At 44.5% G+C, this 115,343-nt stretch carries 101 protein-coding genes, 1 tRNA gene and 1 other RNA gene (1 of these 103 running past the window's edge); 73 read left to right on the top strand and 30 right to left on the bottom strand.

Going from position 1 to position 115,343, the window contains the following annotated elements; genetic code table 11:
• Positions 1-439, top strand: the end of a protein-coding gene (locus DQX04_RS11615) for an AMP-binding protein (protein WP_111916105.1). The gene continues 1,109 nt to the left of window position 1, outside the view; the window shows 439 of its 1,548 coding nt (coding positions 1,110-1,548); its start codon lies beyond the left edge, outside the window; its stop codon occupies positions 437-439.
• Positions 440-448: 9 nt separating this feature from the next.
• Here the strand turns inward: DQX04_RS11615 and murI are convergent, their stop codons facing one another.
• The 4 genes from murI to DQX04_RS11595 form a co-directional block, all read right to left on the bottom strand.
• The gene (gene murI, locus DQX04_RS11610) at positions 449-1,252 is read right to left on the bottom strand and encodes a glutamate racemase (RefSeq protein ID WP_111916104.1); all 804 of its coding nucleotides are present in this window, start codon (positions 1,250-1,252) and stop codon (positions 449-451) included.
• Between the two features lie 31 nt (positions 1,253-1,283).
• A complete protein-coding gene (gene serA / locus DQX04_RS11605) occupies positions 1,284-2,516 on the bottom strand; it encodes a phosphoglycerate dehydrogenase (RefSeq protein ID WP_111916103.1) in 1,233 nt (410 codons plus the stop codon).
• A gap of 9 nt (positions 2,517-2,525) precedes the next feature.
• On the bottom strand, positions 2,526-3,188 hold the full coding sequence (gene rpiA, locus DQX04_RS11600; protein WP_111916102.1) for a ribose-5-phosphate isomerase RpiA: 663 nt from the start codon (positions 3,186-3,188) through the stop codon (positions 2,526-2,528).
• Positions 3,189-3,253: 65 nt separating this feature from the next.
• Positions 3,254-3,922 (bottom strand): 5-formyltetrahydrofolate cyclo-ligase, encoded by a 669-nt coding sequence (locus tag DQX04_RS11595; RefSeq protein WP_111916101.1) that lies wholly within the window; start codon positions 3,920-3,922, stop codon positions 3,254-3,256.
• 45 nt (positions 3,923-3,967) lie between these two features.
• Between DQX04_RS11595 and DQX04_RS11590 the strand changes: the two genes are divergently transcribed.
• Positions 3,968-5,536: an amidohydrolase family protein gene (locus DQX04_RS11590; protein WP_111916100.1), complete on the top strand. Its 1,569-nt coding sequence runs from the start codon at positions 3,968-3,970 to the stop codon at positions 5,534-5,536.
• Between the two features lie 13 nt (positions 5,537-5,549).
• Positions 5,550-5,999 (top strand): PH domain-containing protein, encoded by a 450-nt coding sequence (locus DQX04_RS11585; protein WP_111916099.1) that lies wholly within the window; start codon positions 5,550-5,552, stop codon positions 5,997-5,999.
• On the opposite strand, the gene ssrS is transcribed toward DQX04_RS11585, so the two are convergent.
• Both ssrS and DQX04_RS11575 read right to left on the bottom strand, forming a co-directional pair.
• Positions 5,999-6,182: non-coding RNA, 6S RNA (gene ssrS / locus DQX04_RS11580), on the bottom strand. The genes DQX04_RS11585 and ssrS overlap by 1 nt on opposite strands.
• Before the next feature lie 13 nt (positions 6,183-6,195).
• Positions 6,196-6,522 (bottom strand): cell division protein ZapA, encoded by a 327-nt coding sequence (locus tag DQX04_RS11575; RefSeq protein WP_111916098.1) that lies wholly within the window; start codon positions 6,520-6,522, stop codon positions 6,196-6,198.
• Positions 6,523-6,709: 187 nt separating this feature from the next.
• Between DQX04_RS11575 and DQX04_RS11570 the strand changes: the two genes are divergently transcribed.
• From DQX04_RS11570 to DQX04_RS11560, 3 genes are read left to right on the top strand one after another with little or no spacing between them, the layout of a single operon-like run.
• Positions 6,710-7,282 (top strand): UPF0149 family protein, encoded by a 573-nt coding sequence (locus tag DQX04_RS11570; RefSeq protein WP_111916097.1) that lies wholly within the window; start codon positions 6,710-6,712, stop codon positions 7,280-7,282.
• A 43-nt stretch (positions 7,283-7,325) separates the two neighbouring features.
• Entirely contained in the window at positions 7,326-8,546 is a 1,221-nt protein-coding gene (locus tag DQX04_RS11565; RefSeq protein WP_111916096.1) for an FAD-dependent monooxygenase, read from the top strand.
• Positions 8,537-9,724 carry an FAD-dependent oxidoreductase gene (locus DQX04_RS11560; RefSeq protein WP_111916095.1) on the top strand — a complete coding sequence of 396 codons (1,188 nt, stop codon included), beginning with the start codon at positions 8,537-8,539 and terminating at the stop codon, positions 9,722-9,724. The genes DQX04_RS11565 and DQX04_RS11560 overlap by 10 nt, the downstream gene beginning before the upstream one ends.
• Positions 9,725-9,730: 6 nt before the next feature.
• Here the strand turns inward: DQX04_RS11560 and DQX04_RS11555 are convergent, their stop codons facing one another.
• A complete protein-coding gene (locus tag DQX04_RS11555; protein WP_111916094.1) occupies positions 9,731-10,597 on the bottom strand; it encodes a LysR family transcriptional regulator in 867 nt (288 codons plus the stop codon).
• Between the two features lie 141 nt (positions 10,598-10,738).
• On the opposite strand from DQX04_RS11555, the gene gcvT reads away from it, so the two are divergent.
• From gcvT to DQX04_RS11535, 4 genes are all read left to right on the top strand, one after another.
• Positions 10,739-11,824 (top strand): glycine cleavage system aminomethyltransferase GcvT, encoded by a 1,086-nt coding sequence (gene gcvT / locus DQX04_RS11550; RefSeq protein WP_111916093.1) that lies wholly within the window; start codon positions 10,739-10,741, stop codon positions 11,822-11,824.
• Between the two features lie 41 nt (positions 11,825-11,865).
• On the top strand, positions 11,866-12,255 hold the full coding sequence (gene gcvH, locus DQX04_RS11545; RefSeq protein WP_111916092.1) for a glycine cleavage system protein GcvH: 390 nt from the start codon (positions 11,866-11,868) through the stop codon (positions 12,253-12,255).
• Between the two features lie 102 nt (positions 12,256-12,357).
• Positions 12,358-15,240, top strand: coding sequence for an aminomethyl-transferring glycine dehydrogenase (gene gcvP / locus DQX04_RS11540; protein WP_111916091.1), 2,883 nt, complete (start codon positions 12,358-12,360; stop codon positions 15,238-15,240).
• A 543-nt stretch (positions 15,241-15,783) separates the two neighbouring features.
• Positions 15,784-18,327, top strand: coding sequence for a toll/interleukin-1 receptor domain-containing protein (locus tag DQX04_RS11535; RefSeq protein WP_111916238.1), 2,544 nt, complete (start codon positions 15,784-15,786; stop codon positions 18,325-18,327).
• A gap of 490 nt (positions 18,328-18,817) precedes the next feature.
• On the opposite strand, the gene DQX04_RS11530 is transcribed toward DQX04_RS11535, so the two are convergent.
• Together DQX04_RS11530 and DQX04_RS11525 are read right to left on the bottom strand one after the other, a co-directional pair.
• On the bottom strand, positions 18,818-19,480 hold the full coding sequence (locus DQX04_RS11530) for a hypothetical protein (protein ID WP_111916090.1): 663 nt from the start codon (positions 19,478-19,480) through the stop codon (positions 18,818-18,820).
• A gap of 168 nt (positions 19,481-19,648) precedes the next feature.
• Positions 19,649-19,969, bottom strand: coding sequence for a hypothetical protein (locus DQX04_RS11525; protein WP_111916089.1), 321 nt, complete (start codon positions 19,967-19,969; stop codon positions 19,649-19,651).
• 381 nt (positions 19,970-20,350) lie between these two features.
• On the opposite strand from DQX04_RS11525, the gene DQX04_RS11520 reads away from it, so the two are divergent.
• The 5 genes from DQX04_RS11520 to DQX04_RS11500 are packed head-to-tail and all read left to right on the top strand — an operon-like array spanning position 20,351 to position 28,076.
• The gene (locus tag DQX04_RS11520; RefSeq protein ID WP_111916088.1) at positions 20,351-22,057 is read left to right on the top strand and encodes a CFI-box-CTERM domain-containing protein; all 1,707 of its coding nucleotides are present in this window, start codon (positions 20,351-20,353) and stop codon (positions 22,055-22,057) included.
• Positions 22,054-23,211 (top strand): hypothetical protein, encoded by a 1,158-nt coding sequence (locus DQX04_RS11515; RefSeq protein ID WP_111916087.1) that lies wholly within the window; start codon positions 22,054-22,056, stop codon positions 23,209-23,211. The genes DQX04_RS11520 and DQX04_RS11515 overlap by 4 nt, the downstream gene beginning before the upstream one ends.
• A gap of 2 nt (positions 23,212-23,213) precedes the next feature.
• Entirely contained in the window at positions 23,214-25,769 is a 2,556-nt protein-coding gene (locus DQX04_RS11510) for an Hsp70 family protein (protein WP_111916086.1), read from the top strand.
• A 10-nt stretch (positions 25,770-25,779) separates the two neighbouring features.
• Positions 25,780-27,549 (top strand): AAA family ATPase, encoded by a 1,770-nt coding sequence (locus DQX04_RS11505; RefSeq protein WP_165831992.1) that lies wholly within the window; start codon positions 25,780-25,782, stop codon positions 27,547-27,549.
• 17 nt (positions 27,550-27,566) lie between these two features.
• Positions 27,567-28,076, top strand: coding sequence for a TerB family tellurite resistance protein (locus tag DQX04_RS11500; RefSeq protein ID WP_111916084.1), 510 nt, complete (start codon positions 27,567-27,569; stop codon positions 28,074-28,076).
• Positions 28,077-28,261: 185 nt separating this feature from the next.
• On the opposite strand, the gene DQX04_RS11495 is transcribed toward DQX04_RS11500, so the two are convergent.
• Together DQX04_RS11495 and DQX04_RS11490 are read right to left on the bottom strand one after the other, a co-directional pair.
• Positions 28,262-30,370: a DUF262 and DUF1524 domain-containing protein gene (locus DQX04_RS11495; RefSeq protein WP_111916083.1), complete on the bottom strand. Its 2,109-nt coding sequence runs from the start codon at positions 30,368-30,370 to the stop codon at positions 28,262-28,264.
• Positions 30,371-30,475: 105 nt separating this feature from the next.
• The gene (locus tag DQX04_RS11490) at positions 30,476-30,856 is read right to left on the bottom strand and encodes a hypothetical protein (RefSeq protein WP_111916082.1); all 381 of its coding nucleotides are present in this window, start codon (positions 30,854-30,856) and stop codon (positions 30,476-30,478) included.
• 706 nt (positions 30,857-31,562) lie between these two features.
• Between DQX04_RS11490 and DQX04_RS11480 the strand changes: the two genes are divergently transcribed.
• From DQX04_RS11480 to DQX04_RS11455, 6 genes are read left to right on the top strand one after another with little or no spacing between them, the layout of a single operon-like run.
• On the top strand, positions 31,563-32,465 hold the full coding sequence (locus tag DQX04_RS11480; protein ID WP_111916080.1) for a TnsA endonuclease N-terminal domain-containing protein: 903 nt from the start codon (positions 31,563-31,565) through the stop codon (positions 32,463-32,465).
• Positions 32,453-34,627 carry a transposase gene (locus tag DQX04_RS11475; protein WP_111916079.1) on the top strand — a complete coding sequence of 725 codons (2,175 nt, stop codon included), beginning with the start codon at positions 32,453-32,455 and terminating at the stop codon, positions 34,625-34,627. Before DQX04_RS11480 ends, DQX04_RS11475 begins: the two co-directional genes overlap by 13 nt.
• Entirely contained in the window at positions 34,620-35,909 is a 1,290-nt protein-coding gene (locus DQX04_RS11470; protein WP_111916078.1) for an AAA family ATPase, read from the top strand. The genes DQX04_RS11475 and DQX04_RS11470 overlap by 8 nt, the downstream gene beginning before the upstream one ends.
• A 2-nt stretch (positions 35,910-35,911) precedes the next feature.
• Positions 35,912-36,853 (top strand): TniQ family protein, encoded by a 942-nt coding sequence (locus DQX04_RS11465; RefSeq protein ID WP_111916077.1) that lies wholly within the window; start codon positions 35,912-35,914, stop codon positions 36,851-36,853.
• A complete protein-coding gene (locus tag DQX04_RS11460; protein ID WP_111916076.1) occupies positions 36,850-38,454 on the top strand; it encodes a TnsD family Tn7-like transposition protein in 1,605 nt (534 codons plus the stop codon). The genes DQX04_RS11465 and DQX04_RS11460 overlap by 4 nt, the downstream gene beginning before the upstream one ends.
• Entirely contained in the window at positions 38,423-38,659 is a 237-nt protein-coding gene (locus DQX04_RS11455; protein ID WP_111916075.1) for a hypothetical protein, read from the top strand. The genes DQX04_RS11460 and DQX04_RS11455 overlap by 32 nt, the downstream gene beginning before the upstream one ends.
• 99 nt (positions 38,660-38,758) lie before the next feature.
• Here the strand turns inward: DQX04_RS11455 and DQX04_RS11450 are convergent, their stop codons facing one another.
• Both DQX04_RS11450 and DQX04_RS11445 read right to left on the bottom strand, forming a co-directional pair.
• Positions 38,759-38,983: an AbrB/MazE/SpoVT family DNA-binding domain-containing protein gene (locus DQX04_RS11450; protein WP_111916074.1), complete on the bottom strand. Its 225-nt coding sequence runs from the start codon at positions 38,981-38,983 to the stop codon at positions 38,759-38,761.
• Between the two features lie 210 nt (positions 38,984-39,193).
• Positions 39,194-40,036 (bottom strand): tetratricopeptide repeat protein, encoded by an 843-nt coding sequence (locus DQX04_RS11445; RefSeq protein ID WP_111916073.1) that lies wholly within the window; start codon positions 40,034-40,036, stop codon positions 39,194-39,196.
• A gap of 427 nt (positions 40,037-40,463) precedes the next feature.
• Between DQX04_RS11445 and DQX04_RS11440 the strand changes: the two genes are divergently transcribed.
• The 3 genes from DQX04_RS11440 (at position 40,464) to DQX04_RS11430 (ending at position 43,279) form a co-directional block, all read left to right on the top strand.
• A complete protein-coding gene (locus DQX04_RS11440; RefSeq protein ID WP_111916072.1) occupies positions 40,464-40,715 on the top strand; it encodes a DUF4177 domain-containing protein in 252 nt (83 codons plus the stop codon).
• 326 nt (positions 40,716-41,041) lie between these two features.
• Positions 41,042-41,911 carry a hypothetical protein gene (locus tag DQX04_RS11435; protein ID WP_111916071.1) on the top strand — a complete coding sequence of 290 codons (870 nt, stop codon included), beginning with the start codon at positions 41,042-41,044 and terminating at the stop codon, positions 41,909-41,911.
• Positions 41,912-42,139: 228 nt separating this feature from the next.
• Complete coding sequence (locus DQX04_RS11430; RefSeq protein ID WP_111916070.1) at positions 42,140-43,279, top strand: hypothetical protein; 1,140 nt, start codon at positions 42,140-42,142, stop codon at positions 43,277-43,279.
• A gap of 606 nt (positions 43,280-43,885) precedes the next feature.
• On the opposite strand, the gene DQX04_RS11425 is transcribed toward DQX04_RS11430, so the two are convergent.
• Both DQX04_RS11425 and DQX04_RS11420 read right to left on the bottom strand, forming a co-directional pair.
• A complete protein-coding gene (locus tag DQX04_RS11425; protein WP_111916069.1) occupies positions 43,886-44,452 on the bottom strand; it encodes a hypothetical protein in 567 nt (188 codons plus the stop codon).
• The gene (locus DQX04_RS11420; protein WP_111916068.1) at positions 44,446-44,832 is read right to left on the bottom strand and encodes a PadR family transcriptional regulator; all 387 of its coding nucleotides are present in this window, start codon (positions 44,830-44,832) and stop codon (positions 44,446-44,448) included. Before DQX04_RS11420 ends, DQX04_RS11425 begins: the two co-directional genes overlap by 7 nt.
• A 231-nt stretch (positions 44,833-45,063) precedes the next feature.
• Here DQX04_RS11420 and DQX04_RS11415 point away from each other — a divergent pair, with 231 nt between their 5' ends.
• The 10 genes from DQX04_RS11415 (at position 45,064) to DQX04_RS11365 (ending at position 52,410) form a co-directional block, all read left to right on the top strand.
• Positions 45,064-45,405: a PadR family transcriptional regulator gene (locus tag DQX04_RS11415; RefSeq protein WP_111916067.1), complete on the top strand. Its 342-nt coding sequence runs from the start codon at positions 45,064-45,066 to the stop codon at positions 45,403-45,405.
• Entirely contained in the window at positions 45,395-46,096 is a 702-nt protein-coding gene (locus tag DQX04_RS11410; RefSeq protein WP_111916066.1) for a hypothetical protein, read from the top strand. Before DQX04_RS11415 ends, DQX04_RS11410 begins: the two co-directional genes overlap by 11 nt.
• Positions 46,097-46,677: 581 nt before the next feature.
• A complete protein-coding gene (locus tag DQX04_RS11400; RefSeq protein ID WP_111916064.1) occupies positions 46,678-47,163 on the top strand; it encodes a hypothetical protein in 486 nt (161 codons plus the stop codon).
• A gap of 162 nt (positions 47,164-47,325) precedes the next feature.
• Positions 47,326-47,691: a hypothetical protein gene (locus DQX04_RS11395; protein WP_126266359.1), complete on the top strand. Its 366-nt coding sequence runs from the start codon at positions 47,326-47,328 to the stop codon at positions 47,689-47,691.
• A gap of 235 nt (positions 47,692-47,926) precedes the next feature.
• Positions 47,927-48,163, top strand: a complete 237-nt coding sequence (locus tag DQX04_RS11390) for an AAA family ATPase (protein WP_368665647.1) — start codon at positions 47,927-47,929, stop codon at positions 48,161-48,163.
• A 114-nt stretch (positions 48,164-48,277) separates the two neighbouring features.
• On the top strand, positions 48,278-48,712 hold the full coding sequence (locus DQX04_RS11385) for a hypothetical protein (RefSeq protein WP_207801117.1): 435 nt from the start codon (positions 48,278-48,280) through the stop codon (positions 48,710-48,712).
• 136 nt (positions 48,713-48,848) lie between these two features.
• The gene (locus DQX04_RS11380; RefSeq protein WP_126266358.1) at positions 48,849-50,495 is read left to right on the top strand and encodes a HEAT repeat domain-containing protein; all 1,647 of its coding nucleotides are present in this window, start codon (positions 48,849-48,851) and stop codon (positions 50,493-50,495) included.
• Positions 50,496-50,626: 131 nt separating this feature from the next.
• Positions 50,627-51,088: a hypothetical protein gene (locus DQX04_RS11375; protein WP_126266357.1), complete on the top strand. Its 462-nt coding sequence runs from the start codon at positions 50,627-50,629 to the stop codon at positions 51,086-51,088.
• Between the two features lie 90 nt (positions 51,089-51,178).
• Complete coding sequence (locus DQX04_RS11370; protein ID WP_126266356.1) at positions 51,179-51,724, top strand: hypothetical protein; 546 nt, start codon at positions 51,179-51,181, stop codon at positions 51,722-51,724.
• 230 nt (positions 51,725-51,954) lie between these two features.
• The gene (locus tag DQX04_RS11365) at positions 51,955-52,410 is read left to right on the top strand and encodes a nuclear transport factor 2 family protein (protein WP_111916058.1); all 456 of its coding nucleotides are present in this window, start codon (positions 51,955-51,957) and stop codon (positions 52,408-52,410) included.
• Positions 52,411-52,416: 6 nt separating this feature from the next.
• Here DQX04_RS11365 and DQX04_RS11360 read toward each other — a convergent pair whose 3' ends face one another.
• Complete coding sequence (locus tag DQX04_RS11360; protein ID WP_111916057.1) at positions 52,417-53,613, bottom strand: diguanylate cyclase; 1,197 nt, start codon at positions 53,611-53,613, stop codon at positions 52,417-52,419.
• A gap of 187 nt (positions 53,614-53,800) precedes the next feature.
• Between DQX04_RS11360 and DQX04_RS11355 the strand changes: the two genes are divergently transcribed.
• Positions 53,801-56,296: an EAL domain-containing protein gene (locus tag DQX04_RS11355; RefSeq protein ID WP_111916056.1), complete on the top strand. Its 2,496-nt coding sequence runs from the start codon at positions 53,801-53,803 to the stop codon at positions 56,294-56,296.
• Here the strand turns inward: DQX04_RS11355 and DQX04_RS11350 are convergent.
• Both DQX04_RS11350 and DQX04_RS11345 read right to left on the bottom strand, forming a co-directional pair.
• Complete coding sequence (locus tag DQX04_RS11350) at positions 56,251-57,516, bottom strand: serine hydrolase (protein ID WP_111916055.1); 1,266 nt, start codon at positions 57,514-57,516, stop codon at positions 56,251-56,253. The two genes, DQX04_RS11355 and DQX04_RS11350, sit on opposite strands and share 46 nt — an antisense overlap.
• Before the next feature lie 19 nt (positions 57,517-57,535).
• Positions 57,536-58,546: a M20/M25/M40 family metallo-hydrolase gene (locus DQX04_RS11345; protein WP_165831991.1), complete on the bottom strand. Its 1,011-nt coding sequence runs from the start codon at positions 58,544-58,546 to the stop codon at positions 57,536-57,538.
• A 103-nt stretch (positions 58,547-58,649) separates the two neighbouring features.
• Here DQX04_RS11345 and DQX04_RS11340 point away from each other — a divergent pair, with 103 nt between their 5' ends.
• The 6 genes from DQX04_RS11340 (at position 58,650) to DQX04_RS11315 (ending at position 68,948) form a co-directional block, all read left to right on the top strand.
• Positions 58,650-59,357: a VC0807 family protein gene (locus DQX04_RS11340; RefSeq protein WP_111916053.1), complete on the top strand. Its 708-nt coding sequence runs from the start codon at positions 58,650-58,652 to the stop codon at positions 59,355-59,357.
• A gap of 30 nt (positions 59,358-59,387) precedes the next feature.
• Positions 59,388-60,743, top strand: a complete 1,356-nt coding sequence (locus tag DQX04_RS11335) for a hypothetical protein (RefSeq protein ID WP_111916052.1) — start codon at positions 59,388-59,390, stop codon at positions 60,741-60,743.
• Positions 60,743-62,044 (top strand): MFS transporter, encoded by a 1,302-nt coding sequence (locus tag DQX04_RS11330; protein ID WP_111916051.1) that lies wholly within the window; start codon positions 60,743-60,745, stop codon positions 62,042-62,044. The genes DQX04_RS11335 and DQX04_RS11330 overlap by 1 nt, the downstream gene beginning before the upstream one ends.
• A 19-nt stretch (positions 62,045-62,063) precedes the next feature.
• Positions 62,064-63,422 (top strand): GntP family permease, encoded by a 1,359-nt coding sequence (locus DQX04_RS11325; protein ID WP_111916050.1) that lies wholly within the window; start codon positions 62,064-62,066, stop codon positions 63,420-63,422.
• A gap of 118 nt (positions 63,423-63,540) precedes the next feature.
• Entirely contained in the window at positions 63,541-66,741 is a 3,201-nt protein-coding gene (locus DQX04_RS11320; RefSeq protein ID WP_111916049.1) for an amidohydrolase family protein, read from the top strand.
• 167 nt (positions 66,742-66,908) lie between these two features.
• The gene (locus DQX04_RS11315) at positions 66,909-68,948 is read left to right on the top strand and encodes a methyl-accepting chemotaxis protein (RefSeq protein ID WP_111916048.1); all 2,040 of its coding nucleotides are present in this window, start codon (positions 66,909-66,911) and stop codon (positions 68,946-68,948) included.
• 7 nt (positions 68,949-68,955) lie between these two features.
• Here DQX04_RS11315 and DQX04_RS11310 read toward each other — a convergent pair whose 3' ends face one another.
• Complete coding sequence (locus DQX04_RS11310) at positions 68,956-69,891, bottom strand: LysR family transcriptional regulator (RefSeq protein WP_111916047.1); 936 nt, start codon at positions 69,889-69,891, stop codon at positions 68,956-68,958.
• Between the two features lie 86 nt (positions 69,892-69,977).
• Here DQX04_RS11310 and aceK point away from each other — a divergent pair, with 86 nt between their 5' ends.
• Positions 69,978-71,714 (top strand): bifunctional isocitrate dehydrogenase kinase/phosphatase, encoded by a 1,737-nt coding sequence (aceK, locus tag DQX04_RS11305; protein WP_111916237.1) that lies wholly within the window; start codon positions 69,978-69,980, stop codon positions 71,712-71,714.
• 4 nt (positions 71,715-71,718) lie between these two features.
• On the opposite strand, the gene aceA is transcribed toward aceK, so the two are convergent.
• Together aceA and aceB are read right to left on the bottom strand one after the other, a co-directional pair.
• Positions 71,719-73,041, bottom strand: coding sequence for an isocitrate lyase (gene aceA, locus DQX04_RS11300; protein WP_111916236.1), 1,323 nt, complete (start codon positions 73,039-73,041; stop codon positions 71,719-71,721).
• Between the two features lie 54 nt (positions 73,042-73,095).
• A complete protein-coding gene (aceB, locus tag DQX04_RS11295; protein WP_111916046.1) occupies positions 73,096-74,682 on the bottom strand; it encodes a malate synthase A in 1,587 nt (528 codons plus the stop codon).
• A 339-nt stretch (positions 74,683-75,021) separates the two neighbouring features.
• On the opposite strand from aceB, the gene nhaD reads away from it, so the two are divergent.
• From nhaD to DQX04_RS11275, 4 genes are all read left to right on the top strand, one after another.
• A complete protein-coding gene (gene nhaD / locus DQX04_RS11290; protein ID WP_111916045.1) occupies positions 75,022-76,461 on the top strand; it encodes a sodium:proton antiporter NhaD in 1,440 nt (479 codons plus the stop codon).
• Positions 76,462-76,670: 209 nt separating this feature from the next.
• Positions 76,671-77,252, top strand: coding sequence for a hypothetical protein (locus DQX04_RS11285; protein WP_111916044.1), 582 nt, complete (start codon positions 76,671-76,673; stop codon positions 77,250-77,252).
• On the top strand, positions 77,242-77,823 hold the full coding sequence (locus tag DQX04_RS11280) for a hypothetical protein (protein WP_111916043.1): 582 nt from the start codon (positions 77,242-77,244) through the stop codon (positions 77,821-77,823). Before DQX04_RS11285 ends, DQX04_RS11280 begins: the two co-directional genes overlap by 11 nt.
• A 53-nt stretch (positions 77,824-77,876) precedes the next feature.
• Positions 77,877-78,464 (top strand): hypothetical protein, encoded by a 588-nt coding sequence (locus tag DQX04_RS11275; protein WP_111916042.1) that lies wholly within the window; start codon positions 77,877-77,879, stop codon positions 78,462-78,464.
• A gap of 302 nt (positions 78,465-78,766) precedes the next feature.
• Here DQX04_RS11275 and DQX04_RS11270 read toward each other — a convergent pair.
• The 4 genes from DQX04_RS11270 to DQX04_RS11255 form a co-directional block, all read right to left on the bottom strand.
• Positions 78,767-78,842: transfer RNA gene (locus DQX04_RS11270), tRNA-Phe, on the bottom strand.
• 97 nt (positions 78,843-78,939) lie between these two features.
• The gene (gene speA, locus DQX04_RS11265) at positions 78,940-80,856 is read right to left on the bottom strand and encodes a biosynthetic arginine decarboxylase (RefSeq protein WP_111916041.1); all 1,917 of its coding nucleotides are present in this window, start codon (positions 80,854-80,856) and stop codon (positions 78,940-78,942) included.
• The gene (gene speB / locus DQX04_RS11260; RefSeq protein WP_111916040.1) at positions 80,853-81,770 is read right to left on the bottom strand and encodes an agmatinase; all 918 of its coding nucleotides are present in this window, start codon (positions 81,768-81,770) and stop codon (positions 80,853-80,855) included. Before speB ends, speA begins: the two co-directional genes overlap by 4 nt.
• Positions 81,771-81,843: 73 nt before the next feature.
• Positions 81,844-82,857 carry an ATP-dependent 6-phosphofructokinase gene (locus DQX04_RS11255; protein WP_207801115.1) on the bottom strand — a complete coding sequence of 338 codons (1,014 nt, stop codon included), beginning with the start codon at positions 82,855-82,857 and terminating at the stop codon, positions 81,844-81,846.
• Between the two features lie 84 nt (positions 82,858-82,941).
• On the opposite strand from DQX04_RS11255, the gene DQX04_RS11250 reads away from it, so the two are divergent.
• A complete protein-coding gene (locus tag DQX04_RS11250) occupies positions 82,942-84,000 on the top strand; it encodes an Ldh family oxidoreductase (RefSeq protein ID WP_111916038.1) in 1,059 nt (352 codons plus the stop codon).
• Between the two features lie 3 nt (positions 84,001-84,003).
• Here DQX04_RS11250 and pdxH read toward each other — a convergent pair whose 3' ends face one another.
• Genes pdxH through DQX04_RS11230 form a run of 4 tightly spaced genes read right to left on the bottom strand, consistent with a single transcriptional unit; the run spans position 84,004 to position 88,315 of the window.
• Entirely contained in the window at positions 84,004-84,648 is a 645-nt protein-coding gene (gene pdxH / locus DQX04_RS11245) for a pyridoxamine 5'-phosphate oxidase (RefSeq protein ID WP_111916037.1), read from the bottom strand.
• A gap of 2 nt (positions 84,649-84,650) precedes the next feature.
• Positions 84,651-85,598 (bottom strand): DUF3369 domain-containing protein, encoded by a 948-nt coding sequence (locus DQX04_RS11240; RefSeq protein WP_111916036.1) that lies wholly within the window; start codon positions 85,596-85,598, stop codon positions 84,651-84,653.
• A gap of 20 nt (positions 85,599-85,618) precedes the next feature.
• On the bottom strand, positions 85,619-87,304 hold the full coding sequence (locus tag DQX04_RS11235; protein ID WP_111916035.1) for an amidohydrolase: 1,686 nt from the start codon (positions 87,302-87,304) through the stop codon (positions 85,619-85,621).
• Between the two features lie 3 nt (positions 87,305-87,307).
• Positions 87,308-88,315, bottom strand: a complete 1,008-nt coding sequence (locus DQX04_RS11230) for a hypothetical protein (protein ID WP_111916034.1) — start codon at positions 88,313-88,315, stop codon at positions 87,308-87,310.
• A 173-nt stretch (positions 88,316-88,488) separates the two neighbouring features.
• Here DQX04_RS11230 and DQX04_RS11225 point away from each other — a divergent pair, with 173 nt between their 5' ends.
• The 22 genes from DQX04_RS11225 to glnB all read left to right on the top strand — a co-directional run bounded on the left by DQX04_RS11225 (position 88,489) and on the right by glnB (position 109,055).
• Positions 88,489-89,109, top strand: a complete 621-nt coding sequence (locus DQX04_RS11225; protein ID WP_111916033.1) for a response regulator transcription factor — start codon at positions 88,489-88,491, stop codon at positions 89,107-89,109.
• Positions 89,110-89,113: 4 nt separating this feature from the next.
• Positions 89,114-89,638 (top strand): DUF1285 domain-containing protein, encoded by a 525-nt coding sequence (locus DQX04_RS11220; protein ID WP_111916032.1) that lies wholly within the window; start codon positions 89,114-89,116, stop codon positions 89,636-89,638.
• A 57-nt stretch (positions 89,639-89,695) separates the two neighbouring features.
• The gene (locus DQX04_RS11215) at positions 89,696-91,150 is read left to right on the top strand and encodes a sigma-54 dependent transcriptional regulator (protein ID WP_111916235.1); all 1,455 of its coding nucleotides are present in this window, start codon (positions 89,696-89,698) and stop codon (positions 91,148-91,150) included.
• Positions 91,151-91,237: 87 nt separating this feature from the next.
• Positions 91,238-92,299 carry a PAS domain-containing sensor histidine kinase gene (locus DQX04_RS11210; protein WP_207916374.1) on the top strand — a complete coding sequence of 354 codons (1,062 nt, stop codon included), beginning with the start codon at positions 91,238-91,240 and terminating at the stop codon, positions 92,297-92,299.
• The gene (locus tag DQX04_RS11205; protein ID WP_111916031.1) at positions 92,286-93,668 is read left to right on the top strand and encodes a sigma-54 dependent transcriptional regulator; all 1,383 of its coding nucleotides are present in this window, start codon (positions 92,286-92,288) and stop codon (positions 93,666-93,668) included. The genes DQX04_RS11210 and DQX04_RS11205 overlap by 14 nt, the downstream gene beginning before the upstream one ends.
• A gap of 103 nt (positions 93,669-93,771) precedes the next feature.
• Positions 93,772-94,137, top strand: coding sequence for a flagellar hook-basal body complex protein FliE (gene fliE / locus DQX04_RS11200; RefSeq protein WP_111916030.1), 366 nt, complete (start codon positions 93,772-93,774; stop codon positions 94,135-94,137).
• Positions 94,138-94,162: 25 nt separating this feature from the next.
• Entirely contained in the window at positions 94,163-95,869 is a 1,707-nt protein-coding gene (gene fliF / locus DQX04_RS11195; RefSeq protein ID WP_111916029.1) for a flagellar basal-body MS-ring/collar protein FliF, read from the top strand.
• Positions 95,870-95,891: 22 nt separating this feature from the next.
• Entirely contained in the window at positions 95,892-96,929 is a 1,038-nt protein-coding gene (gene fliG, locus DQX04_RS11190) for a flagellar motor switch protein FliG (RefSeq protein ID WP_207916396.1), read from the top strand.
• Positions 96,930-96,960: 31 nt separating this feature from the next.
• A complete protein-coding gene (locus tag DQX04_RS11185; RefSeq protein ID WP_111916028.1) occupies positions 96,961-97,773 on the top strand; it encodes a flagellar assembly protein FliH in 813 nt (270 codons plus the stop codon).
• Positions 97,751-99,076 carry a flagellar protein export ATPase FliI gene (gene fliI / locus DQX04_RS11180; protein WP_111916027.1) on the top strand — a complete coding sequence of 442 codons (1,326 nt, stop codon included), beginning with the start codon at positions 97,751-97,753 and terminating at the stop codon, positions 99,074-99,076. The genes DQX04_RS11185 and fliI overlap by 23 nt, the downstream gene beginning before the upstream one ends.
• A gap of 2 nt (positions 99,077-99,078) precedes the next feature.
• Entirely contained in the window at positions 99,079-99,528 is a 450-nt protein-coding gene (gene fliJ, locus DQX04_RS11175) for a flagellar export protein FliJ (RefSeq protein WP_111916026.1), read from the top strand.
• Positions 99,529-99,597: 69 nt separating this feature from the next.
• Positions 99,598-101,580, top strand: coding sequence for a flagellar hook-length control protein FliK (locus tag DQX04_RS11170; protein ID WP_111916025.1), 1,983 nt, complete (start codon positions 99,598-99,600; stop codon positions 101,578-101,580).
• 32 nt (positions 101,581-101,612) lie between these two features.
• Entirely contained in the window at positions 101,613-102,131 is a 519-nt protein-coding gene (fliL, locus tag DQX04_RS11165) for a flagellar basal body-associated protein FliL (protein WP_111916024.1), read from the top strand.
• 11 nt (positions 102,132-102,142) lie between these two features.
• Positions 102,143-103,222 carry a flagellar motor switch protein FliM gene (gene fliM / locus DQX04_RS11160; protein WP_111916023.1) on the top strand — a complete coding sequence of 360 codons (1,080 nt, stop codon included), beginning with the start codon at positions 102,143-102,145 and terminating at the stop codon, positions 103,220-103,222.
• Positions 103,223-103,240: 18 nt separating this feature from the next.
• Positions 103,241-103,669, top strand: coding sequence for a flagellar motor switch protein FliN (gene fliN, locus DQX04_RS11155; protein WP_111916022.1), 429 nt, complete (start codon positions 103,241-103,243; stop codon positions 103,667-103,669).
• Positions 103,669-103,995 (top strand): flagellar biosynthetic protein FliO, encoded by a 327-nt coding sequence (gene fliO, locus DQX04_RS11150; protein WP_111916021.1) that lies wholly within the window; start codon positions 103,669-103,671, stop codon positions 103,993-103,995. Before fliN ends, fliO begins: the two co-directional genes overlap by 1 nt.
• Before the next feature lie 65 nt (positions 103,996-104,060).
• A complete protein-coding gene (gene fliP / locus DQX04_RS11145) occupies positions 104,061-104,810 on the top strand; it encodes a flagellar type III secretion system pore protein FliP (protein WP_111916232.1) in 750 nt (249 codons plus the stop codon).
• Between the two features lie 8 nt (positions 104,811-104,818).
• Positions 104,819-105,088, top strand: a complete 270-nt coding sequence (gene fliQ / locus DQX04_RS11140; RefSeq protein ID WP_111916020.1) for a flagellar biosynthesis protein FliQ — start codon at positions 104,819-104,821, stop codon at positions 105,086-105,088.
• Complete coding sequence (gene fliR, locus DQX04_RS11135) at positions 105,088-105,867, top strand: flagellar biosynthetic protein FliR (RefSeq protein ID WP_111916019.1); 780 nt, start codon at positions 105,088-105,090, stop codon at positions 105,865-105,867. The genes fliQ and fliR overlap by 1 nt, the downstream gene beginning before the upstream one ends.
• 8 nt (positions 105,868-105,875) lie before the next feature.
• Complete coding sequence (gene flhB / locus DQX04_RS11130; RefSeq protein ID WP_111916018.1) at positions 105,876-107,003, top strand: flagellar biosynthesis protein FlhB; 1,128 nt, start codon at positions 105,876-105,878, stop codon at positions 107,001-107,003.
• 62 nt (positions 107,004-107,065) lie between these two features.
• Positions 107,066-108,688 carry an NAD+ synthase gene (locus tag DQX04_RS11125; RefSeq protein WP_111916017.1) on the top strand — a complete coding sequence of 541 codons (1,623 nt, stop codon included), beginning with the start codon at positions 107,066-107,068 and terminating at the stop codon, positions 108,686-108,688.
• A 28-nt stretch (positions 108,689-108,716) separates the two neighbouring features.
• A complete protein-coding gene (gene glnB / locus DQX04_RS11120) occupies positions 108,717-109,055 on the top strand; it encodes a nitrogen regulatory protein P-II (protein WP_111916016.1) in 339 nt (112 codons plus the stop codon).
• Positions 109,056-109,075: 20 nt separating this feature from the next.
• Here glnB and DQX04_RS11115 read toward each other — a convergent pair whose 3' ends face one another.
• Positions 109,076-109,807: an outer membrane protein assembly factor BamD gene (locus DQX04_RS11115; protein ID WP_111916015.1), complete on the bottom strand. Its 732-nt coding sequence runs from the start codon at positions 109,805-109,807 to the stop codon at positions 109,076-109,078.
• Positions 109,808-109,920: 113 nt separating this feature from the next.
• Here DQX04_RS11115 and rluD point away from each other — a divergent pair, with 113 nt between their 5' ends.
• The 4 genes from rluD (at position 109,921) to pssA (ending at position 115,172) form a co-directional block, all read left to right on the top strand.
• On the top strand, positions 109,921-110,883 hold the full coding sequence (gene rluD / locus DQX04_RS11110; protein ID WP_111916014.1) for a 23S rRNA pseudouridine(1911/1915/1917) synthase RluD: 963 nt from the start codon (positions 109,921-109,923) through the stop codon (positions 110,881-110,883).
• On the top strand, positions 110,867-111,619 hold the full coding sequence (gene pgeF, locus DQX04_RS11105) for a peptidoglycan editing factor PgeF (protein ID WP_111916013.1): 753 nt from the start codon (positions 110,867-110,869) through the stop codon (positions 111,617-111,619). Before rluD ends, pgeF begins: the two co-directional genes overlap by 17 nt.
• A 101-nt stretch (positions 111,620-111,720) precedes the next feature.
• Positions 111,721-114,294: an ATP-dependent chaperone ClpB gene (gene clpB, locus DQX04_RS11100; protein WP_111916012.1), complete on the top strand. Its 2,574-nt coding sequence runs from the start codon at positions 111,721-111,723 to the stop codon at positions 114,292-114,294.
• A gap of 77 nt (positions 114,295-114,371) precedes the next feature.
• Positions 114,372-115,172, top strand: a complete 801-nt coding sequence (pssA, locus tag DQX04_RS11095; RefSeq protein WP_111916011.1) for a CDP-diacylglycerol--serine O-phosphatidyltransferase — start codon at positions 114,372-114,374, stop codon at positions 115,170-115,172.
• The last annotated feature ends 171 nt before the right edge of the window (positions 115,173-115,343 follow it).

Raw genomic sequence — 115,343 nt, 5'->3', positions numbered from 1 at the left:
CGGTGAACTTGTGGTGAAAGGTCCGCAGGTCATGAAAGGCTACTGGAACCGTCCAGACGAAACCGAAAAAGTGCTGATCAATGGTTGGTTCAAAACAGGCGACGTGGGCTTGGTGCAAGAAAACGGCAACATCAAAATTGTAGACCGCTTGAAAGACATGATTATTGTCTCGGGTTTTAATGTTTACCCGAATGAAATTGAAGACGTGCTATGCCAACACCCAGCAGTATTGGAAGCGGCCGTTGTCGGCAAGCCAAGCGATAAAACTGGCGAGTCGGTTCACGCATTTGTATCGCTTAAGGGTGAAACAACGGAGAGCGAGCTTATCGAATATTGTCGTGAGCAGTTAACTAACTACAAAGTGCCACAAAGCGTTACGATTATGGATGAGCTTCCAAAATCTACGGTGGGTAAAATTTTACGTAGAGAGCTAAGGTAGATACGGGCGTTATAAATCGACTAACTCGACTTGAGAAAGTGGAATAGGAGCGCCTAAAAACATATTCGCTATTCTCGCGAAACGCTCAGGCCCGTCGGTGACTAGGTATTGGTCAACGGCGGGCTTTTCTTTTGCGAGCAACTGCTTGTCGGTGAGTAACTGATGTAATGCATCAGCTGTAGTTTCAGCAGAATCGACAACCTTTACATTGTTCCCCAATACTTTTTCGATAGTATTTCGAAACACGGGGAAGTGGGTGCAGCCGAGCATCAATGTATCTGGCGCGCTAGTATCGCTAAAGAGCGTGCCTAAATACTCTTCCACGGCAAGATGCGCCAATGTGTTTTGGGTCCAACCTTCTTCAGCCATCGCCACTAACATTTGCGTGGCTAAACTCTGTACCTTAGTTGAAGGGTTGTAGGCGTGTATGGCGCTCTCATAGGCTTTTCCATTTACAGTGCTTTCTGTGGCAATAACGGCGATATGTTGAGACTTACTGGCGGCAACTGCTGCTTTAGCGCCAGGCGCAATAACTCCGATCACCGGAATATTGGGGTAGGCTTCTTGTAGTGCAGGTAGGGCTACAGCCGAGGCGGTATTACAGGCGATAACGAGCGCTTTAATGTCACGCTCTGCCAGCTTACGAGAAGCCTGCAGAGCGTATTGGCGCACTGATTTCGCCGATTTTGTGCCGTAAGGAACACGAGCTGAGTCGCCTAAGTAAATCAAAGACTCATTGGGCAGCCGCTTACGAATAGCCTGAAATACAGACAGGCCACCCACACCCGAGTCAAAAATACCTATAGCCGACATGCTGCTCCCTCTAACAACTTACCTTGGAAAATTAATGCAACACGCGAGCACGAATGGTGCCTGGAATTTGCTTCAAAGCTTCAAGTAAGCTCTCAGCTTGATCGCTGTCCACGTCCATAACCACGTAACCTAGCTCGTTGTCGGTTTGTAAGTACTGACTGGCAATGTTCACATTAAGATCGGCAAACACTTGGTTAATGCGGTTCATCACACCGGGCTGGTTGTGGTGCGTGTGCAAAATACGGCTGTAGTTTTGTTGCACTGGTAATGAAACTTCAGGGAAGTTTACCGCCGACAGTGTGGAACCGTTGTCTGAATATTTAATGAGCTTCAGGGCGACTTCTGTGCCGATATTCTCTTGAGCTTCTTGGGTCGAGCCACCTACGTGCGGTGTAAGAATAACTTGGCTTAAACCGCGAAGCGGCGACAAGAATTCTTCTTGGTTATTCTTCGGCTCTACCGGAAATACGTCGATGGCAGCGCCTGCAATGTGACCAGACTTCACGTGTTCGGCTAAAGCCTCAAGATCGACCACTGTTCCGCGCGAAGCGTTAATCAGCGAAGCTCCCGGTTTCATAGACGCTAGCTCTTTGTCTTTTATAAGCAACTTAGTTTGCGGCGTTTCGGGAACGTGTAGCGTGACAATGTCGCTGGTATGTAGCAACTGCTTCATACTTTTCATGGGCGTGGCATTACCCAGGGCAAGCTTGGTTTCTATATCGAAGTAAACCACGCGCATGCCCAATTGCTCAGCAAGAATACTGAGCTGTGTACCAATGTGGCCATAGCCCACAATACCCAATGTTTTGCCCCGTGCCTCATGTGCGCCTTTCGCCGTTTTTAACCAGCCACCGTTATGACATGCCATATTCTTTTCAGGTACTTTTCGAAGCAACATAATAATTTCTGAAAGCACCAACTCGGCAACGCTGCGGGTATTGGAAAATGGTGCGTTAAATACCGGAATGCCAAACTCTCGAGCCGCTTGGGTGTCGACTTGGTTCGTGCCGATGCAGAAGCATCCTATAGCATTTAGGCGTGTCGCCTTCTCTAATACTTTTCTAGAAAGCTGCGTACGCGAACGAATACCAATGAAATGAAACTCACCAATGCGCTCCATCAGCTCGTCTTCATTCATTGCTGTGGCGTGCTCTTCAATTTCTGAGTAGCCCTGTTGCTCAAAACACTCTACTGCACTGGGGTGAACGCCCTCGAGTAAGAGAATTTTAATCTTGTCTTTTTGCAGCGAGTACACCGGCGGCATGGCGTTTTCCTATCGGGTTAGTTTTTGGACTTGGGTTCCGTCACTCAATAGCGCAATGTCTGCGTGGCGCATTGCAAACAAGCCATTGGTAACAACACCAGTAATATTATTGATCGCTTGCTCTAATTCTTCAGGCTTTTCGATATTCAAGTGGTGAATATCCAGAATGACATTACCGTTGTCTGTAGTGACACCTTCGCGGTAAACAGGGTCGCCACCTAATTTCACAAGTTCACGAGCTACATGAGAGCGTGCCATTGGAATGACTTCGATGGGCAAAGGGAAAGTGCCTAACACATCCACTAACTTGCTGCTGTCGGCAATACAGACGAATTTTTTGGCACAGGCAGCTACGATTTTTTCGCGCGTTAAAGCTGCACCGCCGCCTTTAATCATTTGTAGGTGACGATTAATTTCGTCGGCGCCATCCACATAAACACTAAAAGGTCCTACGCCATTTAAGTCATAAACAGGAATGCCATGCTTTTTTAACCGCTCGGTTGACGCTTCAGAGCTTGAAACTGCGCCTTCAATGTCGAACTTCAATTCGGCGAGCGCGTCGATGAAGTAGTTTACAGTTGAGCCGGTTCCGACACCGACAATGCTTCCTTCTTCAATGAATTCAATGGCAGCTTCTGCTGCTTGGCGCTTTGCGGCATCTTGATTTGTCATGGGTCACCGTTGTTTGAGGGGGATAAATTCGAATCATCAACGGCTCTCTATTATACCGATAAGTGTTAGAACCGCCATGTTTTTGAGGGGGTAATAATCATGGGTAAAGGAACGTCCCAAGGGGCAGAGGGTAAGCTGTCGACGAACTGACAGTCGTGCGCTATGCCTACGGGATATAGGTTGCCCAACGTGCCGTTTTGCCAACGCGAGAGCAGGCGATCGTAGTAGCCACCCCCCATACCTAACCTCTGTCCTGTTGTGTCGAATGCAACCAGTGGAACGCAAAGCAGTTCAATGTGTTCTGGTGCAACTTTGCTGTTTTGCGTTGGACAAGGTTCTGATAAACCGAACTGGTTTACTTGCATGGCCGAGTTTTCGCGAAGCTCGAAAAATTCCATCATGCCCTGAACTTGTGGGTCAATGACGGGTACCGCAACATTCTTATGCTGACTCCAGCTAGTGCTTATGAGTGAATGGATATCGAGCTCGCCAAATGCGGCAAGATAAGCGCCCACCGACTGAGCTTGTTGATATTCTGGAAGGTCTATCAGTTGCTGACACACAGCAATAGACGCCTGCTCTTGTTCCGAAGTAGGTAAATGGCGTCTGGTTGCACGCATTTGCTGGCGAAGCGTATTTCGCGCTTCTATAACTTCGTTTGAAAGAAACATTTCCATAAAAAACCCAACTGTTGCGGCTAGTTTATTTGCTTCAAAGTCAACATGCTGCGACACTCTTTGCTATTCGATTTGCCACAAATTTTCAAAAAGGATAACAAGATGCGCTTCATCAGTCTGCTTTTTCTTATTGCTGCACTTTTTAGTGTTTCTGCATGTGCTCAAGAGCCTATTGCCAGTGAACGTGAGCGCGGTGAAGGACCTTATGAGCGCTTAATTCTTCGTGGTGGCATTGTCATTGACGGGGAAGGTGCACCGCCTTTGGGTCCTGTCGACATAGTGATAGAAGGTAACCGTATTATCCAAGTTGCTGTTGTGGGTTACCCCGGGGTTCCTGTTCGAGAGAATAGAAGGCCTGAAGCTGGACCGAACGACCGAGAAATTGACGTAACAGGGCAATATATTTTACCGGGGTTCGTGGACATGCATGGCCATTTGGGGGGCAGCGCACAAGGCATTCCGGCAGAATACGTATTGAAGTTGTGGTTGGCACACGGCATTACTACTGTTCGTGAGCCGGGCAGCTTTCGTGGTTTAGACTGGACTATGGAGCACGCTCGGTTGGCAGAGCAGGGCACTATTGCTTCACCACGTATTATTCCTTATTTAGGTTTTGGCATGGAGTGGGACGAAGCCATAATTACGCCAGACGAAGCTCGCCAATGGGTGCGTCATATTGCTGATGAAGGTGCGAAAGGTATTAAATTCTTCGGAGCAACACCGCGTGTTATCGAAGCGGCTTTAGATGAAGCGCAGCAGCAAGATATCGGAACTATGATGCACCATGCGCAACTTAACGTAGTGCGCACTAATGTTATCGACTCTGCCCGCATGGGGCTTGGTTCTATGGAGCATTGGTATGGCTTGCCGGAAGCATTATTCACTGATCGCGTTATTCAAGATTACCCTACAAACTATAATTATCAGAATGAGCAAGACCGCTTTAGCGAAGCGGGACGATTGTGGGCGCAAGCAGCGGCTCCTGGGAGTGAGAAGTGGAACGCTGTTCGAGACGAACTTATCGAGCTAGATTTTACGATTAACCCCACTATGACTATTTACGAAGCTAGCCGAAATTTAATGGCACAACGCAATGCCGATTGGCATGAAGAATATACGCTACCGCGTTTGTGGGATTTCTTTACACCTTCGCGTTATGCCCATGGGTCTTACTGGTTTGACTGGACCACTGAAAATGAAGTGGCGTGGCGCGAAAACTTCCGTTTATGGATGGACTTTTTAAACGACTTCAAAAATCACGGTGGGCGAGTCACTGTAGGTTCAGACGCTGGCTACATCTATAAAATTTACGGTTTCGGATATATTCAAGAGTTGGAGCTTCTTAGAGAAGCGGGATTTCATCCGTTAGAAGTTATTCAATCGGCAACATTAAATGGCGCTGAAGCGTTAGGCTTAGACGAAGATATTGGTAGTATTCGTGCCGGTAAAATCGCCGATTTAGTTATCGTGAACGAGAACCCGCTAGAAAACTTTAAGGTGTTGTTCGGTACTGGGCATTATCGTTTGAATGAAAATAACGAGCCTTACCGCACCGAAGGTATTCGCTACACTATTGCTAACGGCATTGTTTACGACGTTTCTGAATTGCTTGCCGATGTTCGCAGCATGGTAGACGCGGAACAAGCAGAGCGCGCAAGCGCAGAAGACTAGAGGACATTAGAAAATGGACAAGCTGCATCCCAGTAAAGTTGACCCGCTCTATTTATTAGTGCTGATGACCATACCCATGTTCGGGTTTGTGTTTGTGGGGTTGTTTTTATTGGTGGGGCAACTTCTGATTGGCTTTTTATTAAGCTTAATCACCATTGTGTGGCCTGCATGGATTGCGCTCGGTACGCGTTACCGTATTACGGGTGAAAACCTAGAAGCCAGTTGTGGGCCGCTACGATACCGCGTGGCTCTTGCGGATATTAAGAAAGTAGAGCCAAAAACGACGATTATGCCTGGTCCGGCGCTCTCGCGTGACAAACTGCTCATTCATTATGTCGATTCGAAAACAGGGCAAACAAAAATTCTTCGGGTTTCTCCTACCGACAAATACACATTCGTGTTTAATTTGGGTTTAGGTCAGGAAGACGACTTTGAAGGACAGCTCGACGAAGACGAAGTATAAGACTTCCCAAGGTGCCGCTGCTCGGTGTTAGCCCTTGAACCCATTGGTTCAAGGCGGGTGCTAAGTTATGTACCGCAGGCTTCCCGGCAAATTCTGGGCATGCACACTGGCACACAAGTAGGACCCTAATAAAAAAGCATCGGCTCAGGGACATCCACGTGCTGGCGAACACCCCAGGAAGCAATTCTATTGTAACTTATTTGGAAGTGGTTTTTGAGGGCGATTTGTCTTCAGGCTCACCGATTGCTTTTTTTATGGTCGCTTGTAAAAGGGCAACCTTGTCTTCTAAGGCAATCATTTTCTCAGACTGTTCTGCGCGCTCTTGCATCCACTCGTGGCATAAGTTTAGCGCTGTCATTACTGCAATTTGCTCAATGTTGGTTAGCTTGGTAGCAGAACGTGTTTCGTTCAAGCGTTCGTCGAGTTGTCTTGCTGCCTCGCGCAATGCACTTTCTTGCCCGTCTGGACACATAACACGATAGTTTCGCTCTAGCAGGTTAATCTCAACAATTTGACCGCTCATTTATATTCCTCTGAAGAAAATCCTTCTGTAGAGCCCGAAGCATAGCGATACCACTGAATTTATGCAACATATCTGCACTGCTTTACATTTTATAAAAGCAGGTGGCGAATAGTAGTTCCATGGCGTAGCAAGTGGTAGGATAGGCGCTGAAAATACACAGAAAGAACAGACTGCACAGGTGAAACGAATGGCAGAGCCTATTTCGAAATTATTTGAAACGTGGAATCAATGGTTAGAGCGCGAAGGTATGATTACCAGCGCGGCAGAGCTCCACGGCATGCTTACAGGCTTAATGGCAAGTGGCCAACAGGTTCAGCAGTCTGATTGGTTGAATGTAGTTGCAGACCTCGCTCACGAGGGGCAAGCTTTCTCTGCACAAATGAATGAACGCCTAGAAACTCTAGGGCGTAAAATTCGTGAAGACCTTGCCAGTGCAGAATTAAACTTTCAATTATTAGTTCCTGGCGACGAAGAATTGCTTTCAGAGCGCTTAAAGGCGCTGGCTGAATGGACCCAGTGTTTCTTGGTGGGTTTTGGTGTGAATCAGCAAAACCTTAAAGCTGCGTCTAATGAACTACGCGAAGGTATTGAAGATATGGCTGAAATTGCCAAGCTTTCGCCTGAAATGGAAGGCGACGAAGAAGACGAGCGCGCGTTCTATGAAGTTTCAGAATATGTACGTATTACGGCAATTATGTGCTTTAACGAGCTAGGGCAAGTTGCTAATCCTACGCCGCCTTCGAGCAACACCATTCATTAATTGCTAAACGCTGAACAAGCTGAACAAAGAGTGCAGTGATTCGATGACCACCCCAAATGCCCAGCAAGGTAAAATAAGTTCCAACCGCATTGTATTGGCGGGCGCGGGTCTTGTTGGCATGCTGGCTGCGGTGGTATTGAAGCAAACCCGCCCAGACTTTGACGTGTTACTGCTAGATACACGAAAAGAAGACGACCCGACTAAAGATCCTAGAGCCATTGCGCTCTCTCGTCGTACGGTTTGGGCTCTTAAGCAATACGGCGTGTGGCAACTTCTAGAACAGTTCCTACCCAATATTACCGAGCATGCCATTGAAACTATTCACATTAGCGACGCAACTGGTCCGGGAAGTAACAAGCTGGAAAGTGCAGAGCATGGTGAAGAGCCGTTAGGTTTTGTGATACCCGCAGCGCAAGCGATGAAAGCGCTAGACGAAAAGCGCAAAGAACTTGGTGTGGAAATTCGCTACCAGTCTTCGGTGACGAATATTTCAGGTACAGCTGCATGTGTTGCTTTAAAAGTGAACGAACAAGAAACCATTGAAGCCCAGTTGCTGTTAAGTTGCGACGGCAGTGCTTCGCAAATGCGCGACCTTTTGGGTGTGCAGGAAAATATTTACGACTACCAGCAAATGGCGATTGCCGCCGAAGTTGATATGGTCAAAGCGCATGGCCAGGTGGCGTACGAAAGGTTTACACCAGAAGGTCCAATGGCGTTACTTCCTCTAGGCTCTCGACGCTACTCGATGGTGTGGTGTGGCACTTGGCAAAGTGTACAAAAGCTTATGGAGTTACCGGAACAAGACTTTATACGCGCAGCTACGTCGCTATTAGGTGGGCGTGCAGGCTCAATAAAGCATGTTGAACGCTTGGCTGCTTTTCCGCTTCGTAAAATTACCGTAGATCGCTTCTGTGGTTACCGTTGGGCACTTATTGGTAACGCGTGCCATACCCTGCATCCAGTTGCCGGACAAGGTTATAACTTAGGTGTTCGCGACGTATTAGCTTTGGCAGAGCGGCTTCGTTATGCAGAAGATGCTGGCGCAAATACAGTTTTGGAAAGTTACCAAAAAGCTAGAAAAGCAGACTATAAAAATGTAGTGGGCTTTACCGACAGTGTGGTGCATTTGTTTTCCTCTACCGATCCTATTGCCAGTTATGGTCGACGGGTTGGTTTAAAGTCGATGCGTTTATGTAGCACTTTACGGAATGCAGTGGCGAGCAAAGCTATGGGTTTTGAAACGGAGCGCAGCCGATGGGATTAACAAAAACCCAAGTTATTGTTGTCGGTGGTGGCATGGTGGGTGTGTCGCTAGCCCTGGCGCTCGCTAGTAAAGGTAAAAAGGTTGCGTTACTGGAACGCGCAACAGAACCTAAAGCCATGCCCGATCAACCCACGTTAAGAGTGAGCGCGCTGAACGAAGCTTCGCAAACCTGGTTAGAACAACTTGGCGTTTGGTCTTTGTTGCCGCCTGAAAAGCTAGGCTACTTTCAGCGTATGCAGGTGTGGGACGACAGTTCTGGTGCCGATATACAGTTTTCCGCTGCGTCGGTCGACAAACCAAACTTGGGCTGCATTGTTGAAAACGCCGTTATTGAAGCTGCGCTTTGGCAAAAAGCTGAAGCTCTCGGCGTGCAGCTTGAAACGGGCGTGGTGATCGAGCAAATCGAAGAAAGTGAAGACGACGTTCATGTGCAAAGTGAAGACGGTCGTCATTTTCTGGGACAACTGTTGGTGGCTGCGGACGGCGGTAAATCACAAGTTCGGGCGACCATGAATGTTGAAACCTCATTTCGAGACTACGAACAACTTGGTGTAGTCACTACATTAACCACCGAATACCCGCACGAAGGCAGTGCAAGGCAGATGTTCTTGCAAGGTGGGCCTTTGGCATTATTACCTATGGCGAACCCAAATGAAGTGTCTATTGTGTGGAGTTTACCGACTCTTGAAGCCAAGGCTTTATTGGAGCAAGAGCCACAAGCGTTTGACCAAGCCGTAACCGCTGCGGCTGGTGGTAGACTAGGGCTTCTCAAGCAAGCTATGAAACCTGCGGCGTTTCCTTTGAAAATGCAGTACGCCGAACAGTGGGTGAAAGGCAGAATGGTTCTTGCTGGCGACGCAGCCCACACTATTCACCCGTTAGCAGGACAAGGTGCGAATTTAGGCTTAGGCGACGCATGGTATCTCGCCGAACAGCTGTTAACCCTAGGGTCGTTAAATGGGGCTTGGGACGCTGCGAAACTGCAGAAGAGCTTGCGACATTACGAGCGTGCTAGAAAAACTGCAGCCGTGAAACAAATTGCCACTATGGAAGGTTTTCATCGTCTTTTCACAGAGCAGCACCCAGCTGTGCGATTCATTCGAAGCCTTGGTCTTTCCGCGACTCAGCGTTTGGACAAAGTAAAAGCCTTTTTTTTAAAGCAAGCCAACGAGTTTTAAGAAGCTTTAAGGCGTTTGTGCGCTTAAAAATTCGTGCAAGTAGCTTTGTAAATGTTCCGCCGCCGCGTTTTGTTTTTGTCCGTGGCGCTCTAAGAAAATATTGATTTTTCCAAGCTCGGGTAAGTTTTGACTTTTATCTGCGCGTTTTACTTCAAACAGTTCTGGTGGTACCGAGCTTTTCGCCAATACCGTAAAACCCAACCCTGATCGTAACGCACTAGAAATACCGGTTAGGTCGTTGTTGGTGTATGTAATGCGGTGCGGTATTTCCGAACCATTTAATGCTTGTAGGGTTCTGCGCCGATAAATACAGCCCTCAGAAGCCAAAACCAAAGGTACCGGTGTAGCATAAGAGGCATCGGCACGACCGGTGACCCAAACCAATTCGTCTTCTTTTACTTTAATGGCATTTTCTGGAGCCTGTTCTGCAACAGTGAGGATAATGTCGAAGCTTCCGCGGCTAGCCCCTAAGCGAAGATCACGGCTTAATGCAGAAGTGACTTCCAACGTGATTTGCGGGTAGGTACTGGCAAATTGACCCAGAATTCTGGGCAAAAGGGCGGTGGCGAATTCACTGGGAATGCCTAACCGCACCTGCCCAGCAACTTGTTCGGTATTAAAGCGACTAACCAGCTGATCGTGTTGGCTAAGCAGTGCTACAGCACCTTGGTAAAGCTCTTGTCCGGCAATGGTGAGTTTGATACTGGAACCGTCTTTGGTGAATAAAGACTGGTCTAACGTTTCTTCTAGACGTTTTATTTGCAAGCTAATGGCTGGCTGGGAACGGCTCATGCGTTCGGCGGCCTTGGTGTAGCTTTGTAAGTCGTACACGCTAACAAATGCGCGCAGTGCGTCTAAAGATAAGTGTTTCATAAGCTTGCCAAATATAAGAAAACTCAATGCCTAAGGGTTGAGTATAACAAAAATTAATAACTTAATTTGTCTTTTTAATTTGTTGCGCAAGGCTCAGACTTCTATAATGTGCCGCATTAAATCACAACCCGAGTATTTGTTATGGCACAACGCACTGCATTGTACGAAGCGCACATTGAAGCTGGCGCGAAAATGGTTGATTTCCACGGTTGGGACATGCCGCTTAATTACGGTTCGCAAATTGAAGAGCACCATGCGGTTCGTAAAGCTGTAGGTATGTTCGACGTTTCTCACATGACCATTGTCGACGTAACTGGCCCAGAAGCGAAAGCATACTTGCGCCGTTTGCTTGCGAACGACGTTGAGAAGTTGAAAGCGCCGGGCAAAGCACTTTATAGCGCAATGCTCAATGAACAAGGCGGTGTGATTGACGACCTGATTACTTATCACTTCAACGACGAGTCTTACCGTGTGGTTGTAAACTCTGCTACGCGTGACCGCGACATGGCTTGGTTGCAGCAGCAAACTGGCGAATTCGACGTACAAGTGACCGAACGCACTGAGTTCGGCATGATTGCGTTACAAGGCCCAGAAGCACAAGACAAGATTAAAGCGATTGTGTCTGCAGAAGACCACGCAACAATTTCTGAAATGAAGCCTTTCTTTGGTGCACAGTACGGCGACGTATTCGTTGCAACCACAGGTTACACTGGCGAAGCAGGTTACGAAATTATCGTTCCTGTGGCAGAAGTTGTGAACGTATGGAACAAGCTTAAAGAAGCTGGCGTTCAACCCGCAGGTTTGGGCGCGCGTGACACACTTCGTCTAGAAGCTGGCATGAACTTATACGGCCAAGACATGGACGAGTCGGTTTCTCCGCTAGCAGCAAACATGGGCTGGAGTGTTGCACTTGAGCCAACAGACCGTGATTTCATTGGTCGTAAAGCCCTAGAAGCTGCAAAAGCGCAAGGCACTGAAAAATTAGTTGGCTTGGTGATGACTGAAAAAGGTGTGCTTCGTGCAGGCTTGAAAGTGATTGTAGACGGCGGCGAAGGCGTGATTACTTCAGGCACATTCTCACCTACATTGGGTGTGAGTGTGGCAATGGCGCGTGTACCTCAACCAGTAGGTGAAACTGCACAGGTGGAAATGCGCAAAAAAATGGTTACAGTTAAGGTCACGAAGCCAAGTTTCGTAAGAAACGGTAAAGCGGTCGTCGAACTTTAACAATTAGTCAGATTTTACTGAAATATTTGAAGGACATAACAATGAGTCAGGTACCTACAGAGTTAAAATATGCGTCTACCCACGAGTGGATCCGTGACGAAGGTGACGGCGTTTACACCGTTGGCATTAGCGAACACGCACAAGAACTTCTTGGCGACATGGTGTTTGTTGAGTTACCAGAAGTGGGTGACACGGTTGCAGCAGGCGACGACTGCGCAGTAGCAGAGTCTGTAAAAGCTGCTTCAGACATTTACGCACCTGTAGGTGGCGAAATTATTGCTGTGAACGAAGAGTTAGAAGACTCTCCTGAAACAGTAAACAGCGACCCATACGGCGACGGCTGGTTATTTAAACTTAAAATTGAAGATGCAGGCGAGCTTGCAAACTTGCTCGACGCAGACGGCTACAGCGAGTCAATCGCAGACGAATAAGCCACAATCACAAAGGCCCCGGTATCGCCGGGGTCTTTTTGTTCGACTTCCGTGTTTTTAAAGAACTACCGAACAGAGTTCTAGAATTTAATAGGTATTTTCATGAGCAGTAAATCGCTGAATCAGCTTGAACAGCACGACGATTTTATCTACCGCCACATTGGCCCAGACACCGCTGAGCAGAAAGAAATGCTAGAAGTGGTGGGTGCGCCTTCACTTGAAGAAATGACTGCGCAAACCGTTCCTGGTTCTATCTTGCGTCAGCCGTTCCTGTCGGTAGGCGAGCCAATGTCTGAAACTGAAGCTTTGGCGAAGTTGAAGAAAATCGCGCAAAAGAACGAAGTGTTCACAAGCTACATTGGTGCGGGTTACTACGACACCGTTACACCTAATGTGATTCTGCGTAACGTACTTGAGAATCCAGGTTGGTACACGGCGTACACGCCTTATCAGCCAGAAATCGCACAAGGCCGTTTGCAAGCTATTTTGAATTTCCAGCAAATGACTATCGATTTAACCGGTATGGAAATCGCCAGTGCGTCATTGCTTGATGAAGCCACTGCAGCAGCCGAAGCCATGGCGATGGCACAGCGTGTGAGCAAGTCGAAGTCGAACGCATTCTTCGTTGCCGACAACGTATTCCCTCAAACCATTGATGTGGTGCGCGCACGTGCAGACATGTTTGGTTTTGAAATTATCACAGGTCCTTGGCAAGAAGCTGGCAAGCACGACGTATTCGGTGCATTGCTACAAAGCCCAGCCGACAACGGTGATGTGCTTGACCTAACCGACGTGATTGCAGAAGTTCAGGCGAAAAAAGGTATTGTGGGTGTTGCTACTGACCTGATGAGCTTGGTGCTATGTAAGTCACCGGGTGAAATGGGTGCAGACATGGTATTCGGTTCTGCACAGCGCTTCGGTGTTCCTATGGGCTACGGCGGACCACACGCGGCATTCTTTGCAACTCGCGAGAAGTTTAAGCGTTCATTACCTGGCCGCATTATTGGTGTTTCTAAAGACACCAACGACAACACCGCACTTCGCATGGCCATGCAAACGCGCGAGCAGCATATTCGCCGTGAAAAAGCGACGTCAAACATTTGTACCGCACAGGTACTATTGGCGAACATGGCTTCTTTCTATGCCGTTTACCATGGTCCGAAAGGCTTAACGACCATTGCTCAGCGTATTCAACGCTTCACCACCATGTTTGCAGCGGCGCTAAAAGAGCATAATTTCGAAGTAGAAAATTCTAACTGGTTCGACACGATTACTTTCAGAGTAGACTCGACTACGCGTAGCGGTATTTTAGCGCGCGCGAAAGTAGCGAAAATTAACCTACGCATCGACAAAGAAGACACCTTAACGGTGAGCTTCGACGAAGCGAAAACTCGCCACGACTTTATGGCATTGTTGAATGCTGTGTTCGGTGAAGGCCACGACATGGAATTGGCTAACCTAGACGGTAAAGCTCAGGGCATGGAACCGCTTGCGAAAGAACTTGAGCGTACTAGCGACTTCTTAACGCACGAGGTGTTTAACCAGTACCACTCAGAAACTGAAATGCTGCGTTATATTCGCCAGCTTGAAGGCCGCGACTTAGCCTTGAACCACAGCATGATTTCATTGGGCTCTTGTACCATGAAATTGAACGCGACTGCAGAAATGATTCCGGTAACTTGGCCTGAGTTTGCTCAACTGCACCCGTTCTGCCCATTAGAGCAGGCGCAAGGTTATGCTGAGATGATCGGCACGCTAAGTGACTGGTTGCTAGACATTACTGGCTACGACGAAATGTCGATGCAGCCGAACTCTGGTGCGCAAGGTGAGTACGCAGGCTTGCTAGCTATTCACTACTACCATGAAAGCCGTGGTGAAGGGCATCGTAATATCTGTTTGATTCCTGAGTCTGCTCACGGTACTAACCCAGCTTCTGCGCAAATGGCAGGTATGAAAGTTGTGGTTGTGGCGTGCGACGACAAAGGTAACGTAGACATTGAAGATCTTCGTGAGAAAGCTTCAAGCGTGAAAGACAACCTCGCGTGTGCAATGGTGACTTACCCGTCTACGCACGGTGTTTACGAAGAGAAGATCAAAGAAATCTGTGACATCGTGCATGAAAACGGTGGTCAGGTATACATGGACGGCGCGAACATGAACGCGCAAGTGGGTGTAACGTCGCCGGGTTATATTGGTTCTGACGTTTCTCACTTAAACCTACACAAAACGTTCTGTATTCCACACGGCGGTGGCGGTCCTGGTATGGGCCCAATCGGTGTGAAGAGCCACTTGGCACCGTTCTTACCGGGTCACGTTTCTATGGACGCAGAAGGGCTAGTAAAAGGTAACTCTGCGGTTTCTGCAGCACCTTATGGTAGCGCGAGCATTCTTCCAATTTCTTGGATGTACATTGCCATGATGGGTAGCCGTGGACTTCGCGAAGCAACTGAAGTGGCTATTTTGAACGCTAACTACATTGCGAAGCGCCTAGAGCCGCATTATCCGATTCTATATCGTGGCCGTAACGACCGTGTTGCGCACGAATGTATTATCGACTTGCGCCCGTTAAAAGACGCAACTGGCATTGCGGAAATCGACATTGCGAAGCGTTTGCAAGACTATGGTTTCCACTCACCAACAATGAGCTTCCCGGTTGCGGGTACGCTAATGGTTGAGCCTACTGAGTCGGAAGCTAAAGCGGAACTCGACCGCTTTGTAGACGCGATGATCAGCATTCGCCAAGAAATTAAGCGCATTGAAGACGGCGAGTGGACTTTGGAAGACAACCCATTGGTTCACGCTCCGCATACGCTTAACGACATTGTGAATGCTGAGTGGAACCGTGCTTACAGCCGTGAAGAAGCTGCATACCCTGCAGAGTGGATTCGTGGACACAAGTTCTGGCCAAGTGTGAACCGTATTGACGACGTATTTGGCGACCGTAACTTGATTTGTTCATGCCCTCCGTTGAGTGCTTATCGTTAATCGAGCGAGCTGTTCCCATGAAATAAGTCGTTTAAAAGCTGAAGTCCGCCTTGTGCGGGCTTTTTTATTACAGGTTAGCCATTTCGTCAGTACCGCATGCGAAACTTACACTTGTATGTACTTGAAGTACACTTGGCCAGCCAAAAGATAGGGCTAATCCTTGAATTGTGATCTCTCGACCTCGAAATGAGGAGCAGAAAAATTTGTAGAAAAAAAGCGGAGATTGTCGAGAAACCAACTTTTCACAAGTTTTAATTTGGAGAGTGAAGAACCACTTTAATACAACTTATGTGATGTAAGAGCGTCTCAAGCTAAAGGCATGTTACGAGTTTTTAACTATCATCTATTAAATAGCCGTATAAGTTTCGGTTGTCATCGATAGATGTTGGCTTTAAGGTTGTATATGAGATAGGAAGAAGACACCGATACCGTAAAAAAACTTAAAATACTAAATCAAAAATCCCCTTATTTATTCTAATGTTTAGGGATAATTCATTAGGCGATTAGAGCCTGATGCAAATGATTCAGTTAGGGAAAGATAGAATGACACAAAAAGTTTTTATCAGTTACTCACACATAGATGAACCATTCAGGCAAGAGCTCGAAGACCATCTCGCCATGTTGAAAAGAGATAATCTAATTTCAGTCTGGCATGACAGGAAGATTGATGGGGGTGATAACTGGAAGAATGAGATTGATAAAAACCTAGACAGCGCAGACATAATACTCTTCCTAATTAGTTCAAAATTTCTTGCATCGGATTACTGCATGGACGTTGAAGTAGCAAGAGCAATTGAGAAAGAGGAGGAAGGTACGGGAAGGCTAATTCCTATTATCATAAGACCTGTGGATTGGCAGGCCTCCCAACTTTCAAAGTTCCAAGCGTTTCCTAAAGATGCTCTAGCTATAACTAAATGGGAAAATCAGGACGAAGCATGGGTCGACGTAACTCAAAGACTCAGGCGAGTGCTCGCAGACTTTGTTCCAAATACTGTGCCTGTGCAAAGCCAGCTTGACTTGTCAAATGATATTAAGGTTTCTAATAGTACCCTAGATTGGTTGAACTCCACTGAGATATCGTTTTCACACAGACACGTTGACTTAGTGAAGTTGTCGCATATATTCGTTTGGCCTGACCTCCTTCTAGACCAAGATGTGAAAGATATCGAGATAATCGATTCAAAAAAGTTAGTGAGCCAAAAAGGACGATATTTCATTACAGGAGAGGAGCAGCAAGGAAAAACCACTTTACTGAAAGCAATATACAAAGAAGCTCTTCTTGGTAGTATTGTTCCGATCTACATTGATGTTAAAAACCTAAAGAGCTCCGACCTAAATAAAATGCTTGAAAAGGCTCTAAATTCACAATATGAAAACCTTGATTTAAACAAATCACAGGACTTTGAGGTTATTCTTTTAATAGATAATCTAGATGAAAATGGGCTTAATAGAAAAGGATTAAATCGATTTCTCGAGAGTGTAGAGGAGTATTGCGATTGGGTAGTAATTACGGCTCACGAATCATACAGTCTCATGGCGTCGGACATAACCTATCTTGCGGAATATAAAGAAGCAGAAATCCAAGGGTTAGGACACTATAAACGTGAGGAAATAGCAAGAAAGTGGATATCTCTTGGGCAAGAGGAAACTATTGAGGATAAAGAGCTATATAAGAGGTGTGAAGAAATCAGCGCTTATCTTAATTCTATAATAAGAAAGAATATACTACCTCCAAAGCCAATATACATTCTGATGTTAATGCAGATGCATGAGGCAAGTACGAAGCAAAACTTGGATATGACATCGCACGGACATTGTTATCAGAAACTCATATACCAAGATTTAGAAAAAGCAAAGGTAAAGAGTGCTGAAATTGAAAAGTACATGAATTTCCTGACTGAATTAGCTTGGACAATATTTTCTAATGAGGGGCCGTTAAACCTGCATTTCAAAGAAGAATTTTTCAAGCAGTACAATAATACATTCATGCAGGTTGATGGTAATAGGTTGATAGCAACTCTGAGTCATGTGCCAATTCTAAAGGAAAGCGATGGACTTTTGTCTTTCTCGTACCCCTACATTTATTATTTTTTTACCGCAAAAAAAATCGCAGAGGGGTATCAAACAAAACCTGAAGTGAAAGATGCATTCGAGAAGCTACTTGCAGGTTTTCACCGGGAGGATTACTCGAATATTCTCGTGTTCATTACTCATCATTCAAAAGAAAAATGGGTCACTGATGAAATAAACAATGTATTGAGTGGGTTATTTAAGGAACAAACTGAATCTAAATTAAATAATGAGCAATTATCTTTCATGGATGATTTTCTAAGTCAAATACCTCAATTGATAATACAAACAAAGAGTATCCAAGAATCAAGAGATGAGAGAAATAAGAGGTTAGATAAGCTTAGCCGTGAGAATGCAGATGATGAACGTGAGAATGACGACGTACCCTCTGACATTCTTGTAAGTATTAATAAAACATTTAAAGGAATGGAAATATCTGGACAGATTTTGAAGAGTCGCCATGCGACTCTTGAAAAGTCGATTTTATTAACGCTAGCTGAAAATGGAACCTCTACAGGATTAAGATTTTTGGACTATTTCATATCAATCTCCGATAGCACCAAGACGGAGGTGATAAATATAGTATTATCATTGTTAAGTGAGTCGTCGGACATATCAAACTCAGAGCTTGAAGATCAAGCGAAAAAGGCGTACTACCATCTGGTGTATAGCGTGATAAATGGTGTGGTTCGGAAAATTGCGTCATCTGTAGGCTCTAGGGAGGCTTATGAAATATATGTTGAGCTAGAGCAAAAATCTGACTCACCAGCAATAACGTTAATAAAGCAGGCGATAGACCTTCAATTTAATAGGAATATTGATTTTGTTGAGCTCGAACGCACCAATTTGAAATTAAAAAGCAATCCTGTATGTCAGCATATCTTGAAAGAGATTGTCGTTCAGCATGTTTATATGTTCCCCACAGATTATAAAGAGAAGCAGAGACTTGAAGAGCTCTTTGGCCTACCTGTGAAAAGACAGAGACTATTCGACAGTAATAAACGAGGGAAGGGATAATTCAGTTTTTAGCGTTACTAAGGTGATGACTTGAACGGTGGATTCTAAATGGGTCTACTAACGTAACTTTAAACATCTTATTTAAGATACGAGTGTATTAAGGCATTTGCTTTAACTGGACTCCCATTAAACGACTTATTTCATGAGAACACGAGCTTTATGTTTTCAGTATATAAGTCGTTTACTGGGAGTAAATAAATCGTTTGCGGTAAATAAGACGTTTAATAGTGAAGCCCGCCTTGTGCGGGCTTTTTATAATGATGAATCTCGACAAGGTTATGTTTTTATTCCGAAGCTTGAATTTGCTATCCATAGATCCTGCTAGTGAACAACAAGTAAACGAGTATAGATTTGGTTAACTTGAGTAGACATTAACTCAATAGTCACCTCTTAGTTAGATAAACAAACCAAAAATACCGAGGTGTTTGTTTATAAGAGGAAAACTCTTAAATCAACAATATCAAGATTAGAGTGCTGTGCTCTACAGGATTTAGTAGTTAAGAATCATTCGAGCTACTTGCTCATCTTGTTCGTTAAAGGAAAACATTTCTTTTATTTCAGAAATAGGTACACCTTGTCCCAACCACAAAGCGACCTGAGCCGGTACCGTAGTATCGTGATTAGGATTGTTGCGCTTGTATCTAGCAATCTTATTAGCCAAAGAGCTTAAGTTCTGTGGCACGTATTTCACTGCAAAGGAATCTGAATAGGTCGGATTACCTTTTTCAAAATCGGCGCAATATGCAATGAGGGTAATGGAAGTGCTTCTGTTAGAGGCCAGCTCTATAAAATTCTGACCATTCGCTCGGTAGTAACCGCCGCCCCGTAAATAGATTTGAAAAGCAATCATATTTTGATTTGAAGGATTAGAGTTTTCCAAATATAAAGCTGGGTTTATATTAGTTCCTATTCTAAGCGCTTGATTCGTATTATTTCTTAGGGTGCCAGAGATCGACGAACCACTAGAACTACCATTTCCACTTAATCTCTCAATAGAGACCTGCCCAGATTGTAATGCATCAACGAGGCTTACCACTGTTGAGCTGCTTTGGGCGCTAGGGCTAAACAAAAACAAAAACACACCTAAAAGCACTGCAGGAATTGTCAGTGAAAAATCTAAAAATTGCGGCTTTAAAATCTTACTGAAAAGCATTGGTCGTTCCTTATAATCTGTTACCGGTAAGTAGCTCTGGATTATCAATTGGTAGCTTTTCTAAGCTTTCAATACGAATAGAACACTTTTAATTAATAGCGACTAACTAATTTTGACTTTAGACATCTCGATATTCAATTATTGAGTAAGCAGCACACCCTAAACGTTTCAAAGGGTTACCCATGAAATTATGCTTGCAGGCAACGCAACTTGTGCTACGAAAATTCTTGAATGGGGTGAAATAACACCGGCTATGATTGCGCCAATCACAACTTCTCCGATCGCAAAAAAACCATATTTTGCAGGATAGGTTACGAAAGTCGATATGATCCAGATTATTGTTATAACCGGAGTTGCACTCGTGGAAATATTGAACCAGCCTCTGTTTACAGGAGCTAACGCTGGGTTAGTATTTGCGGTTAAGATAGCTTTAGAAGCACTACCCGCAAAGAAGCCCATTAGTAGCCCTAGAATTATTTTAGATTCCATCGGCATTCTCCCCTAAATCGTTAAAACTAAGACGCACGGCAAGTCTTCGAGGTTAATTAACTGTTACTTTTCTACTTAAAATTAACTATTTCTAAGAGCGTTAGCTATAAAAGTCAAACACTTTTAGTCTGAGTTAATATTTGCCTTTCCAATGAAACTATGTAAAGTTCTAAGCCTATATCCTTGTTCTAATGCCATTTATATTGACAAGCTGGATGCTTGCAGAAAATAAGATGCAAAGGATGCTATCAATATCCGGTATTGTATGGGTTAACATATATAAGCCATTTGTTATAGTTTGTTTTTATAGGCCAATGAGCTAGGGCTTTTATTCATTTTGAGAAACAGGAATTCAAGAAAAACACATCAAGGAGACCGCGCTTGGATATTGTTCATGAAAACCCCTTCCGAGTTCTTGGTTTGTTCGCCAATTCGAGTGAAAGAGATCTTCAAAAGCAAGTTGCAAAATTAAAACGTTTTTTAGAGGTTGGGAAGTCGGTTGATTTTCAAACTGATTACTCACTATTGAATAGCGTCGATCGTTCACCCGAAATAATCTTACAGGCTACCGCACTTTTAGAACAAAACTATGAAAAGCTTCATCACGCTTTGTTTTGGTTTGTAGTTGATACTCCATTCGATGAAATTGCGCATAGCAAATTGGCGGATAACGAGATTGATTCAGCAATCGATATATGGAGGACCAGATTAAAGGCTGAAGTAACTGAAGCGAATCTTTCATCGTACCTAAATTTATCTACGCTACTCCTAGCTCTCTCTGTTGATGACGGTCATGTTGACAAAGAAAAACTGGCTGAAGGACTTAATTTGAAAGGTCGGTTACTACAAAGTCAGGCTTTATCAAAATTACCATCATTACTCCATATTAAGTCTGAATACCTTAATACAGAAAGGTTAACTGCTGAATTTGTTGATGAAACAGTGAGCTGGTTAAATAATTTGACTGGTAATCCAAATGGGATCGAAAAGTTCGAACTCATTAAATTATTTACGGAATTTCCCTCAGATATTCAAAGAAAAGTATTAGATGAGCAAGTCAAAGAACCAATACGAGATATACAATCTCAGATTGAACGTTGTGAAGATGAGCGAAAACAAACTCCTCTTAAAGCAGACCGTTTAGGAAAAAAGCTATTTAACAATACTAAAGACAGGCTTAGCACGATTAGCAGTATGGTTAACTCAGGTAATTTGAAATACCAACTATTAGTGAACAGTCTTGCGGATGAAATAATAGAATGCAGTATCAGTTATTTTAATTCGCAATCAAAAAATGGAAATCCTGATGCACACAAGAAGGCTTTGGGTGTTCTGGAACTAGCGCACAAGCTAAGTCCTTCTGGCCAGACGAATAATCGACTCGAAGATAGTCGTCAAACGCTTGAAAAAATGATGCAGGAAAGGGAAGAAGAAAGAGAGCAAGAGGAACTTTTACGTGACGTCGAACCATATGTCGCTAGGCTTACTAAAGAGTTAGAGGCTTTTAATAGTAAATCCTCGATTAATGCAGTGAGTGATTTTATACAAGCATGTCGTCCAGAGCTGGATGCGATAAGAGCTGAGATAGGAGACGACAATGATGCCTACATAATGCTTAGTGATGGGATTGTTAATTGCGCATTAAATGCACTTATCGAAGTTGTAAATGGCGCGCAGCAAAACGCAAGAAGTTATGGTCTGGATAAAATGCTGAAAATAGTCACGCAGGCTCGCAATTTAACAAAGCAACTAGCTAGTATAAGCTGCTCACCAGATATGGCGTCTAGGGTAAAAGTAAATTTAAGAACTATAAGCAGTATCGTTTTGGATCTAGAGGCTATAAAACGTAAAAATAGTGGTGGCTGTTACATAGCGACCATGGCTTACGGGAGCTATGATCATCCAAAAGTCAAAGCACTTAGGCGTTATAGAGATAACGTTCTCAAAGCGAGTTTTACGGGTAGATTGTTCATAAAAATTTATTATGCAGTCTCTCCTCATTTGGTATCTCGGTTGGCCGGCCATCCCATAATCAATGAAAAGATTAGGGGTATTCTCGACAAATTAATAAAGGTTATCGAAAAGTGAAAGCTACTACATTTTTAATCCTGATATTCGCTTCTTTGAGTTCACAAGCCATAGGCCAAGAGTGTACCTTCGATAGTGAGATTGTTGGCCAGATCACAAAAGACATTGATGAGCGTGATTTACATGATACGGACGCCTCAGTTGAGCAGTTGTTGCTGGTAAATCAAGCTGCGTCCGAGCAACTAATATGTTTGGAAGAATTAATCGCTAACGCAGTCACGGAATTAGAAAACACTAGAGCGGAGCAAATTGAAAATAGGACGTTGATTGAAGATCAAGTAAGCGTGCTTGATCGGCTGATGGTGAGTTTAAATCAACTTACGACCAAGAAAGATGAAATAGAGACTGGTCTCAATAACTTGAACGCAGCGCTTGATGCTAATAGAGCCTATATGGAACAGCAAATTGTAAGTCTGCAGATTCAACAGGAAAACACAAACGCAGAGCTTGAAGGCAATACCAATGATCTGAATGAGCGCATACACAGTTCTAAGGAGCAAACAAATGAGATGATAGATAGCCTTGAGGAGCAAAATAAGGATACCAATGCAAATCTTGAGCAGTTATCTATTGAATCGTCAACTTCGATTGCTCTGGTAAATGATTATCTGAGGTACTTGGCGATTGCCATTTGTATCGTTTTTGTGATCCTTGCCTCCTTGTTTATTTACTTCGGAATATATCTTCAGAGAAGAAGAGCGTCGATACAACAAAAAATGTTAGAGCGTTTCAATGAAATTGAAACAAATATTCTAGCAACTGACAAAAATGCTTCTGATATGTTGGAGAAAGTAACATCTAGTTTGGCCTCAAACAAAAAAGATGAGGAAGATCATACATTGGCGTTGAAAGTGGCAGATGAAATAGTCCGAATTGAAAAAAATGCCGCTAAGATGGACTCGAAAACAAAAGGGCTTAAGCAGTTAATGGCCTCAATAAATAGGATTCAGGATAACTTCGCTGCCAATGGCTATGAGATTGTTGAGATGTTGGACAAACCCTATGATGAGCGCATGAACGTGTTAGCTACTTTTGTACAAGATGAGAACCTCTTACCAAATGAACAGGTAATTACCAAGATAATAAAGCCGCAAATTAACTTTAAAGGGCAGATGATACAAACAGCCCAAGTTGAAGTAAGTACAGGGGAATAATAATGGCCAGAAACAAAATTGATTACGGAATAGATCTGGGTACAACAAATTCGGCTATTAGCAGAATTGAGGAAGGTAAGCCAATAATCATTAAGACAGATACTCTTAAAGATACGATGCCATCTTGTGTATTCTTTAATAAGAAAAGGTCCATCCAAATAGGTGATTCTGCATATAGTGCATTAAAGAGAGATAAATTAAAGGCATCACGAAATCCAAATGTTATGGCTAGTAATGCGTTTATTGAGTTCAAGCGCACGATGGGGACCGATAAAAAATACTACTCTGAGTCCATGGGGCAAGAGTATTCATCAGAACAGCTGTCAGCTGAAGTATTAAAAACATTGAAGTCATTTGTTTCTGATGAAGATGTAAAAGCAGTCGTGGTTACTGTACCAGCTAAATTCACGAGTAATCAAAAAGATGCAACTCTTCGCGCAGCAAAGTTAGCAGGTATTTCGCAGTGTGAACTATTGCAAGAACCAATCGCCGCAGCGATGTCTTATGGTTTATCCTCGTCAATAAAAGATGGTCAAGTTCTCGTGTTTGATTTTGGAGGTGGTACTTTTGATGCTGCACTCGTGGAAGTTCATGAAGGTATCATGAAAGTGATAGATACCGAGGGCGATAACTATTTGGGCGGAAAGAACTTGGATTTGGCAATTGTTGATAGAATTATCCTACCTCATCTACAAGACGAATACGACTTAGACGAATTTCTTTCAAACGAGGCGAATAAAGTTGCGTTGCAGGCAGCAATGAAGTTTTACGCGGAAGAAGCCAAAATCCAAATGTCTTTCAGTGACTCTCATAATATTTTATCCGATTTGGGTGATATTCCTTGTGAAGATGATAACGGTGAAGAGTTAGAACTAGATATTACTGTTACGCAAGAAATGATGGAACATGCTGTTGGACCTGTTTTCCAGAAGGCTATTGATGTTTGTAAAGCTCTGCTAGAGCGCAATAATCTATCGACAAAGTCTCTCAATACATTATTACTTGTTGGGGGCCCCACATATTCACCAGTTCTTCGAAAGATGCTCGAAGAGCAGTTAATTAAACCCAATCTAAGCGTAGATCCAATGACCGTTGTTGCTAATGGTGCAGCTTTATTCGCATCAACGGTAGACATTGCTGATGATTTGCAAGAGGCACAACGAGACAGAACTAAGATACAACTAAGTTTAAGCTATGAGGCAACAACAGTTGAAGAAGAGGAGTTTGTCGCTGTAAAAGTACTTGAAGACAGAATAGATGGTGAGGTACCTGAACAAGTTTATATTGAATTTACCAACAGTGATAGATCATGGTCAACTGGTAAAAAGTTGGTTGGCAAAAGTGGTGAAGTTATCGATGTGACGTTGAAAGCTGATTCAGCAAACCTGTTTACAGTGTCAGTAAGTGACGGGCAAGGAAGCAAATTAGACTGTGAACCGGAGTCCTTCACAATTATTCAAGGCTCAAAGATCGGAAGTGCAACTTTACCCTATCATTATGGGGTGGAAATTAAGAGTCGAGATTCAGGAAAAATAGTATTTGATCCAATTAAAGGACTGGAAAAGAATCAATCCACACCAGCAGTGGGCACCAAAAATGGTTTAAAAACGCAAAAGCCAATTCGACCGGGCGTTGTTGATGACTCTTTAAAGATTGCTCTATACCAAGGAGAGCATAATGCGAAAGGTACTCGAGCATTACACAATGAGCACGTTTATGATGTAGTTATTACCGGAGAGCACCTGCCAAAACTTCTGCCAGAGGGAAGTGATGTAGAGTTAACAGTCAAAATTGATAAATCTGAACGAATGACTGTATCTGCTTATTTTCCCTCGTTAGATTACACGCATGAAATTGACGTGCCTACAAATACAACACAGAGTGAGATTGATTCAGACTACTTGAGTTCTGAGATTAATAAGGCCATACAGTCACATAAAATAGTTTGTGAAGAAGGTGTTTACCAGAACTATGAAGAATTGGATGCATTAAAGACAGAGCTTAATAGTATCAAGGAAGAGTTCGAGCTAGGAAAGTCTGACTACGATCGGAAAATGGGTGTTCTTCATCGACTACGATCTGCAATAAAGAAAATTGAGAAGATTCAAGATGAGAGTGAATGGCCAAAAGTAGAAGATGAATTGAAATCAGTATTCTATCAACTGGAACAAACAAATAATGAGTTTGATAATCAGAATGCTAAACCTTTGATTTCTCAATATAAAGATCAAATACCTGAAGCAATAAGAGACAAGGACATCACACTTGCACGCGAACTTATCGATAATATGCGTCGGTTGAATTTTGCAATTACCGACGAGGGTTTAGGCGCTAAAATGGAAATAGGCCTTCTATACAACTTTAACGATGAATTTGACATGCTTCAATGGTCAGATTCTCACAGAGCACGTAATTTAATTGATAAAGGGCTACAACTTGCGACAGATTCGCCGTCCAAAGAGCGATTGAGACCAATCGTCTCTGAACTCTATAGTTTGTTACCACATGCGGATAAAACGATGCTCAGCGAGGGTGACGGATCGGAGCTGATTGGTTAAGGATAATAATGTGAAGAGCACATTCGGGCAAAGAGAACTCATTGATTCTAAATATCGAGTAGAGTTCTTTTTAGACAGAACATCGAACTGCGAGCTTTACCGGGTGAAAGACGAGAGTCAAATTACCCGACTTGTTGCTCTTTACAATAGCTCAAAGGTGCATAGACACAGCTTCTTTAACCAAGATTTGCTAGAAGCAGAGATTCTACGAAAGCTAGATCATAGAAGCATTATTTCATTTGTCGATAGTGGTGTAGTCATAAAAGACAACACAACATTTCACTATTTGGTAACCGAATTCGTTAGCGGTGAAAGCCTGTCTGAAAAAATGGCTCGTGATGGTGCCTTTTCTCAGTACACTGCAACGTCTATTGTTTTGAGGGTGGCTAAGGCTGTAGGAGACTTACATGAGCACTCTCCGCCGATCATTCATAACAACCTGAATATACAAAATATCTTTCTTGATTATTCGGAAGAACAAGCTTGTCCAGTTATTTCCTCTTTTCACTGTGCTCGCTACTTTAACTCTGAAAATCAGATATTTGACCTAAAACTATTGAATCCTTTTTGCACAGCTCCCGAGGTTTTCAATGGTGTATATACAATTCAAAGTGAGATATTTTCGTTGGGTGCGATGCTTTATCACATGATTTTTGCTGTCCCACCTTGGTTCTTCGAGTATCCCTCTGATGATTATTTTTCGGCGGGGTTCATTGATGAACTATTCGAGGTACGAGATAAGAATTTAAGTTTCATACTGCCCCGTGGCGAGAAGTTTTATGATGAAAGCCTCAAGAATACTATATTGAAAGCTGTTCACCCGAATATTGATGAGAGGTTTAAGACCTTAAAACAGTTTGTGTGTGCTTTGAAACAGCCAGTCCGTGTGGCGAGCTCTGAGTCTTCAACATTAAAGAGTGTGACCAATAAACGAGTAGTAAAAAATGGTGCGGGATTTTCGTCAATTGCGGGGATGGAGCAGCTGAAGTATACACTTCATCAAGACGTTATTCGCGCATTAAACGAGCCAGAACTTTATCAGCGTTATGGTCTAACAATACCTAATGGCATGCTGCTTTACGGTCCACCTGGCTGCGGAAAAACATTTATCTCTCAAAAATTCGCAGAGGAAATAGGGTTCAACTTTCTCGAATTACGGCCGTCGGATATAAAAAGTTCTTTCATCAATGCAACAGAGGAAAACATAGGTAGAATTTTTACAGAAGCGACCGAAAACTCCCCGACGATTATATTTATTGATGAAATAGATGCCATCGTGCCCACGCGAGAAGAAAGTGGATTACATCAAATGCATTCTGCACCGGTAAATGAGCTGCTTGCGCAAATGTCTAATTGCGCCGAGAAAGGCATTTTTGTTATTGCAGCAACAAATAGACCCGAACGAATTGATCCTGCCATTCTACGAACAGGGAGAATAGATAAAATATTTTATCTACCTCCTCCTGACTGCGATGCGAGGCTAGAAATGTTCAAACTCTACCTTAAAGACCGACCGGTGGAGTTGGATTTTGATTACGAGCACGTTGCAAAAAGCACGAGCGGATATGTATCGAGCGATTTGAAGTTTTTGGTCGATGAGTCGTCGAGATATGCGTTAAGTGAGAAAATAAGGATAACAACTGAACACGTGCTAAATGCGATAGATAGGAACAAACCCTCAGTTTCATCTGCTGAACTTAAAAAGTATGAAATATTGCGGAAGAAGTTCGAAGATGAAAAAGGCGATTCGACAGGTAATCCAATAGGGTTTATTCAATAATTAAAAAGGGAACAAACATGGATAAAAATGAATTCAAAAGGCTATTATTTAAGATTGCTTTTTGTACTATGGGGTGCGACGGAGATATTGCTAATTCAGAGGTTGACGAATTGCGAGATATTGATAAAAACACCTCTTTTTTCAATGATGTTGATTTGTCTCAAGAATTAGACCAGTTAATCGCTGAATTCAAACTAAAAGGAGTTTTGCTAGTATCCGAATTGTTTGAGCAGTTGAAACAGGTTGGTTTATCTCCACTCCAAGAGTTAATTATATTAGAAGTAGCTATACGATTGATTAATGCAGATGGGAAGCAAGATGAAAACGAGAAGCGATTTATTCAGCATTTGAGAGCACATCTAAAGGTTCATGACGAAGAAATTTATGAACGTTTTGGTCTATTAGATATTTTGCGCGTTAATCCTCACTCTAGGCGGTTTAATAGAGCTGTGACGATCAAAAATGGTTTGGATATTCAAATGCCTGAACATGATGAGCTAGAAAAAGTGAATTTTAGATTTGATTGATTTTGTTAGTAAAGTTTTATGCAGTAGGTCTTTCTCAAAACAGTCATTCTTTTGAGCACTTTGAACCCAACGCAAAAAATATCAGGCAAAAAACAGCAGATAAATGCAGTACATTCAATCTCAAAACGAGGAGAGGAGCCTTTCTCGCCGCTCTCTTTAGCTTAGTTTTTTGCCTACGCTAGTTTTTAGATTATTGGTGTAGATTCAATTTGCCGCTCAAATACTTGGATAACTAATGACATGATATGAGGAATATCCTCAACATTTTCGAGTCCCACTTCAATATCACCATTGCCCCAACGGCCTAAATTGGTAACGTCTTTACATAACCCTCGTGGGTCATCTATTTCTGCAAATGGCATGTTTAACGACAGGCGTAGTCTTTTTGCCTGAGGCACTACATCTACAAAATTTGTCTCCGCTTTAAATGCGATATAAAGCTTTTTGATCTCTTCTGTAACACAAGGGTCAATTTCCAATACTGCTTTACGAAAGGCTTGATAAATCTCTGCTATTTTACCAACCACTAGATGTGGATGGTCTTCTAAACTGTACCCTGTGGGCCGATCTTGGTTAGGTTTGTAAGCATCGATAATATCTTTCGGTAATTCAACTTTTGCCCATACCTGAGTGGCTTTATCTGCTAGTTTGTTTGCACGCTTTTGAATTGCGGCTTCATTCCATCGGGATTCAGCCGCAATTCCTTCATTCATCTTGAGTGGGCTAAATTTGAAACCATATTCGTGCTCGCATTTATCAAGGAATGCATTGTTGCTGTATTCAGAGTTGTATCCAGTTAACGTTAAGTTGCCTAGAGTGTGACGATATGTTTCCCATATTCGTTCCCAGTCATCTCCTAACTCCGAGCGCCACACTGTAGGTAATTTTTCAGAATTGTTATCAGCCTGCGGCAAAATATGCTCAATGGTGAATTCATCAACTAAGATACGCTCTTTACGATCAAAGTTTTCCATCCGTCTCAACCAATAGCTTTTACTTCGGAAGTTATAGATATCTTTGGTTTGTATTTTTCTATGGAATTCTTCATCACTCGGAAACCGACGGTAAGACGGCAGTAACATAAACGACGCTTTAAGGCTTTCTAAATACCGATCCTTTTTCAGACTCATACCCATACGTGCAAAGGTTTTGTTCATCGAGTTTGTCGGTATTTCGCAAATAGCGCGTCTGAATACATAGCTTTCAATAATACGGACAGCAGACAGGAACTCACCGTGGCTCAAGAGTTGAGTTGAATAGTCTGAATACAACTCAAGCAAAAGTGGAAAAGCAACATCAACTTTCAATTCTCGTAAGTCTTTAAATGCCAGCTTTAATTGTTCGTCTTGTTCTCTACCTAAAGCGAAAGCACAAAAGTAGACCGCATAGTTTCTAATGTCTTTAACGAGTTCATCTACACCTTTGCTAGCAACGTGTGGTCGTGTGGAATACTCCTTAAATACGTGGTAAACATCGTTAATCTTAGGAATTTCGCGTGTTTTAACAGTAAGGAAATGACGCATGAAGCTATCAAAATAGTCGCTATATGCCTGTTGCCCAAATGCTAGTTCCATTGGTCGCCAGTATTGTTCATACAGGTGGGTTTGGTGCTCAGGCTCCAGACCCATAAGAATATAATTACGGATTAAATCCGCTTGACTCAGCTCCTTACCTGTTGAGTTCATACTCTCAAAAATAAGCTGGGCGTTGTCTTGCTCGCGGTTGAGAGAAATGTCGACAAGCATCAGTTTCGCTAAGCCTCTACAAACTGGCTTCAAATCAGCCATTTTTTGTAGTTTCGTTTTAAAGAAATCAAAGTTCTCAACTACCCTAATCGATCTTTCATTGGGCTGCTCTAACCCTTTAATTATCGCTTTTAATGACAAATCATCTGTTTGTGATAATATTAACTTGTAGAATTTCTCGCCGCTTTCAAGCGGGTTAGTTAGGTAGTAACCTTTTAGTTTGGCTTTGCTGAACTCTTTTAATGGCTCTTGATCACCAATTACTTCGGTTAAAGCTGCGATCAAAAGGGTAATAGTGGTTAAACGCTGCTGTCCATCAATTACCAAAAGAGGAGTTTGAGATGAGACTGAATACAAGCCTTTCTCAACATAGACAACTGATCCCATGAAATGGGCATTAATATCATCATTGTTGCCGCTACGTATAATGTCATCCCATAATTGCTGGCACTCTTTTACTTTCCACGAGTAAGTTCGTTGGTAAATTGGAATAACAAATTGAGGAGATCTCTTCAGAAACTCCAGTAGTTTCGCTTCGGTCGCTTTCATATCAGATCAAGCCCATATAACGCGGTACACATACTGTTCAGTTGTTGTGCCATTACTTTTATTCCCCGGCCAATAGCCTAGTGTTATTGGCTTCAATTTATACAGTCAGTTAAGGACGTCAATGCCGCTCACCACTAACCCTAAGGTTGTGAGTGTTAATGCGAGGATGGATATCCACAAAGCTCTCTTAGCGATCTCTACAGATTTGTATGATAAATAGTTGAAGTAAGCATTGGCATTGAGCTGCCAATGGCAAGAATGATTATCGAAATCGTCATTATTTACAGTGGTATACCTTTCAAGGCTGCCATCATCTTCAGGGGCGAGGCAGATGTCTCGCATGATTCGAGCTAACTGATGCCTAGTTAATCCATTCAACTCTATGCTTTTCGTTGCTGATTGTACGCTGAAGGCTTCGTTCTTCGTTGATTTGTCTAAAATGAACTGAACCACTCTGAGCACATCAGGTTGCTTTTTGCTTATCACTTGACCAGTCCTTAGTATTGATGCGTTTGCCTTTTAACTTCGTGACTCCATTGAGTTGCACACACATACATATTAAAGGCAATTTCGATATCCTGCCACAAAGGTGATTTAAACGGAAATTCCTCAAGTTCAAAGCTCTCGAATATCCAGCAGCGGTTAGCAATGAAACGAAGTGTGCGTTAGCTCATTTCTTCTACACCATATTAGTAATCAGTCACCTTTATTTGTCTTCTCATTGGGCAATGCGGGGCAGTCTTCTGATTGGCTTTTGTTCGAGATAGCTTCCTTAGACCTCATTTCAAAATGCGCGGAGAAATTTTCAAACGTCTTTTGATGTCCTCCGCACTGATTTTTCAAGAATGCCTCGAATGCTAAAAGGCTCCCTTCATTTATTTTTATCATGAAAAACTCCCGCGTTTTATTTTTCCATTAACCATTGTTAATCAATGGTTTATATTTACTCGTGTTGACATAATTTTTGTTTTTGATATTAAAAGTGGCTTTTGTGATATTTATTTTTAATAAAGATCTATTTTATAAAGTTATAAGTATCACGAAACCTTAAAATGTCAATTTAAAATGCAAATTAGTATTTTTCAATATGCGTTTTTAATGGGTTTTATGGTGATAAAATATAATTTTGATCTTTTATTTGATCTTTTAGTTTGAATTGTCTATTTTAATAACTTATTTAAAGGTGAGAGTTATGAGAAATGTAGACAAACCGAAAATTAAGCAGCCTGCACGCACAGAGTTGACTGAAAGCAAAGTAAAAAAGTATTTGGACAAAAAGAAGTTTGAAGGCAAGTATGTTTCTTACATTACCGCGCGGCAGTTCTCTAGCGCAGGGAATGCCTCCTCAGAGCAGCTTAGCTCTTCTGAACGTCGCCAAGAGTATCTATCTGATCTAGAGCGTCGATTTGGCATTGCTCTGTCCTTTCTGAGTAATGTTTCGAATGTGAAAACCCAATATCCCATTCTGAACGTTGATGAAACAATTCGCATTGCTAGCGAGTTGAACATTCCTCACCCAAGGTTTGCTCCAAAGTCAGGCTTGGTAAAAGATGAGAATAAGGGGTATCAGGCATCGATTATGACGACGGACTTTTTGTTTGAGTATAAAGATGTCCTGACCCAAGAGGCTAATCGCATTGCAGTATCCTTAAAGTATGATCAGGATGTATCCGTCGAGGATGGAAAGGATAGGATTGTTGGACGAACGAAAGATAAGATAGAAATTGAAAGAGTGTACTGGGAAAAGACTCAAGGATATGAGTTTCGTGTGATTACCTCTAAGGCATGGATGGTACAGCCGGCTTTTTCGAAGAATATAGACATGGCACGCAGGTTCAGAGATTTGGATGTGCCAAGAGCGATTCTAAAAAACGCGACCCATGAAATGCTTAGATTGCTTGATGATACGCCATGCTATCGATTACGTGATTTTATTAATAAATCCTCTTCTGCCATTAATATTTCTTTTGAAAAAACCTACTCGATTTTTTGGTATCTCATTTGGCATAAAACTCTCAAGATAGACCTATTTAGACCACTAGAAGACTCTACTTTTGTTTACCCTGCTCAGGAGCATTACGCATGGGCATGGTAGTTGCGCATTCCTCAACTAACTTTGACTATAGAGTTAATGAACTGTTAGTTCACAAGTCAGTTCCCGGCCTCGTTTATACAGTGTGTTGGACATTTCCAACTACTAACCGGGTTGCACTCTCATTGCAGCGTGTGAAGCCTTGTAAACCTATTGTGATAGCCATCGGAGATCCAATTGATGGATATGCATTCGAAGGCTTTGATAGAGCTGAAAACGACTTCATCGGTTCAGATCTGTACAACTCTGTTACGGAAGAGAAGGAAGTCGATGCTCTGCGAAAATACCAAATAATCAAACCGCTCATTGATACACAAGAAATTGAACTGTATATCAAAGGTGATTTGTCTAAGGAAGTCCTTGAGAAATATGCATCTGCGGGTTCAATCTCTGTCCAAACCCTATACAAGTATCTTAATCAATATCTTGCTTTTGGTAGCCATCGGTTAGCATTACTGCCAATGACCCATGTCTGTGGGAAAGGCCGAAAGTTACCTCTAGATCATGAAGCTGCGAATGAAATGAAAAAAACGCGCGGAGGGAACTATATAGGTAGAAAAGGGTTGTCTGATGATTATTTAAGGAGGGACTTTAACCAAGAAGATGAGACGCGGATAAAAAAGTTTATCAAATCGATACTCCCGAGAGCCCAAAATCATCATCTTTCAGCATTGTTCGCTTTATATTCATCAAAACTCTGTACAAAAATAATTAACGTGTACGGTATCGAGGAGCTAATACCCGACCCTTTGAAGTTAATCTCATTAGAGCAATTTTCCTATCACTTCAAAAAGAATGTGAATTATAAAAAATGGGAAGTGTACAAAACTAGCTCCAAGAATGTTCAGAATAATCATGAGCTCACTGTGGGAAGGGCTCAGGACTATTCCTTAGGCCCGTCGCATACCTATGAAATTGATGCCACAACCTTGAATCTTTATGTGGTGTCTCGTGTTCAGGATGAAAACGGTAAAGACTCACCAAAGGTGCTTGGGAGACCTTATTTATATTTTATCGTAGACAGCTATAGCACTATGATTGTTGGGTATACGTTGACGTTTCAAACCGGAACTGCGGCAGTAAAAAGGGCTCTATACAACGCTTTTACAAACAAAGTTGAGTTTTGTAGAAAGTATGGAATTCCCATAGATGATAGTGATTGGCCCTGTGAGCACGTTTGTACCCGTTTACTTTGTGATAGAGCTGGAGAGTACACGACAAAGCTATTCGATGACATTATTGCAGAGGACTTAAAGCTAGAGACGATAACATATGCTCCTGCCTATTTGGGAAAACGAAAGGGCACGGTAGAAGTAAATTTTAACGCTATTGATCAAATTGTAATTCAGCAGCTAGATGGCTCGGTAAAGCGCCGACCCGCCAAAGACTCGGCTCATCCATCAAACTTCGCGAGATATGACATCCAGACCCTAAATCAACTCGTCATCAAGGCCATTCTTTCTTTCAATAAAAGAAGAGTGAACTTCTCCAGATTACAAACATTTGATGTGTTAGACGGTGTCGCTCCTACTCCTATCTCAATCTGGAACAGACACATTTCAGGCAAGATGGGTGGAGGTGTCAGAAGGCCCAAAGAACAAATTAAATATGCGCTATTAGACCGCGTTGAGGCCACTATTGGAAAAAGCGGGATTACTTTAAAGTCAAATCGACTTTCCTACTTTACGGAGCATAAGGCCTTTCAAGAATGGCAGACTGAAATAATGCTTCGTAAGACACCAAAGACAATTGATGTTAGAACCAACCCCGATGACCCGCGATTTGCATGGTTTCGTTCCAAGCAATTTGACAATGAGATTATAGAGTTCTCGATTGGAACCAATTTAGAGAGCTATGCAGAGCTTGTTTATGAGGAAATTCAGCAGCTCAGAGAGCTACAAGCGCGATCTAAATCTATAAATCGAAAAGACCGAAACCTCGACAGATTTGAACTGCAAAACCTCATAAATTCCAACCAATCATCAACTAAGAAAGTCATAGATAGGAAGGGAATGGTTGCAGGTATCAAAGACAACTTTAAAGCTGAACAACAAGCGGAGATTGTTCGTGATTCGATTGAATCAAGACTAGATTTTGGGACTTTGGACTTGTCTGAGAACTCCCAAATGTATAACGACCAACCAACGGAGTACAAAGATGAGTAATGATGATTTTTTAGAAGAACTAATTAATGGGAACCCTTTTATCGAGAGGCTTCAGAGTATGCGGCTTACTGAGTCAGAAGTGTTAGATAGACTCGAAGAAAGAAGCGACAAAAAAGAAGGGTTTAACGACGCCTCTGGCGGAGTTCGACTTAAGTATCTTTCTAAGAGGTTCTTTGTTCCAACAGAGCATACTTATGAACTCTACACTAGTATTCACGACCTGATTTTTACCGGCTACTTAAACCGACACCCAAAAGAAGATACTTATGACAAGTATCTGTGCTGTATAGAGGACGGAAGCGAAAAAGTTAAAGACATTCCCAGACCGCCCTCAATATCGGATGCGGGTAGCTCTATGTTGATTATCGGGCGCTCTGGGCAAGGTAAAACAAAGGAGATCGAAAAGGTATTGTCTTTATTTGATGTCAGTGAATACTACCATGCGCCCTCACCACAGACAGGAGGACGGCGTCTACCTCAGATACCTTACATCAAGGTGTATATGAAAAGCACCAGCAGTAAACGTCCATTCCTGATATCAATTTTGGGGGCAATAGATGAAAAACTCGGCACGAGTCTAGCTTCCAGAATACAGGGACGAACAGTCGGAGATGAAATTATTCACGTCATTAAACTCTGCCGTATGGTCGGTCTGGGACTGATCGTTATCGATGATGTTCAATTTGTACTTAATAGCAAAAAAACAAAAGATGCAAAGCGACTCACCAATGAGTTTTTAGAAGATTTATATAATGACTTAGGCATTCCAATGTTATTCATTGGCACACCTGAGGTGGTGGATTTGTTTACGGAAAAAGACCAGCCTGAGCAAACAGAGCGTCGCCTTTTGAGTGATGGTCTTGTCAAGTTGAATGCATACGACATTGAGTCTCATACTTGGGAAGAGATGGTCGAGGCAACGATGCTCAATTTTCTTGGATTGAAACCTCAATGGCTTACCGAAGATTTCAAACACCTCATATTTTATTATACGGAAGGGAATATCAGTAAACTGAAAAGGATGACAAGTTACCTTCTTAAATTGAGTGAGGAACTCTCACAATCAAATCTTTCAAATTACCTGTATGAGGCGCACATAAATACTCATATTCGTGATGACTCTATAAAACCACAATTCAAAATGAGACAAGGCAAATCAGTAAGCTCTGGCAAAAATCTTAAATTAGCTGAGAAACCTAAAGATACTGATCCTGCTAAGTCTAGAGGTAAAAATGACAAGGAATTCTTTGACAGGTTAATCGAGCAAGATTGGAGTGAGTAAGTATGATGCCGAAAGAAACCTTCGCAAGCTTGCTTATTGATAATCTTGTCATCAAAGAAGATGAATATCTGTTCGGTTATTTACACCGACTGATTCAGTTCTCAGAATGCCACAGTGAGGCGGCATTATTCAGAGAAATGGACATGCCTGCCCCAAGACGCTTTGGGGAGGCGGTTCCCAAATGGGCTGTTAGGATGAGCCCATTTTTCAGCACCATGTCCAGAGCAGAGTTAATAGAAAATCACCTTGGAGGAGGGTTTTGGAGAGGTTTTTTAGATTCTGATAGTTGGATAGACAGTCATGCTCACGTACTAAATATAAAAATAAGCATGGGTGCATATTTTCTCTTTCGTGCAGAAAGGGTTCTGTTCAGCTTTCAGTCTCTTAAATTTTGCCCGAAGTGCTACGAAGAATCTGTACAAAAATACGGATTCGGAATTTGGCGAACGAAACATCAGGATATGACCGCATTCATCTGCCACGAGCATGAAGAAGTGCTCTATCATCGCGAGAACTCTGATTTTAAGGGATTTAAGCATAGTGATGATTTTTTTGACCGCAGTAAATGTTTCCAGCCAAAGCTGACAGTTCTTCATCGTTGGTTAGATTTTGAGACCGCGCGAATTCGCTTAAAGGGAGTTGAGGCGTGTCGAGAAGAGATGAAGCTTCATAAAAGAGTATTTTTAGAAAGCAGCTTCTGTAGTGAAAAGGATTCACCGATGCGTGAGTTAGTAAAAGAACAATGGGCAAAAGCACTAAAAAAATACCTTCTCACTTTATATCCACATCATAGGAAGAATATTGAAGCTCTCGCACATACATCCATGGTGGATCCAATAGAGTTAATGGCATGTCGTAAACCAACTCATCCATTAATTTTTCTACTATTCAAGCTGTTCTCATTATATGAGCTTGAATTACCCTCGCCTGAATTAAAGTCGTGAGCATTTCGATATACTCGCCTCGGATCCAGAACAATGAAACCATCTATTCTTATGTTTCAAGGTGTCAGCACATCTGGGGCATAGTGAATTCGCGCGTAGTTGCCCGGGATTGGTTTGGAAGAGATTCTGTAAGTATCAATCAAGAGTTACCGACGGAGTTGAGTAAAATTTCAGAGGGCGCTGACTACGACTTAGATTACCTGCTGTCTCATCATACGTTGTACAACATTTATGCGCATTTCACGAATCAGTCTGAAAAGTTAAAACGATTGATGTTGGGGAGTAATGCTCAATCCCTTGCGAATGTCTCAATGATATCTCAGCTAGGGGCTTCATCACATGACATATCCAATGTTTGTCCGTTGTGCTACGCAGAGGACATTGAGAGGATTGGGGTTGGATATTGGCGCTTAAACCATCAGTTTTATGGGGTAAAGGCTTGTGCAAAGCACGGATGTGAACTTGTTGCGCAAAGGGTCGATAGTCGACACTATACACTTCCTTCATTGCCTTCAAATCATAGGGTTGAAAAGGCATCTACAATGCAAGTCATGTTCGCAGTATTTGTTGAAGACTTTATTGCGCAATCTAAAGAGTTCGATGCAACCAAAACTGATGGCCTGAAATCCTATCCCCTTGCATTCAAGCGGGGGCGTCAGCTTGATATGAAAAGTCTTCTTCATTTTCTAGATGCAATAGAGCGTGGACTGGGACTACCAAGAACAATCAACGAAGGACATCTACGTAGACTTATCCTAATCCCTTCACAACCCATTCATCCTTTTAAAGCAACACTACTGAGGTTCGGGCTCTCTTTTCTCTCAAAAGGGCTTAGAAACTATCCTAAGCGAGAATATCGAGGCGTCAGCGAAAGACAAGCTCTCAGATGTGTATCTATGCTCCACCAATTCAAGTTCAGTATGCGGGAGATATCTCGGCGGGTTGGAGTGAGTATGAGTTATGTGAAACAAACCGCAAAACGTTTAAAGCTCCCGGTAGATGAGCGCAGAAAATTTATTACAGCTGACATGGAGAGAAATATCATTGATATGGCAATCAATGGGCAGTGCAGAGAAAGCATTGCGAGCAAGTTTGAGATATCAGTGGGCGCTGTAGAGCAGATTATCCAATCAGTGCCCAATCTCACCAGCTGGCGTCAGTATCTTCGGATGCTTGAAAAACGAAATCAAGCTCGCAGCGTTCTGGTGGCATTAATCCAGCGCCACCCAAATTACTCACGAACTCAGTTAAGAAAGCTTGCGCAAAAGGAGTATAAGTTTTTATACACCTATGACAAAACATGGCTATTCAAAAACTTGCCCAAACCACAGAAGAGAGTCTATCACGGGTATAAGCAATGGATTGAGCGGGATAAAAGCCTACTTGTAAAACTTAAAGATTTGGTTCGAAATTGGCTCCTTCAGCAGCGTACAGTGCCTTCGTTAAGCGATTTAGACAGAGCCTTTAAGCATGAAGGGTGGTTCACGAAATCCCTTCATAAAATGCCACTTTGCTGGCGTTATTACAGACGCGTGTCTAAGAGGTTTTCAAATCTACAGGAGAAAAACCATGTCAGAGAACGATGTAAAAAGCACAATTGAAATTGATATCGATTTGATTGAATCTGCTGGAGCTTATTTGGAAAAGCTTCCCAAGACACCGGGTGAGGTTTTAGAAAAATGGATTTATTTAGGCACGGCAGCAGAAAGGCAACTTACTGAAGATGAACAGTTGTTGCTGATGTCTGGGCGAACCTATTGTCTATTGAATAATAATGGTGTTTCAACCGAGGCTCTACAATGCTAAATACCAGCAGGGGAATGCATCAAATCAACAAAGTCACTTTGTTAGGTTGCTTTCGATCGTCTTTTCACACTCAGCGAGAGAACGCGCGCGTATCAATCGCTACTGTTTATCAATTGCACTATCTAATGACTCTTGAACGCTTATTTGCGAATGGGTGGCGATACCCTCTAATAAGCCTTTCCCTGCACCTGACTGTTTTTTCACGATTGAAATAACGCCCTGTCTTTCAACAAAGCACTCGACATCATCGCCCGCATTGATATTTGCGGCCACACATTGTTCTTTGGGCAATGTAACTTGTCTTTTTGCACTTACTTTAGTCATAAGTCCTCTTCGACTACTCCCCGTGAGTAGAGATTACTACATTTTACAGCTTTACTTCGGGGAAAGGTTAAATGATTGGTATTTATCCCTCACAGACAAAAGACTGGGTTAGTACGAGTATTTTCTGGCGGTTTGAATCTATAAGTGTGGATTATTAGTCCGCTACTACATAACCTAAACAAGAAAGTGTGGCCGAAAATAATAGGGCTGTTATTCGCAGCCCCAATAGCCTTGTTGCATACAAGTATCAATAAAAGCTTGCGCCTCTTGTCGATCTGATGAATTTAAATTCCGTTGGACCTGCTGATAAAGGTTTTGATTGATGCGGTGTCCAAGTAATTGAGACAGACTCATCCAAGCATAGGCTTGAGAAAAGTCAATATAGATCCCTTCGCCTCTAGCATACATCTCGCCAATAAGTGCCATGGCTTCTGCGTCTTTTCGTTTTGCAGCTCTTTCAAACCAATGAAAAGCTTGGTAAGGGTCTTGGCGTACACCTGTCGGCCCATTTTTGTACAGGGTTCCGATATTAAACATCGCATTGGTGATTAAACCTTCGTTAGCGGCTTCGACGAAGTAGTCTAAGGCTTTTCTGTAATTCACTGGAACACCAATACCTTCTTGGTAAGCAACGCCGAGATTATACAGACCTGTATTCTTTTTTGTGTAATCACCACTTGTAGCGAGTGTTAGGTTCCATTGGTAGTAAAGATGAGGGTTTCGTGGTGTACCCACTCCGTTTAGATTCATCTGCGCAACTTGGAGCATTGCATCTGAATTTCCTTGCTCTGCTGAGCGAAGATACCATTTATAGCCTTCTTGAGGATCGCGGCGAACACCACGACCTTCTCGATACATAAAGCCTACAAACCGCTGCGCGTGTTCGTTACCTTCTTGAGCATCGCTTAGGCAGGCAGGGAAAGCTTCGTTATATTGATTTGAAGTAAAAAGATCGACACAGGAGGGTCTGTCACCGACCTCAGCACCCAATGCTTGAGTGCTTAATAAAAAAAGGTTTAAAAAGACCAAGGTTAAACCAAAAGTATGCTTCATAAATACTCCTTTTTAAAAGACTGGCCACCATGGCCACTAGATTCACACAAATCCAATATGAAGGTGAGTGCAGGTTTACTTTAAGGTCAAATGATTCTATCAAAATAATTCAAAAAGACATAAACTTAAAAGGAGCCCGCAAGTTGCGGGCTCTTTCGTACGTATGAACCGGCCGCTGTGCGGTCTCCACAGTTATGGATAAGGACTATGTATCTGGCTTAGTTGTGCAGACTGCTTCCCGTTCTACTGGCGAGGTGGGGAGTTGTTGGTTTGGTATGCTTTTGAAATTATCACCTTATTGTGTCACGGTAAATCACAGTGGTGTACCACCGATAAAAGTAGGAAGTATTTGGAAGCCGCTCCGCAAATGCTAAAGAGGTATAACTTCTGAAAATGATAATTAAAATTCAATTAAGGATTAGCCAAAATGACAACTAAACAAGCCAATATTTTAATTTTTTTAGTTATAGTTTTGATTGCTGTTGTAGCGCTCAATCTTCAAAAAAAACTAACTTCGCAAAGTTGGGAATATAAAATTTCCGCTCCTAGCGACTCTAATTTTGAATCTCAGATGAACGAGTTTGGAGAAGAAGGATGGGAGTTGGTTACAGCGCGAAGAGCAACGAATAGTTACGGTGGCGCTAGCTACGAGGTAATACTAAAACGACCACTAAAATAGTAATTCTGGATTATTGTACGGCCACTCTTTGAATGGCTCTTTAGGCTGGTTTGTTTTCCTGTATTCTGGGATTTACTTGCGTGAAAGAATCCAGTCTTGTAAGTTATTGCTCAAATAATAAACGTGCGCCGACGGAGTTATGGCAAGCGAACAGCACTAGAAGAATTAGCTGCAAAAGAACCCGCTCATATAACCTCCTCATGGAAGAGTCTTTCTTGTTTTTCGCTTTTATATGCTTGTTTTGCTCCCATTAGATCGTATTCGTGTGTTTTTAAGAATGCGCATGTATCTGGAATTTGAACCATACATAGCATGAGGAGACAAGAATGGAATACTTGGTCAGCATATTATCTGGTGGGTTAAGTAGTGTAACTGTAGTCTGGCTTGCAAAAGGTTGGATTTCAGAGAGGCTGAAACAATCCATTAAGCATGAATATGCCGAAAAGTTAGAAAGCTATAAAACTGAACTGAATTCGAAAGTAGAAGGAATTAGGCACGAAAATCAGGTTTCACAACTTCGCACTTCATTGTTCTTTGACCATCAAAGGGATGCTTTTGCAGCCCTAATAACGAAAATCGCTCAAATCAACGAGGATTGGATGGCTCACTACCATCCTGACCAAGGGCTATACGAGCCTGTTCCCTCTATAGGGCGAGGTGAGTTTGAAGAATTGTTTTATCGCCATCAACTGTTTTTGGATGAAGAATGCTTATTAGCGTTGTCATTAGTGAAGAATGCTTACCGCCGTTCACTTCCATTCGATGATGGAAGCGGTGCGCCCCCTGAACAAAGTGAAACTTTCCAACATGTTTTATATATCGAATACTTACAACCTCGAATAGCTTCTGTATTTCGAGGAAAGATTGGTATTAATTCTGATCCGCAGCATTTAGTGGATATCGTAGTTTTGTCAGCAATTGAACTTGTTAATAGGTATCATTTTGCAGAAGCAGGTGTCCCACCAAAAGGAGAGTTATCAACTCTTGGGATACAAGATGCATCTGACAAGGTTAAGATTGGATTAGACAATATTGATGAACTAAAAGAGTTGCTCAGGATCTTTGATGACTACCTGAAACGCAATGGAGGCTGGTTTCACGAAGCTCAGTTAGAGGTAAGTCAAACTTTAAAAATACTGGACAAATGCTTGGCAAATCGAAGCGCCCGGACGCAGCAAAGCTGCGCTGGAAGTTGAAGCGTTTAGCTTCTCGCGAGATAAGTGAATAAATGGATGGAAAATACTTTCGTATTTAGATGGTAGCAATCCTTACGTTACGACGACCGCGATGAATTAATGCAACTTACAGCAAGTCCCTTTAGGCTGTTGTGGCGGAAAAGCCTTGGTCGAGACTCCTTTTTATAGCAAGGATTTTGGCTGGAGTGACCGAGCATGAACAACAGATCAGTGATATAGAGAATGCTTATGAGTAAACTTAAAGGAATTCTATCCAAGAGTAAGTCTATTGGTCGAAAGCTCCATGCGGGCATTCAGTCAGAATTTGAAGCTGGGAAAAAATATTGGAAAGACAACAAAGATGATGTTCGGCAGAGTGCGGAAGAAAAAATAGAATTAGGCAAAAGGTTTATCAATAGTAACGTCAAGTCTGTATCTGACTCTGTTTATGGCTTTTATTATGATGCGGCGTACTCTAATGAAAAGCTAAAAAATTTGGAAGCAGATATAGAAAACCAAGGTGGGCATTACAGAGAGTTAAACAAAAGAGATTCGACGCGAGACTCCATCGTATTGGGTGGTGAGTCAATTTCTAACCTGTTGCTTCTGAACTCAATCCCTCAAGATATTATTGACGCATACGAGGCTGCATATCCTAATTTGGCCAATACAATATCCTTTGAAGAGAAAGTCAGAGAGTTAGATAGCGAATCCTTGCTAGGGTTTATATCAGGTGTAAAGGGTAAGCTATTCGAACAAAAGTATGTCGATTATCTAAATAATGATAACTTGCCTGATGGTTATACGGCTTATTTGGCTGACTCTCCGGTTCAAAGCGGCTGGGATATAGCCATTGAAGGGCCTAATGGAGAGTACGCCTCAGTTCTCCAAGCTAAAGCAACTGATTCAGTATCGTATATCCAAGCTGCATTAGAGAGATATCCACAAATAGATGTAGTCACTACGGAGGAGGTATACAGCCACCTTGTTATGACCGGGGTTAGCGAAGGAATTAGCAATAGCTCAATTCAGAATGCTGATCTGGTCGAAGCCTTAGATGAAGCTATTGATAATGCAGAATTAACGATGAGTTTTGCTCCTCCAATATTTGCATTGGCTTTTATTGCTTACACATCATATAAAGACCAAAGTCTGAGTCTTTATCAGAAAGCATCTAGTGCAGGCGACCGAACAGGTAAAGCTTATCTCAGTTATATATTAGGCGTTGGTGTTACTGCTATCACAAACACATGGTGGTTAGGAGTTTTGGGCACAGTTACTAGTCGGATATCAAGTGATAGGGGTATTCGCAAAAGAGAAATGATAAAAAAACTCCAAGAAGTTAAAGGTAATAATCAGTTGATTATTAACAGGCTGAAGGCTCAATAAGGTTAATATTGAGGGCTTTTACATAAACACGTGGTAAGCATTTAATTTAATATTATGGTCTCTTGAAAAGCTTAAAATATTGGAAGAGCATTAAACGACTTATTTCATGAGAACACTTTGCATCATAAAAAAAAGCCCGCAACTTGCGGGCTTTTTTGTGTGTACGGACCGCTGTGCGGTCTGCATGGTGATGGTTAAGCTGCGAGGCATCAGGTCACGTATCAACGGCTAACCGATGAGGCTTGCGAGAATCTGCCACAGGGACGCCGTGAACCCATCCATGGGGGCTTCTCTTCGACGTCCCTGTCTCAGAGACCCTGCGGTCAGAAACCTCGCAATCCTCTGGTATCGGTTAGCCGTTGCATCAGACAACATCAACACAAAAGAAAAAGTCACAGCACAAGCAAAGTGCATCGAGCACTTCACTTGCGCTTGGGTGCGAGGTAGCTAGTTAGGGAGTTAGTACGGACCGCTGTGCGGTCTCCACGTTGATGGTTAAAGGCGATAAGCATCTGATAACGTGCCCCCGCTAACCGATGATGCTTTGCGAGAAGCTCCCACAGGTGCGCCTTAAGCGCATCTGTAGGATCGTCTCTTTTGCAGCAGCTATTGAGCTGAAATCATGGATACTTTCATCACAGCCAACACTTTACGGGTTATGTAAAAACTAGCTGCGGCAATAAGCCATGCAACGGGGATGAACCACCAGCCAAGAACTTCTGTTGAGCTTGGGGATACTGAATCGGTAAAACCGATGATAACGCTATTGCCTTGTGCAGCGCTCCAAGCACCTACTTGATCTGGAAATATAAATTTCGCAGCGCCAATGAGGGCAAGCACTAAGGAAAACCCAAATCCCATGATTGCCATTGAAACCATAAGCCCTTTTGAGGCTCCTCGCTTAATTCTCTGCATAGATCTGAAACCCTGAGGTAATGGACGTCCTTCGAGAATATGGTCGGTGTACTGCGCCGCAAGCTCTCGTGGGGATCCCAAACGAGCAAGAATCTCTTCAATATCGGCGCTGCCGTTTTGCTCCTGCGCAAGTTCTACCGCGTCATAAATATGCGACTCGATTTCTCGAATAACTTCGTCGGCTTCTGGTTTAGACAACCTTGATAGATATTTGGCTAAAGACTTTAAATAAGTATGAATAAGATCTCGTTCTAACATGTTTCTTCTCCCTGTTTTGTCAGAGCTGCTGGTCCAGGATTGTTGATAATAAATTCGATATCCGATACCGACTGACGCCACCGTTGGGTAAAACCCGTTAACTTGTCTAACCCTTTCTGCGTGAGTTGATAGTATTTTCTGGGACGGCTTTCACCTTCCTGTACCCAATTCGCGGCAACTAGTTCGTCTCTCTTCAAACGGTCTAGCAACGGATACAATGTTCCTTCCGTTAATTGCATTGACTCGAATTGATGAAGAGACTTTAAAAGCTCTAAGCCGTACACATTGCGATCTTTTAAAGCTGCAAGAACAACTAACTCCAAAGAGCCTTTGCGCAATTGGACATCCCACTTTTCAGTATTTTCTTCGTTATTAACCATGCAATGCACCTTACTTTGTAATACATAGTACAAATACAAGGTAATGCACTTTACTATGTATTGCAAGGTATATTTGGCAGAAGTTGTTATGGTCTGCTGATAGGTGCGTAAATCTTGAAGATGAACGTGATATTTTGCCGTTTATTATCTAATTTACTTCAATGTAGTAAAAATAACTTGCAAGCTGGGAATTCAAATACTACTTTGTAGTAAAAATAGGGGAAGGTAAACATGAGCCAGAAATCATTAGGAGAGTTTGAGCACATAGTATTGCTTGCGCTAATACGCTTGGAAGGAAACGCCTACGGCGCTTCCATTCGGCAGTTTCTTCATTCTGAAATCGACAGAAACGTAGCATTGGGTGCTTTGTATTCCACACTGGAAAGAATGGAAAAGAAGGGCTTGGTGGTGTCGGTGTTAGGTGAGGCAACGGCTCAACGAGGTGGCAGACCCAAACGCTTTTTTTCGGTCACGGCTGAAGGTAAAGCTGCGCTTCGCCATGCGAAACAAGTCATAGACACAATGTGGAAAGACGTTGCAGTTAAGGCCAGTGGTGAAAGCTATGCATTCTAAAAACGCTCAACAAGAGAATCATACTGCATTGCCCAAACTTGTAGGTTGGCTGCTGTCTAGGTTAGCTAATCCTGCTTATAAAAATGAATTGATTGGGGATTTAGAAGAAGAGTACATCGAGCGCCAAAGCGCGCATCAAGAAACGACAAAATGGTTATGTAGCCAGGCAATGTTCGCAATTTGGGATGGGCAGAAAGCTATGGCAAGAACTACAAAATTCGTAAAAGTGATAAGTATTATTTTGTGTATTTTAGCGTTACCCACCATCGTCTTTTTTGTTGGTTGGCTCGCGAATATGCAAGACCCTTCAGAACAATTGTGGCAGCTATTGGTCGATGGAAAAATACACGCTATTTTGTTCAACAGCGAATATTGGCAAAGCGCATGGAACGAACATGGCCTTGGTCAAATTGGTTTGGCTACGTTCATTAATGTGCCCGGCATTTTCTGGGCGTTGCTCTTTGCTGGCGCAAGCTACCTATTTTTGAGCAAAACCAACAGCAACTCCTGGCAATACGGTATCTTCGCGTTAGCGTTTATAGTAGTACCTTACCTACTTGGCTATGCAGCAATAAGCGCGCTTGAGCCAGAACCACAGAAAATAGGGCCAACAATCGCATTTATGGTGCTCGCACCGTTCTTCACCATTCCGGTTTATTTGGTGATTCTGTTTGGGCGGTTTAGGAAATAGGTTAGGGATACTGCGGGCTTGAGAGTTTAAATTTTGACAGCCCTACAGGGGAACTGATTGAATCCTCTATATTTCGCTGCATTTAGGGAAGATTGAGGAAGGGATTTTCTTAACTACTTTAAAATTAAATGTAGACCTGTGATTGCTAACAATGACTGGAAGGCACTAACGTTGATCGCTATGAAGTGGTTCTATAAAGTTCTAATAATGAGCTTTATGACTCTAATTTATTTGTGCTTAGTCAGTATATTAGAAGTCAAACTGATGACTGAAGCTTTAACCGGTTACTTGGCCTGGCTTGCATTCTTTTCACCCTTCATAGGGGCTTATTGGATTTTCAAAGAACCTTACAAAGGCTCTCATTTGACCTTTCGACTATTTAGTAGCATTACTGCTTTCATTTGCTTGTTTGTAATTACATATTTGCAGTTTTTGTGGGTGCTAGTGAACTTTAGAGCTATGATTGGCGGTAGCTATTGAATATAAAAAGGTGACTTCATTTTTAAATGCGGCTCATAGTAGAGTGGGAGCCTCTTGAAGTAACTTAAATTCAGGGTATCAAAATAGGGAATTAAAAGCCTGTGATAATAAACGGAATTAAAACGAAGAAGGTTGTTATATACACGAGCATCATTACTGCGATTCTTATTCCCATATGCCTGCATGGTATATGGGGAGGTATTGGCTCCGGTTTCGAGTTTTCTTCAGCTCGTTCAGAAAGACTATTTGTTTTGTCTATTGTAGCGCCAATTGTATGGTTCTTTTTTCTTCGTAAAACGATTAGGGAGTACCGTAAAACTAGCGATAGAGTGAAACTTGAAGTACGAGATGAAGCTTTGTATGTGAACGATAAAAAGGTCTTTAGCCAATTCTCAGATAAGGTCAAAGTTACGGTAATTGGCTTTCTTACAGGCTCCAACCGTTACGCCATATCTTTTACAGATGAAAATAAAAAGCCTCTGCGTGACCCAATAAGACATTATAGTTTCGATCATCACCTCGAAGACTTCGCTAATGCCTTACCGAAAGACTTCAAAGTTAAGAGACAAACGTTTTTTGGTTTGTAGTTACTGTATCGCTTCTGTAATGGATTAAATAGTTTGAACAGATTCCTACATCTACTATTCAAGAAAAAGTTTCGGCTGAATAAGCAAATTTTAGTTTTGACTGTATTGCTAGTTGGTACATTCTTGGTTTGCAGGCATCTGGCATTTTCAGCAGTATTGTTAATGGAAACCAATTTTGAAAAAGGATTGAGGAATTTTTTTCTAGCTAATTTGATCAATGCGACGGTAATCACTTTTGTCTGTTATTTTGTGTTCTTTCAAATGATACTAGACACCTATAAAAGCTTTAAAGACAAACGAAGGCTAACCGTTGGTAAGAAGACCGGTGAAAAATGTAATATTCTAAAGAAAGTGGGCGGTCTATTAAGCGCAGTTATAATCGCATCAGGCTCACTACTTCTCATCGTGCTCCCATTTCCATGGCAATTTCAGGCTTACGAGGCTTATCAAAGCTATTCAAATCATTTAGAAAGTTCAAAAAGGCTGGAGGAACTTCAATTGAGATTGGAGAAACAAGACGAGGAGTAGTAGGTAATACAGAAAAAATAGCACTCCTCAAAATGCCTACAAATCGAATTACTCTCATTACTTGCTCAGCCCAAACCAATCTTGTAAGTTATTGCTTAAATAATAAACGCACGCCGATGGAGTTATGGCAAGCGAAGAGCAGTTGAAGTATCAACTGCAAAGAACCCGCTCAGATAGTTTCCTCATGGAAGAGCCTTTCTTGTTTTTCGCTTTTGTGTGTTTGCCTTGATGACTCATGAGGAAGTTAGAAATGCAATATATTAAAAAGCTCAAGCTTTTCAACTTTAAAAGGTTTAGAAAATTTGAGGTTGAGTTTAGCTCTGAGACTAATACGATAATTGGTGATAATGAGTCAGGAAAAAGCTCAATTCTTCAAGCGATAGAGCGAGTGGCGAGAACAGGAAAGAGGGCCGGTTCGAAGTTTTTGGGATGTGCGAGCTATCCTAAGTGTAAGTTTACTAGAAGTGCTTAACAACTTGGCGTCAATAAACAGTACTGAACTTTAAACAGACAATTGGCAAAATTGGTTGAAGAAGGTATTGTAAAAATATTGATTATTAGAAAACCTGCTAAGGAGAGCAATAATATGAACGTAAAGCTCATCTCGTTTTTATTCACCTGTTTAGTACTTACCGCGTGCACTTCCACGCAGGAATCACCTTCTCAATCACAGCAATCAAACACAACACCTACAATTACCGATAGTAGGACATCGAGTGATCCTGACTATGGCTACACTTCCCATAAGCCGATTGAGCTGGGGGGCTTTTTGCGTGGAACTCGTTCGGAAGGGGCGCATATAGATTATTTTGAAAGCTTAACTGGCCCCAACGGTGAGAAAGTGGAAGTGCATCGCCTCGGAAGTTGCTGCGGATTTGAGGATGACTCATTACCATTTGGCGGTGGTTTGCTTGATCGTTATCACCTGAGCTACCGTGGAATCCCCGAGCCAGTGGTTATTTACGTAAATCTATACCGATTCAATAAGCCAATGGCACCGATGGGATTTCTTCTTGAATAAAAGATTTCTTTATTTAGCAGGCCTTTGCGCTTCCCTATCTTTCTCGGCTGTTAGTTACGCATGTGACTCTTTGGAAGACTGTATTGCAGAGTATTCTTTAGTTGAAAAAGGTAGCCATAGGAGTAGCGCACAAGAAATGGAATTGGTAACAAAGGTCCGAACGTATGGGGCTGAAGCGATTTCATATCTGCTCCCACTTTTAGAGCATGATGACGCGGCTGTTCGAGAATTGGCTGCGTATACCATGATTGATATCGAAGGTTTGTCGTCAGAACATTTTGGAGCATTAAGAGAAGCAGCTGAAAATGAAGTGGGCTGGATATATCGCGTGTTAGCTCGGCTTGGGACGCCTCAAGCAATCGATTACCTAGTAGAGAAATTTCGGAAAAGACCGAGTTCTGGCTCTGCTCTGGCTGAAGCTCTTCGAATGCTTGGTGCAAAAGGGGCTATCTCTATTGCTGAGTTATTAGCATGTCTGGAACAGTGTGATGAGCGTTTGCCGAGGGCGGTTTCTTCTGTTTTCAGAGGTTTAAATGAAGATGGTTCTTCGGCAATTCCTCGATTAATGGAAATCGCGACGGATGAGCGATTTCATATTTCGAGCAGAAGAGAAGCTATATCTAGCATTGGAGAGATTGGTGAGAGCTCAGGGGGTGTTGTTCCTCAATTGATTGCGTTAAAAGAGTCAACTCCACCATTTGCTCATACTATCGACCGTGCACTAATCGATATAGGAGTCGAAGAGGCTCTGCCTGGAATAATTCACAGACTCCCTAGCGATTCTTATTATGCATTGAGAGACCTCATAACACTCGGGGATAAAGGCTATGATGCGGGCCCGATAGTTTTAAATTACCTTGATGACCCTGATTGGGATGTCCGAGTAATTGCCGCAGAAGCTTTAGGGCATATTGGATACTTACCAGCGGTACCAAATTTAGTTGATATTTTGTCTGGGGGTCATGACTGGAAACTCGATTACGCTGCGATTTTATCTTTGGCTAGGCTTGAGCAAGAACAACTGTTGGACGAGTTAGAGCGGGTTCATAACTCTCATTGGTACTCACCTGTTAGAGAGGTGGCTAGGGTTTCAATACAACACATTAGAACCGGTGCGGCGATTGATTTGAGTCACTGGTGGCGTTTCGGTAGAGCTGAAAATAGCCCTGAGACCTGTACGGGAGTAGCTTATGAAACTATCGAGGAATTAGAGGGCACTAAGCTATATTCTAGTCGAGATGAGGATAGAAAGCAGTTAGAGATCTTGTCTTACGATATCGAAGTTGTGGGGGTTGGCGCAGCAGAGGGCACGGAGCCGAATGACAATGGTATTATCGAAATTACCCCTGAAAATATGGTTGAGTATGTGGAAATTATTGAACAAGTACCAAATATTGGGCTTAAAGTCCCTAACGGCTGGCTTGTAGGTGCGAGCCGAGGCGAGTGGGGAGGTGAAATTGTTCATGTAGCCTCTAATGGTGACAGGTTGTTCTTAGTTAATGAGAATGTCGAGGATATATTTCCACTGGGAGACAAAATTATTGCAACAGCTGGACTTGCTCATTTGTCAAGCAATAGAGGCATGTTGTTAGAAATTAAAGAATCGGAAGACGGAGTATATTCTGCCTCTCCGTGGCGGCGCCTCCCTGGTGAACCTGTTTCTTCATGGTTAATTGAAGGGAACAAACTTCTAGTCAATACCAGAGGTGCAGGCAGTGTTGTAGTGGATGCCGACGGCACCTTGAGTATGGCCGAGTGCACCATTGTTAATGAAGACTCATGATCTTTTAAGAGTCTCGCTAAGCATGTATATACGGAGCTCCGTAAGTCTGACGAAGAAAATTAACAGGGCAATTAGTATTCATGGAAAATGAATTTTTCATTAGCAGTAAATTTTTCTCATTTCGCGGAAAAATGGATATTACTGATAGCCATGATCAATTGTTATATGAGTCTGCTGGCGAGTTAGCTTTACTCAGTCCTACTTGGACTATTAGTCAAAATGGTCTGCCCCTTGCGAGAGTCCAAAGGAAGATCTTGAGTTTCGTGCCTACTTGGCTTGTTTCTGGAGAACTCGGAAACTTTCAAATTAAAAGAAAGGTGTTCTCTGTTACTCGTTGTTACGTCGTTATTGGTGGCGTCCATGATGGGGTAACGATTGAAGGTAACTGGTCAGACTTGGAATTCAGTATCAATAGCGAAGAGGGAATGATTGCTATGGCGACCGGATCAGCTTTCTCTTTGCGAGACAAGCATCGTATTGAAGTTGTTCAACCCGCCAATAATGGGGAACTACTTACAGTAATTGCTATGACTACTCTGCTTATGGACAAGCGGTCTCAAAGGTTTTCTCTCTCAGTGAATAGCAATAATTAGCGATTGAGGTAATATTAATTTTCCGAATAAAATTCGCGCTAATGGTTAGGTTACCGACCGTATACATTTGATGAAATTAGTAAATATACCATGAGAACCACTGTCATTATTTTAGTAGCTTTAGCTTTGATTGCAGCTATCGCACCACTCACCGTAAAGCTGTGGCCTAGGAGTTACATGCAAGATGCGGTTCTGCTCTGGTTAAATGATGACGAATGGACGCATATACTAGCGCTAGCAGAGCAAACTCCTTATACACATATTATTTGGAGCGAGCCGTTGACCCTAGTAGGTACGAGAACAGAAGACGGTATAAATTGGCACGAAGAACCTAATATTAATGAACTCGTTTCAACTGCGAAAGATTATGGTTTTTTATTGATTGATATCCAGCTTTATTCCGGAAGTTGGACGATAAATGGTTTCGATGATGTCGAGGTTAAGCAGTCAAACGAAAATGAAGTTGTTCATATAGATTCTTATTATCAGAAAGGTTTGACGTCCGCTGAAACAAGGTGCTCGACCGAATTAATTGAGGCGGAGAGTACCGGTCGGTGCTATCAAAAAGTTTTTGGTGGCTGGGTTCGTTACAAAGAGTGGTTCACAATTCCGCATCCCTCGCTTAGACCTCAGTAATAGCATTACCACCCCAACCCCCGATACTAACCGCCACATCTTAGGCACGACCCCATTTTCAGGAGTCGTTCGCGAACTGGTTCATTCTTATTCTTGTTGGGTTAGATAGACTCAACGACCCTTGGCACACAACTTGCTGATTAGGTGACAGGTGGCATCAATGTCACCTGTTTTTCGTGTATTCACACCAAAAATTCGTTTAACAGGCTAATAATTAAGGAATTAACTACATGAATTTGGCGACCTTTAAAAGTTTGGGAATGGCGTTATCGATAACTTTATTCTCTGGTTCAGCATTAGCGGGAAATACGCTTCTGGAAGAAATTACTGCTGCAGATACTGAGCTTTTTAGCGCTTTTAATGCGTGCGATGTTGAAGCGATCAGTACGATTTACTCGCCTGATCTTGAGTTTTATCATGACGTATCGGGGCTGCAGGGTTATCAAGCTAGTATTGAAGCAACGCGTCAACTTTGCTCGCGCGATCTTGGTTTAGTGAGAACGCCGGTCGAGGGAAGCTTTGAAGTTTTTCCAGTTAAAGATTTTGGCGCCATGCACATAGGTGAACATACGTTTTGTCATGAAAGAAATGGTGTAGAAGACTGCGGAACGTTTAGCTTTGCGCACGTATGGAAGCAAACTGATGGCGGTTGGCGGCTGCATCGCGTTCTAAGTTTTGGGCATTAAATAGGTTTAACCAATCCGCACTCGGTTTCGGCCCGCATTTTTAGCTTCGTACATGGCGGTGTCGGTGCGTTTAAGTACGTTCTCGAAGCTGTTGTCTTCGACACCTACGGTACTTACGCCAATGCTTGCAGTAATGGGAATAATGTTACTGTCTATGAGTAGAGGGTTCATTTCTAACGCACTGCGAATCTTCTCTGCGGTGCTTATGGCCCCTTTTTGGTCGGTATGGGGAAGAAGTATAGAAAACTCTTCCCCTCCGGTTCTGGCGGGTATGTCGCTTTCTCTGCAATATTCAATGAGTTTGCCCCCAACAATTTTAATGACTTCGTCGCCAATGTCGTGGCCATAGGTGTCGTTTATGGACTTGAACTTGTCAATGTCTAGGGTAATGAGCGAAAGAGGGCTATCGTAGCGCTTTGCGTTGGTGAAAAAGCGTTGTGAAAAGGTATTGAATGCGCGGCGGTTTGCTATGCCTGTTAGCGGATCGTGGTACGCGTCGAATTTTAGTTTTTCGGCGTACAGGGTAACCTTTTTCACCATCGGGCGGAAAATAAAGAGTGCCTCCACGAGAATGGTAATAATGATGATCCACAGAACTACGCCTTGAGCTTGCCTCAGATGTTCTACTTTTTCTCCGCTTTCTATTTCATATTGTTGAACCGCTGTGTCGAGAGAGGTCAATAAAGGTTCGCGAGCCATGGCGAGGAAGTCGTATTGCAACCAACTTTCGGGAACTTCGGAGTTGTGGTGCTGCGAGATAGCAACTCGTATAGACGTTGTAAAGTCTTCTATTTTTTGGTGAATATTGTGCGGTTCTTCGAAGTATAAAGCTTCCATTTCCGCACTAAACGGAGTGCTTTTATTGGCTGCTAGCGCATAAAGGTGATCTTCAATGAGCGTTAGATGATTACTTTCCAGGGTTTGTAATGCTTGCTCTGCAATACGGCGCGCCTCTTGGTTGCCTGTATTCAAGTACTCTAGGGTGAATAGGCTAGCGCGTTGCGAAATCATGCGCTGTTGACCGCTAATATTAATAAGTTCGCCGCTTCTAGATTGCTGAGCGATAACCCGATCGAGCATAAGGTGAACAAGCAAAGACAATATGGCAATGAGAGACAATGACACGACGTAGGTGAGCGTCATGTATCGGCTGGGGTTTCTTAATTCGTCAGCATTAACTATGTTGTTTGAGTCGGTGCTCATAAAGTTCAACTTTGTTACTTGTGCATATTGTGCATCGCGACATTTAGGCTTTAAAACAAAACCACGTATTTAGAACCTAACACTTGCAAAGCAATTCAACAAATCTGCGCAAACTGAACCTTTGGTACAATAGCAATTTTTCTGCGCCGTGGTATGTTGAATGCAATAGAGATAAAGCGGCTGTAATATGACATTTCTTCCTTTCCTAACGGCTTCGCACGACATGAGCGTTGCTATACACGGACATCACCATAATGGGCTGGTGCTTTTGTCGGTGTGTATGGCCATATTAGCCGCTTATACCAGCTTGTCTCATGTAGAACTTATTAAGAGCATTACGAAACCTTGGCAACGTTTGGTTTGGCATGCGTCTGGTTCTTTAGCGATGGGGCTTGGCGTATGGGCTATGCACTTTACGGGCATGATCAGCTTTCAGCTTCCGTTCGACGTATTTTATTCTCCAACAATTACCGCTATTTCAGTCATTCCGGCGATCATTGCGGCCGCTATTACATTGCAGCTTCTGAAAAAAGAGCCTTTGCAGCCGGGAACTATATTGCTTGGTGGCGTGCTTATGGGGGCTGGTATTGGTGCCATGCATTACACCGGTATGGCTGCGATTCTTACGCACGCCGATATGCGTTATATACCGGTTTGGTTTGCAGTGTCTATTGCTGTGGCGGTGTTGTTAGCGGTTATTGCTTTGGCAACCAAACAGGCCGTTAAGCCTTTTGTGAGAAATGAATATGTGTGTAATGCCTTAAGTGCCGTGGTTATGGGCTGTGCTATTTCCGGTATGCACTATACCGCGATGCACGCCACTTTATTCTTCCCTACAGACGCCATAAAAACGCCTTTAAGTGGCGCAAACGCAAGTCAAATTGTTACTTCCACGTTATTGGTTGCCATGTTTATTGTGCTCACCAGTACGGTAGTGGTGTTAATGGTCCGTAGGCAACATAAATTAGAGCGTGCTGCTGCCGAGCGGGGCGAGGAAGTTGCAGTGCTTACCGAGCGCTTGCAGCGCGTTGCGAACCGGGTGCCGGGCATGGTGTTCGAGTTACACCGCTCGAAAGACGGCTTCTTAACCTTTCGTTATTTAAGTGAGGCGGCAGAGCAGATTTTCGGGGTTTCTCCAGAGCGGGCGATGAAAGACGCGAAAGCAATTTTGGAACTGATGACGCTCTCGGAACGCGCGCGCATTATTGAGTCTTTAACGCAAAGCGCTGTGAATTTGAGAACATGGAGTTATGAGTTTTCGGTTGCTCACAAACATGGTTCGAAGCGCTGGTTGTATGCCACGGCGACGCCGTTTGTAGAGGTTGAGCAAGGCGTAAGTTTTAGCGGTTTTATTACCGACATTACAGACAAGAAAAAAGACGAAGAAACGATTAACCGTTTAGCGTTCTACGATAGTTTAACGGGTTTACCTAACCGCCGTTTCTTCTTACGCAACTTAAGTGAACGTATGGCTCAATTTGCTATAGAAAGCCAAGTTGTGGTGCTGTGGGCTATTAATTTGGACGGGTTTAAACGCATCAATGATGTTCATGGTCAACATCAAGGTGATGCTTTATTGAAAGCCTGCGCAAGACGCCTAGAAAACATTCGAGCTGAGGACGGTTTGTTGTGCCGACTAACGGCAGACGAGTTTGTGATGGTGGCAACTTTCTCTACCGAAGAAGAAGCGCAATTAGCAGCGAGCAGTATCGCCAATCAAACCTTGAGTAAGTTGAATACCCCCTTTGATCTTCCACGGCTGCGCCATCAAAGCTCGGCTTCGGTAGGCGTGGTGCTGATGACCGATGACAGCATAAGCGGTGAAGAAGCGATACGCCGCGCAGACTTGGCGGTGCACCATGCGAAGCAGGTGGGCGGAGCACAATGGCAATATTATCAAGAATCTATTGAGGAAGAAGTAAGTGCTCGCTTCGAACTGGAAATGGACTTGCGTGAAGCGTTAAACAAAGACGAGTTACAGCTGTTTTATCAGCTTCAGGTGGATAGCGAAGGGAACACGGTTGGCGCAGAAGCGCTAATGCGTTGGTTCCACCCAGCGCGGGGCATGGTTTCGCCTGGTTTATTTATTCCGATAGCAGAAGACAGTGGTTTAATTGTTTCTCTTGGTGAGTGGGCACTTACCCAAGCTTGTAAGCAGTTAGCGCTTTGGAAAGAAAAGGAAAGTACAGCCGCGATTCGTTTGTCAGTGAATGTGAGCCCTCGACAGTTCTATCAGCACGACTTTGTAGAGAATGTGCTTCATAACATTAGAGTGAGTGGAATAGACCCAACAAGCTTAAAGTTAGAGCTTACAGAAAGCCTAGTTTTGGAAGACATGGACGTGGTTGTGGACAAAATGCGTGAGCTGAAAGCACATGGCGTAAGCTTTAGTATGGACGACTTTGGCACAGGTTATTCTTCGTTATCTTACTTATCGTTCTTGCCTTTTGACGAAGTAAAAATAGACCAAGCCTTTATTCGCAGAGCTTCTTCCGAGGAATTTTCTCGCGACTGGACTATTGTGGAAGCCATTATTGGTATTGCCAACAACTTGGGTATGGAAGTGATTGCGGAAGGTGTGGAAACACAAGCGCAGTGTGATCGCTTAAAAGCTAGTGGCTGCTTCCGCTATCAAGGTTACCTATTTAGCAAGCCTAGTGCTGTTTCCGACCTGCCCATTTGAGGAAAGAACGGCGGAATGTCTGCTGCTTTCGGTACATCTTCTTCTGGCGTTAGCGCATGATAAAACGGAATTTCCTGTTCTACTTCTAAACGAGGGAAAACTTCACTCCAAAAGCTTGCTCCAAGCTCGCTGATCACGTTGCTTTCCGCATTCATTAAAATAACTAGCCCTACGCTGTATTCCGGTGAATAGGCAACCATTGCTCGATAGCCTTCCACCCAACCACCGTGGTAATAAAGTTCGTGGTCGTTGAAGTTATACTGGCGCCATCCGGCTGCGTAATTGGCGTCTTTCAAGTAACGACGCCAATATCTGCGGCGCAAGTCTCGAGAGGTTCTTACACGTGGCGTGCGAATGTCGGTTAATACAGTATTTGGAATAACTTCTGGACGGTATCCCATGTGTGCAATGAGCCACTGGCTTAGGTCGCTAGCGCTCGCATTTATACCCGCGGCAGCAGGATAATTGTAGTAATGGTGGGTAGGGACCCTTTGGAACCAAGTGCTTCTGCCTTTTACATGCGGCATGGCACTATTGTCGTTATCTACAAGCGCTTGCAAACCAATACTTGCTTGGCGCATACCCAAAGGCTCGAAGAGTAGGTCGTTTACCAGTTGCTCGTAACTTTCACCGGTGGTTCTTTCTATGGTGGGCTCTAACAAGTTAAAGAGCACATTTTGGTAGCCATAACATTCACCGGGTTCACACATGGGGTTAATACTTTGAAAGTACGGCAATACACGGCTCATGGTGTAATTGGCTTCGATGAGGTTGTCATAGGCGTTGGGTACTAGCCCGGCTGAATGGCTCACGATATGGTCTAAGCGAATTTGGTTGGCAAGTGCAGGTTCTTCAAATTGGAAGTCGGGCACAAACTGCGTAATCGGGTCGTGCCAGCTAAAGTATTCGTGCTGTTGGAGTATGGAAGCCAAGGTGCCGGCGAACGTTTTAGACACAGAGGCAAGCCTAAACACCGTATTTTCATCGACAGGAGTTGGATCGTTCAGGGCTCTTACGCCGTAGCTGTGTACTTGATGGACGCGATCGCGAATCACAATGGCAAACACACCGCCAGGAACTTCTTCTTCTGCTAGCTTTTGTTCGAACAATTCTTGAAATTCAGGGTGCAGCGGAACTTGCGCGTGCAGCGCCATGGGTAAGCAGCTTGCTACACAGGCAAGCGTTGTGGCTAAAAACTTCTTAAAGCTTTGTTTCGACATTGTTTAACTAGGCTCGTTGTTATTCTTTTTCTGCTAGAACAAGGTCTACCACTTTAAAGACACTAAGTGCAGTTTCGGCGCTTGCATGGAAAAAATCAATGTCTACGTTCTCAAAAGTGTCAGTGGGTTGGTGGTAGTCGGGGTGATCCGGCACCCCTAAATAGATAAATGGAATGCCTCGTAAATGAAACGGCGCGTGATCTGACGCTGTTGTCCAGTCAGGGGTGTCACCTGCTTCTGAACGTGGTCTGTCGTACGCCGCAATAAGCTTCACCGCGCTTTCAGCTTGAGCTCGGTCAATAAGGGGTACCAGCCACGGGGTGTGGTAGCTGCCCACCGCGAACAATAAGTTGTCGGTGTCACGGCTTAACATGTCTAGGTTTAAGTTAAAGGCTATAGCGTCTGGAGTTAATAACCCAGTCTCGAATAAAGCTTTTGCGCCGCGCAAACCATTTTCTTCCGCATCAAGGGCTGCAAGCAGAACATTGTGCTGCGGTTGGTGCTCGGATAGGTATTCGGCGATTGCCAGCAAAGTAGCTGTGCCAGAGGCGTTGTCGTCTGCACCGTTGTATATTCGACCTTCATGTACACCGACATGATCGTAATGAGCTGTTATTACAATAGTACGTAAGCTCGGTTGCTGCCCTTCAATGCGGGCTAACACATTAACGGCTGTTTTGTTGTCTGGAACCGTGAACGCATGCTCAAAGTTTTCAGTACCCGCCGGTGTAAGTTGTAGTGCGTTGAAGCGCTCTATAATGAAATTGCGTGCGGCTATTCCGCCCTCGGTATCTGGGGCGCGACCTTGCCTGTCGTCATGAGATAACCAACGAATGTCGGCAATTAAAGTTTCAGCGTTAATGCGATTGGGACGCTTAGCTGGTTCTGCGGCAGCGATTAGGCTTTCCACCCGCAATTGCTCTTTAGCGGTAAGATGGTCGACATACTTCGACCATGCAAATTTTCCAAGTAGTGCTGCCACAGATAAACCGATAATAAGAGCAATAATAAATTTGAGGTTGCGGCGCACTGAAAACTCCTTAAAAAAACAGTGATATTTCGAACAACTCTGCTTGGTAAATACGTTCGAAAACCTTAGTATAAAAGCCATTGAAACAAACCAAGAGAGTATAATGAATCAAGCAGTCACTGAACGCGAACGAAAGTCTCCAGGCACGCTTGTCGAGCTGTTGATTACGGTGGCTGTTCCGGCCCTTATCTTAATGAAATTAAGCGGAGATGAACAGCTTGGTTCTGTTTGGGCATTGGTTGTGGCGCTCGCTTTTCCTTTTATTTATGGTAGTTGGGACCTGCTTTCTAACCGCCATGTGAACTTCTTCGCTATCTTGGGCTTGGTGAGTGTTTTGTTGACCGGTGGTATTGGTTTGTTAGAGCTAGACACTAAATACATTGCCATAAAAGAAGCTACTGTACCCGCCATTATTGGTATAGCGGTATGGGTTAGCTTGTACACGCGCTACTCTGTAGTACGTAAGCTTTTGCTTAACCCTTCTATTTTTGATCATGAAAAACTGAATAAGGCATTAGCTGAAAATGGTCAATTAGCGGAGTTCGAGAAAGCTATTGTTCGAGCAGGCTATGGCATTGTGGTTTCGTTCGCATTTTCATCTTCAGTAAACTACATCTTGGCGAAGTCTATTGTCGTGAGCCCAACCGGAACCGAAGCGTTCAATCAAGAACTGGGTAAGCTTACTGCGTTAAGTATTCCGGTAATTGTATTGCCAACCATGGTTATTTTACTTGGCGCTATTATCTATTTATTCTGGAAAATGTATAAGCTTACTGGTGAGTCGGTAGAGAGCTTTATTGAATTAGAATAGCGCGTTGGAATAATAAAAAAGGAGTTGTGATTGATCACCGTTGATTTAAAAGACAGCTTTCACTTAAGAATAACCCGTGAGTTAGGGGACTATCCCCAACACAGTTTCGACGCTTGTCTTTTTGTCCCTGGTGAACTTGGCCTGACACCTTCCTTTTTAGACGAGAAGAGCTTTTACCAGCAAGGTATTCAAATACGGAGAACTTACCAAAGTACCGCTTCACTAGAGCCTCTAGTGAAAAGCCGGCTAGCTCAGCGCCTAGCAAAAACCCAAGACCGCCCAGATCCTCAATATCGAGTGAGCTTGAGCTTATATGGTTACCAATATGTAACTGCAATGGAGCAGGCGGTTCGTAAACTGCAAAGCGACGCACCCGAAAACCTACGTGAAGAGCTGGGTGAACTGGTGGAGCTTAGTGCCACAATTCTGCGCCGCCTACGCCGGAACCGTCCGCAAGACAGCACGATTTCTTTGTACTTCGTGAACATTGATAACTACTTGTCTTGGTTTACAGAGCAACAAATGTTGAAGCTTGCGGCAGAAATGACTTTTGCCGACGACGAAAAAGATATGAAAGAGTTGTTGCTTCGCATTGCTCGCCGTGAAGCGAAGTATCGAGAGGAATACCGATATAACGGTGAAAAGCTAAACCAAGACGGTACTCGTCTTTCCAATAAAATGCGGCTATTGCGCCGATTAATTGAATACCCTGTCTCTATGCGTCGTATCGGTACCGAGTTAGGCAACACCGAGCAAAAGGCTGTGCGAGCAGGTGTTGCGGCTGTGCTCATGTCGGCGGCGTCGTTTTCCATTCTTACCGCGCGTGAGGCGATCGGCGACCTTACAGCCATATTTATTATTGCTTTGGCGTTCTTCTACGGAATGCGTGAATTGTTTCGTGAAGACATCCAACAAAAACTTTGGGGCTGGCTGCGCCGCGGCAGACCCAAGTGGCGATACCAATTTGTAGACGTAAATTCAGATGAAACCATAGGTAAAGCTTTGGAGTGGTTCGACTATAAACGCTACGAAGACTTGCCTGTTGCACTTCAAAATGCGCGACGCTCTGTAACACCTCAACGTGAAGAAACCGTGGTTTGGTTTCGCAGTTATTCACGCATGCTGCCAGCGCGCTTTCTCAGTGGGTATGCTGGCGCACGTGAAACCATCGAAATAGACATGTCGTTGTTACAGCCGCTGATGAACCAAAGTACTTACAGGCTATACAGTGAAGCCGAAGGCGAGGTAGTGAGTGAAGACATTGAACGGCGTTATGTGTTTAACCTTGTTTGCCGCGAGCAAGTGGGCGACAAAAAGGTGGTGGTTAAGCGCTGGAAAGTAATTATGAATTACTCGCGCATTTTAAGTGTTGAGGAAAGCGCCTAATGCCTTCACAAGGAGTAGAGAAAACGGCAAGGAAACGCGAGTTATGGGGCTGGGCAATGTACGACGTTGCCAACCAGGCATACACCACTATTGTTATCTCCTTTGTTTATTCTGCCTTTTTTGTCAATTACATCGTCCCGGAAACAAGCAACTGGCGAGACGCTTATTGGTCGGTTGCCATTTTAGGTTCTACTCTGGTGGCGATGATTCTCTCTCCGATGGCTGGACACTGGATAGACCAAGGTAAATCAAAAAAGACGCTGTTAGCGTGGGCTACAGGTATTTGCGCCTTATTTACCAGCCTATTGTTCTGGGTAAGCCCAGGTGATATTTACTGGGCTATCGCCATTATTTTGGTGTCGAACACCGCATGGATGTTGGGCGAGTCTATCGTGTCGTCATTCCTGCCTGATTTGGCCAAAAAGGAGCATATGGGCATAGTTTCAGGGTTAGGTTGGGGGTTAGGCTACCTCGGTGGTTTTGTCAGTATGGTTATGGTTTCGGTACTGATGATTCGAGCTGATCCAGAAACAGACACTTCGCTTTATGTTTCACAGCATCAGTGGGCAATGATTGCGATATCTATATATTTCCTGGTAGTCGCGCTACCCACGTTTATGCTGGTTAAAGACAGAAAACGTAAATCGGCTAGCCATATACAGCCGTGGTATACCAGCCTTCAGTTTTTGCGCCACGCGAAAAACCAACCCCTACTTTTCCGTTTCTTTGCTGCTTTTATTTTTTATATGGCAGGCGTTCAGGTAGTGGTGAAATTCATTGGTATTTACAGCACCGGAGAACTGAACCTAACGCAAGGGGACTTGGTTTCTGTGTTTTTAGCAACACAATTCAGTGCTTTAGTGGGCGCTCTACTATTTGGCTTTTTCGAGCGGTATTGGGGCGCCAGAAGAGTGCTTTTTGTGGTGATTGCTATTTGGATTGTGGCTATTTTTGGCATTTTTAGCATTCGTGACTTAAGTGCCATGACCGGCATGTCGGTGAAGCATATCTTCTTGGGTATTGCGCTTTTAGCTGGCACCGGGATTGGTTCTATTCAAGCCTCTAGCCGTTCTGTGGTGGGGCTTATTTGCAAGCAGGGACAAGAAGGAATTGCGTTCGGTCTTTGGGGAAGCATGAACCGTGTAGCCATGTTGCTTGCAGCCTCGTTCGGCGTAGTTAGCGACTTACTGTCCCGTCAGTATGCTTTGCTACTTGTTATTATTTTCTTCATATTAGGTGGCTTACTTTTAACCCGTGTCTCACTGAGTCCGAGCACGCAACACAACGAAACGACACAATAAAAATAAATGAGGGGGCGTTATGCTCGGTAATTTAGGTTTAGTTGTAGGTTTAGCATTACTTATTGGTTTGGCCCTTCGTGGCATGAATATTTTGCTCGCCGTACTCATATCTGTCGGCGTTATTGGCTTAACCAATGCCATGAGTTTCAACGACATTTACCTGCAGTACTTTCCTTTTGGCGCTTCCGGGGCATTCTCATTCGCAGGGAACTTCCTCTTATTATTTTTATGTGGGGCTATATTTGGTCGCATTATGGCGGCCAGCCGAGCTGCACAAAGTGTCGCGGTCACGGTAACTCAGTGGCTGGGTGCTGAGCGTGCGTTATGGGTGGCTATGCTGGTGTGTGCAGTATTAACGTATGGCGGCGTAGTGGTGTTTGTAGTGATGTTCACTATGTATCCCATTGGCGTAACACTGATGAAAGAAGCCAATATTCCTCGTCGTTTATACGCAGCAGCCATTGCGTTAGGCGCAGGCACATTTACCATGACTGCAATGCCTGGTACGCCCTCTATTCATAATGTAATTGGTGCGCGCTCTTTAGGTACCGACTTATTTGCTGGCGCAGCTGTGGGCTTAGTGGCTAGTGCCGTAATGATTGGCTTAGGTATGTGGTATTTACAATGGCGTTGGAAGGTTGCAACGCAACAGGGCGAAGGTTACCAAGCTACCGACAAAGACGAGCAAATGCGCAAACTTGCTGAAACGGACAAAGCTATTGTGCCTTGGGGATTAGCTATCCTTCCTATTATTGTGGTACTAGGCAGTATTCTTGTTCCTCGCCTTCTAATGATGGCCAGCATAGAAAGTTCGTGGATAGGCTTCGCTAACACCAATCCTATTTTATGGGCAAGCTTTGCTTTGTTGCTTGGAGCGTTTACTTGTTTCGTGCTGTTTCCCGACGTGCGCAAAGTATTTAGCGTTGCCGCAGGTGAAGGCGCGAACGACGCGATTATGCCGCTTATTAACACTGCTGCCGTAATAGGCTTTGGTGGCGTGGTTATTCAAACACCTGGCTTTAGCGCATTTGCCGAATGGCTACTAGGCTTGCCGTTAGAACCTCTGGTTTCTGTGTTCATTTCGGCGAACTTAATCTCAGGTATTACCGCTTCCGCTTCTGGCGGTTTGCAAATCTTTATGTCTAGTTTGGCAGAGTCATACCTTGCGGCGGGCGTGTCACCTGAAATGCTTCACCGTATTGCGAATCTAGCCGCAGGTGGCTTAGACAGCTTACCGCACTCTGGGGCCGTTATTGCCTTATTTACGCTCATGGGCTTAACCCACAAAGAAGCTTACAAAGATGTATTTGTGGTAACGGTGATTATCCCCATGATCGCTGCATTGGTTGCGGTAGCTTTGGCACTATTTCTTTATTAGGCTTGAAGCCTAGCAAACGAACATTGGTCGTGTTCTCACTTCGGTTTGCCGAGCATCGCTAGACATAGAACAAGAGATTGCTTACAACCGAGGTACAAACAACAAGTGGAACGTAATTATGAAACATAAATTGCAGTGGTTAACCGCATTAACGGTTGCTTCGAGTATGTTGGCTCCTTTGAGCGCAACAGCTGAAGAGTCTGAAGGTTGGTCGGTAACTAATCCTATGGGCGAATTTCAGTCGGTAAGTATTAATACCGACGAAGGTACATGGATGAGTGTCGACGTTAGCCCGAACGGCGAGTGGGTAGTATTCGATATGTTGGGTGACATTTACCGTATGCCAGCAGGTGGCGGAGAAGCCGAATTACTGCGCGGTGGTATTGCTTGGCATATGCAGCCAACATACAGCCCAGACGGTGAATATATTGCCTTCACGTCTGACGAGAACGGCGGCGACAACATTTGGATTATGACCGCGGACGGCTCAGAAGCTTGGGCAGTAACTAATGAAAGCTTCCGCTTGTTGAATAGCCCTTCTTGGAGCCCAGACGGCCAGTACATAGTTGCGCGTAAGCACTTTACGGCTCGCCGCTCATTGGGCGCGGGTGAGATTTGGATGTATCACCGTAGCGGTGGTACAGGTGTAATGCTTACTGCACGCCCGAATGACCAGAAAGACCTAGGCGAACCTGCATTTAGTCACGACGGCAAATATGTGTACTTCTCACAAGACGACACGCCAGGTCCTATTTTTGAATATTCAAAAGACTCAGTAAGCGGTATTTACTCGATTAAGCGTTACGAGTTAGAAACTGGTGAAATTGAAACAATCATTACTGGTCATGGTGGTGCGGTTCGCCCAACACCTTCGCCTGATGGGCGTTTTATCGCGTATGTGGCGCGTGACGATTTCCAAAGTAAGCTTTACTTGTTCGACCTAGAAACGGGTGAACAAACAGAAATTTACGACAATCTAACCCGTGATATGCAAGAGACATGGGCGATTCACGGTGTATACCCGGCAATGGGCTGGACCGATGACAGCGACTCGATTGTGTTTTACGCACAAGGTGGCTTGCACCAGATTGATGTGGACTCTCAAGACGTAACCACCTTACCGTTTGAAGTAAATACGACTAAGCAGGTACAGCAAGCGCTTCGTACGCAGCAGGAAATCGACGATGAGTCTTTCCGTGTGCGCATGATTAGAAGTGCACAAGTGTCGCCAGATGGTGAGCAAGTAATTTACGAAGCCTTAGGTCACTTGTACGTTCGTGACTTACCAAACGGTACCCCGGAGCGTTTAACTTCGCGCACTGACAGGTTTGAACAATTCCCATCTTACTCTCGTGATGGCCGTTATTTGGTTTACACCACTTGGGACGACCAAGAGCAAGGCCAGGTTGTTGTGCGTAACTTGCGCAATGGCAATGAGCGCGTATTGAATACCGGCATTGGCAAGTTTATTGAGCCTGTATTTTCACCAGACGGTGAGTCTGTGGTGTATCGTAAAATTGGTGGCGGCTACTTAACAGACCCTGCTTACGGCATAAACAATGGGGTTTATCACCTAGCTGTTGACGGTGGAGAGCCAGTGCGCATTGCAAGAAGTGGTAGTCAACCTCACTTCGGAAGCAGTAACGATCGTGTTTATGTTTCTGGTTATGGTCGCAGTGGTCCTGAACTTCGCAGCATCGATGTGGACACGCATGATGTCCGTACGCTATATACCTCGTCTCATGCGACTGAATATCAAGTGTCGCCAGATGGTGAGTACTTGGCATTTGCAGAGCGTTTCCGCGTTCATGTAACTCCATTTGTAGAGCGTGGTGATGCCATTAGCATTAGCCCAAACGATCGCCAGTTACCGGTTGAAACCGTGTCTCAAAGAGCGGGTGGTGACATTTCTTGGACCAACGACAGCTTGCACTTGTACTGGACGCTTGGACCAGAGCTCTACAACGCGTCTTTAAGTGGCATGTTCGAGTTGGGTGACAGCGACATTGAAATGGTAGCTGACGGCACAGACATTGGCTTCGAGCAAGAAACCTATGTTCCAGAGCAAACGGTAGCGTTTGTAGGTGGTCGTGTTGTAACCATGAATGACGAACTGGGTGAAAACCAAATCGTCGAGAATGGTGTTGTTGTAGTAACAGGGAATCGTATTGAGGCGGTCGGTCGCCGTGGTGAAGTACGTGTTCCTAGTAACGCACGCGTGATCGATGCGTCAGGGCAAACGATTATTCCTGGCCTTATCGATACCCACGCTCATGGTCCGCAAGGTGAGAATGAAATTATTCCTGAACAAAACTGGAAGCTTTATGCTGGCCTAACGTTCGGTGTAACAACGATTCATGACCCGTCGAATGACACGTCTGAAATTTTCACAGCAAGTGAGATGCAACGTGCAGGTATGATTGTTGGGCCGCGTATCTTCTCGACCGGTACTATTTTATATGGTGCAAATGGCCCAGGATATACAGCGCACGTAGATAGCCTGGACGACGCGCGTTTCCACTTAGAAAGAATGCAGAAGGTAGGCGCATTCTCGGTGAAAAGCTACAACCAGCCACGTCGTGATCAGCGTCAGCAAATTGTGCAAGCGGCACGCGAAATGGGCATGATGGTTATGCCTGAAGGCGGTTCATTGTTCCAGCACAATATGAGCATGATTGCCGACGGTCATACAGTTGTTGAACACTCAATTCCAGTAGAAACAATTTATGACGACGTGTTGCAATTCTGGAGCCAAACCGAAACTGCTTATACACCTACACTAGGTGTTGCTTATGGTGGTATTTGGGGTGAGCACTACTGGTATGCCCATACTAATGTTTGGGAACATCCTAAGTTGTCTCAATTTGTGCCAGAGCGTATTTTACGTCCGCGCTCAATGCGCCGTGAAATTGCACCAGAACATCACTATAACCACTTCAATATTGCGCGTGGAGCAGCAGAGCTGCAAGCCGAAGGTGTACGTGTAACTGCGGGTGCTCATGGTCAGCGTGAAGGTTTAGCACAGCACTGGGAAATCTGGATGATGGAACAAGGCGGTATGAGCCCACTGCAAGCACTTCGCACGGCTACTATTGATGCTGCAGAGCACTTAGGCATGGACCAAGCGATTGGTTCTATCGAAGAAGGTAAGTTAGCGGACATCGTGGTGATTGACGGTGACATTCTTACCGACTTTAGACTGACTGATCGTGTGACTTACACCATGGTGAACGGACGTTTATTCGACGCTGAAACCATGCAGGAAATGGGGCCTAGTGCACAGCCTAGACAGCCGTTCTATTTTGAAGAGCAGAACTAAGATGTTGTAACCACATCTGAACAAAAGGCCGCTTTTTCGAGAGATTAAGCGGCTTTTTTGTGTGTATCTTTTGCTATTTTAAAAGCACTTTTGTAATCTCTTTGAACTGCTATTCAGAAAATTATGCCAATGCCGATAAATCGAATAGCTGTTGTCGAGGAGGTGGCATGTCAATCTGGGCGTCCATACAAGAAAAGTTTAATAAGCTCTCCGTTCGTATTATTTCCGGATTCGTGATCGTTTCTGTTGTGGTTGCCATAACAGGCGGTGTCGGCTTGTTGTTTATCAAAAGCTTTGACCGAACGATTGGGTACGTTACCGAAACGACCACGCCGACTGTTACGATTTCAGGCGAATTAAAGAACGCGATGTTTGAAGCGAATGCCATTGTTGGCCAAGCTCTCGCTTCCGACGTCATTGGCGACATTTCTACCTACGAAGAAAACTTTCAAGCGGCGAGCACCTTATTCGGTGAAAGTTATCGTAGCCTTAACAGCCTTATAGACGATACAGAATTGAAACAAACGCTAGAGTCTGCGGTGGCAGCGCGTCAGTCGTTTGAAACCGAGGCCGAGGCGCTTTTCCAATATCATCGTAGTGCACTTGAAAATGCAGCTGAAGTGAGACGAAACAGAACTGAGTTTGACCGAATCGCGGCGTTTCTTATCGGCGAGCTTGGCAATATTTCTTATCAAGCAGAGTCGGTAATTCAAGACACCGAAATGACTTCTGCAGCGGTGAATTTGCAAGCCTTAGTCTTTGAAATTCAGTATTTGGTGCGCGACTACTTGAACCAAGAGCGGGTGATTTTGCTCACGCCTTTGGAAGAAGAGATTACCCAAGTCTTTGAAATTTTCGACTGGCCGATGGAAACGTTACAAGAGTTAGCTGAAGGCGACATGTTACGTTCTGTTGAGGAAGTCGGAAGTTTGCTTGAACAGTGGCAAGAGCAAGCTATGGGTGACAATGCGCTATTTGACTCGTATACCCGCCAATTAGAAAACGAATATGAAGCTTCACTTCGTGCTGAAGCAATGTCGACTGAAATTGAAGCTGTAAATACGGTTCTAGACCAAGTCGAACAAGCGTCTACTGCACTGAACAACGAAGCGGCAGACAATGCTAGTGCGTTAGTTGCACAAGCGATGGTGATTATTGCCGTTGTCGTTATAGGTGGCTTTGCTATCGCTGTGGCACTGGGTATTTGGGTTACCCGAAGTGTGGTGATGCCGCTAGGTGGTGAACCCAAAGAGATGCAGAACATAGCCGAGCAAATTGCAGCAGGTGATTTGCGATTAAACGCCAAAGGCAATGAAACGGGCGTGCTCAGCGCCATGGTTGTCATGGCTGAAAAGCTTCGTGAGTTATTAGCCGACATTTCGTCTGCCAGCCGAACAGTAACTTCTTCTGCTCAAAAAACGAATGAAGTGGCGGAATCTGCGAGTCGCAACGTGCATGAGCAAGAGCTGTCGGTAGAACGAGCGGTTACTGCCATTGACGAAGTTGTCCATACCGTTTCGGGCATTGCAGATGCGGCGTCACGTGCGCTGGAAGCTACTCGCAATGCAGAAACGGAAACACAAAGTGCAGAAAGGGTTTTCCAAGAAACCTCTGAGGCGATTAGTGCGGTTGCCGACGAAGTTAAACGCGCCGGTGACGTGGTGCAGGAAGTGGAAGCGAACAGTAAACAAATCGGGACCATTTTAGAGGTCATTGAGGGTATTGCTGACCAAACTAACTTGCTGGCACTTAATGCGGCGATTGAAGCAGCAAGAGCGGGTGAGCAGGGTAGAGGCTTTGCCGTTGTAGCCGATGAAGTAAGATCATTGGCAAGAAAAACCCAAGATTCGACATTGAATATTCAGAAAATTATCGAAGGGCTACAGAAGGGTACTCAAAGTGCCGTGTCTGTTATGGACAGTAGCCGTAAACGTGTGGAAGCCACGCTCGATAAGTCGGTTGACGCGCGCGGCGCATTGGACACCATTCGTGAAGCCGTTGGCGAGCTTACGGGAATCAATGACCAGGTTGCTACCGCTTCTGAAGAGCTTGCTTCGGTGACCAGTGGCATTAAAGGTAATATCGACGAAATAAGCGCTAGAGGCCAAGAGTCTGCAGAAGGTACTGCGCAAATGACAAGCTCTAGCGCTGAGCTGTCTAAAGTAGCGAAGCGCTTAGAGGAACTTGCAGAGCGTTTTGACGTTTAATTTCGGTTTAACTTCGCTCTGCAACCTCTGAAAGTAACTGCCGGAACCAGCGGTGTCCTTCGTCGTGCTGCAATAACGGACTCCAAATCATTTGCAGGTCGATAGCCGGTATGGCGAATGGCGGCTCTTTTAATACTAAATCGGGTGCGTCTTCATAAAGCTTAGCGGCGCGCTTGGGGAGTGTCGCAATCAATCCTTCACGCGCTAAATGCATCGCAACATGGTAATTACGTGTAAATACCTGAATGCGGCGTGTATGACCAATTTTAGCTAATGCGTTGTCTACCCAACCCAGCTTTTGAACGGCGTCTGGTGTCATACCAATACCTACACCAAAGCCTGTTTTACTTACCCAACAATGTTCAGCTTCCAAGTAATTTTCTAGTGTGTAGTCGTTCAATAGTGGGTGTGACTTGTGAATAAGACACGCGAAGTCGTCTTGCCATAATTGCTTTTGATGAAACGACTGCGGCAAGTCTTCAAAGCGGTTAATCGCAATGTCTACCTTACCGTTTTCAACGTCATGGAAGCTCACGTCACTGGGCGTCATTAAGTCGATAGTTACTTCCGGAGCTTGTTCCCTAAGTGCTTTAAGCAAAGGTGACATAAGTGTCGACGCCGCATAATCTGAAATCATCATGCGGAACACGCGGTCACTTTCACTGGGTTCAAACGCGCGACTTGGCTGTATAATTTCTTCAACCGAGTAAAGTATTTGGCGTACCTGTGGTTTCATGGCCAATGCGCGTTCGGTAGGCACCATGCCTTCACTAGTTCTTACTAAAATGGGGTCGTTCAGCAATGTACGCAAACGTTTTAGACCATTGCTCATTGCCGGTTGAGTGATATTTAGTTGTTCTGCCGCACGGGTCACGTTACGCTCTCTTAATAGAGCGTCGAGGTAAATCAGCAGGTTGAGATCTATCTGACGAAAATGATTCATAGAGTGAATTACCTAATAAGAAAAATATAAATTACATGAATTATATCGGGGCACATGACCCCCACGCAACAGAAAACCCAGAACACATGTCACCGAACAAAATAGCGCGGTCGATTCTGCGTGGTTTTCATCAGCATTCGAATGCTTTCCAGCACGAAACAGCAAGAGCTCGTGATCGCTTTTTGAGCCAAGAATGGACTGGGGCTCTGCAAGCTGCGCGAAATCGTATCGACTTTTATGATCAGCGCGTGACATTAACGGTCGAAAGTTTGCGGGCTAGCCATTCAGTACAAAGTTTAGAAGAAGACTTTTGGAGAAAAGTAAAAAGGTCTTATACCGACTTATTGGTGTTCCACCCTCAGGCTGAATTGGCAGAAACCTTTTATAACTCTGTATTCTGTAAGTTATTTCATCGGCGTTACTACCATAACGAGTTTATTTTTGTAGAAAGCGTCTTGTCTAAACGCATTCCATTGTCGTTAGAAACGGAATACCGCACCTATTTTCCTGTAGCAGAAGGACCTGGTCCCGAAGGGATTAGTGAAACCTTAAGGCAGATTATTTCGGATATGAACCTCGGTGCTCGCTTTGTAGATTTAGACCGGGATATTGAGCTTTTAATGCGTGCATTTGCGCAACAAGCAAGTGTTCGAGCGCTAGCGCCATTTCAGTTTCGGATAGATGTATTGAAGTACCCGTTCTACCGCAATAAGGCAGCTTACGTAGTAGGGCGAATTGTTACCGAAGACGCTCAAATTCCTTTTGTGGTGCCTGTGCTTATTCGCAAGGACGGCAAAGTTTTTATCGATGCGTTGATTACAGACGTAGAGCAAATGCTGATTTTGTTCAGCTTTGCCCGAGCTTACTTCATGGTTCGTACGCGTGCTCCCTCTGCGTTAGTTCGCTTTTTGCAAGGACTCATGCCGCGCAAGCAATTAGCTGAGCTTTATTCTGCAATAGGACTACACAAGCAGGGTAAAACGGAATTTTATCGAGAGTTGTTGCATCACTTCGACTCTTCCGACGACCAACTAGTGCTTGCTCCTGGTATTAAAGGACTAGTTATGGCTGTGTTTACTATGCCTTCTTTTCCTTATGTATTTAAGGTGATTCGAGACGAGTTTGGCCCTACCAAGCCTTTTGGTCGTGACACGGTGTTAAGCCGATACCGTATGGTTAAGCGTCACGACCGGGTAGGGCGTATGGCCGATACCATTGAATACTCAGACGTGGCGTTACCTTTAAACCGTATTTCTGACGACCTTATGCAGGAACTGAAGTCTACTATCGCAAGCTCGATGATGATTGAAGGTGACTATTTGGTGCTAAAACATGTGTACATCGAAAAGCGCCTTACGCCTTTAAATATATATCTGGAATACGCCGACGAGCAGGAAACTCGAACGATTCTGAAAGACTACGGTCGGGCGCTCAAAGATATGCTAGCTGCCAATATTTTTCCGGGTGACATGCTACTGAAAAACTTTGGTGTGACGCGCGGTAAGCGAGTGGTTTTCTATGACTATGACGAGGTGCAGTATCTTACCGATGTGCATTTTCGGTCGTTGCCTAAAAGCGATAACCCACAAGAGCAACTTGCTTCTCAAGACTGGATTTCGGTTGCTCCAGACGACGTTTTTCCCGAGCAAATTACAACATTTGTGTTTCCTAACAAACGTTTAAGAGAGATATTTTTAGAGTTTCATCCAGAACTTGCGGATGCGAGTTATTGGCAGGCGCAGCAAGAAGCCATAAAAAAAGGGATGCTTCCAGATATATTTCCATACCCGCAAAGCATCCGCTTTTTAAATCAGTTCGACTAGAGGCTTATGCCGCTGGTTTGTCGTTGAACTGCTCTTCTTCTGTTGAGCCCTTCAGTGCGGTTACTGAAGACTGACCGCCTTGAATAACGTTGGTCACGTCGTCGAAATAACCTGTTCCCACTTCTTGTTGGTGAGCTACGAACGTGTATCCGCGGTCTGCAGAAGCGAATTCTTCTTGCTGTAGTTTAACGTACGCAGACATATCGTTGCGTGCATAGTCGTATGCAAGGTTGAACATGTGATACCACATGTTGTGAACACCCGCTAAAGTGATGAATTGGAATTTGTAGCCCATTGCTGCAAGCTCGCGTTGGAATTTAGCGATAGTTGCGTCGTCGAGGTTACGCTTCCAGTTAAATGAAGGCGAGCAGTTATACGCAAGTAGCTTACCTGGGTATTTAGCATGAATAGCTTCGGCAAACTTACGAGCTTCTTCAAGGTCTGGTTTCGCGGTTTCACACCAGACGAGATCTGCGTATGGAGCGTACGCTAGACCACGTGAAATAGCTTGGTCGATACCCGCATTTACACGATAGAAACCTTCAGCTGTGCGCTCACCCGTTAAGAATTCTTTGTCGTTCGGATCAACATCGTTGGTCAGCAAGTCGGCTGCGTTAGCGTCGGTACGAGCAACGATAAGCGTGCGTGTACCTGCAACGTCTGCTGCCAAACGTGCTGCAATAAGCTTTTGTACAGCTTCTTGAGTAGGAACAAGTACTTTACCGCCCATGTGACCGCACTTTTTCACTGAAGCGAGTTGGTCTTCGAAGTGAACACCAGCAGCACCTGCTTTAATCATGCCTAACATGAGTTCGTAAGCATTCAATACGCCGCCAAACCCGGCTTCTGCATCTGCAACGATAGGTGCAAAGTAATCTACATAATCTTCGTGGTCTGGACCAATACCTTTACCCCATTGAATTTGGTCTGCACGTGAGAAAGAGTTATTAATACGCTCAACAACTTTTGGTACAGAGTCTACTGGGTAAAGTGATTGGTCTGGGTACATGCTTGCCGCAGAGTTGTTGTCTGCTGCTACCTGCCAGCCAGAAAGGTAAATAGCTTGTAAGCCTGCTTTAACTTGTTGAACTGCTTGACCGCCTGTAAGTGCGCCAAGAGCGTTCACGTAGTCTTTACCGAACTTCTCTTGAGCTTTACCGTTAATGAGCTTCCAAAGCTTTTCAGAACCATTCTTGGCGTGGGTATATTCAACTTGGCGCGAGCCGCGTAAACGAATAACGTCTTCAGCAGAATAAGTGCGTTCGACACCCGTCCAGCGAGCATCTTCAGCCCAGCTTTTCTCTAGTTCTTTTACAGCTTCTTGCATGTGAGTTGGAGTAGTCATGTTGTTGTCCTCGAATTTTATAATGAACAGTTTTATTTAAAGTTGTTGGTAGCCAGGCAAAGTTAAGAATTCGGTTAACTTTTCTGACGTTGTGATTTTGTCCAGTAGCTCGCGGGCTGCGACAAAGTTGCCTGAGTTCCATGCGTTTACGCCTACTTCTTCGCGAACGACGTGGCACTCTTCGTCGAGCATGGTGCGAAATAGGTCAACCGTAACGACTTCACCGGTATCTAGCGTTTTCCCGTGTTTAATCCATTGCCAAATAGAGGTGCGAGAAATCTCGGCGGTGGCGGCGTCTTCCATTAAGCCGTAAATCGGCACGCAACCTTTTCCAGACAACCAGGCGGCGATGTACTGTAGCGCTACGCGGATATTGGTTCGCATTCCGGCTTCTGTGCGCTCACCTTCGCTAGGTTCAAGTAGGTCTTTGGCGGTCACTTCAGGGTCTTGCTCGCGCAGAACGTGTAGCTGGTTCGCTTCGGTACCTAGATACTGCGAGGCAACCCCACGTACAGTTTCTGAAAGACCAGGATGAGCGACCCAGGTGCCGTCGTGCCCGTTAGAAAACTCTAAGTCTTTGTCTGCTTTAACTTTGTCCAGAATTTTCGCGTTCTCTTCGGCATCTTTGCTTGGAATAAATGCCGCCATTCCACCCATTGCTAGGGCACCACGGGTGTGACAGGTTTTAATCAGTAATCTTGAATATGCGTTCAAGAAAGGCTGGTTCATGGTGACTACTTGGCGATCAGGTAATACTCGGTCGGGGTGTGCTTTTAGGGTTTTAATGTAGCTGAAGATGTAGTCCCAACGGCCACAGTTTAAACCTACAATGTGCTCTTTTAAGCTGTGCAGAATTTCATGCATTTGGAACACAGCTGGCAATGTTTCAATAAGAATGGTTGCTCTTAGTGTTCCTGTTGGCACGCCGAAGTACTGTTCACTGAAATGGAATACCTCACTCCACCACGCAGATTCAGTATGGTGTTGAAGCTTTGGTAAGTAGAAGTAGACACCGGTACCGTTTTCTAATCGTTGCTTCAGGTTATGGAACAGGTACAAGCCGAAGTCTACTAACGCGCCTGGAACAGGCTTACCATTATATAAAACATGTTTTTCCGGCAGGTGTAAGCCACGAACTCTTGCAATCAGTAGCGCAGGGTTCGGGTTCAGCTGATAACGCTTGCCTTTCTTTTCGTCGGTAAAGGAAATTGTTCCTGCATTGGCGTCACGAAGGTTAATTTGCCCTTGAATCAGTCCGTCCCAGGTTGGCGACTGGGCGTCTTCAAAGTCAGCCATAAAAACGTCGACGTCTGCATTCAGGGCATTGATGACCATTTTGCGATCGACTGGACCAGTAATTTCTAGATGACGTTTGCTTAAATCGACAGGAATGTCGGCAACCTTCCAGTCTGAGTTGCGTATGTTTGCGGTGTCTGGATCGAAGTCGGGAAGTTCACCTGCGTCGAATTTAGCTTGTTGTTGCTCTCGAGCTTTCAAAAGCTCAGATACTTGCGGTGAGAACTTCTCGAAAAGCTGCGATAAGAACTCACACGCTTCAGTAGAGAAGATTTGCTGATACTCTTCAGTCAGCGGCTGAGAGAAAGTGAGATTGGATTGACTCATATTCTGACCTAATTTGTTATCGTGTTGTAAATGACAAGGTCAGTATGAAACGGATATTTTTATTCATCCAATCTATGGTGATGATTATCGCTATATAAACCATGAATGTTATAGCTACCATTCATTTGATGAATAATTGTTCGCTTGTTATGTGTCTGTGTGCGTAGCGTGTTGCAGGGATATTTTTTTGTTATACAGTGGAAGGTTTTTTAACATTTTTGCGACAACCTGTGGTATTCTCGCGCCGCTTTCGTCAGCCGCCCGGTTGATCCCTTTAGTTTAATACCTGCATTGCCCGTGTTGGCGTAGGTAAGTTGTATTTAAAACATAGGCACGCTCATGAACATTCGAAGCCCATACTGGCTTTTCACGCTCTTGTTTGTTTCTCCCGCAAGTTTTGCTTCTACCTCCTCAATAGACATGACAGGCACTACCATAGGCACCATTTGTATAGCCATATTTGTGCTTGCGTATGCGTTAGTTATGGGGGAAGAGAAGCTTCACATGCGTAAATCTAAACCGGTGCTTGTTGCCGCTGGTGTAATTTGGATCTTAGTGGGTTGGGCTTATACCAGCCAAGGTCATGGTGAGCTGGCGGAAGAAGCGTTTAGGCATAACTTACTCGAATTTTCTGAGCTTATGCTGTTTTTGCTTGTGGCAATGACTTATATCAATGCGATGGAAGAGCGCAGGTTGTTCGACGCATTGCGCGCCTGGATGATTCGTAAAGGCTTCACTTACAAGCAGCTATTCTGGATAACGGGTGGTTTAGCTTTCGTAATTTCGCCTGTTGCAGACAACCTAACAACCGCTTTGTTGATGTGTGCCGTGATTATGAAAGTGGCGGCTGGAGATAAGAAATTTATTAGCTTGTGCTGTGTGAGTATTGTTGTCGCTGCCAACGCGGGTGGAGCATTCAGTCCGTTCGGTGACATCACCACACTAATGGTATGGCAAGCTGGTATTGTTAGCTTCCAAGAGTTCTTTGCGCTGCTGTTGCCTTCTTTGGTTAATTTCCTAGTGCCAGCCGTAGTGATGAGCTTCTTTGTTGAAAACAAGAAACCAAGCTCAGTGACTGAAGACGTAGAGCTAAAGCGTGGAGCGCTGCGCATTACATTCCTCTTTTTGTTAACGATAACTACCGCAGTTCTGTGTCATAGCTTGCTTCATCTTCCTCCAGTGTTGGGCATGATGATGGGCTTAGGCTACTTACAGTTCTTCGGATATTTTTTACGCGTAACTTTACCAGGCTCGCTGGCGCGCAAACGTGCAATGGCTGAACGAGCTGGTGACATGGAGAAAATGAAACGGTTAGGTGGTGTAGTGCCGTTTGACGTGTTTAGCCGTGTTGCGCGAGCAGAGTGGGACACCTTATTGTTTTTCTACGGTATTGTTATGTGTGTTGGTGGTCTTGGCTTTTTAGGCTATTTGAGTCTGATGTCGGAAGTGCTTTATTCACAGTGGAGTCCAACATTTGCGAATACAGCTTTAGGTTTAATATCTGCTGTTATCGATAACATTCCAGTGATGTTTGCCGTACTTTCAATGGCACCTGAAATGTCGCATGGACAATGGTTGCTGATTACCTTAACCGCAGGTACTGGTGGTAGTTTGTTGTCGATAGGTTCAGCAGCTGGTGTTGCTTTAATGGGCCAAGCACGAGGCTATTACACCTTTGCAAGCCACCTAAAATGGGCGCCTGTTATCGCGCTAGGTTATTTTGCGAGTATTGCTGTGCATATTTGGCTAAACCACGGGCTTTTTGCACTGCATGGCTAACAAAATGGGGTCAGGGGTTAATTACCCCTGGCCCCATTTTGTGCCTGGTGCCCTGAGGCCGACAAAGTACAGGGAAGTAATTGAGACTTAGTGTTAAAGACCTTTTATATACCTTACGTTAAAATATTGTGAACAAAATTCTTCTCCTGTAATATGCTCCGCTCTAAAAATAAAAAGCTCTAATTTAAAGGAGCAGTCCGGAGTATAGAATGAAGAAAATTTACCTTACCCTTTTACTTTGTATTCTGATTAGCGGTTGCCGAAGTACTATTCCTATCGAAAGAGATTCCTCTACAGGGTATTTCCCTACAATCCGAGACCACAATATCGCAAAGCAAGAAGATGTTGAGCTAGATAGATACAAGAAGCTTGTATTGGTTCCGGACATGTTTATCAAAGAAATGCTCCTTAACGTGAATTACTTTGAGAATGTCATAACGTATGAAGAACTAGAACTGTTTGTGATGGATCAAGGATTAAGTAACAAAATCCCAAGCCCTCACGAAATGATCGGACTTATTAACCTTTACAATCACTACGGTCCGTTTTTGATTATGTCCAGAGAGGGTGGCTTGCTGGATGGCTATTTGCATGTGGGTTTAACTCTGATGGATGTTAAGCAGGAAGAAATTCTTTTCCGATCGTTGAAGCGCTCGCCAGACGTTCGTGGGGATATTGATTATCAGTGGGCCCCAGTTTTCAATGCTTTCATAGATTACGCTGAGAGTTACTCTGCGAGTTATAGCAGAATGGACTCATTACAGGTTGAGGAAGGCGTAGATGTTGATTAAGTTCGTTGGGATGGGGGTGCTGTCTTTAGCACTCTTTACCGGTTGCGCCATCACCACCTTTAAAGTTGGCGAACGAAATACTCAAACTGGATATTTCGAGTCTCGTGGCGAGGCAACCATATTAATTAGTGCTCCAGCGGATCTTGATCAACTTCGGTCATTAGTAGTAGTTAAAAACTTGGAACTGTTACGTAGCCAAACATTAAATATAAATTATTTTGATGAAGTAATGACGATCGGAGAATTAGAACAAGAAATTATTAGAAATGGGCTTGCTGAGCAAGTTCCATCTGTGCGACGAGCCAATGGATTAGCTGCTGCAGCAAATTATTATCGGGAGTTTCTCGTTTTGGATCTTGTCCTCAAACGCTATGAAGGTGCAGAACACAACTCAATGCAAATATCTTTATTTGACCCGATGACAACTGAGTATTTGTTTGCTGCTAAGACAGATATAGTCTACGGACTAGTTGACCAAGCTCATATTTATCCGCTGTATAATGCGCTTATAGATTATATCGAAGACAACTCGAAAGATTACAACCGCTTTCAAGCACTTTACGCTTACTAGGTAGTGTGGTGTTCAGTTAAACGGAAATAATAATAAATTCAAGGAACTATTTTATGATGAAAACATTATTCGGCTTTATTGCTTTTTTCGCAATTGTTTCTATGACTGGCTGCGAAACTTATTATGTGTTGGGAGAAAGGGACGTAGAAACTGGCTATCTAAAAATTAGTCGAAATGCCAGTGTAGAAATTGTCGAGAATACCCCAGTCGATTTAGATAGGTATAAATCCTTACTTGTCATTAAAAACTCTGACTTAGTTCGTTCTCAAGTAGAGAATCTGAATTATTTTGAAGAAATTATGAATATGTCGGAGTTAGAAGATGAAATTATTGATAATGAGCTAACAGATAAGGTTCCTTCGTTAAATCAAGCTATAGGGCTCACTAATGCATCAAATCATTATCGAGAGTTCTTGGTATTAGAATTTAAAGTAATTCGATTTGACCAGTCACATAGAGTCGATACGGAATTGTCTCTATACGACCCTGCTACAGCTCAATATTTGTTTTTAGCGAAAACTACCGTGAATGTTTCCTTTAATGACCAGCAAAATGTCTACCCTCTGTATAATAAGCTAATCGATTATATTGAAGATAACTCGCAAACTTATGACCGTTTTGAGAGTCTTGACGCAGAGTAGATTGGAACTTATTGGAGTAGTCCGTAGCTTGCTTGAACAATCGTGTAAGTGGACTGCATTTGGACGTTAGATTCATAAAAGAAGCCGCTCTTTGAGCGGCTTTTTTGTATGGTGCTTGGGAACGTCCATGTGGGCTTGGTCCGGTTCGGCATCCATGCCTCACGTTCAAACCTGAACGAGCAGTGCTCGTTCCGAGCGGTTTGAACCCCGGCACTTTTGTCGAACCATATCGGTGGTTCTCATCAGAACTCCAGACCCATAAAACAAAAAAGCCGCTCTAAGAGCGGCCTTTTTGTTTTATATGGTGCCCGGAGGCGGAATCGAACCACCGACACGAGGATTTTCAATCCTCTGCTCTACCGACTGAGCTATCCGGGCGTGCGTGCAATTAAACGTTTTCAGAGGGCGAAAGTCAAACGGTTTTTAGCCTTTTGCCACTGATTGGTTAGGAATTGCTCGTTTTTGCATGTTTTCTCTATTTTTCGTGGCGTAAATAAGTTGTTCCGGCTAAGCAACGCTCGTAGAAATCGGTCCAGCGTACACCTTCTCTTGGTGGTAGCTGTCCCTTTCTGATTTCACGATCAATCGCCTTTTTAACAACTTTAGCCATGTAATCAGTGTTGTATTGCATGGTTTCTAGCACTTTTTCAGCCGAATGACCCGGAACTACTTCTTCAATGTAGAAATCGCCTGCTTCGTCGTCGTGACTAAAGATATGCACTTCAGTGAGTCGACCAAACAGATTGTGCATGTCACCCATCACATCTTGGTACGCGCCGGTAAGGAACATTCCGATAGGGTAAGACTCTCCCTTACGCAGCTTATGCATCGGAATGTTTTCTCTGATCTGGTTGCTGTCCATGTACTTGCTAATTTTACCGTCACTGTCGCAGGTAATATCTACAATCGAGGCGCGTACTTCTGGTTTTTCGTTTAGTCGTGTTAACGGAATAATAGGCAGTAGCTGGCCAATAGCCCAGGTGTCTGCAGCAGATTGGAAAATAGAGAAGTTCGCTAAATATTGGCTTGCTAAACTGTCTTCTAAACTGTCTAGCTCTTGAATTTGACGAGTTTCGTCGTCGAGGTGCGACTGTATGTCACTCAAAATTTGCCAGTACATGGTGTCTAGCTTTGCCATTTCAACAACGCCTAGAATACCTAGCTTGAATGCTTCATAAGCACTCTGCTTGTAGGCCGCTGCGTCGTTGTAGCGTTCCTGCGGGTGAACTTCGTTGGCATTCACTAATTCGCGCATATTGGTGACAAGCACATGCTCGCCTTCGGTGGCGCTAATGTCGAACTTTGTGCCTGTTAATGAGATTTCACCCACTACGTCGGTAACCACCAAGCTGTGGTGTGCGGTAATGGCGCGGCCACTCTCGCTAACTAAATTCGGATGAGGTACTTTTTCCAAGTCGCAAATTTGCTTCACCCCATAAACTACGTCGGCAACATATTCGTCTGTCGAATAGTTACGCGACGAGTCGGTTGTGGTGCTAGAGCCGTCGTAATCGATACCTAAGCCACCACCAATGTCTAAATACTCTAGTGGTACACCCATTTGTATAAGCTTGGCATAAAGGCGCGCGCCCTCGGTTACGGCTTCTTTTATTTTACGAATGTCAGACAACTGGCTACCAATGTGGAAGTGCAGAAGCTTCACACATTCGGACATGTCGTGCTCTTTCAGGTACTCAACTGCATTGACGATTTCTGCAATGCTTAACCCGAATTTAGCGCGGTCGCCTGATGACGTAGACCACTTACCTGTACTACGCACCATCATTTTTGAGCGCAAACCAATAAGAGGCTGTACTTTGTATTTTTTAGCTAGGCGAACCAACATCTGTAAGTCTGAAAACTTCTCAACAACCACAATCATTTTGCGACCTAGTTGGCGGCCAAGTAGCGCCATAGTGAGATAGTCTTCGTCTTTGTATCCGTTAAGAATAGTTAGCGCATTCGGGTTGTCGTTATACGCCATAACGGCCATGAGCTCCGGCTTTGAGCCTGCTTCTAAGCCGTAGTTATATTGCTCACCTGCGTCGAGAATCTCTTCTACAACTTCGCGCATTTGGTTTACTTTGATTGGGTAAACCCCCACATATTGGCCGTTGTAGTCAGCGGCACTAATGGTTTCACGAAACGTTGTGTTAAGAATTTCAACTTGAGATCGAAGAATGTCGTGGAAACGAATAACCGCTGGGAATTGAATACCTTCGGCTTTCATTTCTTCAAGAACTTCTGCCATGTCAATCGACACGTTAGGGTTTTTATGATCAGGTGAAATTTTTATACTGCCTTGTTCACCAATATGAAAGTATCCGCCGCCCCAGCGATTTACGCCGTATATTTCTTCTGAGTCTTCAATTGACCATGTGTTGTCGGTCATTTACGACCTCCTTCGAGCACCAAAATTAGTTCTCTCACAACTTTCGCTGCGAATACGTCTGAGTTACCTGTAGGGTCTATTTCGGGTGAAAGTTCTACCACGTCTACGCCCACGAAGTTTTTCTGTTTTAACAGCTTAATTAGGCTAACAAACGAATGAAAGTCTTCTCCACCTGGCTCTGGTGTTCCTGTGCCGGGAAAGAACGACGGGTCGAAATAGTCTAGGTCTAACGTTAAATAAATAGGACGGTCATCTGGAATGGCCGCAATACTCTCTAAGAACTCTTGACGTGACGTGCGGATGGTTTTGTTTTCACGCATCCATTGATATTCGTCTTTAGTACCTGAACGTATACCGTACTGAATTAACTCATGACCTGGGCCGAAGTGGTCTAATGCTCGACGAATAATAGAGGCGTGCGAGTAGTGGTAACCGGTAAAACCGTCTCGCAAGTCCGCATGGGCGTCCAGGTGAACCAAAACTAAGTCTGGGTATTGGTTCAAATGTTTTACGATAGGCGCATAAGAAATAGAGTGTTCACCACCAAGAGTGACCACTTTAATGCCCGAACTTTGCAGATCAATGGGATCAAAGACCTTATTAAAGTCGTTTGTGGCACTTTTCCACTGAGCTTCCACGTCGGTACTGTCGCCGAGTTGGAGGTTACCGAGGTCATAAAACGTGTAGTCTTCGAGGTCGTCGTTGAGGTACGGAGAAAACGACTCAATATCTTCGGAAACTGCACGAAGACCATTTGGCCCGTAACGGGTTCCTTTACGGAAGCATGCGGTTCCGTCGAAACCAAAGCCAATAATATATGTTGTATTTGACTGTAACTCGGTGGCCAAGTCAGCGCCAAAATAGGCGCGAACAGGCTCGTCGAGCGTTACAGGAACTGGATATGTGTCAGCCAAATTTATCCACCTCTATATTCACTAAAAGCCATAGCATTTAGGCTATGGTACGCACTACAAAAAAGGGGCGACATTATGAGGTTTTGTTTGCCTCTTTTGAAGCAATATTTACACCCTGTAAACTCAATTGTAGGTCAACTAATCGCTGGTCTAAAGGTTTGTCCCGTTCGAAAGTTAAATTCAACGGCACCTCCACTACGTGCTCGTTTTCTAGACCGATCATTACGTTGTGGCTACCTAATAGCATGGCGTTAACCGCCGCGTTCCCGAGTTGCATTGCGAGTATGCGGTCTTGCGCATTGGGTCGGCCACCTCGTTGTATATGTCCTAATGGGCAAGCATGGCAGGTTACACCAGTCGACTTCCCTAAGTTCTCGGCTAACCCATGAACGCCGCCGGGCCACAGATTTTCTGAAAGCACCACAATATAACTACTGTCTGGGAAGGCAGTGCGTGCTTGAATAATATTGTCAGCAAGTTCTGAGAGGTTCGGCTGAGGTTCCATTTCAGGTACAATCATAGCTTCTGCAGCACTTGCTATAGCTGCATGCAAACCGATAAAGCCTGCGTGGCGGCCCATAACTTCAATAATAAATACGCGCGCCATAGCTTCAGCGGTTTCCCGCACTTTATCAATGGCTTCCATTGCAGTGTCTACTGCGGTAGAGAATCCGATTGTGGTGTCGGTTCCTGCTAAGTCATTGTCTATGGTTCCTGGCAAGCCAATAATTTTGCCGTCCCAAAATTTCTCTAAATGGTAAGCGCCGCGGAACGAGCCGTCTCCGCCAATAACAATTAAGCCGTCAACATTGTGCTTAGTGAGGTTTTTCGCTGCTGCTTTAGCTACGTCGTCTTCACGGAACTCCGGATAGCGAGCACTTTTAAGGAATGTTCCACCGCGCTGACTGACTAATCGCATGTCGTCTGGATGTAGTGGCTGAACAAAGTCTTCGACGATGCCTCGATAGCCATGTCGAAACCCCACAACCTCGATGCCGTCTTGCCATGCTGTGTTCACAATTGCGCGGATACACGCGTTCATGCCGGGAGAATCCCCGCCACTTGTGATGACACCGATTTTCTTCAATGATTTGTCCTTTTTCATCCGCTGACCACTAGCTAAATTCAAGTTACACTAAAGAAACCATAGTAGCGCATAACCGGGGTGAAAATGAATAACGAAGGCGTTTCTATTTCCTATGAAACCTTAAGACGCTGGGCGGTTTCTTGTTTCGAAAAAGCAGGTGCTAAGTCTGAACAAGCAAATGTCATGGCAGAAAGTTTGATTCAGGCCGACTTACTTGGCTTTTCAACACACGGGCTTCGCAGGTTGCCATACAATGTAAAGCGCCTTGTTAAAATAGAAGCTGACTCGAACGCAGAAGTTGAGATTGTTAAACGTCGAGCAGCAGTGGAAACGTGGGACGCCCACACTCTCCCTGGTATTTACATTGCTCCACTCGCTGTAAAAAGAGCATGTGAAATGGCAAAAGAAGCGGGAACGGGAACGATAGTGGTTCGTAAAGCCGATCATGTTGCGTGCTTAGCCTCATATCTTGAGCAAGCAACCAGCCAAGGCTTAGTGGTTTCTATGATAGCTTCCACGCCAGCGCAAGCTAGCGTTGCGCCTTTCGGTGGAAAGTCGCGTGTATTTTCACCCAACCCTTACGCACTTGGGGTACCTACTTCTAGCGTTCCGCTATGGGTAGACATGAGCTTCTCAATTACTGCAGCAGGAAAGGTGAACCAAGCGAACGACCGCGGCGAATTACTTCCTTTCCAAGCATTGGTAGACGCATATGGAGAGGTGTCGAACCGCCCGGAAACATATTTAAAAGAGGGTGGGGCGTTGATGCCTATTGGCGGTGCTGAACATGGTTATAAGGGCTATGCGCTATGTTTGATGTCTGAAATTTGGACCATGGCGTTGAGTAATTACGGGCGAATGGACGGTGTGAGTGACGGGGAACGGAACTCACTGTTCGTACAGGTTATGGACCCTTCTGCATTCGGCGAGTTAGCCCAGTTTAAACGCGTAACAGACGACTTGTTGCAAAGATGCCGAGATAGCTTGCCCATAGTGGAACGCGAGCCTGTTCGGATTCCTGGAGAGCGTGCGTATGCTTTGCGGAAGAAGCAGTTACAAGAGGGCGTTAAGCTCGACAGTATTATATGGTCGAAATTAGTAAGTTGCAGTGAGCGGTTGGGAATTCAACCGCCCAGTGTCTAGGGTTTAAGGCTGCAGCCGTTGTTTAAACCACGCACCTTTACTGTTGCGAAGATATTCCACGCGGTCATGCAGCCGGGCCGCGCCGCCTTGCCAAAACTCGTAACGTGTCGGCTCTACTCTAAAACCACCCCAATACTCAGGTCTAGGCACGGTCTCTTCATTCTGAAAACGTGCTTCGGCACTTTGAAAGGCCGACTCAAGTGCTTCTCGGTTGGCAATAGGTTCGGACTGGTGAGAAGCCCATGCACCAAGCTGGCTCGCACGTGGACGAGACGCGAAATAGCGATCATTTTCTTCGTCGCTAAGTGGCCTCGCTATGCCTTCAATAGCTATTTGACGTTCTGCATGTAGCCATGAAAAGTGCAAACTACAGCGGGGCTGAGTGAGCAATGCCTGAGCCTTTCTGCTTTGATAGTTGGTAAAGAATACATAACCTTCGGGGGTTGAGCCTTTGAGTAGAACTACGCGCTGGGAAATACCCGACTCCTCCTCGTATGATGCTACGACCATGGCCGTTGGGTCTGTTAGGGAGTCATCGTTAAGTACGTCGTTAAACCACTGCAAAAATTGCTCATGAGGCATTTCATGTGCGGTTTGTTCGTTGAATGTTCCCCGAGTGTAGTCGCGGCGAATATCTTCGATACCCATGGTTAGTTGTCCTTTACTACTTCTGCATGCTCAAAGGCAATGGCGGTATTATTCATAAACATATTCAGCAGCTTTCTGTCGGTTTCGTTTAGGTCGTTAATGCCGCGAATATAAAGCAGATAGAAATGTTTAGAAGACGTTTTGTAAACGCCATAGTAAGTATTTCCAACAACCTCGAAGCTTACAGTTGCTTTGTCATTGATAAGTTTAGTAATGATTTCTCGGTCGAGTGAATGGTTAACAGACTGCCCAATTTCATTCTTGAAATCGCCAGTAGCGGCAATGATATGCATAGGGTGTTGTTCGTCACCACTCGCGGTAAAGCCGTCGACTCGGTAATACGCGGCAGAATAAGAGCGTGTGAGTAGGGCTACAAGTTGCTCCAGAATGCCTTGACTTAACTGGCTCATCGACTTGGCACTGAATATTTCTGCTGAAGCCTCAATAATGCGTTCTAAACCTTGCTTATACTTCTCGATAGCTTGTAGATCTCGAAATGCACGCAAGCTTGAATACATCAAGGTCATCAGTTTCCGATAAGTAAGCTCTGTTTTCTCTTTATAGTCGTCTATTTCGTATTTTGAGATGACTTCTTCTTCCGGCGCTTGGCCTGGTTGCCCGGTGCGAAGCACAATACGAATCATACTGTTTTTGAGAACTTCGCGTGTCCACTTCACAAGATCCAAGCCTGCATGGTCGTCTTCCATGACTACGTCGAGTAGCATTAATGCAAAGTCGTTTCGTGACTCAAGTAATGCTCTTGCTTCTTTGCCAGAGTATACCGATGTAAAAGATAAGGGGCGATCATCGAGTTTAAACTCACTTAAAGCCATTTTTGTAATGACATGTATTTCTTCGTCGTCATCCACGATTAAGATATGAAATGGTTCGATGTCTCCAACGCTCTCAACTTGCTCGGGCTCGTCAGCAAACATAAATGAGTCGGTCATGCTAAGTCCTTGTCTTAGTTCTAATGCTGCTTCTTGTATTGACGTTCACCAGCAACATACGTGGCAAGCACATCAATTTTCCAAAGGTGTTCAGGCGCAATGGTAAAAGGGTCTTTATTAATGACAATGAAGTCAGCCCATTTTCCTGGTTCTAGTGAACCTGTATCGTCATCGAAATGTCCCGCAAAAGCAGCGTCTATGGTAAATGAGCGAATCGCTTCTTCAACGCTCATACGCTGCTCCGGGTGCCAACCTTCTACCGGTTGGTTATCTCGATCTTGCCGAGTTACTGCTGCATGAATGCCGTAAAAAGGATTCGCAAGCTCAACTGGAAAGTCAGAACCTGCAGCAATAATAGAACCTTGATCTAAAAATGTGCGCCATGCATAAGCTCCTGCTATACGCTCGGTGCCTACTCTGTCCTCAGCCATGTTCATGTCGCTGGTGGCATGGGTGGGTTGCATGGAAGGAATAATACCCAGTGTTTTGAATCGAGGAATGTCTTCTACTTGCACGATTTGAGCATGCTCAATACGGTGACGCATTTCTGCAAGCGGTGCTTCATGTTCCTGCTCAAGCTGAGCAAATGTGTCGAGTGCTAAACGATTTGAATAGTCACCAATGGCATGATAGTTCACTTGAAAGCCTGCATTGTGAATCGTGCTGAATAGCTGGTAAACCCGCTCTTCTGGCGTGACAAGTAGGCCTGAATTGTCAGGGTCGTCACTATACGGATGAATAAGTGCCGCTCCTCGGCTGCCTAATGCTCCGTCTCCGTAGAGTTTTACACTGTTAATTTGCAAACGGTCGAATTCGTCTCTTGAGGTACCTTGCTCGAGTAACGCTTCGAGGTTAGGACTATTGCCTGCAATCATAGCGTGAACTCGAATAGGTAATGCTCCTTCACTTAGCAGTTGCTGGTAAATATTCAAGTGACGGGCGTCGGCTCCTGCGTCATGAACCTGAGTGATTCCTAACGATAAAAGCTGGTCGAAAGCCGCGTGATAATTACTACGAATACTTTGTTCAGATGCTCCTGGGATGTGCTGAGTGAGCAGTTCCATGGCGGTGTCGATAAGAATGCCGGTAGGGTTGCCGTTTTCGTCTTTTACAATCTCGCCACCGTCTGGCGATTGAGTTTCTGCCGTGATGCCAGCTAGTTCTAGTGCGGCTGAATTCGCCCATCCTGCGTGCCCGTCAATGCGAGTTAACCACACAGGACGGTCGCTAATCACGTTGTCTATGTCTTGGCGATTGGGAAAAGCGTTCTCTGGCCAAAGCACTTGGTTCCAGCCTCTACCGATAATCCAGTCCAGGTCGAGGTTTTGGTCGGCATAGTTTGCGACCTGAGCAACCGAAGAGGCTTTACTGTTAATACCTCGCAAATCTACCTCATTGAGGTTTTGGCCGAGTCCTTGAATGTGTCCATGCGCGTCAATGATGCCAGGTAAAACAGTTTTGCCATGAAAATCTATTTCTCGGTTTGCTTCGACAAGCTGTCTTAAGCCATGGTCGCCAGTCGCTACAATTCTGCCGTCGGTGACTACCATAGTGGTAAAGCGTGTTAGTTGAGCTTCTTCCCCAATGCCCTGCGTAAAGCTATAACCGTTCATGTTGTAATAGGTTACCGTTTCGGCGGTGCTACTGAATGAAGTGGCTGCGAATAGAAATCCGACAAAGGTTATGATTACACTTAAAGGTCTCATTGCTTATTCCTGCTCAGTTTCCTCAAAGAAGTATGAAGTTGGCCATTTTTGGATAACGCCATCTGATGTTAATAATCCTATATGGTTTGCGTACTCAAATACATCAATAATGTCAGTTCGATGCAAAGGATTAGAATGTTTTTGCGCGTAACCATGTTGCCAAGCTTGGTTAACTGAACCCCAAGCATGCCACTGGTTGTTACCTCCGCCCACAACAACGCCATAGGAAGTATATCGTGCCACTGAAACGCCGGACTCTACACTTACACTTGGGAATCTTTGCCGCGTATTTACATTGAGTACCTGAATGGTGTTCTGAGTAGCTAGCGGATTGTTTGAACTACCTAAAAGAGCATAAATGCTATTGCTATTGGGGCCGCCAAACATCAGAGCAATAGGCGACTGAGGCAGTACGGATGTTTCTAATTCTGATGAATTAGGGTTGCCTCGTATCAGATACCCATTTCTTAATAGTGCGAAAAAACTAACTTGGTCATCGTGCAGCATCACTTCGAGTTGCATAGCTTGGTGGTTGGCTGTCGTAAACAGTTTGGACTGCGTTAACCCATTGGGTTGACTGGCATCTGTGTTAAACCAGTATACATTGTTGTTTTCCAGAGCAACTAAGCCATAAGAGCCTGCTGCGCTTAGTGTGCGGATTGGGCCTGAAATATCTAAAGTAAGGGACTGAGTTTGTTCTTGCTGCGGTCGCCAGACGATAATTTGCTGGCGGTCGTGAATCCAAAGTGTATTGTCGTTCGCCCATTCAACAAACCACACTCCGTCAGGTTCGGGTAAGTTCAATAAGTTCTGCAACTGACCGGCAAAACTATAGACGCCTATGTCACGTCCAACCGACACCGCCAAATCACCTGTTTGGTTAAACTGTGCAGCATTGATTCTGTCTAAGTTCAGGTCGATAAACTCAACATCTTTTGGCGCCTGACTACATGCGGTCAGAAATATGGCAAAAGCCAGAAGGGCATAACGGAAGTCTATTAATTTAAGCAAATCGTATAAACCACCCTCAAGAAAGGTAACATTTGACTAATATATTTGTTAAAGTATACCTTTAAATACAATGCTTAATATAAAGCATAATGAAAATAAAAAGTACTTTTCGCAATTGCGCTAACGCTAAACAATAGGTGAGCGAATTTGCTCACTACGAGATATTGAATCGCATGAAAATATTGATCATAGATCCACAGTTCTTCACTCGTTCAGGGTTAATTTATCTGCTTACTGGTTACACGTCCAATGTTGCTATTTATGAAGCGACTGACTTTCAAGTAGCCGAAAGCTACCTGACTAGTGGGGAAACTTATGACCTAATATTTACCGAGCTAGACATGCCTGATATTGACCACAAAGCCGTAGTTCCAAGGCTTTTGGAGTTGGTTCCAGACGCTAACATCGTTTTGTTTACATGGCGCCAGCATCAAAGTGATATACGCCAATGTTTGTCGCAAGGCGCGTCTAGTTATTTGCGAAAAGACACTTCCGCCGAAGAAGTAAAATTAGCTGTGCATGGCTTGCTACAGGGCAGAAATTATATTCCTGACTCGAGTAGTCGTGATGATAGTTCTCGTTACGACCCCGAGCGCCGTTTGTCACCTCGTCAGCAAGAAATTATGCAGTTGCTGGCGCAAGGACTTTCAAATAAGGAAATTGCCAATATCCTTGGCATCACCGAAGGCACGATTCGCGTTCATTTATCGTCAATCTTTAAAGCGATTAAGGTTTCGAACCGGACAGAAGCTACACTTTGGTATTTGCTAAGACAAAACAAAGTAGTGGGATAGTTTTATGGATCTGCAATCACTGCAGAACCAACTGGAGCGCCAAAACCGTGCGCCGACAGAGTTGTGGAACCCTCCATATTGCGGAGAAATGGACTTAGTTATTAAGTCTGACGGCAGTTGGTGGCACGAGGGCAGCAAAATCAATCGCCTAGCTTTAATTAAGCTTTTCGCGAGTGTGATTACACTGCAAGATGACAAATACTACCTCGTTACACCAGCAGAGAAGGTCGGCATTACCGTGGAAGACCTTCCCTTTCTAGTGACCTCGTGGAAGTGGCACCAAGAACAAGACTCACAATTAATGCATATGCTGGTCGAAACCAATATAGAAGAAAGGTATATTATTGGCGAAGAGCATCCTATTGTGATTGACAAAGAGCTGCCTGCGGTCAAGTTAAGAGATAATCTTCTGGCTCGCGTGCACCGAAATGTTTATTATCAGTGGAGTGACCATGTGCAGCCTGCCAATAAAGGTGAAGATGCAGGATATTACTTGCAAAGTGGTTCACAACGATTCAAATTAGATTAAGCTGAATAAGAAAGTATATAAATTCCAAAAGATGAGGTTGGATTGGAATTGACTGACTTGCAGAATACATCGGTAATCATTATTTCAGAAGACGAAAGCCGCTTGCGTGAGCTGCGAACTATTTTTATGTTCGTTGGTGAGAAAGCTATGGCTGTCGACTTCGCTGAAGGCCAAAGGCTTTTGAAAAGCTCACCCCAGTCGCCAGTGATTGTGGTTATAGACTCTGCAAAAATTGATGCTCAGTTTTTACTCAACAACCCCAGTATTCCTTTTATTGCTACTTCCGATGTAACCCAAGAAACGCTAGCTCCGGTGAATTGCTTAGGGCAGTTAAGCGAGCAACCTTCGTATGGTGAAGTGATTCGACTGCTGCATTACGCGCAGGAATATCACCGACAAAAGCCTGACCATGAAGACGTTAGTTATTCTCAACGTGTATCTTTACTCGCCCAGTCTTTGGTGGGCAAAAGCGAAGCTATGCAAGAAGTGCGTACCCAAATTGCACAAGTTGCACCTTCTAATGCCAACGTATTGATTCTAGGTGAGTCGGGAACGGGTAAAGAAGTGGTTGCGAAAGGCGTTCATGACACTTCACTTCGAAGCAAGGGGCCTTTCGTTCCGGTGAATTGTGGGGCTATTCCACCTGACCTTTTAGAGAGTGAACTATTTGGCCACGAAAAAGGCGCGTTTACCGGTGCTATTGGTACACGAAAAGGGCGCTTCGAGCTCGCTGAAGGCGGAACACTGTTTCTGGACGAAATTGGCGATATGCCCATGCCAATGCAAGTGAAGTTGTTACGTGTATTGCAAGAAAGAGAATTCGAAAGAGTTGGTGGTAATAAGACATTGCGAGCCGACGTTCGGGTTGTGGCCGCAACGCACCAGCATTTGGAAGAGTTGATTAAGGAAGGCAAGTTCCGCGAAGACTTGTATTACCGATTAAACGTATTCCCGATTGAAATGCCTGCGCTACGCGAGCGAGACGACGATATTCCTCTGTTGGTTCAAGAACTAGCAAGTCGTCAAAAAGAGCGCGAAGGCATAGAGCTTCGATTTACTGACAATGCGCTTGGCTCACTAACGACACATCGTTGGTCGGGGAATGTTCGGGAGCTTGCGAACCTTATTGAACGGTTATGCATAACTCACGCAGGGCGTGTTGTTGACGTAGCCGATTTGCCGGGGAAATACCGAGATGCTACAGCAGAACCCTATAAACCTTCATACCCAGACGAGATGCAAGAACGCGATGCATTAAACGCAATGTTCGCGGAAGATGAAGCCGTACTCGATGACGTGCTTTACCCAGAAGGTTCTGGGTTAGTGCCGGCGCGTTTACCTGAGGAAGGCGTAGACTTGAAAACCCTACTAGGTGACTTAGAAGTTGATCTGATTCGTCAAGCGTTAGAACAACAAGACTGGGTTGTAGCGCGCGCAGCGGAAAGGCTAGGCATGCGTAGAACAACTCTGGTCGAAAAAATGAAAAAGTACCAACTCGCCAAAGAAGACTAACGTCTTAAAAAATAAAGCAAAAACCTTTCATGATTTATTGGCATATTGGTTGCATGGTTCTGTCCAAGTTTTATTGGAGACGGAATTATGGCACCTACAATGTCGACCTCGTCAGTTGAGTCTATCCCACAGCCGGTGAAAGGGCGTAACCGAACCTCTGCTGCTGCTCGAGTGAAAAGCTTAGTACATGCTATGCCTAATGGCGTTGTGTTGCTTGACGCTAGAGGGATTGTGCGAGAGGTAAATGACGAAGCTACACGACTACTAGGCGACCCTTTATTAGGTACGCGCTGGCGAGACGTGATCGATCGAGCTTTTCGCCCACAAGCGGACGATGGCCATGAGGTGTCTTTATATTCTGGGCGTCGGGTACGACTTGATATTTCCTCTTTAAGCCCCGAACCAGGTCAGCTTATTGTTCTAACCGACCTTTCCGAAACGCGAGCGTTGCTTTCGAGAATCAGCCATCTGCAAAGGCTTACAGCCATGGGAAAAATGGTTGCTTCTTTGGCGCATCAAATCCGTACGCCGCTTTCAGCCGCAATGCTATATGCCGAAGGCTTGCAGCGCGAAGAGTTAGGCGCTGATCAGCGCAAGAAATTTGCTGGCAAGCTGAATGACAGGTTGCTGGATCTAGAGAGCCAATTAAACGACATGCTGTTGTACGCCAAAAGTGGTGAGCAACAACCGGTTAAACGTCTCTCTATTCGCCACCTGTTAGATGTTGTACATGGGCAAACAGAGGGTGTTGCCGAGCAGCACCATGTGAAGTTAGTGATTGAGCAGCCCCAGCAAGACGTTTTTGTTATCGGTAATGAAAATGCATTAGCCGGCGCGCTGCAAAACTTGATTGTGAATGCAATACAAGCTTCTTCTGTAGAAGGAGAAGTTACCGTTCAGTGCAGTGCAAGCCAAACCGACGTTAAGTTGACGATTTCTGATCAAGGCTGCGGAATTCCACAAAATGTTCTGCACGATATTTTTACTCCATTTTTTACCAACAAGCAGCATGGAACTGGTCTTGGGCTTGCCGTGGTTAAAACGGTAATGAATGCTCATCAAGGTTCCGTAGATGTTCACAGCGAAGAAGGCAAGGGAACACGGTTTGAGTTGTGTTTGCCTCAAGGAGGCGCAAATGAATCACAATAAAAATATATTATTGGTTGAAGACGATCGCTCGCTCCGCGAAGCACTGACCGATACATTAGAGTTAAATGGCTACAATGTGCGTACAGCTTCAAGTGCAGAGCAGGCATTAATTCTTATTAAAGAGCAAATTCCTGGGCTGATACTCAGTGACGTTCAGCTTGGTGGAATTAGTGGTATTCAACTACTCACTAGTATTCAACGGCAGGGCTATGAAATTCCCGTCATTATGATGACTGCCTATGCGCAAGTGGATGACGCGGTTAAAGCAATGAGAATTGGCGCGGTTGACTATTTGAGTAAGCCGTTTGCGACCGAACAACTATTGGAGTTGATTGAACGTTATGCTCCGAAAAAGCCTTCGTTGATTACCCGACCTGTGGTGGGTGACCAGTCCAGTGAAGAGTTGCTTCGACTTGCACAACGGGTTGCTCAAGCGGAAGCTACGGTAATGGTGACTGGGCCAAGTGGTTCAGGTAAAGAAGTATTAGCGCAGTTTATTCACAATGCTTCAAACCGCAAAGATGGTCCGTTTGTAGCCATTAATTGTGCGGCGATTCCAGAAAATATGTTGGAAGCAACATTATTCGGTTATGAAAAAGGCGCGTTTACTGGCGCGGTTCAAAGCTGTGTAGGTAAGTTCGAGCAAGCGAATGGAGGCACATTGCTGCTCGATGAAATCACTGAAATGGATTTAGGTCTACAGGCCAAATTACTTCGTGTGTTACAAGAACGCAAAGTAGAGCGTTTAGGGTCTCGAAAAGAAATTCAACTGGACGTTCGTATTGTCGCAACCAGTAACCGTGATTTACGTGAAGCCGTGGAGAGCGGACAATTCCGAGAAGACTTATATTACCGCTTAAATGTGTTCCCACTAGGCTGGAAGCCTTTGTGTGATCGCCCTGGCGATATTCTTCCTTTGGCACAGCATTTACTTGAACGCCATTGTGAAAGAACCGGCGTAGACATGCCTGCACTTACTCTGAATGCGCAAAAGAAACTGTCTAGCTATCGTTGGCCAGGTAATGTGCGCGAGTTAGAAAATGTTATCCAACGCGCCTTGATCATGCACTTAGACGGCAAAATAGACGATGCTGATATTATGCTGGACGAGCGCTTTCACGCTATTGACGCAAGCCGGGGGCCGGAAATTATGCCTGAACAGGTTATTCCTGAGACGGTGAATTCTGCGAGTCAGCCAGCAGAGCGATTAGGCAATGAGCTGAAACAGCAAGAGCAGCAAATAATTCTGGATACGTTGCATAAATTCAACGGTAAAAGAAAAGCTGTTGCGGAAGTTTTAGGCATTAGCCCACGTACGCTCAGGTACAAGTTAGCCAGAATGAGAGACCAAGGTATAGCCCTTCCGTAACCCCTGATAATGCCAGCTTTTATAGTTGGCATTATTTCTGCATAAAACCTCTTATCGAATCATTGTCAGAAGATTGACAGTATCTAGGTAAGAGGTTTTTTGTATGAACGTAACCAATAATCCACTTATGGCAGACATGCAGGCTATGCTTGCAGATTTGCGTGCATCTCAGCAGGCAACGTCTCAGCAAGTTACCCCATTACCCTCACAAAACATTGAACCGGTTCAAGCCGGAAGCGAGTCTCGTGCAGACTTCGGCGGTATGTTGAAAAGTGCAATAGATAACGTGAATGAATTGGCAATGAATACGGGTGAGCTTCGTAATCGTTTTGAGATGGGCGACGAAAGTGTCTCACTTGCAGAAGTTATGATTGCCTCGCAGAAGTCGAGCATTGCATTTGAAGCAGCTGTTCAGGTTCGTAATAAGGTCGTAGAAGCATACGACAAAATTATGAACATGCCGGTGTAATCAATAGGGTTTAGGAGAAGCTGATATGGCTGAGTCAACAGATTTAATGGTCACCGGAAACGACGCTAGTTCAGATAGCCAAAGCTCTAGTAATGAAGAGCAAAAGTCGGGCTTCATGGGAGCGTTAGCGAATATCGATATCATGCGTCAAGTTATTATCGTGCTTGCGCTAGCGATATGCCTAGCTATTGCCGTGTTCATCATGATGTGGGCTCAAGAGCCAGAGATGCGTCCGTTAGGTCGTATGGAAACTGATCAGCTTATTGAAACATTAGACTTCTTAGACGCGAACCAGCACGACTACAAAGTGGAAGGCGATACCGTTTACGTATTGGAGCGTGACTTCAACGCGATTCGCTTAGAAATGACTCGCCAAGGCATGCAAGCGACTCAAACATCTACCGGCAACGAGATCTTGATGCAGGACCCAGGCTTTGGTGTGAGCCAAAGACTTGAAGCCGAGCGTTTAAAACATTCTCGTGAACAGCAGTTAGCAAGAACAATTGAAGAAATGCAGTCGATCAATAAGGCTCGTGTGCTTCTAGCTATTCCACGTGAGAATGTGTTCACTCGTCGTGAGCGACCACCTAGTGCAAGTGTTATGGTTCATTCTCGTCGCCAGCAGCTTCGCCCTGAAGAAATAGATTCTATTGTTGATCTAGTCGCGTCTGCAGTACCAGAATTAGAAACTTCAGAAGTAACCGTGACTGACCAGAATGGTCGCTTACTGCATTCGGGGTCACAAACGGGAATGTCTGCTGTTGCCCGTCGTGAATATGAGCTGGAGCGCCAACGTGAAAGCGAGTACCTAGACAAAATTGACCAAATTCTCTCACCTGTAGTGGGTTATGGTAACTACACAGCGCAAGTAGACGTTACCATGGACTTCACTCAGCTTGAGCAAACCCAACGTTCGTTCAATCCGGACTTACCTGCGGTACGCAGTGAGATGGTGATTGAAGACAATTCTGTGGGTGGAACAACAGCGGGTATTCCTGGCGCGCTTTCAAACCAACCTCCATTAGATTCGGACATTCCAGAAGAAGTTGAAGGTGGTGCCGGGCGTAATCCAGTTCCTGGCCGCAATCATCGCGAAGAAACCAGAAACTATGAATTAGACACTACGATTAGTCATATGCGTCAGCAAACTGGCGTGCTTGATCGCTTAAGCGTTTCTGTTGCACTCGACCACAAAACGGTGACGAATGCGGAAGGACAAACTGTTCGTGAGCCGTTTACCCAAGAAGAAATTGCCTCTATTCGACGTATGCTTCAGGGCGGTCTAGGCTTTAATGTAAACCGTGGTGACGCCTTAGAAGTTGAAAGCTTCGCTTTCAGACACGAAGCGTTAACTACCGATGTGTCTGTTGCATGGTGGGAGCAAGCTTGGGTGTGGAGAGCTTTACGCTTAATCGTGGGTGGCATGGTTATTGTTGTTCTGCTACTTACCGTGGTTCGCCCAATGATGCGTAAACTTATCAACCCAGAAGACAGTGTTGATAGCGAAATGGATTCATTGTTGATGCAAGACCAAGACTTAGGTGACGAGACCATCGATATGTTGAGCCAGCAGTTCGACAGTGAGTCGATCGGCTTCTCGCCAGATGGTACGCTTAAGCTACCAGACTTGCATAAAGACGAAGATTTATTGAAAGCAGTACGAGCGCTCGTGGCTAATGAGCCAGAGCTTTCTTCTCAAGTTGTCAAAGCGTGGTTAAACGAAGATGCCTGATACAATGCAACAGATGCCACAAATGGCGCCTACCCAACAGCGGGAAAGAGGCGGGTTTGATGTGCACAAACTAGACGGTGTTGAGAAAGCTGCAATCTTATTGTTAAGCCTTTCAGAAGAAGACGCTGCTCAAATTCTTAAACACCTTGAGCCGAAACAGGTGCAACGAGTAGGTATGGCTATGGCTGGCCTAGAAGAGTTCAGCCAGGAGAAAGTGAATGCCGTACATAACTTGTTCCTAGATGATATTCAGAAATTTACGACCATTGGCTTTAAGTCTGAAGAGTTCGTGCGTAAAGCACTTACCGCAGCGCTTGGTGAAGATAAAGCCGGCAACCTTATTGAACAGATTGTTATGGGTAGCGGAGCTCGAGGCCTGGATTCATTGAAATGGATGGACTCCAAGCAAGTTGCAACAATTATTCGCAACGAGCACCCGCAGATTCAGACTATTGTTATGTCGTATCTCGACCCAGAGCAGTCTGCAGAGATTATGTCTCAGTTCAGCGACAAAGTTCGCCTAGACTTGATGATGCGAATTGCAAACTTAGAAGAAGTTCAACCTGCTGCATTGCAAGAATTGAACGAGATTATGGAGAAACAGTTTGCGGGTCAGTCTGGTGCTCAAGCTGCGAAGATGGGCGGCCTGAAAGCAGCGGCAGATATTATGAACTACCTAGACAACAGTGTAGAAGCGCCGCTAATGGACGCGATTCGCGAACAAGACGAGGAAATGGGACAGCAAATCCAAGACCTTATGTTTGTGTTCGAGAACTTGGTGGACGTGGACGACCGTGGTGTTCAGCGCTTGCTGCGTGAAGTTGAAGGTGAAGTTCTGCAACGTGCACTTAAAGGCACGGAAGAGAAGATTCGCGAGAAATTCTTCAAGAACATGTCGAAGCGTGCAGCAGACTTGTTACGCGACGATCTTGAGGCCATGGGGCCAGTTCGTATTGTGGACGCAGAGCAAGCACAGAAAGATATTCTTGCTACTGCACGCCGACTTGCTGATGCGGGTGAAATTATGCTCGGCAGCGGTGGCGGTGACCAATTCGTATAAACCGACGTAGTCATTTTAAAGTGGTCTGTATATGAGTGACGAATCAGCAAAAGCGTGGGATTTACCCGATATCACTGAAGATAAGTCTGAAAGTGAAGAGCGTAGTAATGCGTTGAACATGCGAATGCCTTGGAAATATGAACCGCCAGAAGCGGACGAAGACTCGGATTTAGCTGAAAGTGACGAGTTCCAGGGCGTTTCCGCTGAAGCTCTGGAAGAGCTACGGGAAGCTGCGAGACAAGAAGGCTTTGCAGAAGGAAAGAAAGAAGGACTGGAGGCTGGCCATAAAGAAGGCTTTGAGGCTGGTTATGCAGACGGTGAAGCCAGAGGTAAAGAAGCTGGGGAAGAGCAAGCACAGGCTCAGCTTGAAAAAATACAGTCGGACTTAACGGAGCAATGGGAGCAGCGTATTGAGAGTTTGCGTCAACCGTTAGAACAAGTCGATGAAGCGTTAGAAACTCAGCTGCTGCACCTAACTAAAGCTTTGGCCGCTGCCGTTTGCTGGAATGAAGTTAAGCAGAATGAAACGATTATTCTGGAAGCCATGCGTCGTGGACTTAATGAATTGGGTATGACGTCGCAGCGCGTTGAGATTTATGTGCACGAAAATGACATGCACGTGATTGACGCAACTTGGGACGAGAAAACACGTAACGAGAAGAATTGGTTTGTTTACACCGACAACTCCATATCTCAAGGCGGTTGTAAAATTCAGACGCCTTTAGTTGAAATCGACGCCACTATGGAAACACGAATGCAGGAAGTGTTCGCAAGTTTACTGAAAGGGCATACGCCGCAAAAGCAAGCTGCCGGAGATTCCGATGAGTCTCAGTCAGAAGATTGATAAGCATATTGCCAGAATTCACCCTGCACGCCCTCACGTAGCAGGGCACCTCACTCGTGTGGTTGGACTTACCTTTGAAGCCGTAGGTGTGCGTGCTGCTATCGGCGCCATTTGTGGTGTAGAAACAGCTCAAGGCGAAGTTACTGCGGAAGTGGTAGGTTTCGACGACGATGTAATCTATTTAATGCCTCATGATGATGCGCACGGCGTTCTGCCTGGCGCTAAAGTTCGTCCCCTTTCTCGTACCGCAGGTATTCCTCTAGGTATGGAGTTACTTGGTCGAGTGATTGACGGCTCTGGTAATCCATTAGATGGATTGGGGCCCGTGGTTACGCAAGCGCACGGTACGAGTGAACGTCATAAAATGAACCCATTAGTGCGTCGTCCGATTAGAGAGCCTTTAGATGTAGGTGTTACTGCAATCAACGGATTAATTACTGTAGGCCAAGGACAACGCATGGGTTTGTTTGCAGGTTCTGGTGTGGGTAAAAGTGTGCTGATGGGCATGATGACACGAGGAACTACGGCAGATGTGATTGTTGTGGGGCTTATCGGTGAGCGTGGCCGTGAGGTTAAAGAATTTATTGAAGACATTCTTGGAGAAGAAGGTCGGGCCCGTTCTGTGGTGGTAGCTTCTCCAGCGGACCAGTCACCTCTGATGCGTTTACGCGGTTGTGAAACTGCAGCGCAAATTGCTGAGTATTTCCGTGATCAAGGGCTAAATGTTCTGTTGTTGTTAGACTCGCTAACCCGTTATGCAATGGCTCAGCGTGAAATTGCATTAGCGATTGGTGAGCCTCCGGCAACCAAAGGTTACCCACCTTCAGTATTCGCAAAACTACCAGCTTTGGTTGAACGAGCTGGTAATGGTGGTGAAGGGCAGGGGTCTATAACCGCTTTTTATACGGTATTGACCGAGGGGGACGATTTACAAGACCCGATTGCAGACTCCGCGCGAGCAATATTGGACGGCCACATTGTCCTGTCTCGTGACTTAGCTGAAGCAGGTCATTATCCTGCGATTGATATTGAGTCTTCGGTGAGCCGTGTAATGCCGCAGGTGGTGAGTGAACAGCATTTAAAAGATGCGATGGCGATTAAGCAACTTTATTCTACTTATCAAAGAAGCCGTGATTTGATTTCTATCGGAGCTTATACCCAAGGTTCTGATCCTAAAATAGATAAGTCGATACAAATGATGCCTCTTATGGAGCGATACTTAAAGCAGGGTATGCGCGAGGTGTCAGCATTTGACGACTGTGCAACAGTGCTTGGTCAGTTGTCGCAGCAGGCTAGGAGTTAGGTATGAGGCAAAACTCGCTAGAGCTCGTACTTGAAATGGAGCAGCGTAAAGAGCAGAAGGCTGCCCAAGAATTTGGTACGGCAAAGAATCAGCTGGAAATGCAGCGTCGTAGACTTGCTGGGTTAACGTCATATCGCCAAGATTATTTGAATCAGGCGAACCAGAAAGCACAAGGTGGTTTAGGGTCTGCGGCATTTGGTCAATATCATGCGTTTGTAGGGAAACTTGATGAAGGTATTGAACAGCAGCGCTCTCAACTGGAGCGAATCGCTTCACACGTGGAAAGCCTCCGCCAAGCTTGGATGCAACGGCAGCAACGAAGAAAAGCGGTAGAAATGTTGCTTGAAAAGCGTATTGAAGAAGCCAACCGTAAACGAGAAAGACAAGAACAAAAAACCTCTGACGAATTCGCGATGCAGGGATTTTTAAGACGAATTCGAGGAAACTCCTAATTCAGGCACAGATATTGCTTTATCTATTCTGATTCAGAACACATGTTTGAGCGGATAGAGTAGATAAGTATGCAGACACAACCCGTAATTCCCTCACAAGTAACGCTAAATAAGCAGGACTCAGCGCCAGGGCGTAGCTCTTCAGCGTCATCGGAGTCTGATTTCGAGTCTGCATTGTATCAAGAAGAGCAAAAGCATCAGTCTGATAGTCGGAAAACCGACGAAGCGGCAAAAATTGCCGGCAATCGTGAGCGAACTGAAACAGATACATCAGCGCGTAATGAACCATTAAATGAACGTTCGGAAGAGCGTTCGCGTCGTAATTCTGACACCGCCACAGAGCAAGAACAAAAAGCTGACAATGTGGCTCGCGAAGACGTTACCGATAAGAAAGAGTCTGATGAAAGCAAAGATAAAGATTGGCATTCGTTTTTAGAATCGGTGTACCACCGTTTGCAAGAGAGCCAAGAAGAAGGTAGCGATAGTAAAACTGTGCGACTAGACACCTTGCCTTTGTATCATGGCGACCCAGTTTCCGATGAAGGCCGAGTATTAAAATTTGAAGTAGAAAAGTCACAGGACGAAGTGAACGTAAAAGAATTATCTGAAGATGCTTCGCAATCGGGTGATTCTGACTCTGACGAACAAAGCCGGGATGCGAACGCAGAGCAGAGTGGAAATGTAAACGAAGATAATGGTGACGTAAGCGAATTTCTTAAAAAGCTACAGCCTGAATTAAGCGAAGGAGATGCTGACCAGTTAGCAGAACTTCTAAATGGTGAAGTGTCGCTGGAGCAAATGACAGACGAACAAAAAGAGCTTTTAAATGCGTTCTTTAGCGAGCTGGATATATCAGAATTCCAACAGCAAATTACTGAGCTATCACAAGATAGCTTGACCCAGTTGGGTGTTTCACTTGAGAGTTTGGAGCAACTGCAGGCTCAAATTGACCGTCTTGCGTCAGCTGAGTTTGGATTAAGTACAGAAAAAGCGAATGAACTTGACCAGTTACAACTACGAATGAACGAGTGGGTTGAAGCTTTAAAAGATATTAAAGCAGAGCTTTCGCAAGCACTGGTAGATTTGAAACAAGGTGATAGCAGTGCGTTAGAACAACTGCTGGCGTCACTTAATATATCGGACGAGCAGAAAAACGCGCTTCAGCAGGAGTTAGAAGCTATAGCACAGCGTTTTGATGTAGAGCAGTTGCAACGCTTTGCCACAGAGCAAATTAAAGCTGCCCCGCAACTACAAAGCGCAGCAGCTGAAGTGATAAATGTTGCCAACAATGCTTCCAATAAAGAAAACCCAGTTCTAAAAGCGTTTGAAAATGCCTCAAATAAAGCACGCTTGCTGCAACAAGCCGAGGGTGCAGGGGATGCTGATGTAGAAGTCAAAAACGACGGCGATAAAAACAATAATGCAGTTCAACGTTTGTTAGACGTAGTCGTACAAAGCCAAGCGACTGAACAGAACAAAACGCCAACTCAACCAGCGGCTACTAACCCAACAACAACTGCTACGGCGCAGTCTCAAAATGGGTTTAGTCAGCAAATGAGCCAGGCGCAGCAAGCAGCACAGCAAACACCATTAGAGCAGGCGAGGCAGGTTCAGCAACATATCGATCTATTTGGACCACAAGCACCTCAAAACATGCGTGATCAAGTGATGGCGATGGTGAATTCTAAGCAGCAATTCGCGGAAATGCGTTTAGATCCGCCAGAACTAGGAAAGTTGCAGATTCGAATTCAGATGAACTCTGAAAACCAAGCTTCGGTGCAGTTTCAAGTGAATAGTCCGCAAGCACGAGAAGCAGTTGAGCAGTCGTTACCTAAGCTAAAAGAAATGTTGGAACAACAAGGTTTACAATTAGCGGATACAGACGTGAAGGAAGGAAGTGCGGAGCAACAGCAGTTTGCTCAGCAGTCTGGCTCAGGTACTAACGGCCAGGGGCATGGTGGCGAAGGTGAAAATACAGAAATTAATGAACCTGATTCCATGCATACACAGTGGATTGATGTAGACTCTGGGCGTGTAGATTACTACGCTTAAAGCCAGATACGGACGAGAGAGAGAATATAACAATGGCGGCAGAGCAAGAAACAGAAGAGCAGCAAGAACAAGAAGAGTCGAAAGGCTCGAAAAAGATGCTGTTTATTATTATTGGTGCGGTTGTAGCATTAATTGCTGCCGTCGCTGTGGTGTTTTTTGTGTTCATGGGCGGTGATGAAAGCTCCAGCCAGCAGTCTTCTGACGCATTAGGGGTTACCGGACCAGAAGCAGGAAGTGCATATTATGTGGCACTGCCAAGACCATTTATTTTTAATATACCGGGCCAGCAGCGTGACCGTTTAGTGCAAATTTCCGTGCAGCTCATGGTGCGTGGAACCCGTAATGAAGAATTAGCAAGACAAAATATTCCAGCCATTGAAGGTGTGTTACACCGTACGTTTTCATCTTCAACAGCGGAAATGTTAGAAACGAGCGAAGGAAGAACTGACCTACGGGCTGCTTCATTGAATGTGGTAAGAACCGAACTACAAGAGCTGACCGGAAGTCCTGTAGTTGAAGAAGTTCTCTTCACTGGCTTCGTGATGCAATAGGTAAAACGATTATGGCTGTAAGCGATCTATTATCACAAGACGAAATTGATGCGTTACTCCATGGTGTCGATGACGTTGAAGAGGAAGATGTCGAGACGTCCTCCTCCGCCGCGGATGCAACTGATTTTGATTTTTCGTCACAAGACCGAATTGTTCGTGGGCGCATGCCTACGTTGGAGATTGTTAACGAGCGTTTTGCTCGCCACATGAGAATCAGCTTGTTCAATATGATGCGTCGAAGTGCCGAGGTATCTATTAACGGCGTTCAGATGATTAAGTTTGGTGAGTACGTTCACACTCTTTTTGTTCCTACCAGTTTGAACATGGTTAGATTCCGCCCGTTAAAAGGTACCGGGTTGATCACCATGGAAGCGCGATTAGTGTTCATTTTGGTGGATAACTTCTTCGGTGGTGACGGTCGTTACCACGCGAAAATTGAAGGGCGTGAGTTTACGCCGACAGAGCGACGCATTATTCAAATGTTGCTTAAGCTTATTTTCGAGGACTACAAAGAAGCTTGGGCGCCAGTTATGGACGTTGGTTTCGAATACTTAGATTCGGAAGTGAACCCAGCGATGGCGAATATCGTGAGCCCTACAGAAGTTATTGTAATCAGCTCGTTCCACATTGAGCTAGACGGTGGTGGCGGTGACTTCCACGTGGCGCTGCCGTATTCGATGCTAGAGCCGATTCGTGAATTACTAGACGCTGGTGTTCAAAGTGATAAAGAAGACACCGACTTGCGTTGGAGTAAAGCACTACGCGACGAAATTATGGATGTACCTGTCGATTTACGCGCCAAGCTTTGCGACACAGAACTTTCATTGCACGAAGTGATGGATTTAGAAGCCGGAGACATTATTCCGATTGAAATGCCAGAGAACTTAACTGTGTTTATTGAAGACTTACCAACGTTCCGAGGCAAGTTAGGCCGTTCAAGAGACAACTTAGCGATTCAGGTGGCGTCGAAGATTCCACGCCCAGAGACCGTTAAGTCAGACATACACATGCTAACTCGTGGAGGTCGTCGTATCGGTGGTGATGCGGAACTTCAGGAATTAGAAAAAGATTTTGACCCGAAAAAACGTTAAGGGTTTGAGGAGAGAGAGATGGCAGACGATACCGATAAAAGAGATGACAACGACGATTTAGATGACTGGGAAGCCGCATTGGCAGAACAGGCAGCTTCTGAGTCGGAAGGCGATGACGCGGGAAGTGGTGTAGAAACTGCTGAACTCGAAGAGTTAACCGACGCGCCAGAACCAAATACGGAAGAGTCACGCAAGCTCGACGCAATTCTGGATATTCCTGTCACAATTTCTATGGAAGTAGGGCGAAGCCAGATTAGCATTCGTAACCTTTTGCAGTTGAACCAGGGCTCTGTTGTTGAGCTTGAACGTATTGCGGGTGAGCCGCTAGATGTTTTAGTGAACGGTACGCTAATTGCGCACGGTGAAGTGGTTGTGGTGAACGATAAGTTTGGGATAAGGTTGACTGACGTAATTAGTCAGATTGAGCGTATTCGGAAACTTAAATAATGTCACAACCTGAAGTTGCGAGTGGAGTGACCACATTGGGCCTCGCCGATGTGGGAACAACACTCCTTATGCTGTTTCTTGTACTTGGACTCATTTTCGCACTTGCGTGGATGGCCAAGAAAATGCGGTTGGGCTTGCCCAAGTCGCAAGGCAACATGCAAGTAATACAGCAAATGTCGTTAGGTCAGAAAGAGAGACTTGTGGTGGTAAAAGCTGGAAAAGATAACCTGCTTTTAGGTGTCACGAGTTCTCAAATTAGTTATATCAAGACGTTAGGCGACGATTTTGACGAAGAATCGGAAATAACGTCAAAACAAACAGAATAAGCCTTGTCTGTTCATGCTGTGGCAGCAATAATGGTATGAACAATAATGATAAAAATGGCTCCACCATGAAACCGATACTTTACGTTCTGCTAGTTTGTTGCTTGTTTATTTTGCCCGACGTAGCTGTAGCCCAGCAAGACTCGGTAACGGCGGTAACAGTAACGACTAACGAAGATGGTAGTCAGGAATATTCTGTAACCCTGCAAATACTTGCCATAATGACCGCGCTGAGTTTTATACCAGCGATGGTGATTATGATGACCTCTTTCACCCGAATTATTGTTGTGCTGGCTATTTTGCGCCAAGCGTTGGGCTTGCAAAGTCAGCCTTCGAGTCAAATTCTTATTGGTTTAACGCTCTTTCTGACGTTTTTTATTATGACGCCGGTGTTTAATCAAATTAACGATGATGCATTACAGCCTTACATTAATGAGGAAATTGCGCCATTAGAGGCTGTGGAGAGGGCAAGAGCCCCTATAAAAGCCTTTATGTTGGCGCAAACACGGGTGTCTGATTTAGAAACCTTCCTAGATATCGCAGGCTATATTGAGATCGACCAAGTTGAAGATGTGCCCATGTCAGTGCTGATACCCGCGTTTATTACCAGTGAATTAAAAACTGCGTTCCAGATTGGATTTATGATTTTCATCCCGTTTCTGATTATCGACTTGGTAGTTGCCAGTGTTCTTATGGCCATGGGTATGATGATGCTATCGCCAATGCTGGTGTCTTTGCCGTTTAAGTTGATGCTATTTGTGCTTGTCGACGGTTGGGGCCTCGTTGTGCGTACCCTTGCCGGTAGCTTTGGAATCTAGGAGGGTTTATGTCTCCAGAAATGTTCGTCGATGTGTTCCGTGAAGCCATGTTTATGGTGGTACTTATGGTGAGCGCAATTATTATTCCTAGCTTAATAATTGGTTTAGCTGTTGCTGTATTCCAAGCGGCAACTTCTATTAACGAACAAACACTAAGTTTTTTACCCCGTTTGATAGCTACTATTGTAGCGATTGGTCTTGGTGGTCACTGGTTTGTTCAACAGCTTATGGAATTTACTATTGGAATGTATATGCGCATTCCTGAAGTTCTTGGCTAATGGAAATCTATCTAGACACCATTCTTACTTTTTTTGCCCAACACTTTTGGCCTTTTGTCAGAGTGGGGGGAATGTTTATGACCATGGCTTTGTTAAGTGGTCGAAGCATACCTACCCAAATTAAATTATTTGCTGCTGTCGCCATTACAATTGGCATAACACCAGCATTACCTCCAGTTGAGTATGAGTTTGATACTGTTTCCGCGCTTGGGATGTTTATCACTGCCCAACAAGTGCTTATTGGCATGTTATTAGGCATTGTTTCGTTAATGGTGATTAATACGTTTACGCTTGCAGGACAAATTCTAGGTATGCAAATTGGCTTAGGTTTCGCCGCGATGGTCGATCCTAGCTCGGGCCAACAAGTACCAGTGTTAGCTCAATTTTATTTATTACTAGCATCCTTAATGTTTCTTGCTTTCGACGGTCACTTAATGATGATTCGTATCGTTGCAATTAGTTTTGATGCGATCCCTATAGGTCCAAGAGGTCCAGATGCTGATGCATTGATGCATGTGGTTGAATGGGCATCATGGATGTATTCTGCAGGCATGACATTCGCGCTATCTGCGGTAATTGCTATATTGGCAATGAGCTTAGCGTTTGGAGTGATGACTCGTGCAGCTCCTCAATTGAATATTTTCACCATAGGTTTTCCAATTAAGCTCGTTTCCGGGTTGATCATTTTATGGCTAACCATCGGAAACTTTACCAGACACTTTGAGGCGCAATGGCAACGTGGACAAGAAGCTTTGTGTTTTGTGCTCGGTGGGTGTTGAGGTGATTTATGGCTGATGAAGAACGTACAGAAGAACCCACGGCCAAAAAGCAAGAGGACGCCAGGAATAAAGGCCAAATTGCGCGCTCTAAAGAGCTTGGAACGCTCGCCGTGTTGTTGTCTTCGGCTGTCGCGCTTATTGTTGCAGCGCCATATTACGCGGAAAGCTTAAAGAATGTTATGGAGCTTCAGTTCGCGCTGGAGCGCGAGGATGCCTTTGACAAAGGGGTGATATTCTCCTTGTGGCCCGAAGTGGGTAAGCAGTTATTCATCCCTACACTTATATTCTTTAGCATCGTAACCGTGGGGGCCTTTATAGGGAATGTGATTGTAGGTGGTTACAACTTTACGTGGAAAGCGATAGAACCTAAACCGTCTAAAATGAACCCTTTGAAAGGTTTAAAACGCATTTTAGGGTTACAGTCTGTTATTGAACTGATTAAAAGTATTGCTAAGTTTGCGGTAGTGGTTACGGTTTCCTATGTACTTCTAGCTTGGCAGTTTCCTGACATCGTAAGACTCTCCGAAGGTGTTCTTCCTACCATTTTCATCGATGCACTGAAAATTTTGGGGATAATTTTCGTGCTCATGGTGTGTAGCCTTATTGTCGTTGTCATTATTGATGTGCCGTACCAGCTTTATAAGCATAACGAACAGCTAAAAATGACCAAGCAGGAAGTGAAAGACGAGAGGAAGAACGCGGAAGGTAACCCGCAAGTGAAAGCTAAAATGCGCTCGATGCAGCTTTCGATGCTGATGAAAAGAATGATGCAAGATGTGCCAAAAGCAGACGTTGTGGTAACCAACCCGACTCACTTCGCTGTCGCGCTGTCTTATGATACGGACGGTAGAGCAGCCCCTCGCGTCATCGCGAAAGGTACAGACGACATTGCAGCACGCATTCGTGAAGTAGCCATGGATTCAGAAGTGCCTATTTTGCAAAATCCATTGTTGGCGCGGGCACTTTATTACACCACAGAGCTTGGGCATGAGATACCTGAAGGGCTGTTTATGGCCGTGGCACAAGTTTTGGCCTATGTGTATCAGTTAAAAGAGTACAAAAGAGGTAGACGTAAGCGTCCGAAGCAACCTGCTAAAGACTTACCGATACCAGAAGACATGCAATTTGATAGTTAGATTGCTCGAGCGCACGGGTTTAGCTATGATCCGCAGCTAATATAGGATAGCTAAGAAGTATTATGGTTTCTGAGTCTCTGAAAATTGCGTTGGCACAAGTAAATTTTACTGTGGGAGCGCTCGACAAAAACTTTGCGATATTACGCGATTGTGTTTTATACAATACACAGGCCGATCTTATTGTTTTCCCTGAGTTGGGCTTAGTTGGGTATCCGCCCGAAGACTTATTATTCAGACCCGACCTCTACGCAGAATTAACGGATCTAGAAGAAGAGCTTCTCAAGCTTTCTCATGAAGTGGCTATTTTAATCGGTCACCCTGAAACAGACGGGAATCGTTACTTTAATGCTGTAAGTTTTTACCAAGATGGTCATAAAACTGTGACCTACCGCAAACACAACCTACCTAACTATGGGGTGTTCGACGAGAAGCGTTATTTCACGCCTGGCGAACAAACGGTTGTAGTGGACTTTAAAGAGCACCGGTTGGGCTTGCTTATTTGCGAAGACCTTTGGACGCCAGAGCCTGTCCGCGCGGCGAAAGAGGCTGGCGCAGACATTATTGTGAGTATTAATGCGTCTCCGTATGAAGAATATAAATACCCACAGCGCTTACAGGTGTTGAAAGCTAGGTGCCAAGAAGTAGGCTTGCCTCTTGTCTATGTTAACGCTGTAGGTGGGCAAGACGAGCTCATCTTCGATGGTAACTCGATGGTGCTCGACAGTGACGGCGAAGCCTGTGTCACGTTGCCACATTGTGAAAGTGCTGTGGAAACCGTAGAAATAAAGAAACGTGATGTTCTTACCAAGTCGTTGGTGGAACAACCGGATTTATACCATGCGATGTACGATGCTTTAGTTATGGCGCTTCGGGATTATGTTGAAAAGAACGGATTCCCAAGTGTATTACTTGGCTTGTCTGGCGGCATAGACTCTGCATTAACGCTCGCTATAGCAGTTGATGCGTTGGGTGGAGACCGAGTGCATGCGGTAATGATGCCTTACCATTATACGGCCTCAATAAGTGTTGAAGACGCGAAGCAGCAAGCAGAAATTCTGGGTTGTGGTTTTGATGTAGTTCCCATTGAACCAATGGTGCAAACCTACCTGAAGCAGCTTGAACCTTTGTTTGGTGGGAAACAAACCGATACCACAGAAGAGAATTTGCAAGCTCGATGCCGCGGAGTGTTGTTGATGGCGTTGTCTAACAAACACGGTAGCCTGCTACTCACCACCGGGAATAAGAGTGAGTTGGCGGTGGGCTATTGCACGTTATATGGTGATATGTGTGGTGGCTTTGCTCCTATTAAAGACCTTCCTAAATCTTTAGTTTATGCGCTTTCAAATGCCAGAAATAAACTAGGCTCTGCAATTCCTGAGCGCGTTATTACGCGGGAACCATCGGCGGAACTTGCTCCTGACCAAAAAGACCAAGACTCGCTACCGCCTTATGAGGTGTTGGACGAGATTATTGATGGTTACGTAGAGCGAGACTTAAGCGTTGCCGACTTAGTTGCTTCTGGTTACGCTAAACATGAAGTGGAGAAGGTTGTTAAACTTATTGAAAGAAGCGAATATAAACGTAAGCAGGGTGCTGTTGGCCCGAAAGTAACACGACGAAATTTTTCTAAAGACCGTCGTATGCCAATTACCCATGGTTACTTGAATACCCTGTTGAAACGATAAGCTAAAAGTAGAGCCTGAAGAGGATGCAATGAAAAAGATAGAAGCAATTATTAAGCCTTTTAAGTTGGACGATGTACGCGCTTCGCTTTCAGAAGTTGGAATAGCGGGCATGACAGTTTCTGAAGTAAAAGGCTTTGGACGTCAGCGCGGCCACACTGAGCTTTATCGTGGAGCGGAGTACATGGTGGACTTCTTGCCAAAAGTGAAGTTGGAAATCGTTGTAGCGGATGACGACGTAGAGCGGTGCTTAGAAGCTATTATGGAGACTGCTCAAACCGGGAAAATAGGTGACGGTAAAATCTTCGTGACAGACGTAGAGCGCGTTATTCGAATTCGTACAGGTGAAAGAAATGAGGATGCAGTTTAAGCATCCTCTTGGTTTTCTTTTTATCTAAAATTCGCTTCCAGAATTGTTCTTGCGTCGGCGGCTTGTTGTTCTAAGCCGAGACGATTGTAGCTCTGAATCATGATCAATAAAGCATCTTCTTGCTCTGGAATGCCAGGGTGAGACTCAATCACTCCTTTTGCACGATTTGCCGCAGCGGCGTATGCCTCGCGGCGAAGATAGTATTCCGCAACCGCTAGCTCGTGTTTGGCTAAACGTGAGCTTAATCCAACTAAACGCTGCCTTGCGTCTGCTGCATAGTCACTGTTAGGGAAAATACGAATAAGTTCTCTAAACTCATCGAACGCACGTTGCCCGTAATACGTTGAGCGGTCAGAACGGTCGATACCAAATGCGTCTTGCATGAAGCTGAATTCGGCTTGTTGATAAACTAGACCACGCATGTAACGCACATAGTCTAAATCGCCGTGACTCGGGTTGAGTTGTAAAAACTTGTCGATAGCTGCAAGAGCTTTGTCTTGGTCTCCTATTTTGTAATAGGCATAGATTAGGTCAAGTTGCACTTGGCTAGAATAAGGTCCGAAAGGGTAGCGGCTGTTAATCTGTTGCAAAGCCACCGCTGCGTCTCCAAAACGGCCCACGTCGAGGTATCTTTGGGCGTTGCTGTACATAATGTCTATACTGCTACGTTCTACCACTTCTTCACTAGGACTCGAAGAACAGCCGCTCAATAAAATTGTCGCTAGGAGCGCTGTGGTGATAACTACTCTCATTGTTTATTAACCTTCATTTTTTGATTTCGCTAGGATGGAATGCGACATCAGGGTACACTTTATGTTTGCACGGATTGTAACGTAACGACACGAGGTTGCACAGTACAAGTTCTATGACTACCAATGTAAACGAAACTGGAATCGTTCCAGACGAATGTCTTGGCTTTCGATTCGACCAAGCTCTTGCGGAAATGTTCCCGCAGTTTTCACGTTCTAAGCTAAAAACTTGGATTCAAGATGGAAATATAACTGTAGACGGACGAGTGGTGACCAAACCCCGAGAGAAGGTTGTGCCAGGAATGGAAGTGGTGCTTAACGCAGAGCTTCAACCGGAAGTGGAATATATTCCACAGAAAATTGATTTAAATATTGTGTATGAAGACGATGATGTGTTGGTGATTGATAAACCAGCCGGTTTAGTTGTGCACCCAGGTGCTGGTAACAAAGACGGTACTTTGCTTAATGCGCTACTTCATCATTGCAAAGGTTTAGAGAATCTCCCTCGTGCAGGTATAGTGCATCGCCTTGATAAAGAAACGAGTGGCCTTATGGTTGTGGCAAAGTCTTTGGAGGCATACACCGGATTGGTTGCTGATCTTCAAGAGCGCGAAATTACTCGAGAATATGAGGCTATTGTTACTGGTGTTCTGACCGCAGGTGGAACAGTTGATGCCCCCATAGGCAGGCATCCGACGAAGCGAACATTAATGGCCGTGACTCGCAGTGGTAAGCCGGCAATGACACATTATCGAGTGATTAAAAAGTTTAGAGCGCATACTCATTTAAGGTTACGTTTGGAAAGTGGTCGAACGCACCAAATTAGGGTGCATATGGCTTCATTAAAGCACCCATTAATTGGCGATCCACAGTATGGTGGAAGACCCAAGCCGCCACCTAAGGCCGACCCTGAACTACTTAAAATGCTTACAACGTTTCCACGCCAAGCGCTACACGCGGTTCGTTTAGCATTCGCACATCCGATAACAGGTGAGGTAATGTCTTGGAACTCTCCATTACCTGTTGATATCCAGAAACTCATAGAAATTCTGGAACATGATCATGAGCAATTTAAGTGAAGCTTCTTTCATTTTTCCGCGCTGGCAACTTCCTGCCAGCGTAAAATGCGCGTTAACTACTCGGGTGGGCGGTTGTTCTACCCCTCCCTTCCATAGCTTGAACTTGGGTCAACATGTAGGTGACCTAGCCCTGTCTGTAAAAGAAAATCGTAATCAGGTTAAGCAATATTTAAACTTGCCCAGCAAACCGCATTGGTTAAACCAAGTGCATAGTAACCGCGTTGTGGTTCCTAGCCAGTTTGATTGGGATGATCCGCCCGAGGCTGATGCCGCCTACACATGTGAGCCTTCCCAAGTACTCGCTATTATGACCGCAGATTGCTTACCTCTATTGTTGGTTGGTTCTAACACAACAGAAATTGCTGCTGTTCATTGTGGTTGGAAAGGTGTAGCCAACGGGATTGTAGAGAAAACTCTAGAACACTTTAAAAGTCCTAGGGAAAACATCTCAGCCTATCTCGGACCGGCTATTGGGCCAGAGGCTTTTGAAGTTGGTGAAGATGTTAGGCATGCTTTTTTGAAGTTGTCCCCGACACACGAAAAGCATTTCATGCAGTTCGCAGCGAAATGGAAATTGGATTTGGCGAGCAGCGTGGTGTCGGAGTTACAACGCTTTGGTGTTGTGAAATCGACAGTGAGTGGGCGCTGCACTTTTTCTGAAGAGGATACGTTTTTTTCGTACAGGCGTGACGGCACCACTGGCAGAATGGCTGCATTTATTTGGATAAACGACTAGTTTTGTCAGTGATTGATGATTTAAATATTAGAACCCTCTTGTATTTTGGTGAAAAAATACCCACATAGAGAGTAAGAGATTACAAGTGTGAGGTACCAGTGATGCGATTAGATCGTTTTACTAGCAAATTTCAGTTAGCCATATCAGATGCTCAGTCTATCGCGCTAGGCCGAGACCATCAGTACATTGAGCCGGTTCATTTAATGACTGCATTAATGAACCAAGAAGGCGGCTCTGTGCGACCACTTCTTCAGCTTTTGGGTGTGAATTTAAATAACTTACGAGCTGACCTTAGCAAAGCGATTGACGAACTACCTACCGTGGAAGGTGCCGGTGGTGAGGTTCAGTTGTCTTCCGCAACAGGAAACCTATTAAACCTGTGCGACAAATATGCTCAGAAAAGAAAAGATACATACATTTCGAGTGAAATGTATGTGCTTGCGGCAACAGAAGACAAAGGAAAGCTTGGAGATATTCTACGCAATAACGCTGTAACGAAAGACGGGCTTGAGCGTGCTATAGAAGAAATTCGAAATGGTCAGAAAGTTGATGACCCAAATGCAGAAGAGAAGCGCCAAGCATTGGACAAGTATACGGTAGACCTAACCGAGCGAGCTGCTCAAGGTAAGCTTGATCCTGTTATTGGTCGTGACGAAGAAATTCGACGTGCCATACAGGTGCTGCAGCGCAGAACTAAAAATAATCCAGTACTGATTGGCGAACCGGGCGTAGGTAAAACAGCAATTGTTGAAGGCTTGGCACAGCGTATTGTGAATAACGAAGTGCCAGACGGGCTAAAACATAAGCGTGTTTTGTCTTTAGATCTTGGAGCTCTTCTTGCTGGCGCCAAATATAGAGGTGAATTTGAAGAGCGCTTGAAGGCGGTGTTGAACGAACTGCAGCAGGAAGAAGGTCAAGTCATCCTCTTTATCGACGAACTTCACACCATGGTGGGAGCGGGTAAAGCCGACGGCGCTATGGATGCGGGTAATATGTTGAAACCTGCATTGGCGCGCGGAGAGTTGCATTGCGTAGGTGCTACCACTTTAGACGAGTATCGTGAATACATCGAAAAAGATGCTGCGTTGGAGCGTAGATTCCAAAAAGTATTGGTGGAAGAGCCAAGCGTGGAAGATACCATTGCAATTTTACGTGGCCTAAAAGAAAGGTATGAATTGCACCATTCGGTAGAGATTACCGATCCTGCAATTGTCGCTGCGGCAGCGTTGTCACATCGTTACATAAGTGATCGGCAATTACCTGATAAAGCCATCGACCTTATCGATGAAGCTGGTTCTAGTATTCGTATGCAAATAGACTCTAAGCCAGAAGAATTAGACCGCTTAGAGCGCCGAATGATTCAACTTAAGCTTGAACGCCAAGCTTTAAGTAAAGAAAAAGACGACGCGAGTAAAAAGCGGTTAGAAGTATTGCAAGAAGAACTAGACGGCTTAGAGCTGAAGTTTAGTGACCTTGAAGAGGTGTGGAATTCTGAAAAGGCTGCACTTCAAGGGCATCAGCATATTAAAGAGCAACTCGATCAAGCCCGAACCGACTTAGAAATTGCGCGACGCGCTGGTGATTTAAACCGCATGTCTGAATTGCAGTACGGTAAAATTCCGTCGTTGGAGAAGCAATTAGACTTAGCGTTACAAGCGGAAATGCAAGAAATGAGCTTGCTGAAAAACCGTGTCTCAGAGGAAGAAATTGCAGAAGTTCTTTCTCGCTGGACAGGAATTCCGGTTGCTAGAATGCTTGAAGGTGAGCGAGACAAGCTTATTCGTATGGAAGAAGATCTTCATAAGTACGTGGTTGGCCAAGATGAAGCAGTGGTTTCGGTAGCCAATGCTATTCGTCGCTCTCGTGCCGGTTTAAGTGATCCAGACCGTCCTATTGGTTCATTCTTATTCCTAGGTCCGACAGGTGTTGGTAAAACAGAGCTATGTAAGTCCTTGGCTCGCTTTATGTTTGATACCGAAGACGCGATGGTACGTATCGACATGTCAGAATTCATGGAGAAGCATTCTGTAGCGCGACTCGTAGGTGCTCCTCCTGGGTACGTAGGTTATGAAGAGGGTGGATACTTAACTGAAGCGGTTCGACGTAGACCATATTCGGTAATATTGCTTGATGAAGTCGAAAAGGCACATCCCGATGTGTTTAATATTTTACTTCAAGTGTTAGACGATGGACGTTTGACTGACGGGCAAGGTCGTACGGTCGACTTTAGAAACACGGTTATCATCATGACGTCTAATTTAGGCTCTCAGCTTATCCAAGAGAAAGCGGGTAGCGTGGATTACGATGAAATGAAGGCGTTGGTGATGAATGAGCTTACTTCAGCGTTCAGGCCTGAATTCCTGAATAGGGTTGACGAAACTGTTGTGTTCCACCCACTAGCCAATGCCCATATTAAGAAAATTGCGGGCATTCAAATGCAGCGTTTATTGAAACGCCTAGAAGAAAAAGGTTTTGAACTCGAGGTTACAGACGCGGCGCTGGAACAGTTGGCAAAAGTTGGCTTTGATCCAGTGTTTGGAGCCCGACCTTTAAAACGAGCCATTCAGCAAGAGTTAGAAAACCCTCTGGCACAAAGCATATTAAAAGGAGAGTTTTCTGCTGGTGACACAATTAAAGTCGACGCAGGTGAGAAGGGACTAGAACTCACTCGTTAACACGCAAACCTTGTCAATAGACCGAGTTACTGTGATATTCTTAGCGATACTATTCGTAACTCGGTCTTTTTTATTTTATGTCTGAACAGCAATCGAAACTTACCAAACGAGGTATTTACCTGCTTCCCAACTTATTGACTACAGCAGGGCTGTTTTCTGGTTTCTACGCCATAGTGGCATCGATGAACGGAAACTTTGAACAAGCTGCCGTAGCTGTTTTTGTGGCAATGGTGTTTGATGGCCTCGACGGAAGAGTTGCAAGGATTACGAATACCCAAAGCGAGTTTGGTGCCGAGTTTGACAGCATGGCAGACATTGTATCGTTTGGTATGGCTCCAGCATTAGTAGCTTATAACTGGGCTCTGCATGATTTAGGTAAGTTCGGTTGGTTAGCCGCGTTTATCTTTGTGGCTGGTGGGGCATTGCGCCTTGCACGTTTTAATGCGGCGCATGCGACAGCCGACAGTAACTACTTTCAAGGCTTAGCTATTCCGAGTGCCGCGGCTATTGTGTCTGGAATGGTATGGGTTGGCGCAAAATATGAGATAGATCCTACAGATGTTCATTGGTTAGTCGCTCTATTCACTATCGCTTGTGGCTTACTAATGGTGAGTAATTTCAAGTATCACTCATTTAAAAATGTCGATTGGCGCGGCAAAGTAAACTTCTTAGTGATTTTAATAATCGTGATGTGTTTCGTTATTGTTGCTACAGAGCCAGCCATTGTTTTATTTGTAATGTTTACTGTGTATGCCATCTCTGGGCCTGTATTCACAATTAAAAACGTGAGCAAGTTAAAATTGGAACATGTTCTAGGTGATCCTCAGGAACATGAGGATGAAACTAAGAAAGATACCCCAAAAGAGCCTACAGAATAGCCGACTTGGTTGAACTTTGAGCAGTTGAAAATAAAGTTCAAAAAAGATCTTGATCGTTGCTCAATGATCTTTATAATGCGCCGCCGTTGTCACCGAATAAGTGGCAACGGCGGAGTCACTTTAAGAAGCTTACAAAAACCTTCGAAAAGCACTTGACTTCAGCGCTCGGAA

Source organism: Aliidiomarina sp. B3213 (assembly GCF_003290085.1).
GTDB lineage: Bacteria > Pseudomonadota > Gammaproteobacteria > Enterobacterales > Alteromonadaceae > Aliidiomarina.
The sequence above is the reverse complement of the archived record's forward strand: the minus strand, read 5'-3'. Positions and strand labels throughout refer to the sequence as shown.

What these genes read in the sequence shown, in the direction of transcription:
- DQX04_RS11425 (WP_111916069.1), bottom strand. Translation starts at nt 44,452, where the DNA reads ATGTTAGAACGAGATCTTATTCATACTTATTTAAAGTCTTTAGCCAAA.
- DQX04_RS11525 (WP_111916089.1), bottom strand. Translation starts at nt 19,969, where the DNA reads ATGGAATCTAAAATAATTCTAGGGCTACTAATGGGCTTCTTTGCGGGT.
- pdxH (WP_111916037.1), bottom strand. Translation starts at nt 84,648, where the DNA reads ATGGGTATCGAAGATATTCGCCGCGACTACACTCGGGGAACATTCAAC.
- fliJ (WP_111916026.1), top strand. Translation starts at nt 99,079, where the DNA reads ATGAGGCAAAACTCGCTAGAGCTCGTACTTGAAATGGAGCAGCGTAAA.
- DQX04_RS11565 (WP_111916096.1), top strand. Translation starts at nt 7,326, where the DNA reads ATGACCACCCCAAATGCCCAGCAAGGTAAAATAAGTTCCAACCGCATT.
- DQX04_RS11585 (WP_111916099.1), top strand. Translation starts at nt 5,550, where the DNA reads ATGGACAAGCTGCATCCCAGTAAAGTTGACCCGCTCTATTTATTAGTG.
- gcvP (WP_111916091.1), top strand. Translation starts at nt 12,358, where the DNA reads ATGAGCAGTAAATCGCTGAATCAGCTTGAACAGCACGACGATTTTATC.
- clpB (WP_111916012.1), top strand. Translation starts at nt 111,721, where the DNA reads ATGCGATTAGATCGTTTTACTAGCAAATTTCAGTTAGCCATATCAGAT.
- fliI (WP_111916027.1), top strand. Translation starts at nt 97,751, where the DNA reads ATGAGTCTCAGTCAGAAGATTGATAAGCATATTGCCAGAATTCACCCT.
- DQX04_RS11570 (WP_111916097.1), top strand. Translation starts at nt 6,710, where the DNA reads ATGGCAGAGCCTATTTCGAAATTATTTGAAACGTGGAATCAATGGTTA.
- DQX04_RS11220 (WP_111916032.1), top strand. Translation starts at nt 89,114, where the DNA reads ATGGATCTGCAATCACTGCAGAACCAACTGGAGCGCCAAAACCGTGCG.
- serA (WP_111916103.1), bottom strand. Translation starts at nt 2,516, where the DNA reads ATGCCGCCGGTGTACTCGCTGCAAAAAGACAAGATTAAAATTCTCTTA.
- DQX04_RS11455 (WP_111916075.1), top strand. Translation starts at nt 38,423, where the DNA reads ATGTCAGAGAACGATGTAAAAAGCACAATTGAAATTGATATCGATTTG.
- DQX04_RS11500 (WP_111916084.1), top strand. Translation starts at nt 27,567, where the DNA reads ATGGATAAAAATGAATTCAAAAGGCTATTATTTAAGATTGCTTTTTGT.
- aceA (WP_111916236.1), bottom strand. Translation starts at nt 73,041, where the DNA reads ATGCAAGAAGCTGTAAAAGAACTAGAGAAAAGCTGGGCTGAAGATGCT.
- DQX04_RS11475 (WP_111916079.1), top strand. Translation starts at nt 32,453, where the DNA reads ATGGGCATGGTAGTTGCGCATTCCTCAACTAACTTTGACTATAGAGTT.
- fliR (WP_111916019.1), top strand. Translation starts at nt 105,088, where the DNA reads ATGGAAATCTATCTAGACACCATTCTTACTTTTTTTGCCCAACACTTT.
- aceK (WP_111916237.1), top strand. Translation starts at nt 69,978, where the DNA reads ATGTCACCGAACAAAATAGCGCGGTCGATTCTGCGTGGTTTTCATCAG.
- DQX04_RS11125 (WP_111916017.1), top strand. Translation starts at nt 107,066, where the DNA reads ATGGTTTCTGAGTCTCTGAAAATTGCGTTGGCACAAGTAAATTTTACT.
- fliG (WP_207916396.1), top strand. Translation starts at nt 95,892, where the DNA reads ATGGCGCCTACCCAACAGCGGGAAAGAGGCGGGTTTGATGTGCACAAA.
- DQX04_RS11450 (WP_111916074.1), bottom strand. Translation starts at nt 38,983, where the DNA reads ATGACTAAAGTAAGTGCAAAAAGACAAGTTACATTGCCCAAAGAACAA.
- nhaD (WP_111916045.1), top strand. Translation starts at nt 75,022, where the DNA reads ATGAACATTCGAAGCCCATACTGGCTTTTCACGCTCTTGTTTGTTTCT.
- DQX04_RS11420 (WP_111916068.1), bottom strand. Translation starts at nt 44,832, where the DNA reads ATGGTTAATAACGAAGAAAATACTGAAAAGTGGGATGTCCAATTGCGC.
- DQX04_RS11185 (WP_111916028.1), top strand. Translation starts at nt 96,961, where the DNA reads ATGAGTGACGAATCAGCAAAAGCGTGGGATTTACCCGATATCACTGAA.
- DQX04_RS11325 (WP_111916050.1), top strand. Translation starts at nt 62,064, where the DNA reads ATGCTCGGTAATTTAGGTTTAGTTGTAGGTTTAGCATTACTTATTGGT.
- DQX04_RS11375 (WP_126266357.1), top strand. Translation starts at nt 50,627, where the DNA reads ATGGATATTACTGATAGCCATGATCAATTGTTATATGAGTCTGCTGGC.
- fliQ (WP_111916020.1), top strand. Translation starts at nt 104,819, where the DNA reads ATGTCTCCAGAAATGTTCGTCGATGTGTTCCGTGAAGCCATGTTTATG.
- DQX04_RS11465 (WP_111916077.1), top strand. Translation starts at nt 35,912, where the DNA reads ATGATGCCGAAAGAAACCTTCGCAAGCTTGCTTATTGATAATCTTGTC.
- DQX04_RS11275 (WP_111916042.1), top strand. Translation starts at nt 77,877, where the DNA reads ATGATGAAAACATTATTCGGCTTTATTGCTTTTTTCGCAATTGTTTCT.
- gcvT (WP_111916093.1), top strand. Translation starts at nt 10,739, where the DNA reads ATGGCACAACGCACTGCATTGTACGAAGCGCACATTGAAGCTGGCGCG.
- DQX04_RS11410 (WP_111916066.1), top strand. Translation starts at nt 45,395, where the DNA reads ATGCATTCTAAAAACGCTCAACAAGAGAATCATACTGCATTGCCCAAA.
- DQX04_RS11510 (WP_111916086.1), top strand. Translation starts at nt 23,214, where the DNA reads ATGGCCAGAAACAAAATTGATTACGGAATAGATCTGGGTACAACAAAT.
- DQX04_RS11535 (WP_111916238.1), top strand. Translation starts at nt 15,784, where the DNA reads ATGACACAAAAAGTTTTTATCAGTTACTCACACATAGATGAACCATTC.
- DQX04_RS11115 (WP_111916015.1), bottom strand. Translation starts at nt 109,807, where the DNA reads ATGAGAGTAGTTATCACCACAGCGCTCCTAGCGACAATTTTATTGAGC.
- DQX04_RS11170 (WP_111916025.1), top strand. Translation starts at nt 99,598, where the DNA reads ATGCAGACACAACCCGTAATTCCCTCACAAGTAACGCTAAATAAGCAG.
- DQX04_RS11435 (WP_111916071.1), top strand. Translation starts at nt 41,042, where the DNA reads ATGGAATACTTGGTCAGCATATTATCTGGTGGGTTAAGTAGTGTAACT.
- DQX04_RS11370 (WP_126266356.1), top strand. Translation starts at nt 51,179, where the DNA reads ATGAGAACCACTGTCATTATTTTAGTAGCTTTAGCTTTGATTGCAGCT.
- glnB (WP_111916016.1), top strand. Translation starts at nt 108,717, where the DNA reads ATGAAAAAGATAGAAGCAATTATTAAGCCTTTTAAGTTGGACGATGTA.
- DQX04_RS11480 (WP_111916080.1), top strand. Translation starts at nt 31,563, where the DNA reads ATGAGAAATGTAGACAAACCGAAAATTAAGCAGCCTGCACGCACAGAG.
- fliF (WP_111916029.1), top strand. Translation starts at nt 94,163, where the DNA reads ATGGCTGAGTCAACAGATTTAATGGTCACCGGAAACGACGCTAGTTCA.
- DQX04_RS11330 (WP_111916051.1), top strand. Translation starts at nt 60,743, where the DNA reads ATGCCTTCACAAGGAGTAGAGAAAACGGCAAGGAAACGCGAGTTATGG.
- DQX04_RS11430 (WP_111916070.1), top strand. Translation starts at nt 42,140, where the DNA reads ATGAGTAAACTTAAAGGAATTCTATCCAAGAGTAAGTCTATTGGTCGA.
- DQX04_RS11575 (WP_111916098.1), bottom strand. Translation starts at nt 6,522, where the DNA reads ATGAGCGGTCAAATTGTTGAGATTAACCTGCTAGAGCGAAACTATCGT.
- DQX04_RS11315 (WP_111916048.1), top strand. Translation starts at nt 66,909, where the DNA reads ATGTCAATCTGGGCGTCCATACAAGAAAAGTTTAATAAGCTCTCCGTT.
- fliP (WP_111916232.1), top strand. Translation starts at nt 104,061, where the DNA reads ATGAAACCGATACTTTACGTTCTGCTAGTTTGTTGCTTGTTTATTTTG.
- DQX04_RS11360 (WP_111916057.1), bottom strand. Translation starts at nt 53,613, where the DNA reads ATGAGCACCGACTCAAACAACATAGTTAATGCTGACGAATTAAGAAAC.
- DQX04_RS11310 (WP_111916047.1), bottom strand. Translation starts at nt 69,891, where the DNA reads ATGAATCATTTTCGTCAGATAGATCTCAACCTGCTGATTTACCTCGAC.
- rpiA (WP_111916102.1), bottom strand. Translation starts at nt 3,188, where the DNA reads ATGACAAATCAAGATGCCGCAAAGCGCCAAGCAGCAGAAGCTGCCATT.
- DQX04_RS11385 (WP_207801117.1), top strand. Translation starts at nt 48,278, where the DNA reads ATGAACGTAAAGCTCATCTCGTTTTTATTCACCTGTTTAGTACTTACC.
- DQX04_RS11280 (WP_111916043.1), top strand. Translation starts at nt 77,242, where the DNA reads ATGTTGATTAAGTTCGTTGGGATGGGGGTGCTGTCTTTAGCACTCTTT.
- aceB (WP_111916046.1), bottom strand. Translation starts at nt 74,682, where the DNA reads ATGAGTCAATCCAATCTCACTTTCTCTCAGCCGCTGACTGAAGAGTAT.
- fliL (WP_111916024.1), top strand. Translation starts at nt 101,613, where the DNA reads ATGGCGGCAGAGCAAGAAACAGAAGAGCAGCAAGAACAAGAAGAGTCG.
- DQX04_RS11380 (WP_126266358.1), top strand. Translation starts at nt 48,849, where the DNA reads ATGGAATTGGTAACAAAGGTCCGAACGTATGGGGCTGAAGCGATTTCA.
- murI (WP_111916104.1), bottom strand. Translation starts at nt 1,252, where the DNA reads ATGTCGGCTATAGGTATTTTTGACTCGGGTGTGGGTGGCCTGTCTGTA.
- pssA (WP_111916011.1), top strand. Translation starts at nt 114,372, where the DNA reads ATGTCTGAACAGCAATCGAAACTTACCAAACGAGGTATTTACCTGCTT.
- DQX04_RS11390 (WP_368665647.1), top strand. Translation starts at nt 47,927, where the DNA reads ATGAGGAAGTTAGAAATGCAATATATTAAAAAGCTCAAGCTTTTCAAC.
- DQX04_RS11205 (WP_111916031.1), top strand. Translation starts at nt 92,286, where the DNA reads ATGAATCACAATAAAAATATATTATTGGTTGAAGACGATCGCTCGCTC.
- fliN (WP_111916022.1), top strand. Translation starts at nt 103,241, where the DNA reads ATGGCAGACGATACCGATAAAAGAGATGACAACGACGATTTAGATGAC.
- DQX04_RS11355 (WP_111916056.1), top strand. Translation starts at nt 53,801, where the DNA reads ATGACATTTCTTCCTTTCCTAACGGCTTCGCACGACATGAGCGTTGCT.
- rluD (WP_111916014.1), top strand. Translation starts at nt 109,921, where the DNA reads ATGACTACCAATGTAAACGAAACTGGAATCGTTCCAGACGAATGTCTT.
- DQX04_RS11365 (WP_111916058.1), top strand. Translation starts at nt 51,955, where the DNA reads ATGAATTTGGCGACCTTTAAAAGTTTGGGAATGGCGTTATCGATAACT.
- DQX04_RS11445 (WP_111916073.1), bottom strand. Translation starts at nt 40,036, where the DNA reads ATGAAGCATACTTTTGGTTTAACCTTGGTCTTTTTAAACCTTTTTTTA.
- pgeF (WP_111916013.1), top strand. Translation starts at nt 110,867, where the DNA reads ATGAGCAATTTAAGTGAAGCTTCTTTCATTTTTCCGCGCTGGCAACTT.
- DQX04_RS11285 (WP_111916044.1), top strand. Translation starts at nt 76,671, where the DNA reads ATGAAGAAAATTTACCTTACCCTTTTACTTTGTATTCTGATTAGCGGT.
- flhB (WP_111916018.1), top strand. Translation starts at nt 105,876, where the DNA reads ATGGCTGATGAAGAACGTACAGAAGAACCCACGGCCAAAAAGCAAGAG.
- DQX04_RS11495 (WP_111916083.1), bottom strand. Translation starts at nt 30,370, where the DNA reads ATGAAAGCGACCGAAGCGAAACTACTGGAGTTTCTGAAGAGATCTCCT.
- DQX04_RS11225 (WP_111916033.1), top strand. Translation starts at nt 88,489, where the DNA reads ATGAAAATATTGATCATAGATCCACAGTTCTTCACTCGTTCAGGGTTA.
- DQX04_RS11250 (WP_111916038.1), top strand. Translation starts at nt 82,942, where the DNA reads ATGAATAACGAAGGCGTTTCTATTTCCTATGAAACCTTAAGACGCTGG.
- DQX04_RS11395 (WP_126266359.1), top strand. Translation starts at nt 47,326, where the DNA reads ATGGAAACCAATTTTGAAAAAGGATTGAGGAATTTTTTTCTAGCTAAT.
- DQX04_RS11530 (WP_111916090.1), bottom strand. Translation starts at nt 19,480, where the DNA reads ATGCTTTTCAGTAAGATTTTAAAGCCGCAATTTTTAGATTTTTCACTG.
- speA (WP_111916041.1), bottom strand. Translation starts at nt 80,856, where the DNA reads ATGACCGACAACACATGGTCAATTGAAGACTCAGAAGAAATATACGGC.
- DQX04_RS11240 (WP_111916036.1), bottom strand. Translation starts at nt 85,598, where the DNA reads ATGACCGACTCATTTATGTTTGCTGACGAGCCCGAGCAAGTTGAGAGC.
- DQX04_RS11555 (WP_111916094.1), bottom strand. Translation starts at nt 10,597, where the DNA reads ATGAAACACTTATCTTTAGACGCACTGCGCGCATTTGTTAGCGTGTAC.
- DQX04_RS11235 (WP_111916035.1), bottom strand. Translation starts at nt 87,304, where the DNA reads ATGAGACCTTTAAGTGTAATCATAACCTTTGTCGGATTTCTATTCGCA.
- DQX04_RS11590 (WP_111916100.1), top strand. Translation starts at nt 3,968, where the DNA reads ATGCGCTTCATCAGTCTGCTTTTTCTTATTGCTGCACTTTTTAGTGTT.
- DQX04_RS11340 (WP_111916053.1), top strand. Translation starts at nt 58,650, where the DNA reads ATGAATCAAGCAGTCACTGAACGCGAACGAAAGTCTCCAGGCACGCTT.
- DQX04_RS11560 (WP_111916095.1), top strand. Translation starts at nt 8,537, where the DNA reads ATGGGATTAACAAAAACCCAAGTTATTGTTGTCGGTGGTGGCATGGTG.
- DQX04_RS11350 (WP_111916055.1), bottom strand. Translation starts at nt 57,516, where the DNA reads ATGTCGAAACAAAGCTTTAAGAAGTTTTTAGCCACAACGCTTGCCTGT.
- DQX04_RS11415 (WP_111916067.1), top strand. Translation starts at nt 45,064, where the DNA reads ATGAGCCAGAAATCATTAGGAGAGTTTGAGCACATAGTATTGCTTGCG.
- fliE (WP_111916030.1), top strand. Translation starts at nt 93,772, where the DNA reads ATGAACGTAACCAATAATCCACTTATGGCAGACATGCAGGCTATGCTT.
- DQX04_RS11210 (WP_207916374.1), top strand. Translation starts at nt 91,238, where the DNA reads ATGGCACCTACAATGTCGACCTCGTCAGTTGAGTCTATCCCACAGCCG.
- DQX04_RS11470 (WP_111916078.1), top strand. Translation starts at nt 34,620, where the DNA reads ATGAGTAATGATGATTTTTTAGAAGAACTAATTAATGGGAACCCTTTT.
- DQX04_RS11320 (WP_111916049.1), top strand. Translation starts at nt 63,541, where the DNA reads ATGAAACATAAATTGCAGTGGTTAACCGCATTAACGGTTGCTTCGAGT.
- fliO (WP_111916021.1), top strand. Translation starts at nt 103,669, where the DNA reads ATGTCACAACCTGAAGTTGCGAGTGGAGTGACCACATTGGGCCTCGCC.
- gcvH (WP_111916092.1), top strand. Translation starts at nt 11,866, where the DNA reads ATGAGTCAGGTACCTACAGAGTTAAAATATGCGTCTACCCACGAGTGG.
- fliM (WP_111916023.1), top strand. Translation starts at nt 102,143, where the DNA reads ATGGCTGTAAGCGATCTATTATCACAAGACGAAATTGATGCGTTACTC.
- DQX04_RS11440 (WP_111916072.1), top strand. Translation starts at nt 40,464, where the DNA reads ATGACAACTAAACAAGCCAATATTTTAATTTTTTTAGTTATAGTTTTG.